The following is a 115,343-nucleotide window of genomic DNA, read 5'->3' as shown; positions in this document are numbered from 1 at the left end:
GATGCTTCTCAGCTTGTAGGAGAAGGGGAAGCAGCGATGACTAACATGGGTGACTGGGCAAAAGGTTACTTCTCTAATGACTTAAACTTAGAGACAAATGTTGATTTTGGTTACTTCGCATTTCCAGGTACTACGGAAGACTTTATGGTTATCACCGATACATTCGGCCTACCTAAAGGTGTAGATAATCCAGAAACCGTTAAAGAATTTCTAAATGTGCTTGCTTCAGTAGAAGGTCAAGATACATTTAATCCATTAAAAGGTTCAATCCCGGCTCGTGTGGATGCTGATCCATCAAAATATGATGAATACGGTACAGACACCATGGAAGATTTCAAAAATAATAATCTGACACCAAGCTTGGCACATGGTTCAGCAGCAGCAGAGGGCTTTCTAACAAAAGCAAACCAAGAAGTAAATATCTTCGTCACTCAGCAAAATGTCGATCAATTTATTGAAAAATTACAACAAATAGCAGGAGATCTTTAATATAGCTGGCTCGCCCTGTGCGAGCCTTTGCTTTTAAATTAGTAAGTTGCAAATAAAAGCGTGGAGTTGCAAATAAAAGCGTGGAGTTGCAAATAAAAGCGCGGAGTTGCAAATAAAAGTGCGAAGTTGCAAATAAAGATGTGAAGTTGCAAATAAAAGAGCGGAGTTGCAAATAAAAGTGCAAAGCTGCAAATAAAGCGCGAATGCTACAAGAAAAACTTGATCTCACTAAAAATAAGCAATCATCACATGGAATCAACCTCAAATTATATAGACAGATGGGAGGACAATCTCAATGAAAATTACTAGAGATCAGCTGATGGCATTATTGTTCTTAGCTCCATCCTTTGTGCTCGTTATCATTTTCGTATATGGGTTTATTGGATGGACTGGCTGGGTTTCCTTAAGTAATTGGAACACTCTGGTGCCCGATATGTCATTCGCCGGTTTGAAAAACTATATCTATCTATTTGGAGACTACCGTTTCCAGGCGGATTTACGTAATACGGTCTTTTTTACCATCCTTTTTATCGGATTTGTTATTTTACTAGGTTTAGGTCTTGCTATTTTACTTGACCAAACGAAAAAAGCAAATTCATTTTTTCGCAATATCTTTCTATTTCCAATGGCATTGTCCTTTGTGGTAACTGGTGTCGTTTGGCAATGGCTGCTGAATCCATCTACTGGTTTCAATCAATTCTTGCAAGTATTCGGCATCCAACCAAAATGGTATACCGACACTAATATTTTGGCGGGATTCCAGTTGGGAAGTATTGAATTCGGTTTACCTGTCGCTATGATTGCTGTTGTGATTGCAGCTGTATGGCAAATGACAGGATTCTCACTTGCGATGTATGTCGCAGGGCTTACTGGAATTCCAGATGAGCTTCGGGAAGCGGCTCGAATCGATGGGGCATCCGAATTCCAAATTTATCGCAAAGTAATTTTACCGATGCTAACACCAATCACCATGAGTGTAGTCATCATCATGGCACATATTTCATTAAAGATTTTTGATCTTATTTATGCGATGACAGGTTCCGGTGCCAATTTCGTTACCGATGTACCAGGTGTTTACATGTTTGAAACAACATTCCGCGGTAACTATTACGCGAACGGTGCAGCAATCGCCATCATCATGTTGCTACTTGTTGCCGTATTTATCGTGCCATACTTGATCAACAGTAGAAGGGGGGCATCATGATGGTAGTGAGAAGAATAATTAAATATGCTGTACTAATCGCCATTGCAATCTTTTTCCTAACACCGGTATATGTCATGCTAATCACCAGTGTTAAACCATTAGATGAAGTTTCCTTATCTGAAATGTGGTCATTGCCATCAGCGATTGACTTTTCCAGTTATGTGGAAGCATTCTCGGATCTCGGTCCAAATTTTATGAACAGTTTATACTTGGTTATTCCAGCAACATTACTATCAGCCATACTAGGTGCGATGAACGGATATGTTTTGTCAAAATGGAGATTCAAAGGATCGGAAGTGGTGTTCACCTTGATCCTGTTCGGAATGTTTATTCCATACCAAAGTATACTGATTCCATTAATCCAATTCTTGAACACTATCAATCTATATAACTCAATCTTTGGCCTCATCTTTACACATGTGGTCTACGGACTACCAATTACAACCTTGATGTTTCGCAACTTCTATGCGAACATTCCTAATTCGATGATTGAAGCAGCACAAGTAGACGGCGCAAGTTTCCTCGGAATCTTCCGTCAAATCATTCTTCCACTATCGATCACCGGATTCGTAGTTGTTGCAATCTGGCAATTCACCAACATCTGGAATGAATTCCTTTTCGCCGTAACGATCACAAACAGTGATGCGCAACCAGTCATGGTAGCACTACAAAACCTGTCCGGGAGCCAAATCGTACAATGGAATGTCCAAATGGCAGGCGCACTCCTCGCCGCCATGCCAACATTGCTAGTGTATATATTATTAGGAAAATATTTTGTTCGTGGTTTATTAGCCGGATCGGTAAAAGGATAAGAAGAAATGGTCTTCGCTGAGGCGCAGACCATTTTTTGTGTTTTCTTTAAAATGCCTTTTAAGTGACTTAGCAACCTATATTTACATTATCTTAAACATTATTCAGAATAGCTTTACAGCATCTTAATACTGGTCTGGTAGATTTATATAATGAGTTGAAAATTGTCGAAGAAAGTATGGCAAGGTGTTCAGCGGAAAGGAGGAAAGTTGTAGAAAACGCTTCATTAATCGAAAGTTCTATTATTTAGTTTGGGGAGGGAAATATATTGCAAAGCAAAAGGATAAGTACGACTGGAAAATTAACGTTTGTTGTTCTTATTGTATTCGCAAGTTTTAGTTTATGGTTTTTGCGCTATGTAACGGCAGACGAACAGACCGCTGCAGTAAGTGAAATGAATCAGCTTTTAAAAGAAGCTGATAATATTGAATGGCAGTATTTAGATGACGGTTCAAAGCTAGAGTCAAATTGGACAAGCATTGAATATAATGATTCTAGTTGGAAAACTGGCTTAGCTCCTTTAGGGTATGGTCGTGATAATAACGGATTAAATACGGTTATTGAATATGGAGATGACTCTGGACAAAAGCATATTACAACGTATTTCCGAAAAGAATTTCAACTGAATAACACGGAAGAAATTAGTAAGTTAACCGCGAGTCTGGTTAGAGATGATGGTGCAATCGTCTATCTAAATGGTGAAGAGGTGTATCGCACCAATTTACCAGACGGTGAGATATCATTTGATACTTTAGCATCGAATCCTGTCAATGATGAACGAGATGTCCATTCGTTTGAGATTGATCCATCTTTACTTTCAGAAGGAAACAACGTGTTAGCTGTGGAGGTGCATCAAGTGAACCAAACTAGCTCTGATATATTCTTCTCCTTGTCTTTAGAAGCTTCCTCGATTCCTACTGCAGATAACCAAGGCTTACTAGCTGAATATTACACCAACACAGGAGATGGAAATTTTGATAAAGCTGATTGGAAGGCAACAACTATTGAATCTAATATAGATTTTAGTAACCTTGATCCAATCTTACAGGATCGAGTTGGCAGAGCAGATGATGCGAGTATTGATTTTACAGGGCAAATTATGCCTGAATACACTGAGGATTACACATTCTATATGATAGGAGACAATGGATTCAGAGTATGGATTGATGATCAGTTAGTAATTGATCATTGGGAAAATGACTGGGATAACGAGCAAACAAGTGAGCCTGTTCGTTTAGAAGCAGGAAAAAAATATGACATTAGAATAGAGTATTTCGAAGATTACGGCGGCTCGAATCTATACTTAAGATGGTCAAGTGATAGCGTCGACAAACAAATCGTTCCAGAGAGTGCTTTTTATTTACCTAGTAACTATAGTGGACCAATGAATGGAAAAGTACTAGAGAATGGAACGGAAATTAATTTAGACTTTTTAACGGATATTACCAATCTATCAGCAGAAATTCATACACACTTTGCAGTGAAGGCTGATGGAGAAGAAATAACAGTAAAAGATGTGCAGATAAATGAAGGAATGCTTCAGCTCATACTAGACACACCTGTTGAACCAGATCAGCCAGTCAGCGTTGAGTATGATGGAAAAGGAAACCTCACAAATGCGAACGAAGAAACAATGAACGCATTTGGATTCTCACCTGAAAACTTATCAGAATATGTAGATTATTCGCCAATATCCATTGCACTGTCCTTTTATGGTGATGCAAAAACACAACGTTCTTTTGCTTGGTATACAAACCATGAACATCCTGAGAATGCTCCAGAAAATGTATTAGATAGTATTGTGGAAATTGTTCCAGCAGGAGAAAATTTCGATTCGGACAACGTACTTCGATTCACCGGAGAAACACAAGTACTAGATTTAAAGATCACCAATGCTCAAAATGGAACGTTTGCCAGCCATAAAGTATTGGCAAAAGGCCTAGAACCGGGAACTGCCTACCAATATCGTCTAGGTAGTGAGGGGAACTGGAGTGAAATTGGTGAATTCAAGACAGAAGCAGAAAATGAAAAAGAATATGAGTTTTTGTATATGACAGATTCACAGGGGGCGAACTCCCAAGATTACGATGTATGGGCAGATACACTTAGACAAGGTCTTAGTGCTTTTCCAGATTCCAAGTTTCTGCTGATGAGTGGTGATATGGTTGATGCCGGCGCTTTAGAATATCAATGGTTAGATTTCTTTGCGAAACCACAGGATCTATTAATAGATTTACCATTGATGGCAGCAGTTGGGAATCATGAAGGACCGTACAACGATAATTATTATTATCATTTCAATTATCCAAACGATTCGATTAATAATCCTTTACCACCAGGAAGTGTCTATTCCTATGATTATGGAGATGCGCATTTTATGGTAGTGAATACGATGGATATGGGTTGGGATGATCGCCAAAGAGAATCATTTAAACAACAAATTGAATGGTTAAAAAGAGAAGCAGCTCAAACAGATAAAAAATGGAAGATTGTAGCTTTCCATAAAGCGATTTATTCTGTTGGAGGTCATGCGCAGGATGGAGATATTTTAGAATTAAGAGAAATGCTTTACCCAGTAATTGATGAATTAGGGATTGATGTAGTCATGCAAGGGCATGATCATTCTTTCATGCGTTCTTATCAAATGTACAATGATAAGCCATTAAAAGACCAGGAAACTAATGAAAATGGTGCCGTTATTAATCCTGATGGAACCATGTATATTGTGAATAACTCAGCAGGTACAAAATATTACGATATCGATCAGAATGTAGATAAGTATTATGCAGCTAAATATGAACAACCAAGAACACCGATTTTCTCTGGGGTAACCATGACAGAAAATAGTCTTACCATTGATTCATTCAAATCTGGAGAAACGAGTCCATTTGATAGCTATACCATTGTGAGAAATGATCCGTTACCAGAACCAGTAGAAAACTTGTCCGCTGTGAAAAATGGTGACGGGAATATCATTCTTTCCTGGGATATGCCAGAAGAAGTACATGAGGAAGATCCAATTCGTGGCTTCAGAATATATGAAAAAGAAGGTAGATTAAAGAAGAACTGGAGTGTTTATATTCCAGTGGAAGATGACCAAACAAGCTATCAATATGCAGTAGACATAGCGGATGATAGTGAAAACTATGAATTTGTTGTGAAGGCTGTAGATGAGCGAGATAACTCAGAGGGTGTAACGATTTCTACGGAATCTATTCAAGTAGCTGCACCAACAGAGCCAATTGTAGATGATGGCTATAACAGATTTGGTTGGACCAATGTAGCTGGATTTGATCAGCCTTCAGATTATGAATTCACTGTCGATAATGGCGAAACATGGGAGACTGTTACTGCGAATCCTCAACCTGTTGGAGATCGTAATATTCCAGAATCGCATGTGCAGGTTCGAGTTAAAGCGAATGACGAAATGGAAAGACCTGCTGGTTTAGCACTTGTTTCACCAGAAGCGTTTACTAAAAATAGTATAACCAAGACATATCAAGTAGATGGCAGTATTTCACGTAATGATAAGCTAGTTGTCAATGTTTCTGTAGAGAAACAAGCAGAATATGATAAAGATGCTTATGTCGTTTTTCAGCTCATGAAGGAAAACAGGCCAGTACTAATTAATGCCATTCCATTGCAACAAGATGAAACGGAACTCTCGCAATATTTTGACGTGCAAGGTGACGAATATAAAGTAAAAGTGTTTGTATTCGATCAGTTCAATGGTGACAAGAATCTTCCAAAGCTATTAGGTGAACCATTAGAACTGAAATAGGCCGAACTAACTTAAATAAAAAAAGTAACCGGGAGGGAAATATGGTAATGGGCAAAAAGATACTATCTATCTTTATGATCGGATTAATGGTTCTGTCTATGCTGCCATCATGGATTGGAACTAATACTACAGTATATGCAGAGTCGAATAGCAACTTGGATGTCAAAGCTAATAATCAAGACACAACTGCCACTTCCAATCTTGCGTTAAATGCTGAAGTAACAGCCAGTGGTCAATGTAATGAAAAGGAAAGAGGATCATTTGCTGTTGACGGAAAAACTAATACGAAGTGGTGTGATAATTCCAATGGCTTAGACAAATGGTTAGAGCTTGACTTAGGGCAAGTGTATAACATCAATCAATGGGTCGTTCAGAATGCTGGAATTGGAGAAACAAGCATGTATCCATTTTGGAATACAAAAGATTTCCGTCTGCAGAAAAGTGTAGACGGAGAAACGTGGGAAGACGTTGATGTTGTAAAAGGTAACGTGCAGACAATTGTCGATCGTTATGTACCGACATTTTCCGCTCAATACGTACGGTTATTTGTAGATAAAGGAGCTTATGATAATAATACAGTCCGTGTTTATGAATTTGAAATCTACGGAGTGGAGACGGATCAAGTACCTTCCGTTCCGCAAACAAATCTAGATTCAATCGATTATGTCAATCCATTCATCAATACACTAGGTGATAATGGTCAGACAAACCCAGGCCCAACCACACCATTTGGTCTTGTTTCACTTGGGCCAGATAGTGATGGGGGAGCATTTAGTGGCTATTATTATCAAGACGATTATTTGAAGGGCTTTTCCCATTTGCGATTTAGCGGTGTAGGTTGTAGTGGCGCAGGAGGAAACATTCTGATGACGCCACAGACGCAAGATTTTACGAATGAAAGCAATTCGTATAAACAAAAATACGACAAAAGCAGCGAAAATGCGTCCCCAGGATATTATGGTGTAGAGTTTGCTTCGGGTATTCAAGCAGAATTAACCGCATCTGATAATGTTGGATTCCATCGGTACATGTTCCCAGAAGGTGAAAAGGATGGATCTGTTTTAATTGACCTTTCCAACTCTTACGCGGGAATGATTGACGCAAATCTTAAGATCGAAAACAACAATGAAATTTCTGGTATGATCCAATCGAAGAATGTTTGTGGTCACGGTCATTACACGATGTATTATTCCATCCAGTTTGATCAAGATTTCGAATCATTCCAGTCTTGGTCAGACGATCAAGTCGGGGAAGAGACAGAACGTACAGGCGTTAACAGTGGTGTATGGGTGAACTTTAATACATCTGAAAATAAACAAATCCAAGCTAAAGTCGGTCTTTCTACTATTAGTGTTGACCAAGCAAAAGCAGAACGTGAACATGTAGATGCTGGCTGGGACTTTGATGCACAGCATAGAGAGACGCGTCAAACGTGGAGTGACTTATTAAGCAAGGTAGAGATAAAAGATGATAATGAGGAAAATAAAACTGTTTTCTACACCCAAATGTATCATTCATTCTTGCATCCGAACAATGTGACGAGTTCAGATGGCAAATTCCGTGCAGCAAGAGAAGAAAATAAGATACGAAAAACATCTGAAATTGGTGAGGACTTTGAATATTATAATGGCTGGTCCACTTGGGATGATTTCCGTAAATATTCTTTATATTCTCTTCTTGCCCCTAATGAATACGAAAACATGGTGAAATCAATGATTGATGTTTATAACACCAGAGGTTCATATGTACAGTGGGGACAAGGATATTGGCCAAGCCCAACTGTAAGAAATGAATTCAATGGTGCTGTCATTCTTGATGCTTATGCCAAAGGTTTTGATCTAACAAATGAAGAGGTTAATACAGCTTTGCAAGGTATGGCTACAGATACAGATTACTATTCTGTCAATGACAACGAGATCTCAGGAAAACTGGAAAAAGCATATAGTGCTTATTATCCGATGAAACTGGCTGAATTAATTGGTGATAAGGAAACATATGAACAATATAAAGATATAGCATTGTCATATCAATCACTTTGGAATGGCGAGCAAGTTGATGAGAGTGGAAATCCACGAGGATTCTTTACACCAAATGCCATGGATGTAAACAAGAATGATATAACACAAGTAAATAAATATGCTTACCAAGGGAATTTATGGACTTATCGCTGGTTTGTTCCACATGATATTAACGGACTTTCCGATTTAATCGGTGGAGATAGACAAATGGCGAAGGATCTACAGTACTTCTTTGATATAGATGAATATATGGCGGTTAATGAACCGGATATTCATGTTCCTTATTTATTTAACTATTTAGGAATGCCATATTTAACACAATATTATGCAAGAGAGTTCACAACAGAAGAAGTAACCCAGAAGTATCATAATCATGGATTATATGCGTATCCAATGGAATCACGTGTATATCGTGATGACCCTGAAGGTTATTTAATGTCAATGGATGACGATGCAGGTGCCATGTCTTCCTGGTTTATCTACAGTGCAATGGGGCTATTTCCAGGCAACCCTGGAGATCCATACTACTTAATAGGGTCACCGATTTTTGAAGAGATGACATTACATTTAGATAACGGCAAGGCATTTACAATCAAGGCAAATAACGTTTCGAGTGATAATCGTTTTATTGAGTCAGCACAATTTAATGGAGAAAACTTTGATCAAGCGTTTCTTGGTTATGAAGATGTCATGGCAGGTGGAACATTAGAATTCGAAATGAGTGCAGAGCCTAACTATGAGTGGGGAGCTGATGAAGATGCTACACCACCAACAACAGACTTCACTCAGGAAGTAGATAATAAGATTACTAGGAATGAATTAATCTCAAAAGAATCAAAGTGGAAATACTTTGATAAAGGACAAGAAGCGGGAGTTAACTGGACAGCGATTGATTTTGATGACAGTGAATGGCAATCTGGTCAAGCGATGCTTGGATATGACAGATACGACAATGTTAACACAGAAGTAAGCTATGGTCCTGATAGTGGAAATAAATACGTAACTACTTATTTCCGTAAAACGTTTGAGGTAGAAAACGTAGAAGATATGATGGGATTAGAAGCGAGCTTGATACGTGATGATGGAGCGATTGTTTATTTGAATGGCCACGAAATTATTAGAACGAACATGCCAAGTGGGGAAGTCCATTACGACACTTATGCGAATGGCACAGTAAATGATGAACGAGACGAGAATAGCTATACGATTGATCCGTCGTATTTAGTAGAAGGTAAAAACGTCATTACTGCAGAGGTTCATCAAACAAATGCGACAAGTTCAGATATTGCTTTTGATTTCAGCTTAGAATCAGTTGGTAAAATGGAGGTCCCAGATGCTCCTACAGATGGAAAAGTAGACGATGAGGAGAATACATTTGGTTGGACAAATGTTGAAGGTTTTGATCGGGCGTTAGACTATGAGTACAGTCTTGATGGTGGGGAGAATTGGCATATTGCTACTTCCAATCCACAAACTGTAGGACCAGTTGAATACGAAGCAGGTCAGGTTCAAGTGAGAGTGAAAGCGAATGAAGGTGAAGATCAGGCGTATGGAGATGTTCTAGTTTCAAAGGATCCTTTTACTGCTGATATGCTTTGGGAAGTATATGATTTAAATGTCAATATTGCTCAAAAAGGTAATCTAGAAGTAAATGTGAAAGGTACTTTAACAGGGGATTATGATGAATCTGCTACCGTTGTATTCCAGTTGATGACTGAGAACGACGAAGCATGGATGACGAATACTGTTCCTGTAGAAAATGGCGATTTTGATTTCACTCAACTATTTAACGTCGATGAAGAACAATACGATATCAATGTTTATCTAGTAGATGAATTCAATGGTAATATCTACGACTCTTTATGGCTTGCCAAACCATTAGAACAAAAGTCAGAACCTGTACCAGGTGTAAAACCAAGTCCCGAAAATCCTGATAATGGAGAGGAAGAAGATGGAGATGAAGGAAACGACCTTGATCCATTGCCAATTCCAGAAGACGAGGATCAGGATGGAGAACAAGGAAATGATAGCTTTGGATCAGAGATTGAATTCGAAGCAAGAACGGCTTGGTCTTCTGATGTTAATAGTTTTAACGATGGTCCACTGAAAACAGAAGCAAATAACGGTGGTGTTGTAGTAGCAAATACTTTTGATGGCGCATGGCTTGCTTATCAGGATGTAGAATTCGGTATAGAGGGTACAAACCAAATTACGGTGGAATATGATGCGCCGACATCAAGAGTTCCAGCTGGAAGTAGCTTAGAATTCCGTCTCGGTTCCACCAAGGGCGAGCTAGTTGGCACATTAGAATTAGATACCACTGGCAATGGTTGGGGAAGCTATACGACGAAAACGGCTTATTTAGATAAAGTCGTCACAGGTAAACAAGATTTGTTTGTCCTTATGAAAGGTGACACAAACAGTAGTCAACCGTACATTGGTAATTTTGATCGTTTTACATTGGCATATGAGGATGTTCGTGCTGACTATAAAAAACTGGAATTAGAAGACAATGATAATTGGTCAACTGAAAATAATCCCGCTAATGATAGCCCGATGAAAACAGAGAATGGAAAAAGTGGCGAGCAAGTGGCAAATACATTTGATGGTGCATGGTTGGCTTATGAAAAAATGAATTTTGGTAGTGAAGGTGTCAGTCATGTTGCTGTGGAATATGCCAGTAACTCAGGAAACAGTGCATCTGATTCAACGATAGAGATTCGTTTAGATGCAGTAGATGGGAAGTTAGTCGGCACAGTTGAAGTACCACCAACTGGTGAGGGCTGGGGAACCTATCAAACAGTTACTGCCTCCTTGGATGAGAACGTAACTGGTGTACAAGATGTGTATTTCGTACTCAAAGGTTCGACTGACTCTACTTATAAATATATCGGTAATTTTGATAATGCGAGCTTTTTCAACCAGGAAGAAGCGGAAGATAATGTAGTAATAGAGTTAGAGAATCGAAGTAATTGGACAGACGAAGTAAATTCATTCAACAATGGCCCATTGAAAATAGAAGGAAACAATGGTGGAACAGTTGTTGCGAACACATTTGATGGTGCATGGTTGACGTTCAACGATGTCAATTTTGGAGATGCAGGCAAAAAGTATGTCGACATAGTGTATGATGCTCCCTCGCAAAAAGCACCTGATGATGTAGTTGCGGAGATTCGATTAGATGACAAAGATGGTGAATTGATTGGGACAGTTGATCTAGCCAATACAGGAAGTGGTTGGGGAACTTATCAAACAGCCAGTGCCACGTTAGATAAAGTACTGACAGGCAATAAGACCATTTGTGTAGTCTTTAGTGGTTCTACTACATCAGAACTTCGATATGTTGGTAATATTGATAAAATGATCTTTTCTAATATTGTTAAGTAGCCTAATGATTACGTGAAAATGAAACATTAGCATAATTGATTCTCTTATAAGGGGATGAATTTAGAAGGCGAGGAGAAAAAGTGAAATTACGTATTATTTCGATACTTTTCATGACGTTGTTGATTGCTCAAATGCCAATGACAGTATTTGCTGCAGCTGTATCTTTGGATATGGATAAGAATGAAATCAGGGCAAGTCAAGAGCTTGAAGTGTCAGGAACAGCGACAGAGTTAGAAGAAGTACTAATTAAAATTGTTGCACCTGATGAAGCTGTTTATTATATGGATGTGTTAACGGTCGAAGATGGTGAATTCCAATCAACTATCGGTTTTCCGACGACTGCTAATGGAGATACAGCTGGCGATTACACCGTAATTGTAGGGTATGATGAAATTCAAGACACAGCTACCGTTGCTCTTACATGTGAAGAAGATTGTGATAACGGTGGAGGAGGTAATAACGGAGACAATTCTGACAATGATGGAAATAGTAACAATGGGGATAACTCAGACAATGCTGGAAACGGTAATAATGGAGGCAATTCTGACAACAATGGGAAAGGAAATAACGGAGATAACTCCAACAACAGCAGTAATGGAAATAATGGCAATAAATCCTCTGATAATAGCCAAAACAAGTCAAAAGAAGCTGAAAGTAACTTGCCAGACACAAGTACTTCCATTTACAATTTTCTGATAGTAGGTTTGATATTGTTAGTCTTAGGTAGTGGCGTTGTTTACTATCAAAAAAAGAAAAAAGCATAATTATTACGATTAAATAAATTGCGTAGTCAAAAGCTACGCAATTTATTTTTTGAAACTAAAAGAGCATTATTGGTATAATTCATATAAGAGTATTAGTATGAAATCGCGCAGTAATTTGTTCGGTATATCGATTATAACTAGTCAATAGCATAAGAATATCATACTACTCTCTGCGTCATATCACTTATGAATTGTCAAAATAGATAATTATCCACAAAAAACAACAAAATAACTTTCTCGCATCAACAACAAGAAACATATATCGACAAAAAGGAACAAAAAATATGAGTATATAAACCTGTATAATTTCCAATTAATTTACACTAAATAAACCAAAAGGTTTATTTTGACAAATATATCTTCCTACTTATTGAAATAAATATAGGAAAACGGTATTATATAAAACAGAAGTGAATAGTAAGAAAAAGGCAAACTACTTGAAAAAGTAGGTCGCAAAACCTAGGGTCTAAGGGGTTCAATTTACCTATGGCAGCCTGGTTACCTAAATTGTTCAAACATATGCAAAAGTTATTTAGGCTATTTCTGTACTATTCAGAAATAGCCTTTTTATTTTCAAAAAAGGAAACAGGAGGAAATATCAATGCGTATAGCTATACTGAAAGAAGCTTCTATATATCGAGAAGGATTAGTAGGAGTGCTTTCAAGCGAGTTTAAAGCGTATGATATCATTGCGGTTGAGCCGAAGCAGAAAGAAAAACTCCGAGATTATATTATCGACCTGCTCATCATTGATATTGACACAGATACTGATACCATAAGCTTAATTAACACATATACGAAAAACAACAAAAAGATAATTGTCTGGACAGAAGATACTCACCATCAAGACCTTACTGAGTTATTTAAAATGGATCTTAATGGATATTTCTTCAATGGAATGGAAAAGGAAGAACTTATTCATGCAATTCAAAAGATCATGTCTGGGCATCATTATATCCATGAAGACCTCACGCAAATTCTTTTGGGAGACTACCGTGAAATCCATAGCCGTAAAGAAAGACGACCAGTGGGTGTATTCACAAATCGTGAGTGGGAAGTGATGGAACTCTTAACTCAAGGATATAGTAACAATCGTATCAGCCAGAAATTATACATCACTGACAAAACGGTTAAAAACCATATCAGTTCGATCCTGAGAAAATTAGAAGTACCTGATCGAACAAATGCAGTGATCACCGCATTAAAAAATCAATGGTTCCATGTATCTTAATGAAAGAAAAGCCTGTGTATGAGGGTTGCATAGGCTTTTTATTTGTGTGTATGACAATTATGACATATAAAAACACTTAAAAATCTCAAGATAGTTATGTCAAATAAAAACGGTTTATGTTATAATTCCGTTTATGATGTGTTCGTATACAATGTCATGGGAAAATTCATCTTAAAGAACTTTTATGCGGAGGTTACGAAATAATGGAAGAAACGATATCACTCAAAGAAATTTTCGAAGTCCTGAAAAAACGTCTATTACTTATAGTATTATTAATTGTTGGTGCTGCCGGTATCAGTGCCGTCATCAGTTTTTTTATTTTAACACCGACCTATCAATCTAGTACACAATTTATTGTCAATCAAGATACAAGCGAATCTGAAAGTGTTGACCTTAATCAGATTCGATCTAATGTAGAGATTATCAATACGTATAATGATATTATCACCAGTAATCGTATCCTAGATCAAGTGGTGGAAGAGATGAATTTAACGATATCTGCAGGAGCGTTAGGCGGTAAAATATCGTTAAACACCTCGCAAAATTCTCAAGTTGTAACGCTGACAGCAACTGACTATGACCCGGCGGTAGCGGCAGACATTGCCAATACAACAGTAGAAATCTTTCAAGAAGAATTACCGGGTCTAATGAATGTAAATAATGTAAATGTTCTATCAGAAGCGGTTGTTCCAGCAAATCCACAACCTGTCAACCCGAAGCCTATGCTAAATATCGCAATCGCTATTGTGATTGGTGCAATGGTCGGGGTAGGACTAGCATTCTTATTTGAATACTTAGATAATACGATTAAAACCGAACAAGATGTAGAAGACAAATTGGAATTGCCGATTCTTGGAGTAGTGTCGCATATTGAGGAAAAAGATATGATGTCATTAGGACAGCCTGTTTCCATCAATCAAAAAGCAGAGAGGGGGAGCGTAAGTGGCCAGAAGAAAAAAACAGTCTAAATTAAAGAATGTAAGGCACTTAATCACGAAAATGAACCCACGCTCTCCAATTTCAGAGCAGTATAAAACGATTCGAACGAATTTACAATTTTCTTCTGTAGATGGGGAATTAAAAACGATGCTTGTAACATCTTCAGGACCATCAGAAGGAAAGTCATCAACGACAGCGAATCTAGCAATTGTGTTTGCGCAACAAGGAAAGAAAGTATTACTAATTGATGCGGATATGCGTAAACCAACATTGCACTACACTTTTCGAATCGATAACCGAAGAGGATTAAGCAGTGTGCTAGTGGGCGAATCAAGTTTGCAAGAATCAGTTACAAGCAGTGATGTAGCAGGGCTGGACTTGTTAACTTGTGGGCCGATCCCGCCGAACCCATCTGAATTATTAGGTTCCAAAGCGATGGAAAATCTTATTTCCAATGCCGGTTTGGATTATGATTTAGTACTCTTTGATACTCCGCCTGTTTTAGCAGTAACTGATGCCCAAATTCTTGCTAATATTTGTGATGGTGCAGTAATGGTTGTTCGTAGTAACCAGACAGAATACGATGCTGCCACCAAAGCAAAAGAGTTATTAGATGTAGGTAACGCGAAATTGTTAGGTGTTGTGCTAAATGACCGAGAACAGAAAAAAGGTCACTATTACTATTACGGAAATTAACCAAAAAACCTTTCGATCAATATTAAATTGGTCGAAAGGCTTTTTTTATGAAAATATAAAGGTACTGTGAGACCTCCAGTTATCTATTTCCTACCCTTATTCTGCGCAAATCAATATCAAATCACATATGTTCGTTTCGTATAATTTTATACGAAGCGCTAAAACTCTTCTTCTATGGAACCCCCATAAAAATCAAAGTAAATTCTAATGGATATAAATAACAATAATATCTTGAATTGTTCCTTTCCATTTTATAACGGATATGTTATTCTTTATATAGAACAGGTCTAAAGTCTTGTTTAGTTGGTAGAATAACAGGGAAGGGTGATACTAATGTTGGATATAAATCCATATATTATTCCAATTAATCATGAAAGTGTGTCAAATATTACCTCGTCAATCGCTATAGTGAAGAAAGCTGAAAAAGCTGGAGTAAAAAAAATCATTGCATCACCACGATACATACAAGGAAATCAAGAAATTCATAAAGATTCTATTATTAATCTTGTCGAGAAAATTAACCAACAGCTCGAAGAAGAAAATATAGCAGTAGAAATCATTCCTGGACAAACAATTCGTATTTATGGAAATATGGAAGATGACTTGGTGAAAGGCAGATTACTCACTTATGGAACAGATACAAAATACGTTTTTGTTGAATTAATGTATGATCACATTCCACAATATACCAATCAGTTATGCTATGAATTGCAATTAAAAGGATATAGACCAGTGTTGGTAACTCCTGAAAAAAATGTGGTTATTCAAGAAAATCCTAATTTACTCTATAGTTTGGTGAAAAACGGGGTACTAGTACAAGTGAGTGCGAAGAGTATTGTGGGGGAAAAAGGTAAGAAACTGCAAAAGATTACTAAACAATTGATACAACATAATCTCGTCCATTTCTTGGGTTCAGATACATCGGAAGAAACTAACTATTACTTACAGTCAGCTTGGAATACCATAAAAAAATACAATGATTTTGGACAGCTATATCTATTACAGCAAAATATGAGTGTGCTCTCAGATGGTAATGTGGTCCAGGGAGAAGAGCCTGTCTATTTTAAAAAGAAGAAAATATTCGGAATAATATAAATGGTTAATATGTTTATATATGGAGAAATGAGACTGAATTTACAAAAAATAAAGACTTTTCGACAAAAAACGTCTTTCTTCTCCTGTTTCCATCTGGTGTGTTTCCTGTTATACTTTAGTATGATAATTTGACGTAAAATGTATTACATTTCTGAGCAGAAAGGACGATGAATTGACATGATCGATATTCATTGTCATATCCTGCCTGGAGTTGATGATGGTGCGAAACATACAGAAGATAGTGTGCAGATGGCGAAATCTGCCGTATCACAAGGAATTAACACGATTATTGCCACACCACATCACTTAAACGGTAGCTATGATAACTATAAAGAAGATATATTACTAGCAGTTGATCAATTGAATGATAGATTACAAGAAGAAGAAATCCCCCTAACAATTCTTCCTGGACAAGAAACGCGAATAAATGGAGATATGTTAGCAGACTTAGAGAATGAACAACTATTACCACTAAACGAGACAAGTGGATATTTATTCGTGGAACTCCCATCCAATCATGTTCCGCGCTATACGAAACAGTTAATGTTTGATTTGCAATTACAAGGAATCAAACCAATTATTGTACACCCTGAGCGGAATAAAGAGTTAATCGAAAATCCAAATATATTATATGACTTAGTAAGTAATGGAACATTGACACAAGTAACAGCTGCAAGTGTATCCGGTAAATTCGGTAAAAAGATCAGAAAATTCAGTATACAGTTAATTGATGCCAACTTAACGCATTTTATTGCGTCAGATGCACATAATATAACCAGTAGAGGATTTGTGATGCAAGAAGCACACAATGTTATTAAAGACGAATTTGGAACTTCAATGCTCTTTTGGTTGATGGAAAATGCACAATATTTAGTTAGTGGAGATACAGTAGTAGGAGATGTTCCAGAAAGAATTAAACGCAAGAAGATATTGGGAATATTCTGATTGAAAAGCACTATGTGATTCTGTATAATGCTAAACATGTATGAAAAAAGTATGTTATTAATTTAATTGGAGGATTGTCATCAATTATGAAAAAGGTAAGAAAAGCAATTATACCGGCAGCTGGTTTAGGGACTAGATTTTTACCAGCAACAAAAGCAATGCCAAAAGAAATTTTACCAATTGTCGATAAACCAACGATTCAATATATAGTAGAAGAAGCTATTGCTTCTGGAATTGAAGATATTATTATAGTGACTGGTAAAGGGAAACGAGCGATTGAAGACCATTTTGATCATAATTTTGAATTAGAAGACAACTTATTGAAAAAAGGTAAATATGAATTATTGGAAAAGACAAAACAACCGGCAGAAGTAGATATTCACTACATACGCCAAAAAGAACCACTAGGTTTGGGACACGCTGTTTGGTGTGCTCGCAAATTTATTGGTGATGAACCGTTTGCGGTATTACTTGGTGATGACATTGTTCAGTCGGAAACTCCATGTCTAAAACAATTGATCAATGAATATGAAAATACTGGTGGATCCATTATCGGTGTACAACAGGTTCCTGAGCATGAAACACATCGTTATGGAATAGTTGATCCAAAGGAACAGCAAGGTGATAACTATTCTGTAAATAAATTTGTTGAAAAACCAAAACCAGGTACAGCACCGTCCAACTTGGCGATCATGGGACGTTACGTATTATCACCAACTATTTTTAAATATCTAGAACAAAAAGAAGTAGGAGCCGGTGGTGAGATTCAATTAACCGATGCGATTCAAAGGTTAAATGAATCACAAAGTGTATTTGCGTATGACTTTTCGGGTAAACGCTATGATGTTGGCGAAAAGCTAGGCTTCATTAAAACAACAATCGAATTTGCGTTACAAAATGAGGAAATTGGTGATGAAGTAAAGAAGATCATTGAAGGATTAGCAGCAGAAATTAAAGTGAAGCAATAAATCGATTTAGGGAAAGGATGGCCCAAATGGGTTATAAACAACGGATTTTCTTATTAATCTTATTAGACTCGTTAATCGTTAGTACAGCGATTTTTATAGCTTCATGGATTGTCTATCCAGATTTATCATTTGCTGCGATAGATGCTATGGCGATTACTGCAATCGCCTTGCTTCTATTTCATCATCTCTTTGCGTTTATCTACAAGCTGTATCATAAAGTTTGGGCCTATGCGAGCATTGGTGAATTAATGGCAATCGTAAAGGCGATTACATTTACCATTACGGCGACAGGTTTAGTTCAATTTTTTGCGAATGATTTCACCATTTACAGAAGAGCACTTATTGTTACTTGGTTATTACATATTATTTTAATTGGTGGATCAAGATTTGTTTGGAGAGTATACCGTGATCGCTATATGCAAGGAAATGAAAATAGAAAACGCACATTAATTGTAGGAGCAGGTTCTGCTGGTGCAATGATTGCGAGACAATTAAAAAACGAACAGCAACATACAGAGCTTTTACCAATTGCATTTGCGGATGATGATATGGCAAAGCATAAAATGCAACTATATGATCTTCCAGTCGCAGGAAGCACAAAAGAGATTCCTGACTTAGTCAAAGATTTGGAAATTGAACATATAGTTATAGCTATTCCTTCTTTAACAAATGGTGCTTTAACAGAATTAGTTGCTATTTGTAACAGTACTAATGCAAAAGTTCAGATGGTACCAAAGATCGAGGACATCGTGTCAGGTAAAATCTCAGTGAATTCTCTAAAAAATGTCGATGTAGAAGATGTATTGGGACGTGATCCAGTTGAATTAGATATCAATTCGATTTCGGAATATGTAACAAGTAACACAGTAATGGTTACTGGTGCTGGTGGATCGATAGGTTCTGAGATTTGTAGACAATTGATGCGCTTTACTCCTAGCAAAATCTTGATAGTTGGGCATGGAGAATTTAGTATTTATTCCATTGATATGGAGCTACGTCAAAAATACCAAAATTCTGAAATAGATATTGTGCCAATTATTGCTGATGTTCAAGACCGAAAACGTATTTTCGAAATTGTACAAGAACATAATCCTAGAATTATTTATCATGCAGCAGCACATAAACATGTACCATTAATGGAATATAACCCACACGAGGCCGTAAAAAACAATATAATTGGAACGAAAAATGTAGCAGACGCGGCAGACGCGTTTGGCATCCATACTTTTGTTTTAGTTTCTACAGATAAAGCCGTAAACCCTACGAATGTAATGGGGGCTACAAAACGTGTGGCAGAAATGGTTGTGCAAGATCTTGCAACAAGAAGTAATACTAAATTTGTTGCTGTGCGATTCGGAAATGTACTAGGCAGTCGTGGTAGTGTTATTCCATTGTTTAAGAAACAGATTGAAAAGGGTGGGCCGGTAACAGTTACACATCCTGATATGACAAGGTTTTTTATGACTATACCAGAAGCTTCAAGACTAGTGATTCAAGCGGGTACGCTAGCCAAAGGTGGAGAAATCTTTGTGTTAGATATGGGTGCCCCTGTAAAAATAGTAGATTTAGCAAAAAACCTAATTAAATTATCTGGCTATACAGAGGAAGAGATCCCGATTGAATATACGGGTATAAGACCTGGAGAAAAGATGTATGAGGAATTACTAGGAGAAGACGAAGTACATCCAGAAGCTATATATGAGAAGATATATGTTGGAAAAACTGTGGAAGTTTATGCAGATCATTTTAATGAACTAATAAACCATTTTAATCAATTGAATAATACAGAAATAAAAGATAAATTAATGAAGATAGTATTTGAGGAATTCGAGGAAAAGAAAGTGGGATCAATTAATTAACGTTAAATTGTTTGATCAAAATATGTTTTTGTATGATGCATAACTTTATAACAATGAGGAAGGACGTCTAGTTATATGGCTGATAGAATTTTCCTCTCTTCACCACATATGAGTGAAGAAGGATATGAACAACAATACGTTCAAGAAGCTTTTGATACAAATTGGATAGCACCTTTAGGTACCAACGTCAATGAATTCGAGAAAGAGTTGGCAGAAAAAGTAGGAACAAAAGCTGCCGCTGCGTTATCTTCGGGGACTGCAGCTATTCACCTAGCATTAAAAGCAGCTGAGGTAGGAGAAGGAGATATTGTGTTTTGTTCCACACTTACATTTTCTGCAACAGCAAATCCAATAATCTATCAAAATGCAACTCCGGTTTTTATAGATTGTGATGAAAAAACATGGAATATGGATCCAATAGCATTAGAAGAAGCCTTTGAAAAATATCCAGAAGTAAAGGCAGTAATTGTAGTTCATCTATATGGACTTTCAGCGGATATGGACAAAATTATGGAAATTTGTAAAAAATATAATGTTACAGTAATTGAAGATGCTGCTGAATCTTTAGGAGGATATTATAAAGGACAACATACAGGTACCTTTGGAGATTATGGAATTTATTCTTTTAATGGAAATAAAATCATCACTACTTCCGGAGGCGGAATGCTAGTCTCAAATAATGAAGAGGAAATTGCTAGAGCACGCTTTTGGGCTACACAATCACGTGATCAAGCGAGGCATTACCAACATAGTGAACTAGGTTTTAATTACCGTATGAGCAATGTCGTTGCTGGAATAGGTAGGGGGCAGTTGAAAGTCTTAGATAAACGAGTCCAAAAAAAGAAATACATATATGAATATTATAAAAAAGAACTTGGACATTTAGAGGGGCTTTCATTCATGCCAGTTAATGATTGGGATCAACCTAATTATTGGTTAAGTTCACTTACGTTAAGTGGAGCAGTTAAACCAATCGATATTTTCAATGCACTAGAAGCAGAAAATATAGAATCAAGACCAATTTGGAAGCCAATGCATATGCAGCCATTCTTCGAGGAATTTGATTTTATTGGTGAAGGTGTATCAGAGAAGTTATTTGAAAAAGGCGTGTGCTTACCTTCAGATACCAAAATGACTGAATATGATCTGACTAAAGTAACTACAATAGTTAAAGAATTGTGGTGATCAAATGGAATTTCAAAAAAACTTTCATGATATAGACTTCGAAAGTGATTATAAAACATTAACATCAATAAATAGATATGTGCAAATGAAAAGAGTATTAGATTTTATTTTAGCACTTTTACTATTTGTTGTTTTGTTACCAGTTTCTATTATCGTTTGTATATTTATTATTGCTGATAGTGGTATGCCAATATTTTTTAAACAAGAACGAATGGGGTATAAAGGACAAACCTTTCGTATCATAAAGTTTAGAACGATGAAAGCAAATACATCCACAAATGATGGAATTACTCATAAAGCAGATATGAGAATTACAAGAATTGGTAAAGTGTTGAGGAAGTTTAGGTTAGATGAAATACCACAACTTCTTAATGTTCTAAAGGGAGAAATGAGTTTTGTTGGTCCTCGACCAGATATGCCACATCTTTACCAAAAAAGAGATAAATATTATCGATATATACTGTTAGTACCTCCTGGAATCACTGGTAAGGCTACTTTAGAGTTTAAAGATGAAGATGAACTATTAAGTAAAAGTGAAAATCCTGAACGATATTATAAAGAGATAATTTTCCCAGAAAAGGTACGGATAAATGTAGAATACATCAAAGATGCAACATTAATTAAAGATTTCAAAATTATGTTAGAAACTGTAGTGAGGGTATTAAAATGAATGTATTATTTTTAATGTTAAACTATCCATTTGATCAAAAAAGAGAACATATGTATAAAGACTTAAGTAGGAAATTTGCCGAGGAAGGTCATAATGTATATGTTGCTGCTCTCTTAGAAAATAAAAATGGAAATGAAACATTTGTCCAAAAAGAAGAAAATCATCAAATTCTCTGGATTAAAGCAGGAAATTATTTTGAAGTGAATAAATTCAGAAAAGGTCTTACTGCACTTTTTTTACCTTTTTATTTTAATAATGCGATAGATAGACACTTCAAAGATATACAATTCGACCTTGTCATATACCCAACACCTGCAATTACTTTGTATTATACAGTGAAGAAACTAAAAAAGAAGCATCATAATGCCAAATATTTACTAGTGGTAAAAGATATTTTTCCACAAAATGCTTTGGATATAAAAATGTTGAATAAAGGTCCTATATATTCTTTTTTTAGAAATATTGAGAAAAAGATTTATAGTATATCGGATTATTTAGGGTGTATGTCAAATCAGAACATAGATTATTTAAAATTACATAATCAAATTGAAACCCAAAAATTCTTCATATTAGAAAACTGGTCATCAGTATATAATGTTAAGAAACCAACAGATAGTGAACTTCAAGATTTGATTAGCAAATATGATTTAAAAGATAAATTTGTTTGTACATTTGGAGGTAATATTAGTCCTGCGAATGAATTGGAATTTTTAATAGAACTAGCAGAAAAATTGTATGAAAATAATATCAATGATGTTCGATTTTTAATTATAGGTAAAGGAATAGCCAAAACTAAAATAAAAGACTTAATAAATAAAAAGAGGCTTCCAAATGTGAAAATGTATGATTTTGTTCCAACAGAGGAATATGATCAATTATTAGCACTTAGTGATCTTGGCCTTGTTAATTTAAATAGAAATTATACGATTCCAAACATTCCTTCAAAAACGCTAAATTTGATGCGGATAGGTAAGCCCGTTTTAGCTGCGACAGATATAAATACTGATTATGATAAATTGATTATGGATGATGCAAATTGTGGCTTGTGGTGTGAAACAGGCGACTTAGAAACATATTACAAAAATTTTATGTCTTTAAAAGATTCAAAAGAATTAAGAGATCAATTGGCTGAAAATGCAAGGAAATACTTTGAACAGTTTCTAACAACAGATACAGCTTATAAAAATATTATCCAAAAAATAGGTGAGTAGATGAATATTGTTATAATAGGTGCTGCAAGGTCAGGAACGAATATGTTAAGAGATTTATTATGTAAACTTGACGACTTTGCAACATGGCCTTGTGATGAAATTAATTATATATGGAGATACGGCCAAAAAAGAATTGAACATGACCAATTTACGCAAGATGATGCGGATGAAAAAATGAAGGATTATATAAATAAGCAATTTGATTGGGTAAGGAAAAAGTATAGTGTAAATAATGTCATAGAGAAGACTTGTGCTAATTCATTAAGAGTTGATTTTGTAAATGAAATAGTGCCTGATGCAAAATATATCTTTCTATTCAGGGACCCAATGGATGTTGTGGCTAGTGCAGAATTAAGGTGGAAAGCAAAACTAGATCTTAAGTATCTTATGGCCAAAGCAAGGTTTGTTCCATCAGCAGATATTCCTTATTATGGATCAAAATACGTGTTAAACCGATTAAATAAAATTTTCGATAAAGAAAAAAGACTTAGTTATTGGGGACCAAAATATAAAGGATTCGAAGAAGATGCTAGAAAAATGTCGGCTATTGAAATCTCAGCGCAACAGTGGTTGAAATCCATAGAGGCATCAGCAGAATCCTTTAAAAAGATGCCAAATAATAAATATATATCATTAGACTATAATACGTTTGTTAGTAATCCATCGCAAGAACTAGCAAGAATATTAAATTTCTTAGGATATTCACAAAACAAAAAAATCTTAGAAGATATTAGTATGAATGTTTCTAATAAGAGCGTAGGGAAAGGCTATCATACTATTAAAAGAGAAGAAATGAAATTAGTCAAAGAAATAGTGGGTGCAAAGTATTCTGAACTAAAAAGCGAATTTTTATAGAGGGTGAAAATATGTTTGAGGGAAAAACTTTATTAATAACAGGTGGTACAGGTTCTTTCGGAAATGCTGTAATGGAGAAGTTTCTACATACCAATATAAAAGAAATCCGCATATTTTCACGTGATGAAAAAAAACAAGATGATATGCGTAAGAAGTACAGAAATGAAAAGCTGAAATTCCATATAGGCGATGTTCGAGATATAGCAAGTGTTAAAAATGCGATGTATGGTGTTGACTATATATTTCATGCAGCAGCATTAAAACAAGTGCCTTCTTGTGAATTTTTTCCAATGGAAGCTGTGAAAACTAATGTAGAAGGAACAGATAATGTATTAACCGCAGCAATTGAATGCGGAATTAAAAAAGTAATTTGTCTATCAACTGATAAAGCAGCTTATCCTATAAATGCTATGGGGATCTCAAAGGCAATGATGGAAAAAGTCTTTGTTGCCAAGTCCAAAACAGTAGATCCAGATAGAACATTAATTTGTGGAACAAGATATGGAAATGTGATGGCATCAAGAGGTTCAGTAATTCCATTGTTTATAGAACAGATTAAAAATGGACAACCATTAACTGTCACTGACCCTACTATGACGAGATTTTTAATGAGTTTAGAAGAAGCCGTGGAATTAGTAGCTTTTGCTTTCGAAAATGCAGAAGTAGGAGATATTATGGTTCAAAAATCACCAGCTTCTACAATTGGTGACTTAGCACAGGCACTTAAAGAATTATTTGAAGTAAATAATGAGATAAAAGTTATTGGAACTCGACATGGAGAAAAATTGTATGAAACTTTATTAACAAAGGAAGAACATGTCGTTGCTGAAGATTTAGAAGGGTTCTATAGAGTACCAGCTGATCAGAGGGATTTAAATTATGATAAATATTTTGTAGAAGGAGATCAAAAGCTCTCTACAGAGGAAGAATATAATTCACATAATACTTATCGTCTTAATGTTGAAGAAGTCAAGAAGAAGTTAATGGAACTACAGTTTGTACGAGATGAACTGAAAGGGTGGAGATAACAATGAAAATCCTCATTACAGGATCAAATGGTTTTATTGCAAAAAATTTAATTGCAGAACTTCAGAATCGTAATTACAATGATCTTTTACTTTATAATAGAGATAACGATTTAGATGATTTGAATGATTACTGTAAAGAGGCTGATTTTGTTTTCCATCTAGCAGGGATAAATAGACCAGATGATGAGTCAGAATTTATGGAAGGAAATTATGGTTTAACCTCTTTATTATTAGATCGACTTAAGGAAAATAATAATAATTGTCCAGTTCTAGTCACATCTTCCACTCAGGCTGAACTTGATAACCCTTATGGTAAAAGTAAGAAGGCTGGAGAGGATTTGCTATTTGAATATGGGAGAAACAATGATGTTCAACCATTAATATATCGATTACCGAATGTATTCGGCAAGTGGTGTAAACCCAACTATAATAGTGCAGTAGCGACTTTTTGTCATAACATTGCAAACGGGGAACCAATAAAAGTTAATGATTCTAGTGTTGTGTTGAAACTTGTTTATATAGATGACGTGATAAATGAATTTGTGAATGCATTAGAAGGTAACCCAAATAAAGTTGATGATTTTTGTGAAATATCTACAATTTACAATGTTAAACTAGGAAAAGTAGTAGACCTAATCCAAGAATTTAAAACTAGTCGTGATAACCGTTTAATCCCTAATATGTTAGACGAGTTCACGAAGAAACTATATAGTACTTATTTGAGTTATTTAGATACAAATAATTTTAGTTATCCATTACAAAAACATGAAGATGATCGTGGCTCATTTACCGAGTTTATTAGAACGATAGATCGTGGACAAGTTTCGGTCAATGTTTCAAAGCCAGGTATTACAAAAGGTGATCACTGGCACCATACTAAAAATGAGAAATTTTTAGTAGTAAGTGGTAAAGGTGTCATACGTTTTAGAAAAATTGATTCTAAAGAAGTAATAGAGTACTTTGTAAGCGAAGATAAGTTTGAGGTCATTGATATACCTGTTGGTTATACACATAATATTGAAAACTTAGGTGACAAAGATATGATTACCATTATGTGGGCAAATGAATTATTCGATCCACAAAGGCCTGATACATACTATCTGGAGGTTTAATAATGAAGAAGTTAAAGGTTATGACAGTAGTTGGGACAAGACCTGAGATTATTAGGTTAGCTGCTGTAATTAATAAGTTAGAAGAATCAGAAGCTATTGAACATACGCTTGTTCACACAGGTCAGAATTATGATTATGAATTAAATGAAGTATTTTTTAATGATTTTAATTTAGATAAACCAGATTATTTCTTAAATGCAGCAACTGGTACGGCAGTGGAAACAATCGGAAATATTCTAGTTAAAATTGACCCAATTATGGAAGAAGTACAACCAGATGCATTTTTAGTGCTTGGAGATACAAATAGTTGTTTATGTGCAATTGCTGCAAAACGAAGAAAAATTCCTATCTTCCATATGGAAGCGGGAAATCGTTGTTTTGATCAACGTGTACCAGAAGAGACGAATCGTAAAATCGTTGATCATACAGCGGATATCAATCTTACATATAGTGATATCGCAAGAGAATATTTACTTAGAGAAGGGTTACCAGCGGATCAAATTATTAAAACAGGTAGTCCGATGTATGAAGTTTTAAGTTGGAAGAGAGAAGAGATTGAGAAATCAAACGTGTTAGAAAAATTAGATCTTAATAAAGGTCAATATTTTGTTATCTCAGCTCATAGAGAAGAAAATATTAATTCTGATAAAAACTTCAATGATTTAATTGAAAGCTTGAATGGTATAGCTGAGCAATACAAATTGCCGATCATTATAAGCACACATCCTAGAACTCGGAAAATGATTGACAAAAGTGGAGTCGAATTACATCCATTAATCCAAACATTAAAGCCTTTAGGTTTCAATGATTATAACAAGTTACAACTTTGTTCACGTGCCGTGTTAAGCGATAGTGGAACAATTAGTGAAGAGTCATCTATTTTAGGCTTCAGGGCTTTGAATATAAGAGAAGCTCATGAACGACCAGAGGCAATGGAAGAAGCGTCTGTAATGATGGTCGGATTGAATAAGGAAAGAATTTTACAGGGACTTTCAGTGTTGGAGACACAAGCAAGAAATACATTACGGTTGGTAAGTGATTATAGTATGCAAAATGTTGCTGAAAAAGTTTTAAGAATTATTTTATCATATACTGATTATGTAAATACTAATGTCTGGAGGAAATAATATGAAGGAGCCTCTAGTAAGTGTTGTTATACCTTTCTATTCTGGTTTGAAATGGTTAGAAGAGGCACTAGAAAGTGTAAATAATCAAACCTATCAAAACAAAGAAATTATAGTGATAAATGATGGGTCACCCGAAGATACTGAAAAAGTTCTTGCCAAATTTAACAATAATATAAAAGAAGTAAAGAAAATTAATGAAGGACCAGCAGCTGCTAGAAATTATGGAATACTTGAAAGTAAAGGTAAATATATAGCGTTTTTGGATGCTGATGATATTTGGCTACCTGAAAAATTGGAATTACAAGTTGAATTGATGGAAAATCAAAACTATGTTTGGAGTCAACATTCCTATGAGTATTTTTGGAATGATCATTTGAGATCAAAAACTATGGATACTTCCATTTATAACGAAAATGTACTAAAAGAGTGTTACATTTCCTTTAAGATTCAAACCTCATGTGTAATGGTTAAAAAGGATGTACTAATTAAAGATAAAATATTTTTCCCTATTCATATGCGTTATGGACAAGATGGTGCATTTTATAAACAATTAGCTAGGGAGCATCGATTAGGTTATGTTAATAAGATTTTATCAAGGTTTAGAATTAGAGGTAACAATGCGGGCTTCAAAGCCGAAATTCAATTGAAAAATAAAGCGGAAACATGGAATAATATTAAACATGATTCCTATATAAAAACTCAACTTCCTAAATTAATTCTGTTAGCTTATAAATTTTCATGCCTTGGAAGTACTATTTTCAAGAAATTAAAAATCGATAAATTAAAGACATTTAAAGAATTAATTAGTAGAATACTATATTTTCCTTCATATATTTTATTTAAAGTTTATTCAAAAAAATAAGTCTTTTAACTTTGAATTTTAAATAAAGGCGGTTCTTGCAAGTGCATACTTTTAAAAATGAATTAAATCAGATTGAAAAAATATTATATTTGATTATTATAGTTTTGCTGTTTCATGTTACACGAAACATAAACATGATTTTTTATGTTGGTTTACTCTTTTCGCTTTATATTTATTTATTTATAGTATTTTTTTTGTATAAAAAAAATACTTTAGATTTAGAATTAAGGTTTTATACTAGAGAACTAATATTTTTGTTTTCACTTTTATTAATACCAATAATTAGTTTTATTAATTTACCATTTAATGAATTTTTAGTAGGTTTTCCAAGGTTTTTTGTGCTAATGCCATTCCTGTTATTTTTAATAATTTATAAACAATTATCTGTTACTTTTGTAAAAATGGCATTTAGAACAGTATGTATCTTTATGGGATTATCATCTTTGTCAATACTATATCAAATAGTTTTTGGTCCATTGATGTTTCTCGCTGACTCTACTGTAAGATCTGGATTAGAAAGATACGCTTCATTAGCTGGAAGTTTAACGGCTATGGGGACAATAGGATCATTAGCAATTTTGATACTTCTGTTTAGCAAGAATTGGTTATTTAATCGGTTCATTAAGTATTCTTTAATAATAATTATCTCATTAGGTATGCTGTTATCATTACAAAAAGCTAGTGTTATTAATTTAATTATTTGTGCTATTATCTATATTTTATTAAATTTTAGTGTGCAGCAATTTATTCGCAGTATCACTTCAATAATATTTATTATAATTATCAGTTTAATAGTTTATAATTTTACAGATACATTTTATTTAGAAGAGTACATAGATACTATTGTTAATTATACATTAAATCAAGATAGTGATCGTACTTCGGAAGACTTAATGAATAGACTAACTGATAAGCCTGCTAGAGTTTTTGAATTTCACTCTATAGGATTAATGGATATTATACTTGGAATAGGTTTTGCATCATTAGCTGGAGTAATGGGATTGAACCAGTACCCTATGGCTCACAATGCTTATGTTGATTTATTATTATCCGGAGGTATTATCCATTTTATATCATATTTATTTTTGAATTTATATGTGGTCTATAAAGCTTTGATTACTGTTTCAAATACTGTTCAAAATATTATAATAAAGAAAATATATATTTCAATTGTATTACTTACATTAATTAATATGATTATCGGTTCGGGAAAATTCTATCAACCTGTTCAAGGAGTAATAACTTTCATTGTCTTGTTTACTTTTATTAGAATAAATCAAACCACTAATGAATTTTCGACTAACTAGGGGGTAACTAGAGTGAGTAAAAAAGTGAATTTATTTTTAGTTGGGGCGGCTAAGGCTGGTACTACTTCTATGCATTATTATTTAAATCAATCTCATGAAATTAATTCTTCTTATATAAAGGAACCCTTCTTTTTTACCGATAGACTATCATTGACCAATAGTGGTAAAAAGTTAGATTGGGATTCCTATCATAAATTATACAAATTATCTAATAAAGAATATATGTATTATTTAGATGCTTCTGTTAGTTATTTGTGTTTTTCAGAAGTTGCTAAAGATATATATGATTATAACCCAAAAGCGAAAATAATAATTATGCTAAGGGACCCTATTCAAAGGTTTTTATCTTATTATAAAATGTATGTAAAAAGAAAAAATTTAAAGATGACACCGAAACAATTTTTAGAAGAAGAAAATACTTTCTTACCTAAATTAGAACCTGGTTTGTATTCAGATGCTATACAAGAATATTTAAAATACTTTGGAAATAATGTGCATATAATTATATTCGAAGAACTAATAGATAATCCTAAAAAAATTGAGCAAAATTTAAAACAATTCTTAGAGATAGAGTCAATTTCGTTAGAAGTAGATAAGAAGTTAAATGAATCTAATAAAGAGAAGGTAAAAAGTATTAGTGATTTTATTCATAAGGATAATAAGTTGAAAACGTTTCTTAAAAATTCTCCGATTCCTACTAAGTTAAGAAGAAATGCAAAAATGATGCTTCAACAATTTAATGAATCTGATGAGAAGGTGAAAGTTAATATTGATGGAGAATTTAAAGAATTCCTTATTAGATATTACAAAGAAGATATAAAAAAATTGTCAAAACTACTTGAAAAAAAACTTGATAAATGGGGCAAATATTATTAATTTAAAATTACGCCTAGAGGGTAATGATATTACATGAAACTGATGAAAATATTAAAAAACAAATTATTAAATTCTAATTTTAATAAAAGCGTCTTAAAGGTCTTTACAGGGAGTACTTTAGCAGCTCTAATACCTTTGGTGGTTTTACCAATACTTACAAGGATTTACTCCGCAGAGGCGTTTGGGAATTTTCAACTACTATTGTCGATTGTTACTTTATTGATGTCTGTTGGTTCTATGCAGTTTCAACTGGCGATTGTATTGCCAAAAAGCAAAAAAGAATCTGATAATCTGTTTATTTTATCAATATTAATATTATTGATTGTAACATTTTTGTTCTCATTAATATTGTGGTACGGAAGTGAAGTTATTTTACCTCTATTTAATGCACAACATTTACAATCATATTTATACCTAGTAAGTATAGGTGTATTTTTGGGTGGATTAATTCAAGCAGTAAGATACTTGTTGGTCAGAAGTCAACGATATACAGATTTAGCTAAAACACATGTTTCGCATCAAATATTCACACAAGGTGCTTCCTTATCAATAGGTTTCTTTTACCCGTCTTTTATAAGTTTGTTTCTTTGTCATATAGGAGGATTTTTAGTAGCAACATTAATTGCTATGAGAAACCAAAAATTTAGTTACACTAAAGAAATTAGCTTCAAATTCTTAATTAAAAAATATAAAAAATTTCCTTTAATAAATACCCCTATGGTATTTCTAAATGATTTTTCTTTACAATTACCGGTATTCATGATTTCTGCATTTTATTCGCCAGAATTGGTTGGAATTTATATGTTATCACATAGGATAGCATATAAACCAATGTCACTAATTAGTAGTTCTTTTGCACAAGTTTATTTTAAAGAAGCCTCTACAGCGTTTAATAAAAGTAAAGAAGCATTGTTGAGAATATATAAAAACACTGTAAAAAAACTTACGTTAATGGGAATACTATTTATTTTAGCTATAAATTTTGTAGTTGCTCCTTCTATAGGTATAATATTCGGGGATGAATGGGAAAAAACAGGTATATTTATTCACATTTTATCCTTTTGGTTTTTCTTTCAATTTATAAATTCACCTATTAGCAAAACGTTATCAATTATAAACAAACAAGAATTTGGTCTATTGATTATTAGTGTTTCAATAGTTGTGAGATTTTTAGTAATGTTAGTATTTAAAGATACAATTAACGGGATGTTATGGGGCCTCTCTATATCGGCAGGGCTATTTTATCTTGTGTATAACATAAATATCTACCGACTAATAAAAAGGATGAGCATATGAAAAAAATAATTTTGTTTATTGGTAAGCTTTGTTGGATCCTAAGTAAGAGTTATAAAAAGTTAATAAGTCTATATTTAAAATCTTACTATATGAAAGAAATTGGAAATATAGGGGGAAATGTACATTTTAATGGGAGTAGTGTATTAACAGGATTGAATAATATAAGTATAGGAACTAATGTACATATTGGTAATAACGCATTTATAAGAGGAGAAGGTGGATTGGAGATAGGTGATAATACTCATATTTCTCGCAATTTAGTTTTATACACGCAAAATCACAATTATGAAGGTAGTCTTTTACCATATGATGATACTTTGATTTATAAACCAGTTATTATTGAGAAGAACGTATGGATAGGGATGAATGTTATAATATTACCTGGCACTCATATAATGGAAGGAGCAATAATTGGGGCTGGTTCTGTAGTAGTTGGGGAAGTAAAAAAATGTACCATTTATGGTTCTTCTATTGCAAAGCCGATAAAAGTAAGGGATATAGAAAAATATACAACACTTGAAATGGAAAAAAAATATAGTGGAATAAATGGAAAACCTCTTTAATCGATATGTATTTAAAAGTGATTTTGTATAAATTAAGAAGAAAAATATTGGAAAGAAGGTATAAATATGAATAAATTATCACACCTCGATCAACTCGAGGCTGAAGCAATTTACATTATTCGAGAAGTAGCCGCAGAATGCGAAAACCCAGTAATGCTATATTCAATCGGTAAAGACAGTTCTGTAATGCTACATCTAGCAATGAAAGCTTTTTATCCGGAGAAGCCACCATTTCCATTTTTACATGTGAATACAACTTGGAAATTTAAAGAAATGATAGAATTCCGTGATAGAAAAGCAAAAGAATTAGGAATTGAAATGATAGAACATATCAATCAAGAAGGTGTGGGGCAAGGAATTAATCCGTTTGATAATGGATCTGCCTATACAGACATTATGAAAACACAAAGTTTAAAACAAGCACTTGATAAATATGAGTTTACGGCAGCTTTTGGTGGAGGGCGTCGTGATGAAGAAAAGTCACGTGCGAAAGAACGTGTTTTTTCTTTCCGTAATCAAAACCATGCATGGGATCCGAAAAACCAAAAGCCAGAGATGTGGAAGCTTTATAATACTCGCACCCATAAAGGAGAAAGCATGAGGGTATTCCCACTATCTAATTGGACAGAAAAAGATATTTGGCAGTACATAAAACGTGAGAACATTGACATTGTTCCTCTTTATTTTGCGAAGGAACGTCCTGTTGTAGAGCGAGACGACAATATTGTGATGGTTGATGATGATCGTTTGAAATTAGAGCCGGGCGAAGAAATTAGATACAAAAAGGTTCGATTCCGTACATTAGGTTGCTACCCTCTTACTGGTGGTGTAGAGTCAGAGGCTGAAACCCTAGAAGAAATCATTGACGAGACTTTAGGGGCTGTATCATCTGAACGAACAAGCCGTGTGATTGACCAGGAAGCTGCTGGAAGTATGGAACGCCGTAAGAGAGAGGGGTATTTCTAGAATGAAAGGTTTATTAAAATTTATTACATGTGGTAGTGTAGATGATGGTAAATCGACTTTAATTGGACATATGCTTTATGATGCAAAACTATTATTTGCTGATCAGGAAAAAGCACTAGAACTAGATTCCAAGGTTGGGAGCCGTGGTGGAGAAATAGATTATTCTTTATTATTAGATGGTCTGATGGCAGAACGTGAACAAGGTATTACGATTGATGTTGCTTATCGTTATTTTACAACGGATGACCGTTCTTTTATCGTTGCTGATACACCGGGACATGAAGAATATACTCGTAATATGGCTGTTGGGGCATCTTTTGCCGATTTAGCGGTTATATTAGTAGACGCAACAAAAGGTGTGATTACTCAGACAAAGCGTCATGCGCGTATTTGTGCATTAATGGGTATTAAACATATCGTACTTGCGGTAAACAAAATGGATTTAATCGGGTTTGATCAGAAACGTTTTGAAGAAATTAAAAATGACTTCTTACAGATGACATATGGTTTTAATCTTGAAAGTATTCAAGTGATTCCCGTTTCTGCTACAGAAGGGGACAACATTACAAAAAAATCAGATAATACATTGTGGTATGATGGGAAAGCATTATTACCTTATCTAGAAGATATCGATGTAGAAGATGATGCAGATCAAGATGAATTTGTGATGCCTGTTCAACGTGTGAGTCGTCCTAACCATACTTTCCGTGGCTTCCAAGGTCAAATTGAAGCCGGAAATATTAAAGAAGGCGATGAGATTGTAACACTTCCCAGCCAGGAAAAAGCAAAAGTAAAAAGCCTACTTGTTACAGACTATGAAGTATCTGAAGCAGGAGCAGGACAACCCGTAACAGTGCAATTGGACCGCGAAGTGGATGTATCTCGTGGATGTGTATTGACGACATCAGAAAATATTCAGGTCACTGATATGTTTACTGCTTCTATCCTTTGGATGGATGATACAGAATTAGTGGAAGGTCGTAACTACCTAGTAAAAGTAGGAACGAAGCTATTACCAGGTACAGTAATGTCTATCAAACATAAGATCGACATCAATACAGGAAAAGAAATACCTGCTGATAAAATCTTTAAGAATGAACTAGTGGAATGTGATATTTCATTGTCTGAGAATATGGTTTTTGATAAATTTGAGAATCACGAATCACTAGGTGGACTTATTTTAATAGATCGTGTCACTAATATGACCTCTGGATGTGGTGTAATCGAACACGCATTACGTAGATCCACGAATGTCGTATGGCAAGATACGGATGTAACACGTGAAGTAAGAGCACAACAAAAAGGACAAAAACCATTAACATTATGGTTTACAGGACTGTCTGGTTCAGGTAAATCTACACTTGCAAATGAGGTAGAAAAGCGACTGGTAGCTAGTGGACATCATACAATGCTGTTAGATGGTGATAATGTTCGTCATGGCTTAAATAAAAACTTAGGCTTTAAAGAACAAGATCGTGTCGAAAATATTCGTCGTATTGCTGAGGTAGGTAAATTGATGAATGATGGTGGTTTAATTGCATTAACATCATTTATCTCACCATATGATAGTGACCGGCAAAATGCGCGTGAAATTATTGGAGACTCCTATGTTGAAATCTTTGTCAGCACTCCTCTTGAAGTTTGTGAAGAGCGTGATGTTAAAGGGCTCTACAAAAAAGCTCGTGCGGGAGAAATTCCTAATTTCACTGGTATTTCTAGTCCATACGAAAAGCCAGAAAATCCTGAAATTGAGATCGATACAAGTAAATATTCATTAGAAGAAGCTACCGACTACGTAGTAAAAGAAATTATGAAATTTATAGACTAAAAGTGATAAAAGCTACTATCAATTTTCTATGGTAGTAGCTTTTATGCTAAAAGAAGGAGGTGATTCCTCTATGACATTTGATATGGCTTTTGTATTAATCATTATTATTGTAATGTTTTTGGCTTTGCTTTTTGAAGTGGCAAGACCTGACATGGTTATATTTTCAGTTTTAGTTATATTTGTATTAACAGGGTTATTAACTCCTGAAGAAGCATTTAAGGGGTTTTCTAACCAAGGTATGTTAACTATTGCTTTATTATTTATTGTGGCAGGAGCTGTCCAAAAACACGGTATTCTAGAACACGTGATGAACCGTTGGTTAAATAAAAGTAGCCAAAGGAAAGGATCTATGATTCGCTTTTATTTACCTGTTTCTATTTCATCTGCTTTTCTAAACAATACACCTATCGTAGTTGCCTTTACACCAATGATTAAGAAATGGTGTGAAGAAAGAGGGATCGCTCCTTCAAAGTATTTAATACCATTATCTTATGTAACCATATTAGGAGGAACTATTACCTTAATGGGAACATCTACTAATTTAGTTGTTCATGGTATGTTACTCGATCATGGGGTAGAGGGGTTTACACTTTTTCAATTAGCTATTGTTGGTATACCAGTCTTAATTATAGGGTTTATTTACCTCTTCACGATAGGATACAAAATCTTACCAAATAATAAAGGTTTTAGTGAACAAGTCAAGAAGGATACAAGGGAATATATTGCAGAAATGACAGTAACAAACGAATTTCCTTTTCTAAATAAATCCGTTCAAGAAGCTGGTTTACGTGATTTGAAGGGATTGTATCTGATTGAAATTATTCGCCAGAATGAAAGAATATCTCCCGTAAAGTCTACTACAGTAGTAAGTGGAGGAGACAGATTAATATTTACAGGTTTGATATCTACCATTGCGGAATTACAACAAATAAAAGGATTAAGGTTAGAAACTGGGACACATTTAGATTTAGATGATCTTAAAAATGGACAAGTACAATTAGTGGAAGCGGTAGTGTCTCATCAATCATCATTATTATCAAGGTCATTTAAGCAATCCCAATTTCGGTCAAGATATGATGCAGGTGTATTAGCTGTACATCGTAACAATGAGCGGATTAAAAGTAAAATTGGAGACATTGTACCTAAAGCTGGAGATGTATTACTTTTATTAGCAGGTTCAGACTTTATTAAAACCTATAGTCACTCTAATGACTTTTATGTTGTATCTTCATTAGATGCACCTAATAATTTAAATGAAAACAGAGCTAAAGGGTGGTTTTCCCTACTCGTATTAGTGGCAATGATATTATCTGTAACATTTGGGTTGTTATCGATGTTTAAAGCAATGCTGTTAACAGTGTTGATTTTTATCTTAACCAAAATTATAAGTCCTGAAGAGGCAAAGAAAAATATGCAGTTCCATGTTCTATTAATAATTGCTAGTGCTTTCGGAGTTGGAACAGCGATGACGAAGTCGGGATTAGCATCATGGATGGCAGACGGTATTATAGAAATTGGTGAACCGTTTGGAATTATCGGTTTACTAGTTGCAATCTATCTATTAACTAATATATTTACCGAACTCATTACGAATAGTGCAGCGGCTGTTCTAATGCTTCCTATTGGATTAGAGATGTCATCCTCTTTAGATGTAAACTACATGGGCTTTGCGGTAATTATCGCAATTGCTGCATCATCAAGTTTTATAACGCCTATTGGTTACCAAACGAACCTAATTGTCTACGGTCCCGGTGGATATAAATTTAGTGATTATATGAAAGTAGGAACACCTTTAAGTATCATTGTAATGCTAGTTACGGTTACCATAGTTAAGATTGTATGGTTTTAAATAAAATAAAGGGTGGGAATAAAATGAGTAAATACATATTTGATTTATTTCAAGTTTGTTTGAATGCAGGAAATGAGATTATGGAAGTATATTCCCAGGATTTTGATGTGGAATTTAAAGAGGATGATTCTCCTTTAACTGTAGCAGACAAGAAAGCACACAATACAATTGCGACAGGATTAGAAAAACTGGATGCTGGTATTCCGGTATTAAGTGAAGAAGGTAAGGAAATTTCATACGAAGAACGTAAAGATTGGGAACAATTCTGGTTAGTTGATCCATTAGATGGAACGAAAGAATTTATCAAGAAAAACGGTGAATTTACAGTTAATATAGCTCTCATTAAAGATAAATATCCAGCATTGGGAGTTATTTATGCGCCAGCTCTTGATACATTCTATTTTGGTGTAAATGATGAAGGAGCATACAAGTTAAACAATGCATCAAAAGTTAATATCAAAAATTTAGATGATTTAATCAATCAAAGTGTAAAACTACCAGAAGTGACAAAAAGTAATGTTACGAATGTAGTTGCAAGTCGCTCCCATATGTCAGAAGAAACAGAGGCATTTATTAATCAGTTAGATGGTGAAATAAATGTTGTATCATCGGGAAGCTCACTTAAGTTTTGTTTAGTAACAGAAGGGAAAGCAGATTATTATCCGCGTTATGCTCCTACAATGGAATGGGACACAGGTGCAGGACAAGCAATTGTAGAAGCTGCTGGTGGAAAAGTTACTCGTTATGAGGATGGTGAACGTTTTTATTATAATCGGGAAGAATTGTTGAACGGGTGGTTTTTAGTAAGTAAATAGTAATTTTATAGTAAACGGCACAAAATCCCTACCTACACAGATGGGGATTTTGTGTATGCTTTATTTAGATTCATTAGGAATAACGTATCCTACTGGAATGGATTGTGACCATGGCCGAAGTTGTGCCAAGTTTTCTTTGTTGGACTGGACGTATCCATATTGGGAGCCACTTGAAAGCCAGGGTAGGGATGTTATATTCTGTTTTTTTATCCTTTCATCATCATAGTTATGTTGTGGCAACTGATTGAACAGTGCAGCTAACAATAATTGTGATATGTTTAGGATACGACAATTCTTGAGCAAATATTATGCAAAATAGTTCTTTCCCGAACAATCAAAAAATATGCGCGAGATAACAAGGTAAGGCTAGTCTACGAAGATCTGTTAAAGGTATACATGTTGAAGAAAAAATACGAAAGTATGATCTAGGTATCATTTTAACAATGCTTTCGTTATAAAGGATATAATCTCTTTATAGAAAAATGACGAGAATTATCTCTCGTCATTTATTAATTCCAATTTCTAAATAACGTTGCACACATACCCGCTCGATGGAATTGTTTTTCAATGGTATAAGTAGATTCTCCTAATGTTAGCGATCGTTGATTGCAAAAATAGAAGATCGTGTTTTGGCCTGTTTCAGTTGATGTCTCACTAAAAATGTTTTGTATATAATTGACAAATAACCATGTACAATCATAGTCTTTTGGTGATCGTGTAGGAAAGGTAATAATCGATGCTGTAGGATGTAAGGGGATAAGTGTGTTTTTCTGAAAGGATAGATGATAACGAATTGATTCTACCTTCATAACTGGAGTCATAGTTTAAGCAATTTTCTTGGATGATAGTTAATGGCGTTTTTGTGATATAGAGTTCTCTTTCTTCTTCAATGATAATACTTTTATAGTTTGGGTGATAGGCAGGAATTATCACTAGCGTATTGTGAGTAACACGATAATTGGATTTTATTTCTTTCATTTAATCCTATATCCTATTACCAATTTTGTTTATACGGTGTTGCATTGCTTCATCTAGATATATGGCATGCAACTCAGTTAGAATATTTTTGGGATATCGAGAAATTCAAATAAGTTCGTTAAATATATAATCCCGATATTACTATGTCCATTTTCAAACTTCTCTAATCCCTGCTCCCTCATGTCAATTACTTCTGTAACAACAATTCGGGAATACAATAGCCTTTTGTTTTACGAAGATGTTGACAATATGTACCTAACTCATATAGGAAATTATCTTTGTCTTTATCTCTCATTCTAAAAACTCTTATTCATTTTCATAAATTTAAGAGGTTTCTAGAACCTATTATAGTAGGTGTTTTGGTGATAAATGTAATGTGTTAAAAATTGCAGTTACGGTGTAATGGGGATAGCAATTTATGGTTTGGAAACTCAATCTTATGGTATTATAGGAATGAGAGAGAATCAATCGCTTTATGATGTAATCACAAGTGAGGTCTGCTAATCATGAGGGAACTTATTAATACATTTAAACGTATATACGGTGACAAAGAAGTTAAAATGATTTATTCACCACTACGAATTTGCCCATTAGGTGCACATGTGGATCATCAAGAAGGTATTGTTACGGGTATGGCTCTTGATGAAAATGTTGAAATCGCATTTGCTCCTTCACAAGACGGCTATATTCGTATTAGTAGTATCGATTTTCCAGATGAAGAGTATTTTCATATCGACAGAGTGCCTGAAATGCTACCTGGTTTTTGGGGGAATTATATTCGTGGTGCCGTTTTGGCATTGCAACAAGCTCATAAGCTACAATATGGATTTCGAGCCGTCATTAGTGGGAAATTACCAATCGGTGGCTTAAGCTCTTCTGCTGCAGTGACAACAGCCTACTTGATGGCGTTAATTCAAGCAAATCTTTTAACTATTTCAAAAGAAGAGTTGATTTCTTACAGCCACTGGGTCGAGACCGAATTTATCGGATTAAAGAATGGTATCCTTGATCAATCGGCTAATATTTTAAGTGAAGATGATCATTTACTCGTCATGGATTGCCAGACGGGTGAGCATGAATTAGTGAAGAAGTCACCTGAAATGCCAGATTTCGAAATAGTAGTTGTTTATTCCGGTGTTAGTAAAGCATTGATGGGGACAGACTATAACAACCGTGTAGATGAATGTAAGGTTGCAGGATGGATTGTGGGAGAATTAGCTGGTCTTGAACGGACCGCTTTGCAGGATGTGAAACTACGAAATATTTCAGAAGAACATTATCGTAAGTATCGTGACCAAGTACCAGGCAAATTCCGTAAGCGACTCGATCACTTTTTCACTGAAAAGAACCGTGTACTACAAGGAATTGAAGCTTGGGAACAAGGAGATATCGAACAGTTTGGTAAATTGATGTTTGCATCAGGTGAAAGCTCGATTCATCAATATGAATCAGGCTGTCCGGAGTTGATCACGATTTATGAGTTGTTGAAAGAAACAGAAGGTGTATACGGTGCTCGTTTTAGTGGAGCTGGTTACAGAGGTTGTTGTATCGGATTAATCAATCCAGCGTATAAAGAACAAATAAAAGCAAACATTGACGCTGTTTATCCTACCCAACACCCAGAATATAAAGACGTATACAAAGTCCACTTCTGTAAAACTAACAATGGTGCACGTTTTGTGGATCAGGAGGAGAAGGGAAAAGTCTTTGAATAAGTATTGGGCAGAGTCTGTACTTATCACGTTTTGGAGGGAAGAAGATGAAATGTATTATCCTAGCTGCCGGCTATGCGACAAGATTATATCCCTTAACCAAGAATAAAGCGAAACCTTTATTGGAAGTAGCAGGAAAACCGATTCTAAATCATATTATCGAAAAGGTCGAAAAAGTTGATATAATAGACGAAGTATATATTGTCACCAATGAGAAGTTCACGCCAAGTTTTCAAGACTGGTCAGCCAATTATCAAGGAGATAAGGAAATAATCGTTGTCAACGACCATACAACTACAAATGACAATCGATTAGGTGCAATTGCTGATATTCAGTATGTATTAGAGCAACATAAAATTGACGAAGACACTATGATCTTAGCTGGTGATAACCTCTTTGATTTTGAATTGGTTGATTTCGTTCATTTTTTCCAAGAAGTGAATGCTGATAGTATTACAACACATGAATTAGATGATACGGATGAAATGAAACGAACCGGTATTGCAGAAGTAAATGAGGATGGTTTGGTGATATCGTTTGAAGAAAAACCGAAAAAGCCGAAATCAAATTTAGCTGTACCACCTTTTTATCTATATAAGGCGGAGACATTATCATTATTTAAGCAATATTTAGCAGCAGGTAATAATCCTGATGCACCGGGGAATTTTATTCCATGGCTGATTCAGCAAAAACAAGTATATGCTTTTAGATTTAAAGGCTTACGTTATGATATTGGTACCATTGAGAGTTATAATAAAGTACAAGAATTATTTTAGAGGTGAATAGAGAGATGAAAATAACAGTAGCGGGGACGGGCTATGTCGGCTTATCTAATGCGGTTTTATTAGCACAGCATAATGAAGTGATTGCGCTCGACGTTATAGAAGAAAAAGTCAATATGATTAACAGCAAGCAGTCACCAATTGTCGATGAAGAGATTCAGACGTATTTGGAAACGAAGGATCTAAATCTGGTCGCAACAACCGATGTACAGTTGGCATATAAAAATGCTGAGTTTGTAATTATATCAACTCCAACAAACTATGATCCAGATCGTAATTATTTTGACACGAGTACGGTTGAAAATGTTATTGAGACCGTACTGGAAATTAATCCAGATGCAGTAATGATAATTAAATCAACGATTCCAGTTGGTTATACATTAGAATTACGAGAAAAGTATAATACCGAGAATATTATTTTCTCACCAGAGTTTTTAAGAGAAGGGCAAGCATTATATGATAACTTGTATCCATCACGAATTGTAGTTGGAGAAAGATCAGAGCGTGCTCGTACGTTTGCTAATCTTTTAGAAGAAGGTGCGATCAAAGAGGATATTGAGATTCTTTATACAGACTCCACGGAAGCAGAAGCGATTAAGTTATTTGCGAATACCTACCTAGCTATGCGTGTTTCCTTTTTCAATGAATTAGACACATATGCAGAGGTTCGCGGATTAAATACGAAGCAGATTATTGAAGGAGTGGGGCTTGATCCTCGTATAGGTAATCACTATAATAATCCTTCTTTTGGTTATGGTGGCTATTGCTTACCGAAAGATACCAAACAATTGCTTGCGAACTATCAAGACGTACCAAACAACATTATTGGTGCAATTGTAGATGCAAACCGTACACGTAAGGAACATATTGCGGATAGTATCCTAGCGAGGAATCCAGAAGTTGTCGGTATCTACCGTTTAACGATGAAAACTAATTCTGATAACTTCAGACAATCCGCCATTCAAGGTGTGATGAAGCGGATTAAAGCAAAAGGCGTTGAAATTGTTGTCTATGAGCCAGTATTAGAAGAAGATGAATTTTATGGTTCAAGAGTTGTGAAGGATTTCAACGAGTTTAAAGAAATATCAGATGTTATTGTCGCAAATCGACTGACGGATGATATTAAGGATGTAGCGGATAAAGTTTATACGAGAGATTTGTTTAGTAGAGATTAATATGGAAAATGGAGGATGCCAATCACATTAGTTTTGTGGTTGGTGTCTTTTTTTGTGTTAGAAAACCTTTAAGCGATCAAAAACTTTACAATTTTGTTTAGTAGTACAAAAAGACTTTACTAACAGAAGATGTACCTCATGAAGAGCATAAATTGAGATTTATCCAAAGGGAAACAAAAATTCTAACTATCACTTCAGAAAAAATAACTTCGTTTGAATGTTGTTCCCCCTGTTTTTCCTACACTATTCGTCGCTTGTTTCTTTGATGGTTATAATTTTATTAATATCATTAATATCTAGAGCATTTGCTATTTTTTCTATATGTTCTAATTGTATTCTTTGTCGCTTACCATTTGCCAGTTCACTTAAAGTTGCTCTGCGAACACCTGTCATTAAGTGCAATTGATTTAGGCTTAGATTGTGTTGATGAAGTAGTTCGTTAACGGTTATTTCTACTTTTTTCAAAGGTCTACCTCACTTCTATATAAAATATTGACTGTACCTATAAGCGTACTATATAATATAATCAATAGTTGTACGTTTATACGTACGGATGTAAATTTATAAGTGAGCTGACGGACATGAGTGAAGGTAATGCTAAATTCATAATTTTATTTTGTTTTATTAAACAACAAGGGGGAGTCAAGTAGCCATGACTAAGGAAAATAATGATGAAATAAACGTAGCATTGTTATTAGAACGAATTGAAATAATGCGAAAAGAATTAGTGAATATTGGGTTTCGAGATGGCTTAACCGCTTCCTCTACAATTAAATATAGTGAATCATTAGATGAACAAATAGAAACTTTTCAAAAATTGATAAGGGATAGAAATACATAGTAATTAATTTTTAGAAGGTTAGAGAATGCCAGACGTAAAAAAGCAACTGACATGTCAAAACAGAATTTATTAAATGAAGGAAAAGCTGCTGATTCTATTTATGTAACAGGAAACACAGCAATTGATGCACTGAATACAACGGTTAGAGATGATTATTTACATGAACAGCTTGAATGGGCAAAAGGTAGTCGCCTTATCATGATAACCGCTCACCGTCGTGAAAATCTTGGTGAACCGATACGAAATATGTTTAAAGCAATCAAACGAATTATCGATGAGCATGAAGATATAAAAGCTGTTTATCCAATTCATATGAATCCAGTAGTTCGAGAAGCAGCAAGTGAGATCTTAGGGAACAATGATCGTGTCAGAATCATTGAACCATTAGAAGTAATTGACTTCCACCATTTCCTTTCCCAGTCTTATTTAATCCTGACTGACAGTGGAGGCATTCAAGAAGAAGCTCCGAGTCTAGGAAAACCAGTTCTTGTTATGCGTGATACAACAGAACGTCCTGAAGGTGTAAATGCTGGAACATTGAAATTAGTAGGTACGGATGAAGAAAATATCTATAATAACTTCAAGTTATTACTGGAGAATAAAGAAGAATATGAAAAAATGAGTAAGTCAAGTAATCCTTATGGCGATGGTTATGCAAGTAAGCGAATTGCGGATGTGTTGGAGTCAGAGTGATTCTAATGTTTGAGTGTAGGTAGTTAACCTATTGTTAGTCTATTATTAAAAGTAACGGACTTCATTATAGACAGACTGAAGCAGCAGATGTTAAACCGCATATGATATCAACAGTCAAAAGAACCATACATGGAAACGGGTAGCATCTATTTTTCTGAAAAGCTTTAATGTGTGTCACCTATTTTTTCTGAAAAACTTTAAGATGAACCCAGAAAGTAAAAAAGTTAACATTACTATTAAAAAGATGATTAAACCATTCGCAGACACGCCATAAGGCTTAGGTATAAAAATATCCAAATTATTCCGCCTCCTTCCTTTTAAAGCTATATTACTACATGTATTACCATATATATGTAATTTTTCAATAGATTATTAAATTAGTTCGTTTTTATTTAGAATCATAAGAACCTATTATGGAGTAATAAAATTTTTAAAAGGTATTGCAATAAAGAACAATAATTGTTCCTTTTCTTATTTTATTAAATCCGGATGAGAGGGGTTCCTACAAAATAATTTAATATTCATCATTATCACTCTATTTGAAATTCGCCAGAACTAACTATATGAGAGAAATGAATCAGGCTTTTTCAGCTTGTTACGTACATCCTTGAATTTTGGTAATTGTGATAAGTTATCAGCCATACTTGATCTCTCTCTTTATAATATGTTATACATAAAAAAAGACACTCACCAATAATAAGGTGAATGTCTCTTACTCTTATGATTCTTTTATAGTCCCGTCTTCGAATAAGCGGTATTCCTTAATATCACCCTGTCCATCGGTATAATTGGCACTAATATAATCGACTTTGCCTTCTTTCCATGATAGGAAAAGAATGATATCTACTTCTCTGTTTTTCAAACCTTCTGTATCTAAAGCATCAATTATCTCCGGATTCTCAAAGGGGCCTTCGAAATAATAACCTTTGACTGGCCTGATGTTATAAAGCCATAATGGATCTGCGTTCTTTGCATCGCCACCTGTTTTAGAAGGCTCACCTAATAACTCTTTAACCTCTTGTTCCGTCATTCCGATTTTTAATTCATTTTTGATAAATTCAATATCAATATCTTGTTCATTAACGCTTTGTTCTTGAGTTAAATCCTGACTTTGTTGTGGTTCATCTTCTGATTCTGTTTCTTGAGATGTTGTTATCAATTCTTGATCAGATTCTTTTTCAACAGCTTCTTCTGTCTCTTCACTATCCTCTGCTTTAACAGCAGAATCTGTAGATGCTTCTTCATGTACATTTTCTTCGCTTTCACCATTAACTGGTTCGTTTGAAGATGCTTCATCCTCCTGTTGGCCACATCCTACTAACACTCCAGCAATTAATAATAAATAAAACCACTTTTTCATACTAATTTAATCCCTCCAATTTTATTCTCACTAATTTAGACGGATTAAATTACATTATGGTTTCATTATTGTTACAAAAAGATTACAAACTTACAGATGATTCAAAAAATACCACTATTTAAGCAGTTCCTTTTGTATTCCTATTTCTTCTATTATTTGTTAATTCTAATAATCCTGTAGTGGCTAAACCTGCGAAAACCACCAGCCCATGATCGTAAATTAATCTAAATCACCATTAACAACATGCCAGTTTTCAACTATTGATTTGTATTTCCATGCTTGTGAAAATGAAGCTGATAATTCCTCTATACTAACTTTTATCACGGTGCTCTAATCGTCCGTAAAACCCCCACTGATGGAAGTCTTACTTTATACATTTTGGCAATCCCTTTTCGACCAAACTTTTTAATAAAACAAAAAAATGGTATTGACATTTTAGAAATTCAAGATTAATATGAACATAATGTTATAACAATATATTGAAAGGATGATTCAGGGTAGACAAAAAATGATAGATTACCAATTTGATTATCAAGATTTGTAAGCGGTTTACAGCGTTGGTCTCAACTAAATTCAATATAGAATGGGGGAGTAATTGTTGACAAATAACACTAAAATTAAAGATTCACTAACTTCTGCAAAAGTTAACAGTTTCAGTGCAGAGAATACAGTTTTCTTTGTGAGAAAAGAAAGTGAATTAAAACAAGTCGTTTTTGTAAATGTTGAATTAGAAGAAAGAATTTCTGGTGCGGAGTTGATTCTAACTAGTAAACACGGAAAGATTGTTGAAACAGTTGGACGAATTGAAGCAGGAAAGTCAACTATAGAGATGTATGTGCCTGAAGTAAGTGAGCCAACCAGTTATCGTGTGGTGTTACGATGGAATTCAAATGAAATCGGAGATACAGTCACAGTTTTACCAGAAAAACATTGGACTGTTCACGTAGTCCAGCATTCTCATCTAGATATTGGATATACCGACCCCCAATATGAGGTATTAGAACATCATTTGTTATACCTAGACCAGGTTTTAGAGTTATGTGATATAGACGAAAAGAGTACGGATACTAACTTTAAATGGGTAATAGAAGTAACTTGGCCTCTTAAATATTGGCTGAAAAGTCGCCCAAAGGGACAGGTTGAAAAGATGTTGCAGAGAATTAAAGAAGGACGTATCGAAGTAGCAGGAGCCTATATGAGCATGCACACCGAAGCATATCACATAGATGAATTAGCGCGTACCTTTGAAACTACTCAGCAACTTAGGGATGAGTATGGTATTGAAATAGATACTGTTTTACAGACTGATGTTCCTGGTCATACTAAGGGATTTTTAAAGTGTTTAACGCAAATGGATATAAAATATTTATCCGTAGCTCATAATTATGCAGGGCGATCCATTCCTCATTTACTTCCAGGTGAAAAATTGCAACGCCCATTTTATTGGCTTCAAGAAAATGGCCAAAAGGTTCTAGTATGGTATACAGACACACCACACGGTATTTACATGGAGGGCAATCGACTAGGAATCGCTGATAGTTATGAAGAGACTTTTAGGAAGTTACCTGAGTTGTTTGAACAATTAGAAGAGGAAGATTATGAATTAGATACATTGCATCTTCGGGTACAAGGTTCGTATTGGGATAATGCTGGTCCCAGTATAATTCCTTCAGAAGTCGCCAAACAATGGAATGAAAAATGGGCTTATCCTAAGATAGTAACTTCTACAAACAAACAGTTCTTCGAAAGCATTGAATCTAAAGACAATCTAGATATACCAACTTTCGAAGGAGACTGGAGTGACTGGTGGGCTGACGGTATTGGTCAGGGTGCATATCCGAACGGTCTTAATCGTAAATCCCATCATCTTTTGAGATCTGCAGAGGCTTTTCATTCTATAGCGGCTATGCATGATAATACGTATGATTATCCACAGGAAGAACTTCAGACGGCGTTTGATAACATGGTGCTATTTGATGAACATACATGGGGGGCTTGGAACCCGTGGGACAAATCACTATCGAATAATACTTCAGGACAAATTCAATGGAGCACTAAAATGGGATTTGCACAGAATGCATATAATCAGAGTTTAACGGAATATAGAAGGTCTCAGCATTTACTACTTAACCTTTTAGGATGTGATTATGATGAAAACATGAGTGCAATTGTAGTTTATAATCCAGAGCCATTTGAAAGAACGGACATAGTAACTGTTTTTGTCCCATTTGGAAAAATTGATGTTAGAAAACCTATGAAAATTGTTGATAACGTGAGCGGTGAGGAGGTCACCTTCTCTATCAACTTACGAATGGAAAGTACTCCAAAGCCACGTGGAGCGCTTATCACGTTTGTTGTAGAAGATACTCCATCATTTGGATATAAAACCTATACTGTTTTAGAGACAACTGAAGAGAATGTGTACCATACCGATTTAATCAATGACGAGCCTAATATATTAGAAAATAGATTGTACAAGATCGTTTTTGACCAAGAAACAGGTGGGATTACTAGCATAGTAGATAAGGAAATTAATCAAGAGATTGTAAATGCCAAATCACCATTTCAATTAAATCAATATGTCTATGACAGTTATACTACAGCTCCACGTTTTAATCACTTATCTTCTCGTACAACTGGTGATTCAAATACTTTGGGAAAACGTAGTACTGCAAATCTTGCAAAAGTAGAGCCCGGTGAAGCAAATTCAGTTTTCCAAAAGATGAAAGTCACTCTACATGCTCCTGGCTGTGAGTGGATTGAACAAGAGGTAACTTTGTATAGAAACTTAAAGAGAATTGATATCGTCAACCGATTAATGAAAACGGAAACGGAATCAAAGGAAGCAGTTTATATACCATTTCCATTTCATGTGGAGGGTGGAAAATTAAGATACGAAACAACTGGTGATTATGTGTCGCCAGAAGATCCTCATGTACCAGGTTCCTGTCATTATATGAAGGCCATTCAACATTGGCTTTCAGTAAGTAATGCTGAGTACACAGTGCTATGGGGGACAATGGAAGCGCCATTAATTCAACTTGAAAATATTCATATTCCTTATGCACCATTTGAAACAACTCTTCCTTTAAATGAAGCTCAAACTATATATTCGTATGCGTTACACAATATATGGGATACAAACTTCCCAAATAAACAAGGGGGAGAAATTGAATTTCATTATAGTATTTCAAGCCATGCAGGGGACTTCGATCCAATAGAAGCATATAAGTTTGGATCAAAAGTTCAAAATCCATTTTCCAGTGTGACAGTTCCGTATAAACTTGAGAATTCTGCTGACTCGTTTGTAACGTCAGATGCAGATAATATTCAAATCTTAGCAATAAGGAAAACAGGAAATAATTTGTTTAATGTTCGAATTCAGGAAATCAAGGGTGTAGATACTACTGTAACCTTGAATTTTAAGGATATAGGTATAAAAAATGCTTATACTTCTAACATTGCAAACGGTGATTTGCAAAAGACTCAAAGCAAAGACATCAGTATAACAGTTAAGGTAAACAAAAATGATATACAAACTGTCTTATTTAATATTAAAAATTAATTCATATATTACAGATTCCTATTACGGCGCCATTTTAGAAATTCAGCAAGTTATACTTTCTTTTTACTAACTGAAAAAAAGGAGAATAAAAATGAAAAAGATATTATTGGGGTCTATTATTGTTGGTTTATTACTTTTATTTACTGCATGTAGTGGAGGCGATGAAAATTCTTCTGGATCTGAAAGTGGAACAGTAGATTTCTTTTCCGATAAAGTTGATGATGAAGAAGCATATAGTGAGATTTCAGATTTAATTAAGGAAGATATTGGTGTCGGATTAAATTTTGTTGGCTATTCTGATACGACTGCTTTCCAAACAGCTGTTCAGCAATCTCTTGGGCAGGAAAATTCCCCCGGTATGTTTACATGGTGGAGTGGATACCGAATGGAAGATATAGCTAAATCAGGAAATATTGAAGATTTATCAAGTGAATGGGAAGAATATTATATTCCGGCTGGTGTAAATCCCGAATTAGCTGAGGCATTTACAGTAGACGGCAAAATATATGGTGCTCCTGCCACCGTTTTATACAATGGAATATACTATAATAAGAAAATATTTGAGAAATATAATTTAGATGTTCCCAAAACATTCGATGAATTTCTTGCATTATGTGAAACTTTGAAATCTGAAAATGTCACCCCAATTGGGATGCAAGATGCTGGATGGGCAAGTTTTTTATGGTTCCAACAATTGATAGGAGCTTATAAACCAGAATTGTACAAAAGTTTAGTTAATGGAGAAATTTCATATGAAGATGAACAAGTAGTTGAGGTTATGAATATATGGAAATCGATGCTAGATAACGGATACTTTGGAGAACCAGTAGACCATATGACTAGAGCAAAACAGTTTGCGAATGGTGATGTTGCTATGACATATGAATCTACTCGATTTACCAAAAATTTAGATGAAGATTTTGGTTTAGAGCCAGAGACTGATTATAGTAGATTTATATTGCCTTCAATGGAAAGTTCACAAAAACCTATCATATTCTATGAAACGTCTCCTATTGTAATTTCATCTGCTAGTTCAGAAAAGGATGACGCCATTAAGATATTGAGAGAATATTATGGAAAGGAAAAACAACAAGCTTACGCAGATCATATGGGTATTGGTTTCTTAGAGGGTGTTGAGTTAGGAAATAAAACTAACCAGAATATCACCGAAAAGGCTAATAGCGATGATTATCTATCAATGATTCGATATTATGAGGCTACACCAGCAACGATTGTAGACACTGCAACAACTAGTCTTTGGGAATTCATATATGACCCAAGTACTTCTAGTATAGAAAACACTTTAAAGACTATTCAAAAAGAAGCAGAAACGGCATTTGCTGACTAGACCACCATTTAAAAAAAGCCTATATTAATACCATTTAATATAGGCTTAACTTCACTAAAGGGGGTAATAACGTGTCTCTAGCTAATGAATTATCTAATGAACCCAACGAAAAGGAAGTGCAAAGAAGACCAATCCCTAATTCTAAGCCAAGAAAAAAACGCAAGATGAAATGGACACCGTATTTATATCTGTTACCAGCAGTAACGCTGAGTTTACTATTTTTTATTTTCTCTATTATATTCACTTTTATCATTAGCTTTACTAAATGGGATGGTGTAAATGATATACAATTTGTCGGCTTTCAAAATTACATAGAAATGGTTCAAGATCCTAATTTTCTTATTGCTTGTTTAAATACAGTGATATGGGTATTGGGCGGCTTAATAATCCCAGTATTAATTCCGTTAATCTTAGCAATTGCAATTACCAAAAGTCGATTTGGATCTACGTTTAAAAATATTTTCTATTTACCGAATGCGCTCTCACCTACTATTGCAGGTATTATTATGACAGTGCTTCTAAGTTTATATGGTCTCCCACAATTAATGGGTATGGTAGGCCTTGATAGTTTGCAAACAAACTGGTTAAACATCCCTTATGTTAACACCTTAATCATGGTAGCTTCAGGTGCCTGGCAGGGGATCGGGATTAACTTAATTCTGTTTATAGTCGGTTTAAACAACATACCGACGGAGCCAATCGAAGCTGCAAAGTTAGATGGAGCAAGTGGATTAACACTATATACAAAGTTGATATTACCACTTCTCAAACCCACTACCTTGATAGTATTACTGATGTCTTTGGTTAACAGTTTTAAAACGTTTGATGTTATATGGGTTATGACAGGTGGAGGACCTTATCGCACCTCTGAAACATTAGCAGTTACAATGTATAAAGAAGCATTTGTTAATAGCGAACTCGGTTATGGATCAGCAGTGGCCATATTCCTATCTATTATTACATTAGTTATTTCATGGTTCTTTTTAAAAGATACTTTTAAGGGAGAGGAGTAAGATTATCTTATGAAAAATTCGATTGAGAGCAGAACACCGGTTATAAACACCTTTTTATCCTTATTAGCTTTCATGTGGCTTTTCCCTTTCTTATTTGTTGTCTTTAACAGTTTAAAATCTGGCCAAGAGTACAATTTAGGGAATTTCTGGGATTTGCCGACCTCATTCTCTATTAGTGAAAATTATGAATATCTTGTTACAAAAATTGATTTGTTAAGTGGGTTTATGAATAGTTTAGTTTATGGATTAGTTGCTGCTTTTTTGGCCATAGTTTTTTCTGGGCTTGCTGCATATGCTATTTCTGCCCTGAATATCAGAGGAAAGTTGTTTTGGTTTTTACTAATTTATTGCGGAACTATTTTTCCTTTTCAAATGTATTTAATCCCTACTTTTCGTTTCTATTCTTTTACAGGAATTTACGACACTAAGTTTGGATTAATCATCTTTTATATTGCAATATGTATGCCATTTTGTCTCTTTGTTTTAAGAAACTTTTTCTATACATTGCCAAAAGAACTAGTAGAAGCGGCAAAAATGGATGGAGCTAGAGATCTGACGATATTATTGAAAATCTACGTACCTATGGCAAAAGCACCAATTGCAGCATTATTTTTGTTTCAATTTACGTGGGTATGGAATGACTTATTATTTGGAATGACATTATCAAAATCAGAAGAATCAAGGCCTATAATGGCTTCATTGTCAATGCTTGGTGGGGCAGGTAATAATATACCAGCAGTGTTATTGGCTGCTTTTATAGCCTCTATTCCTACATTATTGATTTTTATGGTTTTAAGTAAAAGTTTTGAGAAAGGCTTTATAATCTCGACTAAATAAATGATTATTCACATTAGAAAATTCTCTTAAATAATTTGATATACAGCTTACACTTGCTAAAAATTATTACGGAGATATTTATTTTTCATATACTCTGAAATTATTTGAAAGGAAATGACGTATGAAAACTTCTGTAGAGCGAAAAGCAAATTATGAGAAACACCCAAGTGTTAAAATTAAAGGCTATGATGAACAGGTATGGAAAGGATACGAGAATATTGCAAATGAAATAGACAAAGCTATTGCTAACATTAATCAAGAAAAGAAAATTATTACTATAGAATGTTATCCGGGGGTAAGGGAAGAAGAAGTGTTACAAGAATTTACTAATTATTTGAATTTTGATCTTGTTATAAACGCTGATGATGTCTCTTATGACTCTGAAAAAGTAACCAAAATGATTGAAAGACAACTAACGGATGATAGAGTTTTCGGTGTAATGACTCCTTATAGTTTAGCTGATTTTTTTGATAGTAATAAAATTCGCCAAATTCAAAGTCAAATCGAAGAATTAGAAGTTGGAAACGTCCTGATTTATGGCGTAGGAGCTAGCTTGATTTCTGAGTCTGATTTGTTATTATATGCAGATTTAGCGAGATGGGAAATCCAAAAACGTTATGAAAGTAAGGAAAAGGGAAACTGGAAAGCAAATAACAGAAATGCAGATCCATTGTTAAAGTATAAAAGAGGGTATTTTTTTGAATGGCGTATAGCAGATCGTCTAAAAAAGGAACTGCTTACTAAACTTGATTATTTAATTGATACGAATTTGGAACACCAACCTAAGATGGTTACGAAAGAAGCTTTCTTAAATGGTTTGCAGCAAGTGGTTAAACGTCCATTTCGGGTCGTTCCCTATTTTAAACCGGGAGTTTGGGGCGGACAATGGATGAAGGAAGTGTGTGATTTAGATCGTGATGAAGTAAACTATGCGTGGGCTTTTGATTGCGTTCCCGAAGAAAATAGTTTATACCTAGATTATGGAAATGTTCGCGTTGAAATACCATCTATGAACTTAGTTTATTACAAACCAGTTGACTTACTCGGAAACAGAGTTCATGGTCGATTTGGCTTAGAATTCCCTATAAGATTTGATTTCTTAGATACCATGGATGGACAAAATTTGAGTTTGCAAGTCCATCCACCAACAGAGCAAATACAAGAACAATTTGGCATGCATTATACTCAAGATGAAAGTTATTATTTATTAGATGCTAAAGACGATGCGGTCGTTTATCTTGGATTTAAAGATAATGTAGATAGTGAAGAAGTATTGAACGACTTGAAACGTGCTAATAATGGAGAAATTTCATTTCCTGATGAAAAGTACATTAATAAGTATCCTGTTCAAAAACACGATCATTTTTCTATACCGGCTGGCACGATTCATTGTTCAGGGAAAAATTGTATGGTATTAGAAATTAGTTCTTCTGTTTATATTTTTACATTTAAACTCTGGGACTGGGGGCGAGTGGATCTTGATGGTAAACCAAGACCTGTCCATATTGAAAATGGAGAAAAGGCGCTTCAATGGGATCGGACAAAAGAATGGGTAGATGAGAATTTAATCAACACTGTAGAATCAGTTAGTTCAGGAGATGGCTGGATTGAAGAAAAAACCGGTCTACACGAACGGGAATTTATCGAAACAAGAAGGCATTGGTCTACTAAAAAAGTTCACCATCACACAAATGGTGGTGTCAACGTACTTAATCTGGTCGAAGGTGAAGAAGCTGTAGTAGAAAGTCCTATCAATGCTTTTGAACCTTATGTTGTCCATTATGCGGAATCATTTATTATTCCAGCTTCTGTTGGTCCCTACACAATTAGACCTTATGGAAAAAGTGAGGGAAAACGAATTACAATAATTAAAGCTTATGTGAGACACTAGTATTGGAAATGAAATAAGAAGTAATAGAAGTCTTTCTGAGCGGAAGGCCTAAAACACCAAAACAAAAGAAGGAAGGAGAAATTTGATGGTTAAATTGAATAAGGGGAAAGAAGCCTCTCCACTGTATGCACAAATTGCAGAAGAAATTAGACATAGAATTGAACTCGGTATGTGGAAAACTGGAGATAAAATACCAGCAGAAGTAGATCTTTGCGATATGTATAATGTAAGTCGAATTACTATACGTAAAGCTATAGACCAACTGGTAGTTGAAAATTTACTTCAACGTGAAAGAGCGAAAGGAACTTTTGTACTCGATCCTTCTAAATCGAAGAACCAGGAGCATTTCACTTATGTAAGAAGTTTTACAAAAGAAATGGCTGAAATGGGAAAGCGTGCAGTAACTTTAAAAGCAGAAGTAAAACTTATTTCGGCAAACAGCTTTTTGGCTTCTAAATTAAAAATAGCTGAAGGTGAAAGAGTGATGGAACTAAATCGCGTTAGAGGGGTGAATAATAAAGGGTTTGTTTATTTCAAAACCTATATCCCTTATGACGATGTGTATTCGTTAAATGCGGATGATTATTATGAATCTTTTTATGAAGTTCTTAAATCAAAAGGCATCATTGTAAATGAAATCACAGAATATATTGAAGCTGCGCGACCAACTCAAGAGGTAATTGAAAATTTAAATGTTGACGAAAATGAGCCCATTTTAATTCGTGTTCGGGTAGCGTCACAAAAAAACACAGACTTTGTGGAGTATACAGAATGTTATTACATTGGCAGTGAATATCGTTACTATATTGATTTTACCTAATAAAAGGGTTTGTTGGAGGTGAATATTGGTTGAATTACGTAATATCAATAGATGTGGGTGGGACTACTATTCATGCTGCAACACTGTCAGATGGAGTTGTACAAACAAACACCATTACCACATATGATTCCTTCGCAAATAAGGACAAACATTTAATTATCAACCATTTAAAAGATATTGTTGAAAATCAAATTGAAAAATTATTAAAACAAAGTAATAAAACGATAAGAATTAAAGGGGTGGGAATAGCCTTTCCAGGCCCTGCTGATTATAACGAAGGTATTTCTTATATCAAAGGATTAGAAAAGTATGATTCTTTATATAAAGTAAATATCAAGGACGAGTTGTTTCATACAATATCGGACAATCACCTTATTACTAAATATTTGTCAAAAAATTTCTCAATCCGTTTGGGAAATGACGCTACGCTGTTTGCTGTTGGCGAATTTATTAAATATAAAAATAAAGGTTTTCAAAAAATAGCATGTTTTACTTTGGGTACTGGTATTGGCTCAACTTTTATAGATAAGGGAAGAGTAGTTAAGGGCGAATTTGGCATACCTAATAGTGGTTTTATTTATAATGCTCCATTTAAAGAAGGTATAATTGAAGACTATTTATCTAAAAAAGGAATTTCCAATCTAGCATTGCAACATGGTTTCACTAGCGATACTAGTGTAAAAGAATTGGCAGAGCTAGCAATTGACGGCCATAGCGATGCTAAAAAAGTATTCAGTGATTTCGGAGTATGGCTAGCAGAAGCTGTTAGTCCATATATATATTCCTTTAAACCTGAAATAATAGTATTTGGCGGGCAAATTTCTAAAAGCTTTACACAATTTGAATCTTCATTCAATGAAAATATTATTTATACAAATGAATTAAAAGTAGAAGTTTCAGATACCCCGCTTATTAGTACATTCATAGGGGCTAATAATTTAATAAATTAAATCTACTATACATTGATATGGATAGGATTAATATATCACGGTGCTAATCGTCCGTAAAACCCCCACTTCAAGGTTCGAGTAAATCAAAGAAGCTAAGTGAGGGATAACGGACGCTAACACCCTGATAAGTTTCACTAACCATCAGTGGGGATCCAAACCCCCACTGATGGAAGTCTCACTTTATCGATTGGAATCTATATATTCCTTTTAATATGTTCACAAGAAAAATACGACGTTAATTTCAAAATCTTTTGGTAGAGAGGAAGAATATCATGCAAATCCCAAAGAAAAAATGGAAAATATTTGTGATACATCACTCGCATACAGACATTGGATATACTGAAAGACAAGAAAAAATTGAACATTTTCATATTGATTATATTAAGCAAGCAATTGAAATTATCAATAAGGCCCGTAATGGTTCGCGTCCAGAATGGAAAGGGTTTAAATGGACCTGTGAGACGTTTTGGGCAGTTGAAAAATTTCTGGAACAAGCTTCACAAGAAACCCAACAACAATTTGTGGATGCATTGCAAAAAGGAGATATAGAACTATCAGGAACTTACTTAAATATGACAGAATTAATCGATTATGACATATTGAAAAAGTTATTTTTAAAAGCAAAAAGTTTAGCTGAAGTGTCTGGTGTCCCAGTGAATTCCGCCATGACCGCTGATATAAATGGTTATAGTTGGGGCTATTCACAAGCAATGTATGATGCTGGGATTCGAAATTTATTATCTTGCGTTCATACGCATCATGGTATGTATGCGATTGGAAGAAAGCAGACTCCTTTTTATTGGGAAACTCCAAGGGGAGATAAATTGCTTGTTTGGAATGGAGAACATTACATGTTAGGAAACGAGCTAGGCATTTCTCCTGGAGCAGTTTTGTCTTACTCCATTCGTGATGAATTTGACACTACACCTCACATGGAAAATCATTGGGAAATGGCTGAAACTCGTATTATGCGCTATCTCTGCCAGCTTGAAAAAGAGGATTATCCATATGATTTTGCACTTGTTAATGTAATGGGATTATTAAGAGATAATGCCGCACCAAACGGAAAGATTATGGATTTTATTCACCGCTGGAATACGGAGTATGGGAATAATGTTGAAATCGAAATGACTACATTATCTCCTTTTTTTGAGCATGTCAAGAGTCAGGAATGTGAGATTCCCGTCTACAAAGGTGACTGGCCAGACTGGTGGTCTGATGGAGTAGCTTCCACTGCTATGAATACCCAAATTTTTAGAGATGCTCAAAGGAACTTGCATCTGGTCAAAAATCTCGATAAGAACAACGACACAGTATCAAAGGAAACGATTGAGGATATCGAATATCAATTAACCATGTATGCGGAACATACATGGGGATATCATTCATCAGTATATGAACCGTGGCACCCGATGGTTCAGTCATTGGAAGTCAGAAAAGCTGCATATGCAGCAAATGCGAGTCGTATGGTATTTACAGCTTTAGATCAGTTGAAGCACGCTAAAGGGGAAGCTTTACTTTCTCCAGACAGACCATTCCGATATAAAGTTCTGAATCCGTTTAATCATGACGTGGAAGATATTGTATATATATATTTAGATGGATGGGAACCATCTTTATTCAAGAATGGGCTTGAGGTGATTGACGAGCAAACTGGTGAAGTAGTTCCACACCAAATGGATGTAGTAAGTGAGGGTAATCAAATTTCAATAGTTGTTAAACTAAAGCAAGAAGAGGAAAAGATATTCTCATTGCGCGAGACAAGTAATAAAGCAGGGCTTACAACTAAAAGTACACGTCTTAAAGGGAACGATGGCGTGTATGATATGGATGATCTCTTGAATGTAGGTGATGGTACACGATCTAAAATAAAGGTATCGGAGACTGGTATAGAATCTCCATTTGTCCGTATTAGATGGCAAGCTGATAAAGGAATTTATTCATGGATTGATAAGAATACAGGAAACGAATTGCTTAGAGATGAGCAGAGTCACGCAGCTTTCACTCCAGTGTATGAGGTAACACCTGCTGGATCAGAGGATCAAATGGCTGAAGTGCGCAGGAAAATGGGTAGAAATCGTAAAGGTATGAATGTTCAAAGATCGATTGGAACCTTACAGGGTGTAAAGGAGATTTCAAATGGTGAACTATACTGCGTTGTTGAGCTTCTTTATAAAATAGAAGGAATGAGTCATTATTCATTATTTTTAAAGGTTTATCATGATTTACCAAGAGTGGATGTTTCGGTCCGGATACATAAGGATAGTGTATGGGATCCTGAAAATGTATATATATCTATGCCTTTTTGCACCGGAAATAGCGCATCTGATGAACTTTGGCTAGAAAAGGCAGGGGCATTAGTACGACCTGCTGAAGACCAGTTACCAGGAACCGGAACAGATTACTATAGTATTCAAGAAGGTTTGGCTTATATATCAGAAGAAAGTGGGTTATTGATCGCTACACCGGACACACCACTAATCCAATTGGGTCCTTTGGAACATGGTCAGAGACTCGTGCATGGACAGCAATCAGGGGATGAAGCTAATCACTTGTATGCATGGCCACTAACAAATTATTGGGAAACCAACTTTAAAGGCACACTAGGTGGTTTCTATGAATTCCGGTATATTGTCCAGTGGGGAGATGAGATTGATTCAGCGAATAAGGTAATTCAGTTATGCCATAGCTTAAATATTGGAACTACGTCCTTTAGGCTAAATACTCTCTCTTAAAAGTGGGTTTTCGTAAAACTACTAATTACAGCAACTGAATGAATTTCATAATGCTGAGTCTTTGTAGTTCAAGCAGTTTAGGATATAAAAATGGAGTACCTTCCATATCTATTATAATGGTTAGTAGTCACACTAAACCAGAAGAATGGAGGGACTCCTTTTTTTCGTAACCGCACTGAAAGGTAGTTCGCCACCTTAGTGGTGGGTAGTTCACTTCACTTGAATCTTTGACCTCGTTTTTCCAGATAAATAAACTCCAACTAAAATGAAGAATAATCCCAAAAATAAATTGGCTGATAAGGTTTCATTTAGAATCCAATAGCCCCATACCATTGCCGTTACTGGGATAAGATAATAAACCGATGTCGCGAACTCTGCACTTTTTTCTTTTACCATGTAGAAAAATAGTAAATTTGAGATGCCTGATCCAAAGATACCGAGACCAATAATGGCAATAATTGGCGTAAAAGATGAAAAAATGCCAGATGGGATAGAGGATGTGATGATCATTCCGATAAACCCAGAAATCGTTCCAATCGTTAATGTGGCTATTGCGACCACAAGCACAGAAACTTGCTTCAAATGTTTTTTTGCATGCTGTGAGGCAACACCATAGCAAATGGTAGCTATAATCATTGTACCGATGCCAATAAAATCATCACCAAATAGTTGAAAAATGTTAAACTCGAGTAAAATCAAAACCCCAACGAATCCGATAAAAATACCTAACCATTGTTTTTTTGATAAAAGGATGGAAAAAAATAAAAATCCAATGAAGCTTGTCATAATTGGTGTCATTGCATTAAGGATTGCTGCTGTACTACTTGAAATTTTTACTTCACTCAATCCAATCAGAGCCCACGGTATGCTTACGTTTAAAATACCTACAATGAGAAGCGATTTCCATGGTAACTTTTTCGTTATCTCTGTCCTTTTTTTTAATAGTAAAATTATGTATAAAGGTAGTACTCCAAAGAAACAACGTAGAAATACAATTCCCCATGGTCCTGTATATGGAAGTAGTAGTTTTATAAATAAAAATGACATTCCCCATATAATACTTAGTGTCAATAAAGCTGCGTAATGTTTCAAAAATAATCCCCCGATATACTAAATGGCATATTTCTAATGTTTCTATATTAACGTATTTTGAAGCACTATAAAAGTTTGCTTTACTGTATTTCGAAGGAGTTTTTAAAAGGTATTTTGCTTTTCTCTAATACTGCAGTCCAATCAACTTTCCATTTCATCGAATATTTTCTACTAAGAAAACACATTTTTTTGAACAACGACTTTCAATTGTTTTAAGGATTTAAGATTTTCCTATTGCTGAAAAACTAGGAAATATATACCTAGAGACGTTCTTCATGCGTTATATTTTCACGCCAACGTCAAGCTTACAAAAGCCGCTTTTCATGATATGATAAAACACGTAGTGAATACTTATTATAAAGGGAGTGAAATGGCGATGACTATAGCAGAGATATTCCATGAAGAGAATAGGAAAGAAGGATACAAGCAGTTAGAAGGGGAGGTATGGCTTAGCCTCCACTGCGTTTCGAATAGTCACAAAATTTGAGCCGATTTATAGGCGCTGTTACCGACCTTTTTAGGAAAGCGCATTCATTAACGAACACTTCATCCCAAAAAATGCTTATAGGAAAAAGACACTGGACTTAAAAAGAGGATGTATGACTTAAACTAGAACATGTTTTGAGTTTTTTGTCCAGATTAGTAGTACTAGAATTGTAATTTTAATGCTAAGGAGTTCTTATATGAAAGCTTTTGCATTTACCAGTATTAGGAGAAAGCTTCTAGCGGTTTACTTACCACTTATTATTTTACCAACCGTAGTAATCATATTTATCATATATCATTTGTTTTCTAATGAAGTAGATAGAACATCTCACTTATACGCAAAGCAAACAGTTGGATCTATAAATAGGCATTTAGATACTTATTTGGATGAATTGGAGCGTATAAGTTTATTTCCGTACTATCATAGTGATGTTATGGATATCTTACAAAGCGAACAAGCGGGTAGTTTAGAAGAAAAATACCGGGAATATGTATTCTTTAATGATATGTTCTCTAGTATTATGTTGTATCCACGTGAGGACTTACTAAATGTTACCCTATATCGTGAAGACGGTAGACGTTATTTTAATACGAGAGTATATACAAATTTAAACATTAATTATGATTGGAAAAGTTCAACTTTGTATCGAAAAACCTTGGAGAAAAGTGGAAAAGTTTTATATTCCATTAATTTAGACGATGACGATAGGTTTAATGTTTTAAGACACAATATTTTCTCTGTTTCACGCCTTATAAAATCTGAAAGCGGAAAGAACCTTGGTGTAATTTTAATTGATGCCAATTTCCAAGGAATAACCGAAGTATTACAAACGGTTGGTCTTGGAGAGGAGTCAAATGTGGTTTTAATGGATGCAAACAACAAAATTGTGTATGCGAAAAATGAACGATATTTAAATGAGTTAGATTTAAGTACTTCGAATGCAGGAAAGATGAACGTTCAAGGAGAAACGCTATATATCGAAACCGAAAGATCAGACAAAACGGGATGGTTTGTAAGCGCTATCATACCATCTCATGAAATTCATAATTCTTTTGTCTCTGTTCGGGAGATTATCCTGTTAGTACTTGTCTTATTCGGAATAATTACTATTATTGTTACTGTCTGGTTTTCGGGAAATCTCAGTCGTCCGATACACGAGTTACAAGGAAAAATGAAAATGGTAGAAAGCGGTGATTATAATGTCTCATTGGACGTGACGAGACAGGATGAGATAGGAAACTTAGGTCAGGCTTTTAACAAAATGAGCTATCAGATAAAAGTATTGATTCATGAGGTATATGAGTACAATATTAAGCAAAAGCAAGCAGAGTTAAATAACTTGAAAATGCAGATTAGACCACATTTTTTGTACAATACCCTGGAGTCAATGCGTTCCCTTGCAGAAATAAACGATAATCGGGATATTGTAGAGATGGCTACTAGCCTAGGTTCGATATTAAGGTACAGTATAAAAAATCATGAAAAGTTAGTTCCGATAGAGAAAGAGATAGATTTTGTTCATCAATATATAAATATACAGCGAATCATGTTTGCTGATGGAATAAAAGTGGAATATGATATCGATTCTAACCTTTTAAAATACTACTCGATACCATTAGTCTTTCAACCTATTATCGAAAATGCCTTCCAACACGGTCTATATGGTAAGAGGGAGGGAGGTCTAATACGAATTGAAGGTAGAAAAGAAGGGAAGGAATTGCATTTTATTATCATTGACAATGGTAAAGGAATTTCTCCAGAACAATTAGAAACTATAAACCAAGAATTACAATTCTCTAATCAAGAACAGGAAAAAGAAGTGAATTCAACAGGCATCGGTTTAAATAATGTTAACCAACGGCTTAAAATAGTTTTTAGTGAAACATATGGACTTTTTTTAGAGAGTACACCTAATGAAGGCACATCGGTTCATATAACTTTTCCTATAGTGAATAGTAAACCATAAATTTAGAGGTAGGTGTATCATATGTCAAAGTTTCTTATTGTCGATGATGAGCCTTTGATTTGTAAAGGAGTTAGTAAATTAATTTGCCGTGTAGCACCAAACTGGGAGTTATGCGCAGAGGCATGGGATGGAAAAGAAGGTATTGAGAAGGTAATTCAATATCAACCTGATTTGATATTTAGTGATATTCGCATGCCAGAAATGGATGGATTGACCATGGCAAATCAATTAATTGATCAAGCTATTTCTGTACCAATCGTTTTTTTAACGGGGTATGATGAATTCGCGTATACCCAAAAGGCAATTAAAAATAAGGCTTTTGATTACTTACTTAAACCGATAAATGAAGCTGATTTAAGACAAGTGTTTGGAAGGTATCAAAGGGAGTATAATGTAGAAACGCACTTAGAGCAAGAAGAGGCTACAGTATTAAGACAGTATGAATTTTTTCTTGAGAATACAATTGAAAGTCAAAATATCAGTAATTTTAACAGCTTAAGCGATTGGTACAATAAATTAGAAAAGTTTATAAGTATCCGTTCATTTATATACATCACGACAAGTGCATTTAATTCACATCTACTAAAATATAATATTATTGGTGTTGACTATAAGCCGATAATAAATGAAACAAATATTATAAATGTCATACAAAAATTACAAGAGTACTGCGTGTTAAATGTAGACAAGTTGAAAGCATACAATAAAAACAGATTAATTGAAAAGGTTGAAAAGTGGGTGGAAAGTAATATTCAAGAAAACATTTCGCTAACGGAAGTAGCAAATGTCGTTCATTTAAATGCAACGTATTTCAGTGAGTATTTTAAAAAATGCAAAGGGGAAACGTTTAGTCAATACCTGGTTCGCTGCAGGATGGAAAAGGCTAAGGAGCTCCTTTCTGATCATTCATTAAGGGTTTATGAGGTTGCGTCGAACGTTGGTTATTCTGATAATAGGCATTTTAGTAAAGTGTTTCAAAGCAAAGTTGGTATGACGCCGACTGAATATAGAAAAAATGTCTTAGGGTTGGGTTGAAGAATTAGGGCCATCATACTGATTTTTTTATTTTAAATAAACTAGTCGATGAATATAAGGACCGGGCGGGTTAGCCCGGTTTTTTTGTGTTATTTAACCGTTTGACTTTTTGGAAACGCTACTTGCTCGAAAAAAATAGTATACATTTTAAAAGTCCCGAAGAAAAACACACTAAATCTTAAAAGCACCTTATTTCTAAATAGATATAAAATTGCTACACTTTAAGAGAATTAAACGAAATGGAGGGATTTAGATGGAAAAGTTAAGAAAGTTTGGTTTTTTATTATTTTTACTATTTTTCGTAAGCGCTTTCGTTGTTGGCTGTGGTGAAGAGGAAAACAGCTCGTCATCAGGAGATGAATCCTATGAGATAAGAGTTGCTACTTGGCAAACGGAGGAAACTGCAATGGAGTTGTTTAAAAAAGCGAAAGAAGCATATGAGGATAAACATCCAAATGCAACAGTTAAAATTGAAACTGCTCCATATGAAGACTATATGACTAAACTGCAAACAGAACTTGCTGCAGGAGACCCCGCTGATATTATTCAGGTTGGGGAACAGAATTTTCAAAGATATGTAGAAAGCGAAACCATAGTTGATTTGCAACCTTATGCTGAAGGGAGTTTTGATTTTGAAAATGAAATAGTACCAAATGTAAAAGAATTAATGAAAGTAGATGGGCAATTTCCAGTTATGTCAGTAGGTGCTGCAACTATAGGTGTTTATTATAATAAGAAATTATTTGACGAAGCTAATTTACCCTATCCAGAGGAAGGATGGACATGGGAAGAATTTGTGGATCTTGCGGAAAAGCTAACTATTCGCGATGGTGATCGGTATGTACAATATGGTGCTAATTTAAATCTAGGAAAAGACTATTTAGAGACATTTATAGTTAGTAATGGTGGTAGCTACTTATCCGAAGATGGCACAACTGCAAAAGGTTATTTAAATAGTAGTGAAACAATAGAGGCATTTACTAAAATTTCAGATTTATATAATGTTTCTCAAGTTGCTCCAAACCCAGCAGAATTAGAAGCACTAAAAGGTATTGACTTATTTGCTACTGGACAAGTAGCTATGAATGTAGAAGGTAGTTGGGCGCAAGCAGACCTTCAAAATGATCCAGAAATGGAATTCGGAGTTGTTTCACTACCCACCATGTCAACAGGAGAAAGAACATCCTTGATGTATACTTCCGGTATGGGCATATCTAGTACGTCTGATATGAAGGAGGAAGCATGGGATTTCTTATATGAATTAACATCTCCTGAAACAGAAGCAGGTGCAATGTGGGCTGAATCAAATTTAGCAGTAACAAAAAAATTACTAGATTCTACTGAACAAGCAGAAGATCCATACCTTGGACTTTTTGTAGATCAGTTAGATTATGCGATTGAAAGTTCCTTTTATAAAAATAGTTATTGGGGTTCTGTAGGAGATAAACTGCTTGATCCTGCGATACAAGAAATTCTTCTTGACCCAAATATCGATATAGAAAAAAGATTAACAGAATTATCAGAGCAAATAGATAGAGAACTAAAACAAGCAAGTGAATAAATTTTAAGGAGAGGGAAGCTTTTCCTTCCCTTTCCACCTTTATTACAGAGGGAGGATAGATACTGATGATCAAATCATTTCAACTGAATAGTAGAAAAAAAGAGACGTTAAATTTTTATTTACTTATCTCCCCGTGGTTAATAGGACTAGCTGCATTTATGCTTGGACCGATTATTGCCTCTCTAGTTCTTAGCTTTTTTCAGTGGGATATGATTTCGCCTGCTAAGTTTATTGGTTTAAGAAACTTTAAAGAGATGTTCACTGTCGATCCACTATTTTGGCAATCGTTGAAGGTAACAGTAATATATGTGGTTGTGCGAGTTCCTTTAGCACTGATTTTGGCTTTCATCCTAGCTATCATGATGAACCAGAAAATACCAGGGATAGGTGTCTTTAGAACAATATATTATTTACCAAGTGTAATTAGTGGTGTAGCTGTGTCCATGATGTGGATATGGGTGTTTAATCCAAACTTTGGTTTAGTGAATGGAGCTTTAGATTCTATTGGGCTTTCTGGACCAGGTTGGTTTTCAGATACTGCATGGGCGCTTCCTACAATGATTTTAATATCAATGTATCAGGTTGGCTCCACAGCAATTATTTTTTTAGCGGGGCTTAAAAGTATTAATGAGACGTTATATGAAGCAGCAGAACTTGATGGGGCATCCAAGTTACAACAACTATTTCATATTACAATTCCCCAACTGACTCCTACCATTCTATTTAATGTGATTATGCTAGTAATTACTTCGTTTCAGATTTTTACAGAGGCGTTAATTATTACTGGTGGGGGGCCTGCTAATTCGACCTTGTTTATTAATTTATACTTGTATGAAAATGCTTTTTCCTATGGACGATTAGGTTATGCAAGTGCTTTAGCTTGGATATTATCCTTACTTACGTTTATATGTGCAGTAACAATATTCAAATCCTCAAATAAATGGGTCTTTTATGAAGGAGGAAAATAGTATGTCATCAATGACACCAGTAAAAAAGGAAGGAGTAAGCCTAGAGACAACACGAAGATTAAAACGTAGACGTGTGACAAAAACACAAATTGTGTCCTTTAGCTTGCTATGCCTATTTTCAGTTATATTAATTTTTCCATTACTTTGGATGTTGTCTACATCTCTAAAAGCCTCTCACGAGGTAATGAGTCTTAATTTACAATTTATCCCTGAAAAGATTCAATGGAGAAATTATATAGATATTTTTGAACAATATCCTGTCATAAGATATATATGGAATTCGTTAGTAATTACAGTGATGTGTATTTTAGGGAAGATGATTTCAGGTACGTTAGTTGCCTATGGTTTTGCTAAATTTAATGCACCAGGTAAAAATGTCCTATTTACGTTGCTTCTAGCTACAATGATGGTGCCGTGGGCGGTAACAATGGTTCCACTATTTATTATTTTTAAAGAAATTGGTTGGTACAATACGTTACTTCCACTTTGGGTTCCTTCTTTCTTTGGTGATGCTTTTTCTATATTTTTACTTCGTCAATTTATTATGGGGATTCCTAGAGAACTAGAGGAAGCAGCAAAAATGGATGGAGCGAACGTATTGAGAATTATCTGGAGTGTGATTGTACCAAACATAAAACCAGCATTAGCAGTTGTTGCAATCTTCTCTTTCTTCTATACATGGAACGACTTTCTAGGACCGTTGATTTTCTTGACTGATCCTGAGTTGGCCACACTTCAACTAGGAATTCAGTCTTTGCGTACCCAATTTAACGTAGAATGGCATTATATGATGGCACTTTCTATTGTGTCTATTATTCCTTGTTTAATTGTCTTTTTCATAGGTCAACGCAAGATTGTCAATGGAATTGCAATGACAGGTATTAAATAATTTAGTTTAGGAGGAGTCGTTGTTATGAAAATCGGTATTATTGGTTTGGGATGGCCAGGACAACAACATGTAAAAGCAATCAGTGCACATAAAGAAGAGGCTTCATTGTCCGCAGTATGTGATGTGGACACAAAGAAGTTGGAAGAATTTAAAGGACAGTGTGATACTTTTTCAGATATTGATGAATTTTTTGCAAAAGCAGACACGGATGCAGTTATTTTAGCAGTGCCCCATCAATTACATGAAACGTTGACTGTTCGTGCACTCCATTTAGGAAAGCATGTACTTATTGAAAAACCAATGGCACGTACAAGCGTCGAATGCAAAAAGATGATTGATGCGTCTGAACTTAATCATCGAATGCTTATGGTTGCCCAGAATTGGCGTTATACACCATGGTGTATAGCTGCAAAATCTATTATAGAAAGTGGAGAACTTGGTGATATTCAAGCAGTGCGTACGGAATGGTTACTGAACTTCCGTGATGCATTCCCGAAAGGAAGTTGGATATATAACGGGGAATTAGCTGGAGGCGGAGCCATCACAAGCTTAGCAATCCATAACGTAGATGCACTTCGGTATATTATCGGTGAAGTAGATGAAGTCTACACCAATCAATTATACACGGATGACTGGTCCACGAATGGAGCAGAAAACTGGGCAATGTGTCAAATGAAATTTAAAAATGGGGCACTAGGACACCTATTTACAGCTTATACACCTTTTCACCCAGTAGATAATGGAAAGTTTCATGTATATGGGAAGGAAGGAACGATGTTTTATGGTGAATACCGTGGTGAACCAGGATTATGGATTCGTTCTGCAAAACGCTCTCTAGATTCGAACGCTGATTATGAACGTGTAGATGAGATCCGTTTGGCACCTGGATTGGATAGTCATCCACAAACCAATCAATTGAAGCATTTCATTGACAGCATAACTAACAATACTCGCCCTGAGTCAGATGGTCGAGAAATTATCAAAACAATTGAACTTGTGGAAATGATGTACGCTTCCGGAAGTAAAAGTATCCCACTAAGACTGAGTACTGGAGGGGAGATTAATGCTTGAACATAATCCGTCGAAGAAACTAAAAGCTAATGAGGGATTTGAAACAAATTTCAGTGAACAAAAAGCACGTTGGGAAGTTAGTTTAAATGGTTCCAAACTATTGGAATATGTATATGGAGAAGTAGATGATATTAATCCATCCTTTCGCTTAGTAAAAACTACAGATGAACATACTATCTCATTATATCGCCCATGGGACCATCCATGGCATCCAGGATTGTTTTTTTCTTGGAAGTATATCAATGGATATAATTTCTGGGAAGCCAAATATCATGGAGAGCAAAATAGGGTAGTTACCGACTCGTTTATTCCAATGGAAGAGGGCAGCATAGGATTCCGACAAGCATTATCTTATATTAACCATGAAGGTGAGAACTTATTACAAGAAAAAAGAGTTGTAACGGTTGAGGAAGAGTTGGATGGTTACTTAATTCATTGGCAAGCATCTTATACACCAACGAACAATGCGGTGACGCTTAGCAGTTCTGAAAACACGGAAAAGACGCCTTGGGGTGGGTATGGAGGATTATCGTGTCGGTTATCCCGCAATTTACTAAGACCAGCAATTACCACGGACCTTGGTAGTTACACTGCAGAAGAAGCCTTTTCAATACCTTTTAAGTGGTGTGATTATTCTGGTAAGTTAGACGGTTACATTGAAGAAGAATGGGCTGGTATCTGTATATTTGATCATCCATTGAATATGCGGTATCCATCTCCTAAACTTACCTATGATTATAAAGATATGCAATTTATGACAGCGGCTATTCTCTTTAATAAACCATACCTGTTAAACATGAGTGAAACATTACATTTAAACTACTCATTTTATATTCATGACAATAAAGCAGAAAAAGAAAATTTAAATCGGATTTGGAATAAGTTGCGCAGTTAGAAGAAAGATTTTAAAGCTACACATTAAGGTAGTAAAAATTTATATAGGAGGTACGATAACGTTATGACTATTACTGTTGGTTGTTTTGCACTAATTGATCCTTTTACTGTTTTGGAGCACCAATTAAAGCGCATTCATGATTTGGGTTTTCGTTACGCAGATGTAACGGATAACCGTGACGGAGGGCAACTTGGTGTTGAGTTCGGTTTTGCAGCTACCGCGAGCCTTGATGGTAATCCGTTCGATTTGAAAAGAATGTTCGAGGAACAAGATCTAACCGTTACTAGCTATTGCGCCCATGCAAATTTATTGGACCCTTCAGCACCATGGCGTTACAGTAATGCGCAAATTATCAAAGCAATTCGTGCTGCGTCAGCGATGGGTGTAGATTACGTTGTGACTACAGAGGGAGAGCCCAAGACCGATTTTGGTCGTAACTTAACAGAGGATCAGAAGGTATTTACTGTCATTGAGAAACTATATGAACCTTTGCGTATCGCTAAAGATTATGGTGTGACACTTTTGTTAGAGAATCATGGAGAGTTGACAGATTCCATTTCTGGTATGGAGAAAATTATTCATGGACTTAGCAATCCTGATAATTTAGGAATTAATATTGATACGGGGAATTGCTGGTTAGGTGGAACAGACCCGGCAGAAATGACCAAAACGTTTGCCAGCAAGATCAAGCATGTCCATTGGAAGGACATTCCAGAGGAGATGGCGTCACAGCGCGGAACCATATTTGGCTGTGGCATGAGTTCAATTGCTCTTGGTACGGGAGTAGTTGATATTGCAGGTGTTTATAACCAACTTGTGAATGATGGGTATAACGGGCATACAACATTGGAAGTCGGTGGTGATGACGCCGTACTTCAAAGTTACGAATATCTAAAATCACTTGGAGCTGAATAAGAATTAATAAGTGGCTAAGGCGGGGGTTTATACCTGCCTTAATTTGTTAGTAAGGTAAGAAAGCATATAAAAATATATACCCTAAATTGATCACAGTGAAAAAGGAAATTACATTGATTTAATTATTCTTAAAAATGAAGTGTATTTATCACGGTGCTAATCTTTCGTAAAAACCCCCACTGTTGGAAGTCTCACTTTATAGATCTATTGAACCAGGCGGTATATGAAGTGGAAGGGTAGAAACTGGTACTTAAAATTGAGAAAGTAATAGATTATCAGAAGCCCAAATTGTTAAAAAATGGCTGAAGTAAAATATGAGTCCTACGGAGTGATGAAATGTCAAAAAACTATGAAACGTTAAAAAAGAGTTTAGCTCAAGGCTGGAACACGTGGAATACGAGAAGTGTGCTATCTCATGTCTTACTACCTGAGGGTTTTGCCATAAATATAGGAATAAAGGAATATTCAGATGGTAATTACCTAAAAGAATCCTTAATTGGTAGGTTAGAAAAAGGGGCAGAGCAGGTAATTCCTGGTGCACACGCCTATGATGGTAGTTATACGTGTGTCCATGTAGAATGGAAAGGGATTGAAATAAAGGTAGAGACAGCCCAGCTGGATGATGATCTAGTATTATTAGTAACACCCCAAACACGTATGGAAAAAAAATCTACATTAATCATAGAATCGGGCATTTTATGGAATAGAGATGGAGCTGTCTCTCGGACGGAAGAAGGCTTTATATGGTCATCAAGTAAAAAAGAGGTAAACGGATATGGGATTGGTCAGCAAGTGGAAGAGATTAATGTCCAAACACAGGCACCGTATATTGCATTAACATTGGATTCTATAGTAGGTTTTTCGACGGGAACAGAGAGAAGTATCGCAGACATTCAACAGATTGTAAAAGAGCAAAAACTAAAGCATGAGGAAAGAAAGGCATTTTATGGTGACTTAAAAGAAGTGTATGACTCACTTCAAACATGCATGGCTTGGGATACAATATATGATCCATCCCATGACCGTGTCGTCACACCTGTTAGTCGGATTTGGAATTGCACACATGGTGGTTATGCCTTATTTTGTTGGGATAATTACTTTGCAGCATACATGGCATCACTAGATAATAAAGCGTTAGCCTATGCGAACGCAATAGAGATTACCAAAGAAAGAACAGAGGCTGGTTTTGTTCCGAACTGTTCCTGGGGGAATGGCTTTAAAAGTCACGATCGTTCCCAGCCGCCTGTAGGCTCACTTATCGTACGTGAGCTATATCGGAAATTTAGTGACAAGTGGTTACTGGAAGAGGTTGTTGATGATCTTTTGGCATGGAACAACTGGTTTTATGAGAATCGGATGAATGGAGACTTACTTGCTTGGGGTTCAACCCCCTATGAGCCTGAATTTGATAATTATTGGGAAACAGCAGGCGTCAACGACACGTTTGGTGGAGCATTGGAATCTGGATTGGATAACTCTCCGATGTACGATGACGTCCCGTTTAATAAAAAAAACCATATGATGGAGCTTCACGATGTTGGACTAAATAGTATTTATATTATGGATTGTCTTATGTTAGCAGATATTTGTGAGATTGTTGGACAAAAACAGGACAAAGAGATGTTAATGGGCAGGGCAGCAATTATTAAAGAGAATATGAAGGACCTTTGGAGTGAGCAAGACGGATTTTACTATAATAAGTTAATAGATAGTGGGGAATTTAGTAAACGTATTTCTCCAACAAACTTTTATCCGCTTCTCGGAAATGTTGCTACACAGGAGCAAGCACAGCGGATGATGAATGAACATTTTTATAATGAACAAGAGTTTTATGGCGAATGGATATTACCATCGATCTCCCGGAATGACAAGGCTTATCCGGAACAAGAATACTGGCGTGGACGAATTTGGGCACCAATGAATTTCCTTGTGTACTTAGGATTAAGAAATTATGATCTTCCTGATGCGAGAGAAGATTTAGTAAATAAATCCAGGGATTTGTTAATGAAAGAATGGACAGAACATGGACATATTCATGAGAATTACAACGCAGATACTGGTGAAGGATGTGACAAACAAACCAGTGACAGGTATTATCATTGGGGGGCTCTACTAGGATTTATCTCCTTAATTGAAGAAGGCTATATAAAAGGATGGGAAGGACAGAGGGATTGATTTCTTGTCTTGTGAATGGATGTGGGATAGATTCTCTCTCCCACAGATTTTTATTTGGCATAAATTATAACCTGATTACAGTTCATGTTTTTATAATTTTAAATTGTAAAAAAATTCAGAATACTATAAAATGTCAGTACATACAGCTGTCTATATTATTAATGACTGAGGGGGATAGAATGTGGAATTTAGTGGATTAATAGGTGTTTTTTATCGAATCAGTCACTGGATCTATAAGCTTGCATATGTCAATTTGCTATGGATTCTATTTACCCTAATTGGTGGTGTGCTATTAGGATTTATGCCTGCCACTGTGGCACTCTTTACCATTATGCGGAAATGGATAATGGGGGAAGATGCTGTTGCTGTATTTAACATGTTTTGGAATACTTTTCGTCAAGATTTTATTAAATCTAATTTATTAGGTATTGTTCTATTTGGAATAGGTTATGTGTTATATATTGATTTAGCTATTTTGCCTGATGATGGCGTTTGGTGGTCATTATTACGATATGGAATTATTGTTTGTAGTATTTTATTTTTAATTGTAATATTTTATATTTTTCCTGTATATGTACATTATAAATTAAAAAATCCATCCTATATTAAATATGCATTGTTATTAGGAATAGCCTATCCTCATATTACTATTGCTATGCTGATTGGTGTAGTTATGCTATATGTAATTTTATATAATATTCCAGGATTAATTCCTTTTTTTACAGCTAGCCTTTTAGCGCACCTTTTAATGTTGCTATCCGTTCAAGTATTTAGGAAAGTAGATAAAAAACAGGCAAATACATTAAATTAGACAGAATTGAATTAAATCTATATATAATGCCATGTGCGATTTTATGCACATGGCATTTTTGGTGTTAAAAATTGACTTCCGCAACACTGAAGTCAATGCATATGTACTGGTTAAAAGACAAGTTTTGATATCCTTTCATTTCTTATGATATAACAAAAGCTGTCAGTTGAATGCGGTGTTATAGTAAGGAAAAATAGAAACAAGAAAGCATTTGAAATAATTTAATAAGTAGTGCAGTATTCATACAATTAAGGAGGATGGATCAGAATCTAAATCTTTAAACCAATGAATATATGAATGCTATCTAATTTTTGATACGAGGAGGAAGTCATTTGAAAAATAATATTGGAAAGAAAATCACAATTGTGCCACAAGGTATTAGCAAAAATGCAGAACCTGATTCTACGGAATGGGCGTTGGATTATTTTATTAAGGCACTAGAAGAGAAATGGTGTAGAGTGGAAACCGTTGAAAAAATTACCGAGGACACGGACAATGACATAACGGTGTTTATCGAAGAAAAAAATAGTCACGATCATAGTAAAGAACCAAGCCAGGCAGAATCCTTTGTAATTGAGAAGGTATCAAAAGATAATCTACAAATACTTTCGGTTACCGCTACAGATAGTCGCGGATTAGTTTACGCTTTACTCGAGCTGGCTGATATTGTGCAAACTTCTGCAGATCCTTTGGCAGATTTATTGGCAATTAACAATAAAACAGAATATCCAACTAATTCTATCAGAAGTATCAAGCGATTATTTGCTAATGAAAAAACGGATAAATTGTGGTTTTATAATAAAGATTTTTGGCGAGAATATTTGACGGAATTGGCTCTCCATCGTTTTAACAGATTTAGCCTTGCTTTAGGTATGGGATATGATATTGGTCATGATCCAGATATAAAAGATTTTTATTTCTGTTTTGCTTATCCATTCCTTGTTTCCGTCTCCGATTATGATGTTAGTGTGGAAGGACTTTCTCAAGATGAAAGAGAAAAAAATTTAGAAATGCTACGATTTATTGGGCAGGAAACCAAAAGGCGAGGAATGGACTTTCAGGTAGGTTTATGGACTCATGCCTATGAACCAGAAGATAGTCCTAACATAAGGTACAAAATAAAAGGTCTTGATAAAGAAAATCATGCATTGTATTGTCGGGATGCATTAAAAACTTTATTACAAGATTGTCCAGAAATTGATGGAGTTACAATTAGAGTTCATTATGAAAGCGGTATTCCAGAACCGGCCCATTTATTTTGGGAAATCGTCCTAAAAGGCGTGTCTTTATGTGGACGGTCAGTAAAACTTGATTTGCATCCGAAAGGAATTGACGATGATTTATTAAAAATTGCTGAAGATAACGGTGTACCATTTATGATCTCTCCAAAATTTTGGGCGGAACATATGGGGCTTCCGTATCATCAAGCTGCGATAAGAGAAACAGAATTACCTGTGGAACCAAATCCTGAGGCTGGAAAAATGATTATTACTACTACTTCTAGAAGGTTTACTCGCTATGGGTATGCTGATTTTCTAAAAGAAGATCGTAACTATGATATGTTATATCGCATTTGGCCAGGAACACAGCGAGTTCTGTTATGGGGAGATCCGGAGATGGCAGCGGGATATAGCCGGGCTGGTAGTTTTGGTGGAGCTAAAGGGATAGAAGTAATGGAACCGCTTTCTTTCAAATCTAGAAAAACGAGTGAGACAGATTCTGGAAGAGATCCTATAGTTGACCCTGAATTAAGGTTCGGATTACATGATTGGAAAAAGTATATGTATACTTATCGTTTGTGGGGGCGCTTATTATATAACCCAGATACAGATCCAGAAGTATGGCGCCGTTACTTAAAAAGTGAATTTTCATCAGCTACAGAGTCTTGTGAAAATGCCCTGAAATATGCCAGTAGAATATTGCCTCTAGTTACAGTCGCACATGCTCCTTCAGTAGCAAATAATCATTATTGGCCAGAAATATATGCGAATATTATGATTGTTGACCAAGAGCATAAGCCAGCTAATCATTGTGATGGTCGAGAACCTCATACGTTTAATGTAGCAAGCCCGCTAGACCCTGCTTTGTTTTATCGGGTAGATGAATATGCTGATGATATGATGCAAAATCGCAAAAGTGGGAAAATATCTCCATTGGAAACAGCAAATATATTAGAACAATTAGCTTTATCAGCAGAAAAACATTTGCAACATGTCAATCGTAGTATCGATAAATCCCATCCAACATTCCGTAGATGGGCAGTTGATGTAGAAACTCAAATTGGATTAGGTTTATTTTTTGCAAATAAATTTAGGGCTGGAACCGCATACGCTTTTTACGAAAAAGTTGGAGATGGGCAATTATTAGAAAATGCTCTATCTTATTATCGAGTTGCAAAAAAGGCTTGGGAGAGAATAGTGAGCGCCACCGAAGCTGTTTATACATCTGATATTACGTTCGGCTATGTACCATACATGCGTGGCCATTGGTCTGATAGACTTCCAGAAATTAATGAGGACATTTTAAAAATGGAAGCTCAAACTAATTTTGCCAGAGAAAAAGCTTCAGGTGAACTAATAAGCAGATCTAAAGAATGGCTAAAGAATGTTCCTAAAGTTCCGTTACCTACTATTCAACATGTAAAACCAGAAGTATTTTCTAAGGGTGAACGAGTTCCACTCTCCATTAAATTATCTGGTCAATCTGATACCTATAAGGTTACATTAAAGTACCGTCAGGTCAATCAAGCGGAAAAGTACCAATCTGTACAGATGTACCATGAGAAGGATGAGCTATTGGCAGAGATTCCAGCATCTTATACCAATAGTCCATATCCATTAGTGTATTTTTTTGAAATAGAAGACGAAAATGAGGACAAAAAGTTTTACCCAGGATTTAATGAAAATCTGAGTAACCAACCTTACTTTCTAATTCGCCAATAACATTATTTGAGAGGAAGACAGGAATTGTCAGAGTTAATAATATCTTCTTGTTTCCTCTTTAAAAAACAAATTAGTGAGCTAAGGACAGTTATTGACATCCAGAAATTGTATATACATCCTTTTATAATGAAACCGCCCCAGGGAACTTCATATTCAGTGGGATATCTTTTAAGACACTTTTTGTTATAGCCGATATATCAGAATAAAAGCAAAACATGTCTATTGAATGCTTTACGATATAGAAGCAAAATGAAATTAGCGGTAAGCGTTTACAAAGATATAAGTTGAAGGGAGTACCGATATGAAAGTACAAAGTATTGAGACGTTTTCAACTAAGGAAATTTGTATGGTACGTATTAGAACAGATTCAGGTGAAGAAGGAATAGGTCAAGTTGCACCTTATCACGCAAATATAACTGCGATGGTACTCCATCAACAAATTGCACCGCATGTATTAGGTTCTGACCCATTAGATATTGATGGAATCGTCGATCATTGTATCGAAGCGGAACATAAATTCCCCGGATCCTATGTTTGTAGAGCTGTAGGTGGAATTGATACAGCTTTATGGGATTTAAAGGGCAAACTCGAAGGTAAAGCTGTTTATGAATTATTGGGTGGAAGTGATAAACCCATTAATGCTTATGGTTCCAGTATGAGACGAGATATCACACCTGAAGATGAATCATATAGGTTAAGACAATTAATGAAAACTAATGGATATAACGCTTTTAAGATAAGGATTGCTAACAACTTTGGTTACGATATTGATAAATGGCCAGGTCGAACTGAAAAAATTGTACCAACTGTCCGACGATCTATTGGAGAAAATGCCACGCTATTAGTTGATGCTAACAGTGGGTATACACCTGAGAAAGCCATTGAAGTCGGTAAAATGTTGGAAACCTATCATGTTGGTCATTTTGAAGAACCTTGTCCCTATCCCAAAATCGAATGGACTGCACAGGTGAAGCAAGAATTAAAAGTCCCAATTGCTGCTGGTGAACAGGATAATTGCTTAGATCACTGGAAGCGAATGATAGATATGGGAGTTATGGATATTGCTCAACCGGATATTTGTTATATCGGTGGCGTTTCCAGGACTCTACGTGTAGCAGATATGGCGTCAAATGCTGGAATACCTTGCACCCCACACGCTGCTAACTTATCTATGGTTACTCTTTTTACCCTGCATGTTTTGGCTTCGATAGAGAATGCAGGGCCATATCTGGAGTTTAGCATCGAGGATACACCATGGACAAATGATTTATTCTACCCCGCATTAGAGGTCAAAGGTGGAAAAGTAGATATTCCCAAAGGACTGGGTTGGGGAGTGGAAGTGAATGAAAAATGGTTAAATAAAGCTGATTACCGCGTAACACAGTTAAACTAAAGCAAAGGGGTGTCAAAATTGTCATCAACTGAAGTGGGGAAGTTGCAAAAGAAAAGAAGTAGTTCGAAGTTACAAATGTTTTGGCACAGAATCTATTTACACAGATATTTTTATCTATTAATGTTACCAGGTATTTTGTACTTCATCATTTTTCGTTATGCCCCTATGTGGGGACTGACGATAGCATTTCAAGATTACAATCCCTATGCAGGCATTTTTGGAAGTGAGTGGGTAGGCTTCGAGCACTTCAAAGATCTCTTTACTTACGATTATTTTTATATTTTATTACGTAATACATTAGTAATTAATTTTATGAGTTTAATTCTTTTTTTTCCTGTACCAATTCTTTTGGCCTTGATGCTTAACGAAATTCGACATAGTACATTTAAACGTCTTAATCAGTCCATTGTGTACCTACCTCACTTTTTATCTTGGGTGGTTGTAGCAGGCTTAACTTTCTTTATGTTATCGACTGATATAGGGGCGTTCAATAAGATTTTAAATAACCTTACTGGTGAAACAATCGCATTTCTTTCTAATGATAAGTTATTTTGGATTATTATTACTCTCCAAAATATATGGAAGGATGCTGGTTGGGGTACCATTATCTTTTTAGCAGCGATCGCAGGTGTTAACCCTAGTCTTTATGAAGCGGCTGTGGTAGACGGGGCGAATCGTTTACGTCAAATATGGCATATAACATTACCAGCTATTAGACATGTCATTATTATCTTATTAATCTTGCGTTTAGGGAATATGATGGATGTTGGTTTTGAACAAATTCTACTCATGTTGAATCCGTTGGTAATGAATGTTGGGGACGTATTTGACACTTATGCTTATATGCAAGGGATACTTAGAGGTGATACAAGTATAGGTGTAGCTGTTGGGATGTTTAAAGGGATTGTTGGTTTAAGTATGGTTCTAGGAGCCAACTGGCTGTCTAAAAGGTTTGGAGGCGAAGGTATCATGTAACAAAGTAGCTTAGTGTATACAACGTACAAATATAAATAAGCTATTTCACTTTTAGCCAGTGCGTTATTTTTATTCGAGGAGGTTTATATTATGAGTTTCATACCACAGAAACGATTATCGTTAGGTGACTATATTAATTATTCATTAGTTACTCTAATCTCACTTATGTGCTTGGCTCCTTTTATATATGTTGTAAGTGTGTCCCTAACTGATCCTGATGTGTATGTACCATTTACATTTAATATTATCCCTGAGAAATTTTCGTTGGATGCGTATATGTATCTTTTGTCTACTAATAGTTTTTTGAGTGCTTTAAAGAATACGATTTACATCACTATCGTGGGAACCATACTTAATATAGTTGTTACCTTTACAATGGCATATGGATTGTCGAGAAAATCGTTACCAGGCCGTACTATTATTCTTTATGCCGTCGTTTTCACATTAGTCTTTAACCCAGGTATTGTTCCTAATTATTTGTTAGTACAAGGGCTTGGACTAATTAATAATCACTGGTCATTAATATTAGTTGCTCTAACGAATGCTTGGAGCCTCATTATTATTAAAAGTTTTATTGAAGCTCTTCCCTATGAGTTGGAAGAGGCTGCAAGAATAGATGGTTGTAACGATATTGGAGTGTTTTTAAGAATTATTATTCCGTTATCAAAGCCTGCTATTGCTACATTTACTTTGTTTTTCGCAGTTGCTCATTGGAACACCTACTTTAATGCCTTGATTTATCTTACCGACTCATCGATGTGGACATTGCAAGTTTTGATTAAAACTTTAGTTATTGATTCTGGATCAAACGCAATTGGTCAAGCTGGAGCTACAGGAGATCAAGCAGCTCTGCCACAAGAAACAATTAGAATGGCATCCATTGTGTTAGCGATACTACCAATATTAGTTGTTTATCCATTCCTGCAAAAATACTTTGCCAAAGGGGTGATGTTAGGTTCAGTTAAAGGATAAGCAGGAATAGTTAATATATTTATGCAAAGGGGAGAAGAATGTGACTATTCATCAAGTGGACAATAAACCATTTGAAGGGGCTCATGTGTTAAACGATCCACCTAAGTTTCATGAAAAATTATTAGAATATGGTGAGCGTCCATATTGGTCACCAGATGGGAAACGAATTGCTTTCATTGATAAAAATTATGGTGATATTTGTGAAATTGATGTAGAAACTAGAAAAGTACGTAATTTAACTAAGAATCTAGGAGATTATCATTCTTTTTTACGAGTACTTTATCTTCCAAATGGTGATTACATTTTAATCGGTCCAAAACAGTTTAAAGATAGAGAAGTAAGTCGCCATATAGAGTCAGAACTGTGGATTATGGATAAAGATGCAAGGAATCCACCGAAGCCTTTGGGAAGAAGAATATCAGAAGGTTGTGGTGTATCTACTATTGATAATAAAATTACGTATTCTGTTCATGGAGGCAATGACCCTAATATTGGTAGTAGAAGAGATTATAAGTGCTTTGTTACAGAGATTATCTATAGCGAAGATGGACCGATATTAGGTCCAGAAAAATTAATTTATGAGAATGAGCGTGGAAGAGCTCCTGAACCTCAAGACTTCCGCTTTAATGATTCAGAAGTAATTATGGCAGAATATGTGGGTAGTCCCTGGAAAACACCCGATAATTGGAAGTGTGTGGTCAAAGGGGTAGAGGTTGAAACTGGAAAAGTTCGCACTTATATTGACGAACCACTTACACATAATGAACCGGAAGGGATCTTTCCAGATGGTGAATATATATGTTTAGAGTCATCATGTGATTATGATAATTTTTATCCACCTATTGATCTATGGAAGTTAAAGCTGGATGGTTCTGGAGAACGTATCCGTATGACCGGAATGATTAACCATGTACCATGGAGAGCCAGTAATTCTAATGTGAGTCCAAATGGCGAATGGTTAGCTTTTATGGTGAACACCTACACGAGTGAAGCGGGTTTTGGTATGGGACTTGGTCTGTTAGATTTAAAGGCTTGGGAAAACGATCTGAAAGATTAATGTTATTACGTTGCTAATCGTCCGTAAAACTCCCACTGATGAAAGTCGCACTTTAGCTTAAATTAACTAGTTTACAAGGATTTATTTGATAAGTTATTCCATATTATTAGGAGGGTGAAAATGAAAAACTCATTAATAAAGCAGTTTTTAATGGTATTGTTAGCATTTGGGTTATTAGTAGGGTGTAGTGATGATTCGGAGACTTCTTCAGATTCATCAAGTGAAGACACTACAGATAATGAATCGGATAATGGATCAGGTAGTGAAGAACCATTGGAAATAAGTATGATTTTACCATTGTTTGAAGAAGTTCCAGATATGAATAATGAGTTTTGGACAGCTTTTCAAGAAAAAACGAATACTAAATTAGATATAGAATGGGTACCATCCGGTGACTTTGATACTAAATTTGAGCTAGTATTATCTTCTGGTGACTTGCCAGATGTATTATGGGCACCAAATGTTAATTCACCTAACTTAATTAAAGCTATTAATAATGGTGCCTTTTGGGAAGTTGGTCAATTTCTGGGTGACTTTAGTGATTATCCAAATTTAAAAGAAAATGCAAGTCCTAATGCATGGAAAGTTGTAAACTTAGATGGTGAAACATATGGTATTCCGCGAAATAGACCAAGTGTCGATCAAGGTATAAAAATTCGTAAAGATTGGTTAGATAATCTAGGACTTGAAGAACCAACTACTTTAGATGAATTTGCAGATACACTAGAAGCAATGGTTAAAGAAGACCCAGATGGAAACGGTAAAGATGATACCTTGGGACACGTACATTCTTATGGAGGAACAGGGATTCATAACGCCTTTTTGGCAGGATTTGGGGCTTTAGATCCGTCCTATGATGATGACGGTGGACTAATTCATGTGAATTTGAGTGATGGTTATATTGATACGGTAGAATATTTTAGAGATTTATATGAACGCGATGCACTGCCTGATGAATTTGCTACGATGAGTCAGACTCAAACACAAGAGTTATTTGAATCAGGTCGAGCAGGAGCTTATATTCGGAATATCTGGAGAGCATGGATGTTTGAAGAGTCCATTAAGAAAACAGAACCCGAAGCGGAAGTCACCATTGTAGAACTTGAAGGACCAGCAGGACCTGCTATTCAGCTTGAGTCTGGCGTATATGGTGCATTTATGCTATCTAAAGAGTTATCAGAAGAAAAAGTAAAACAGATACTAGATTACTTTGAATTTACGAATACTGAAGAGTTTTTTGAATTTATCTTTTTCGGTGAAGAAGGAGTGCATCATGAAGAAGATGAAAATGGATATAAAGTGATGAATGAAGAACTTGCCGTTCAAATCGGGACATCTGCTCAACAACCTGTACCTTTAACTTATAATGACTGGTGGAAGAGTTTTGATAAAAATGCACCACAAGAGTACAATGAACAAGTCCTTGCTGATACTGAACATTATAGTGAAGTGGGGAAAGTAAATATATTTTCTTTTTTACATTCTGATACTTGGGTAGACGCATGGCCAAGGTATCAAAATGAATGGGAGAGTAGAGTTGTAGAAGCTATTGTAGGTGATATTTCTATGGAAGAATTTGAAGAGTATATTCACAATTTGCGAAATAAAGAGGAAATTAAGAAGGCATTCCAAGAGTTCAATGAAGCATATGAAGCATTTGAGAATAGTTAAAGTTTAAACATATTAGCCCTTTCACTCTAACAGAATGAAAGGGCTCTTTCAAAAGTTCAAATCCTCTATTAAAAAAAGGAATTTTAGGATGGAATAAAGAATACTATTGTAAAACGATTCACGTATTATATTAAAAAGTGGTGATATATATGGTTAATTGGTTAAGAAAAATCCCCCTATTAAAAACCAACCAAAATAGAAACCACAAAAGCTATTATTATCATTTGATTTGGATTGGTTGTCTATCAGCGTGTATCCCCATTATTTTAATTGGTGGTGTTTATTATTATGTTTTCAATAATTCATTAACAGAGGACATAAATAATGACACACAATCCTCATTAGTCCTCTTTAAAGAACGGGTGGAACGATTAATGGAAGAAATAGAATTAGAATCGCATCAAATAGCTACAGATCCACTTATCCATGATTCCTTCACCATAAGCCAATTTAATAATCGGATAATGGACCATCTAGAAATTCTTGAAAAATTTAAGGTGAAGAAAACAGAAAATAGTTTTATTGATGAGATTTATTATTATAATACAGAATATAATTTTGCTCTCTCTAATGAATACGGTTTCATTAAAGGAGGATCGTTTAAATATAGTAAGGATGTAAAAAAGGTGATGGAAGAACAACTTGAAGTTGGTTGGAAGTATTTACCTGTTGCGGATAACGAAGGATATATCTCTTTTTTTCGCAAACTACCTGTTTTGCACACTACATCCTCACAAGGATTGCTAGTTATCCAGGTGAAAAAGAAACTATTTCAAGACTACTTTCCAAGCCAGGAGCACATAACGTCATTAGTGTTAGATTCTAAAGACAATATGCTTTTTGACCAAAATGATGGTGAGAAACATCTTTACACGGAGAGTGTTTTAAATAAGATAAAAGAAAGTGAATCTAATCAGGGCACGTTCTATGCAGATAATAAAAATGGCAATGAAACGTTATATGTTTATGAGAGAGTGCCTAGGTTTGAGCGAACCTATCTATCTATGGTTCAGAAATCATCCATTACTGAATTAACCCAATTTTTCAGGTGGATGGTATTGTCATCTGTATTATTTTTTTTAGGAGTAGGTATCTTATTAACCTTTTATACAACACGCCGTGCTTACTCTCCTATTAAGCAATTATTGAATTATACTAAATCATTGAACGAAGAAAATGTAATGAACGACCAAAAAAATGAAATAAATATTATTAGAGATAGTCTGAGCAATCTAAATAAAGAAAAACAAAAACTTAGAAATTATCAAGAGCAAATGGAACCTACTTTAAAAGAATGGTTTTTTCAGCAAATCCTAGATGGGAATTTGACTATTAACAATCAGTTTTATAGGCAGTGTAAGCAATATAACATTCCTGTAAAAAAACAATATGTAGCGATGGTGATTGATTTAGGTAGTTATGAAGATAAAATGAGAATTGAAGATCGAGATAAACCGATTCTCCTTTATGCTGTTCGAAATATCTTAATGGAATTAATAGATAATGAACAATGTTATGACGGTATCGATCTCAATAATGCAGACAATAACCTGGTTGCTATTTTTCATTTTGATGAAGACTTGATCCTTGATGAAATAAAGGAAAAACTACATCAAACCGCTGCACAATTGCGCAATGTAATACGAAAATATTTATCTATAAATACTTCTATTGGCGTTGGAAATGTATATAAGGGTGTCATTGAAGTCTCACATTCTTATAAAGAAGCTTTAGAAGCACTTAAGTATCGTCTTTATAAAAATATTGACTCGATTCTATTTATTGATGATCTAGAATTCTCAAAGAAACAAGGGATGTTTTTTTACCCAAGAGAATTTGAAACTAGGATTCTTGATTCCCTAAAGGTGGGAGATATCGATCAAGCCGAGCAAACTCTGGATGAATTTATGAAAGCAACTGCTTCATTTGAGTCATACAATAGTATTTATCAATGTTTTCATCTCTTATTATCTTCCATCATATTATCTCTGGAAAAGAAAGGGAACAGTGTGATGGATATTTTTGACGCAGATTTGTTTGGGGAGTTAAAATCCCTTCATACTATTGGTGAAATAAACCAATGGTTTAAAGAGCAATTATTTCCTTTATACCAACGATTAAATGATGATACTGAATTTTCACCAGGTACACTATCCGTTAAACAAGTATGTCAATATATAAATGAAAATATTTCTGAAGATATAACGCTTTCACAGTGCGCTGATATGGTAAATTTAACTCCTTCTTATTTAAGTCGATTATTTAAAAAAGAAGTGGGAATTAATTTCAGAGATTTTGTTTTAAGACGAAAAGTTGAAAAAGCAAAAAGTATATGCATTGAATCTGATACTCGTGTCAGTGAAATAGCAGAGGCAATAGGATATTCAGAGCGAAATTTAAATCGTCTGTTTCAAAGGTATGTAAAAATGACAATTAGTCAATACAAAAAGGAACATCGCTAAGTTAAATCGGATCATTTTCTTCTATAACGAGAACGTTTAAGAAGAGAATGACCGATTTTTTGTATTTTTAGTTCGATTTTCTTATAGACGAAGATTGACATTTTATCAGACAGTTTTTGTCTAATCAATAAATCGGTCATCCGTAAATAAGGTAATTAACGTTTTTCTTATGCTATTCCTTTACACAAATAATTGATGTGTAACTTACACAAAACTTGTCTGTTTATTGCCGTAAAGATTGCCCTCTATAATGTAATAAATCATATAATCTTTTCAATATTTATAGCTTCTTTTTTAGCGGAAGGAGGAAAACGTGATTGAAACTTGTTTATGATTCTAGTGATCCGGTCATTCAATTTGGTGTAGACGAGATAAAAAAAAGTTTACTTCGGAGGGATATATTTTATGTAGAACAATATGAGAAACATGTAACAACCTTATATCCATCAAAAGGCATTGTAGTACGAAAAGTGGATGAACGAAAAATTAATGAATCCTATATTTTTGAGGATGAAGCTTTTTTAATTAGACGAAAAGATCAACTAATTATTATAGAGGGTAAAGATTCTCGAGGGGTCATGTATGGTTGTCTAGAGTGGGCAGAGTGGATAGAGCGCGGAAAAAAATTATTAGCTGATGAACAAGTAAGCCAAAAACCAAGCCTGCAGATGCGGGGCATTAAGTATAATTTACCATATGCTCCTTTCGATCAGGGTGATGCTTTGCGTGAAAATGAAGATACTTGTATGACCATGGAATATTGGCGTCCTTATATCGATATGTTAGCCAAGAATCGTTATAATTGCTTGAGTTTGTGGTCAGAACACCCATTTCATTTAATGGTTGTATCATCGAAATATAGAGAAGCCAATCCTTTTGAAGATCAAAAAATCAAAGAAAATATACAATTTTTCAGAAATTTAATGAAGTATGCAAAGGATAGAGGCATCGACATATTTTTATTTACTTGGAATATTAGATTGTTACCAGAAGTAGCAACTGGTCTCGGTTATCCTTCCTCTGTAGGTGAATTTGGAAATATGTATGACCATCTGATTCATAGAGTGGGCACCACACTAAATCGATTCAGAGAAACTTCCGAAATAATTAAAGATTATTTTTATGAAATGATTTTGCAAGTACTCCTTACTTATCCTGATTTAAAAGGGATTGGGACTTCGGCAAGCGAATGGATGGATGGCACCGGGTATGAGAAGGAAGCTTGGATTGCAGAAACTTATGTAAAAGCGATTAAGGAATCAGGACGTCACATTTCTTTTATCCACCGTACCAATATGCAAAATGCGGGAAAAGAAATAAAAGATGTCATACAAGAACAATTTGATTCCAAGGATTTATATATTAGTTGGAAATATTCTAATGCTCACTGTTATTCTCACTCTGAGCCTCAATTCGAACAATTATGGGGGGCGTGGGAAGGGATAGATCTTGAAAAGACCCAGGTACTTTATACCGTAAGAAATGATGATGTATTTACCTTCCGGTGGGGGGATCCGGATTACGTTCGTGCTTATGTAAAAGGAATGCTAAAACCTTATGTGAAAGGCTTTTATTGGGGAGCAGATGGCTATATATGGGGGAAAGATTTTCAGCATGTTAATTATGGCCATAAAACATGGACTTACGATTTTGAAAAACATTTATTTCAATTTCAATTATGGGGACGCTTATCTTATAACCCTGACATAGATGATGAAGTTTGGGAATATTTATTGCGGGAACCTTATGGCAAAGCGCATGCAGGGAGGTTTTTAATTGGTCTACGTGAATCATCTAAAATCATACCTGCTGTGAATAGACTGTTTTGGATGGACTATGATTTTCAATGGCATCCAGAAAGTTGTCTTTCACAGGTATCAGGATTTAAAACAATTCTGGACTTTGTTGAGGCTAAGGCAATGCCAGGAAGTGGTGTAATGAGTATTGATGAGTTTGTAAAAGCGGAGAATAATGGTGATCTAGAACAAGTTAGGACAGGTTATAAAGAGACCCCTTATGATATTGTAACTATTTTGGAAGAATCTACAAAGAACGTGGAGAAAATTTTAATAGATTTAGAGACAATACCCAAAGAAGAGAAAACTAGCTATTGCCAATGTACTCAATTAGATTTATATGCTTGGGTCGAATTAGGAAGGTATTATCAAAACAAATTTAAAGCTGCTATTGAGCTTAACAGATATAGTTTAAATCCTTCATTACCCCATAAAAATCTGGCAATATCCTTACTAAAAGAAGCAAGTACTCATTGGGAAAGGCTTGGACATTATTGGAGTTTGCATAACAAACCATATTTTATGGCAAGAGTGAAGATGACGTTTGGCTATCCTTATTATTTAGAGGATACGTATAAAGATGTAGAATATGCAAAGCAATTCGGAAATAGTACAAATACAAAAGTTAATAATCAATCAATGATAGGGAGGGACGCAGATGAATAACATTTTTTCGTTTAGGATGCCAAAAAGTCTTTATTATGGTGAAGATTCGTTTAGCTTAGTAGGAGAGCAGGTAAAAAAACATGGGGAAAAATGCTTGCTAATTAGTGACAAAGTAATGGATAGCTTAGGACATGTCAATCAATGCATTCAGTTTTTAAAACAATCAAGTGTTAACTGTTTGACCTATTTAGGTGTGAATTCAGAACCAACTGATAGACATGTGGAAGAGGCACTTAAGCTTTTTAAGGATGGAAATTGTGATGTGATTGTATCTTTAGGAGGTGGAAGCTGCATTGATACAGGAAAAGCAGTTGCTGTACTTGCAGATCATAATGGAGATATAGTCGACTATTTTGAATCTAAAAAACATATGAAGCATACTACTATTCCTTTTATTGCCTTACCTACTACCGCAGGAACTGGATCTGAAGTAACCGATGTTACCGTAATTACAAATACAAAAAATGATGTAAAAATGATGATTAAAGATCCTGCTTTAATACCATCCGTTGCCATAGTTGACCCAACTCTAACGTACACATCGCCATCACATATTACAGCAAGTACAGGGATAGACGCATTATGTCATGCCATAGAAGCGTATATCTCACGCCTTTCCCACCCAATGACAGACAATTTAGCATTATCTGCAATACGTCTCATCTCACAAAATATTAGATTATCTTATACTAATCAAGATCAAAAGGCAAAAGGAAAAATGGCACTAGCATCCATGCAAGCTGGAGTAGCATTTAGTAATGCTTCCGTTTGTTTAGTTCACGGAATGTCCCGACCAATTGGTGCGCTATTTCATGTCCCCCATGGTGTTTCCAATGCCATGATTCTCCCACCAATTCTTTATTTTAGTAAAGAAAGTTGTGTAGAAAAAATGGCGATAATAGGACGAATATTTAATCCAGATCTAGAAAAATTATCTGATGTTGAGGCTGCTGATTTGGCAGTAGAGGAAATTAAGAAGCTCTGTGCTGAATTAAATATACCAAATATGAAAGACTGGGGAATCGAACTTACTGAATTTAAACAATTCGTTTGCAAAATGGCAGACGACGCATTAGCAAGTGGAAGTCCTGATAATAACCCTAAGGTACCTTCCAAGGAAGAAATTATCGAATTATATGAAACGTGTTATTCCTATAATTTCATTTAGAAGGAGACTAAACATGGTTGAACACTTAAAAAATTATATTAATGGTGAATGGATACCGGCAGCATCGACCCAAGTTGAAGAAGTACCCAATCCAGCAACTGGTCAGTTATTAGCATATGTACCGATCTCAAGTATGGAAGATGTTAAACAGGCAGTTGCAGCGGCAAAGTCAGCTTTTCCTTCTTGGAGCAAAACACCCGTTCCACGTAGAGCAAGAATATTATTTAAATACCAACAATTATTAATCGAGAATCGTGAGGAATTGGCAGAATTGATTACTCTTGAAAATGGTAAATCTATTTCAGAAGCGCAAGGGGAAGTGCAAAGAGGGATAGAATGTGTTGAATTTGCTGCTGGAACACCTCATTTGATGATGGGTTCTGTCTTACCAGATATTGCGACAGACATGGAATCCGGAATGTATCGTTATCCAGTAGGAGTGATAGGTGGAATTACTCCGTTTAACTTTCCAATGATGGTTCCTTGTTGGATGTTTCCTCTTGCTATTGCTTGTGGAAACACATTTGTTCTAAAACCATCCGAACGAACTCCTCTATTAGCACAACGTTTAACCGAATTATTTTCAGAAGCGGGATTACCAAATGGAGTGTTAAACCTTGTTAATGGATCGAAGGATGTAGTAAATGGGCTTTTGGAGCATGAGGATGTTTCTGCTATTTCATTTGTTGGATCTCAACCTGTTGCGGAGTATGTTTATCAAAAGGCATCCCAATTTGGTAAGCGTGTTCAAGCATTAGCTGGTGCGAAAAATCACTCTATTGTATTAGCAGATGCTGAAATGGATAAGACTGTTCAAGGTATATTGGGTGCTTCTTTTGGCAGTGCAGGTGAACGTTGTATGGCATGTTCAGTAGTTGTAGTGGTAGATGAAATCGCGGATACATTAGTGAAAAAAATAGTACAGGGAGCTAATGATATAAAAATCGGAGAAGGGATGAATGAGGACGTCTTTTTAGGCCCAGTTATTAGAGACTCCCACTTGAAAAAAGTGAAAGATTATATTGAAACAGGACTAAAAGAAAAGGCGAATTTAGTCCGTGACGGTAGGCTCGATACAAAAGAAAAAGACTCCGGATTTTTTCTGGGCCCAACTATCTTCGATCATGTTTCAACTGAAATGCAAATTTGGCGAGATGAGATATTCGCCCCTGTTTTAAGTATTGTTCGTGTGAAAGATTTACAAGAAGCGATAGAGCTAACCAATCAATCGGAATTTGGCAATGGAGCTGTCTTATACACCAAAAGTGGCAAGGCTGCCAGAGAGTTTAGAGACCATATTCATGCAGGTATGATTGGTATTAATGTAAATGTTCCTGCTCCAATGGCCTTTTTCCCATTTTCAGGATGGAAGAAATCATTTTATGGTGATTTGCATGTAAACGGAAAAGATGGAATTGAATTTTACACAAGAAAAAAAATGGTTACCACTCGATGGTTTTAAACTTGAACAAGAAGAGGAGAGTGAAATTGATGATGGGGTATGTGTTGATTAGCAATCTTTATGTGGATGAAAAATTATTTGAGTTTATTAATTCAAGGGCGCTTCCAGGGAGTGGATTAACTAGAGATAAGTTTTGGGAAGACTTTTCTGAACTTATTCATGATTTTATTCCAGAGAATAATAGGTTATTAAAAGAAAGAGATACGCTCCAAGAAAGAATAAGCAATTGGTACAAAGAAAATAAAAATGCTTTAGATGTGGATGCCTACAAGAGCTTTTTGGAAGAAATAAATTATATCGAAGCTGAAGTAGATGATTTTGCAGTTAGTTCCCAAGGAATTGACGAAGAAATTGCAATTCAGTCAGGTCCTCAATTAGTTGTTCCAGTAGACAATGCCCGGTATGCACTGAATGCTGCAAATGCTAGGTGGGGAAGTTTATATGATGCACTGTATGGCTCGGATGTCATTAGTGAAGAGGAGGGGGCAGAACGCAGTAATAGCTACAACCCGAAAAGAGGGGAAAGGGTTGTTTCCATTGCTAAACAAATTCTTGATGACATTTTTCCAATAAAAGCTCATTCTCATACTGAAGTTGCAAACTATTCTATTATGGACGGCAACTTACTTATGGAGCTTGAAAATGGCGAATCTACTATGCTGAGTGATAAAGCGAAATTTATTGGATACCGTGGAAATAGACTAAATCCTGAGGCAATTTTGCTGAAGAATAATCATATACACGTTGAAATTCAAATTGATAAACGGGATAAAATAGGCTCTGAAGATAATGCAGGTATTAAGGATATTTTAATAGAGTCAGCTTTAACAACGATATTAGATTGTGAAGATTCCGTAGCTGCAGTCGATGCAAACGATAAGATAGTAGTATATCGTAATTTACTCGGATTAATGAAGGGTGACCTTTCCACTTCATTTGTGAAAGGCTCTCAAAAAGTAACTAGAACACTTCAATCAGACCGTCAATACGTGTCTCCGACAGGAAATAAATTCACATTACAGGGCCGCTCGTTAATGTTTATCCGGAATGTCGGCCATTTAATGACAACCAATGCTATTCTAGATGAAAATCAACAAGAAATTCCTGAAGGAATTATGGATGGTGTATTGACAAGTTTAATCGCTAAGCACGATCTATTGAGAAATAGTAACTACCAAAATTCCCGTAAAGGCTCTATCTATATTGTTAAGCCTAAAATGCATGGTTCAAAGGAAGTAGCCTTCGCCAATCAGCTTTTTAATCGTATAGAAGAAATGATGGACTTGGATAAAAATACGTTAAAGATTGGTGTAATGGATGAAGAACGACGAACAACATTAAACTTGAAAAATTGTATATATCAAGTGAGAGAAAGAATTGCCTTTATTAATACAGGATTTTTAGATAGAACGGGTGATGAAATCCATACTTCTATGGAGCTTGGACCAATGATTCGCAAGAACGAAATGAAAACTTCTAATTGGTTACAAAGCTATGAAAAATCAAATGTGAACATTGGGTTAGCTACAGGCTTACAAGGGCACGCACAAATTGGTAAAGGAATGTGGGCTATGCCTGATTTAATGAAAGATATGTTAAATCAAAAAGGAAATCAGTTAAAAGCAGGTGCAAATACAGCTTGGGTTCCTTCACCTACTGCAGCTACATTACATGCTCTTCATTATCATCAAATAAATGTACAGCAAGTTCAAAGTGAACTGGTTCAACAATATGAAGATTTAAGAAAGGAAATTTTGGATGTGCCTGTGAGTAGAACGATGAATTGGACACCTGAAGATATACAAAAAGAGTTAGATAACAATGCTCAAGGTATTCTAGGATATGTTGTTCGTTGGATTGACATGGGGATTGGCTGTTCCAAAGTTCCAGATATTAATAATATAAGTTTAATGGAAGACCGTGCCACTCTTCGTATTTCTAGTCAACATATTGCCAATTGGCTTTATCATGACATTTGTACGAAAGAGCAAGTCATGGAAACGATGAAACGCATGGCTAGAGTTGTCGATGAACAGAATAGTGGAGACCCTAAATACAAACCAATGTCTAAAAATTTAAACGCTTCCATTGCTTTTCAGGCTGCGTGCGATTTAGTTTTTAAAGGTGTGGACCAACCGAATGGTTATACGGAGCCAATATTACATCGTCGACGCATAGAGGCAAAAGCTAAGGTGAGACATTAATACATTCAAAGAGTGTAGTATTAGAAAAGTGGGGATGAAGATGAAATTTTTGAGATATGAGTATCAGAATGAGATTTCCTCAGGAGTTCTTTCTCAAGGGGAAGTGAAAAAAATAAGTGGAGATTATTTGGGAACGTGGACTTATACAGGTGACAGCTATTCATTAGATGAAGTGAAATTGTTAGCTCCTATTTCCCCTAATAAGATTATTGGAATTGGAGCTAATTTTGTACAGGAGTTAGGGGAATTACCAAAAGAGCCTGCTGATATCCCTGTTTTCTTTTTTAAACCATTAACATCAGTTATCGGACCTAATGATGAAATCATTATCCCTCAAGGAATCAATGAAGTGAAGTTTGAATCGGAATTAGTTGTTGTCATTGGGAAGAAGTGTAAACAGATACAAGCCGATGATGTGTTAGATTATGTGTTTGGTTACACAATAGGTAATGACATAACAGCACCGCAGTTTTTTAGAGAAGATGGTCATTGGACAATTGGTAAAGCATTCGATACCTTTACGCCAATAGGACCGTTCATAGAAACAGATATTGATTTATCAACTTTATATGTGAAATCAGAAGTGAATGGTATTGAAAAACAAAATAGTTCTACAAACCTGATGATTATATCTGTAAAAGAAATGATTGCCTACCTTTCTAATGTGATGACTCTATTGCCAGGAGATGTTGTTTTAACTGGCAGTCCAATTGGTGCAGAGTTTATCGGAGCCGGAAATATAATTGAGTGTAAAATTGATGAAATTGGAATCTTACAAAATAAAGTAATTAATCATAGATAAGCTTTTAAGAAACGGGAGGTTTTTTTGTTGGAACCACTTCATCCAAATAACACAACAATTGGATTTATTGGACTTGGAGTTATGGGAGCAAGTATGGCTAGAAATTTATTGAAAGCCGGATATTGTTTGAACCTATATACTCGTACGAAACAAAAAGCAATGTCGTTGTTAAGCGAAGGAGCAAATTGGCAAGGTAGTCCAGCATTAGTCGCAAGCAATTCAAACATTATCATTACAATGGTTAGTTATCCAAACGATGTAGAGGAAGTTTATTTTGGTGAAAATGGCATTTTGAATCATATAAAACCCTATTCTTATTTAATAGATATGACCACTTCTAGTCCTCTTCTAGCACAAAAGATTGAAAGTAAAGCAAAAGAAAAAAACTCATTTTCTCTTGATGCCCCAGTATCTGGCGGAGATATTGGAGCAAAAGAAGGTAAGCTAGCTATTATGGTAGGGGGCATTAAAGAGGTATACGAAACGGTTCTACCTATTTTTAAGGTTATAGGAAGTAATATCGTATATCAAGGTCTGGCTGGAGCCGGTCAACATACGAAGATGTGCAATCAAATCGCACTTGCTAGCAATATGGTTGGTGTATGTGAGGCACTAGTCTATGCTAAAGAAGCTGGCCTTGAACCAACTACCGTACTCCAAAGCATTGAAACAGGAGCTGCAGGGAGCTGGGCACTGAGTAAACTGGCTCCGCGTATTATTAATGGTGACTTTGAACCAGGATTTTATGTAAAACATTTTATTAAGGATATGGATATCGCTTTAGACCAAATTAAAACAATGGATTTTGAGGCAAAAGGGTTATCATTATCATCGTCCTTTTATAAAGAATTAGCTAGTTTAGGTAGAGAAAATGATGGTACCCAAGCCTTATATAAAATTATTAATGATAGAGGCCAATTAGATGACCTATAAAAATCAAGGATAAAAAAGAGCTAATCCATTCTATTATTTGCTATTCCGTATTTTGTACACGATGAAAAAAGATGGCTTACAAAAAGTGAAAAGAGGTTAACATTATGCAACTTAAAGGCAGTCTTAGTATCATTATTAGACTTGAAATCAAAAAAAGTAATAAAATGTTTGGTCAAATTGCCACTGTAGTAAATAATGCGGAGGGAGACATTATCGCAATCGATGTTATCAAGGAAGAAAAAAATATAACAATTCGAGACATTACTGTAAACGTACAAGAAGAAAATCAGATCGATAACATAATTAAAGAAATTAATCTTTTACCAGGAGTATCTACAATTCATGTATCAGACCGAACCTTCTTAGTTCATCTAGGTGGAAAACTTGAAACAACTCCCAGGCTACCTGTAAAGAATAGAGATGATTTATCACGTGTTTATACACCCGGGGTGGCAAGAATTTGCCTTGCTATAAGTGAAGATAAATCTTTAGCACACTCGTTAACTATTAAGAGAAATACAGTTGCAGTAGTATCGGACGGATCGGCAGTTTTAGGACTAGGAAATATAGGACCTGAAGCTGCTATGCCCGTAATGGAAGGAAAGGCAGTATTATTTAAACAGCTTGGTAATGTTAATGCGTTCCCAATATGTCTAGATTCCCAAGATACTGATGAAATAGTTAAAATGATCAAAGGTATCGCTCCTTCATTTGGTGGGATAAATCTAGAGGATATAGCGTCTCCTCGGTGTTTTGAAATAGAGCAAAAATTGACAGAAGAGTTGGATATTCCAGTGTTTCATGATGATCAACATGGAACAGCTGTTGTTATTTTAGCTGGATTATTAAATGCCATTAAAATAGTTCAAAAAAGATTAGAAGACTGTAAAGTTATTATTTGTGGAATAGGAGCAGCAGGAATTGCTTGCACTAAAATGTTACAATCTGCTGGGGTTCAGAATATTATTGGTGTGGACCGTGATGGTGCTTTAGTAAAAGGAAAAAACTATAAGAACGATAAATGGAAATGGTATGCAAATAACACTAATCCAAACTTTGAGGTAGGTAGCCTTTCAGATGTCATCATTGATGCTGATATATTTATTGGTGTTTCAGCTCCAGGAGTACTTCAAGTAAGTGACATTAAAAATATGGGTAAAGATCCGATTGTATTTGCGATGGCGAATCCTACACCTGAGATATTACCTGAAGAAGCAGAACCGTATGTTAGGGTTCTTGCAACTGGACGATCGGATTATCCGAATCAAATAAATAATGTTCTTTGTTTTCCAGGTATATTCAGAGGAGCTTTAGATGTAAAAGCTTCTAAAATAACTGAAAAAATGAAACTAGCAGCTGCTCATGCAATTTCAAATGTGGTTACGGAGGAAGAGTTGAATCCCAATTATATAATTCCTAGTGTGTTTAACGAAAAAGTAGTGGAAAATGTAAGAAAAGCTGTTGCTCATGCAGCTTATCAGTCAGGTGTAACAAAATAAGATTATAAAAAAAGTTGAAATATAGGTTAGTTATAGTGCATAACGACAAACCTAAAATCCCTTTAAACCAACCGTTTGTGGCACTGGGGCAGGAAATTATTTAGGTGGTGCCTGGAGTTTTGCTTAAAACTGTAGAAAATACGTATTGTACTCCTTTCGTGGGTTATCCTTATATTTAAAAAATGATGACGTCCCACTTAAAAACTAGACCTAAGTCGATGGAAATAAGTTAGCATACCAATCCTAGCATAGGTGGTTACCCCCAAAAAGTTAGACTTTTATTCGGAGTAGAAATTCTACTCCGATTTCTCAAGATTCTTCGTCGCCGTGCTTACCAACCATTTTTTTACAAGGTTATATGGCTGTCAAGAGAAGGAACGAAGTGGCTCTTGACAGCTAGATGTTCTTGTAAAACAATTAAGCGGGCATGGTGGTGAGAAGCCTTTATTGAGCTTTTCGAAACTGAACTGACTCTTCCAATTCAGCTTTTCTTTTATTCGTTTGTTGTTGTAATAGTTAATATACTTTTTAATTGCACGCTCCAGTTCTGTAAAATTGTTATAGACTTTTCCATAATACATTTCTTGTTTCAGGATTCCAAAGAAATTTTCCATTGGTGAATGTAATTTTTTGATGAACAACACTGGTGTAAAAACGGCGATGGATACGATTTTTCGCAACGGTACCAACCTTTCCTTTATACGTGCTGTATTTACGTGATTTGCGCGTATAGGAGAGACACTTCAAGCCAAATTTCTGCATCATTCGTTGTACTTTCTTTTTATTGATGGTCATTTCCTCGTTTTGAAGTGCTTTGGTGATACGACGAGAGCCATAATTTCCATTGTGTTCTTCAAACAATACCTGTTGCTTCAAGAAGAATTACTAATTGGAAGCTTTGCCGGAGTTCTTGGATGACTTTGGCTTCTGTTTTAGCAGTCGGCTCGGAATATTTCTCCCTGAAGCTCGGAGCTTTTTTATAAAAGCTAATTCCGCACGTAAAAGTTCATTCTCACGTTCCAATTCTTCTTCACGTGTGGACAAAGTTATTATAAAGGGAGTGAAATGGCGATGACTATAGCAGAGATATTCCATGAAAAGGATAGGAAAGAAGGAAACAAGCAGTTAGAAAAGGGGGCAGGGACAGGTTTGATAGTAAACTATTTCTTTGAAAAGTAAAAGACACCAAACAGTGTTAAACCTGCTGAGTGTCTTTTGAAAAATCATCTATTAATAGCTTTAAAAGTTTCTACTTGGCTAGTAATGGCTTTTTCCGTTGGGAGCCTTTCAATGCTCGATGCCCCAAAAAATCCTGCAACTCCATCGGTATTATTTAAAACGTATGCAGCATCTTCTGGTTCAGAAATTGGACCACCATGACAAAGGACGATAATCTTTGGATTTATTTTTTTACCGGCATCATGTATCTTTTGGACAAGAGCCGTAGCTTCTTCTAAAGACAGTGCCGTGCTAGCTCCGATGCTCCCTTTCGTAGTTAAACCCATATGGGCCACTAGCACATCGGCTCCGGCTTCAGCCATAGCAACAGCATCATCTTCATCAAAAACATATGGTGTCGTTAATAATCCTTTTTCATGAGCTTTTCGAATCATTTCAACTTCAAGAGTGTATCCCATTCCTGTTTCCTCAAGGTTTTGTCTAAACGTACCATCCATCAGACCAACAGTTGGGAAGTTCTGTACACCAGCAAAACCTTGTCGTTTTAAATCATCTAGAAAGACATTCATCGTACGGAAGGGGTCTGTTCCACATACACCTGCAAGCACCGGTGTATCCTTTACAATTGATAGTACTTCATGTCCCATTTCCACTACAATTTGATTTGCATCTCCATAAGGCATCAGACCAGCTAATGATCCTCTGCCTGCCATTCTATATCTACCAGAGTTATAGATAATGATTAAATCAATACCCCCAGATTCTGCGCTTTTTGCTGAAATACCAGATCCTGCACCACCACCGATGATTGGGCTATTTTGCTCGATTTGTTTATTTAAATTAGTTAAAATTTCCTCACGGCTTAATGTCATATTAATCCTCCTTTACTTTTGCTGTTTCCATCATTTCCATTAGTGTATGTGATAATTTGATAGCTACAGATGGGTGGTTGATATCTTCTTCTAATTCTATGAGGGGGATATTATCTCTTAGCGTTTCTTGAATTCCAAATAATAGTGCTTCTCGTTGCTCCGGACCGTCAAATTCATTACCAGTTGTATCTAGCAGCGAGACACCACCTTTAGGGAAAATAACAACAACTGGTGAAGAGGATCGACTAAGTTTTTCACCTAATTGTTTGCCCAGTTCACGATTTTCTGCAACAGTAGTTCTCATTAATGTAGTTGTAGGGTTATGCTGATAGAACTGACGATTAGAGAAAGATTCAGGAACGGTTTCAGGTGGACCAAAGTTCACCATATCTAAAGCACCAACAGAGACAACTTGAGGGATTTCTGATTCACCAGCAGCCAATAAACGATCTGGACCAGCATTAAAAACCCCGCCAACTAATTCATCTGCCAGTTCAGTAGTTGTAACATCGACTACTCCTCCAATAAAACCTGCTCTTATTAGTTCTTCCATTGCCATACCACCTGCCCCAGTTGCATGAAAAACAAGAACGTCATAGCCTTTTTCTTCTAGTGTCTCACGAATTTGAGTACAACATGGGGTGGTTACACCGAACATTGTCATACCAATCATTGGTTTGACACTAGTTTGTTCAGTAGCAGAATTGGATGCCATTGCCATACCAGATAGTGCATGTGCTGCATTACTTAATATTTTACTAGATAATGGATTTATCCCAGCGATGTCTATGACAGAATACATCATGGTTATATCTTTCACTCCTACATAAGGACGAGTGTTTCCGGATGCTACAGTAGAAACTAAGATTTTCGGAATTCCAATAGTAAGCGCTCGCATTGAGGATGCAGCAACCGTAGTTCCTGCAGTACCTCCCATGCCAAATGCTCCCGATATTTGATACTTCTTACATAATTGTTCCATGATTACCTCTGCACCTTTTGTCATAACTGCTACAGCATTCCCACGGTCATTTTCTAAAATGAGAGTTTGTAAATCACTGCCACCAGCTTTAGCCACTTCATCAGCAGATATTTCTGGAGTGTACAGCGGTTCGTCAAGTACACCTGTATTAACGGTTAAAGTCTCTATATTATTATCCTCTAATATCTTCTTTACAAACAAGTACTCTTCACCTTTTGTATCTAAAGCACCAACTAATACAACTTTACTCGTCATAGCTATCTCCTTTCCTTGGACAAATTTATTCACCAATTGTCTGTCTATCTGGAGATGAGTACATAATAAGCATTCTACAAGGTTCCCAACTAGTTACTTTTGCATCATGTGGTACATCTCGGGGAATTCTGAGCATCATACCAGGTTTTAAATGGTGGATCTCATCACCAAGAGAATGATCACATTCCCCTGATAAAACAAAGATAATTTCTTCACAGTTTGGATGGATGTGTCTAGGATTAGATTTTCCTGCTTCAATATAAACCATACCAAATGTCATTTCACTATCAGGATCAATGTGTTGACCGCAAAGCCACTGTATTTTCCCCCAGTCCATGTCTAAAATATGCTTCTCTTGATTTAAATCACTAATTGTTGCCATAAAATCCTCCTCTTATTTATCATTTCACTTAACGTAAGTTAATTATAATTCAACTTTGTTGAATAGACAAGAGGGGATTTTTAATTAATTACTCTGAACTGAATATAGCCATGTATTTTACTTCATCAGAGACTGGTGTGAATGTATGCTCTTCTAGTGAAGTAAAGTAAATAGAGTCACCAGGACCGAGTGTGTATTCTAAATCCCCTACTTTATAATTCATGACCCCTTCCAATACGAAAACGAATTCTTCCCCTTTATGGGAAAGAGCGTGATTATATACTTCATTTTTCTTTGCTATGAAGTAGTAAGGTTGCATTATTTTATCTTGCCGAGCAGCAGCGAAAGCGTAGAAAGAGTAACCTTTATCTGTCTTTATTAAACGGTTATTGTTCTTATAAGTAGAAGCTTGAGTGTAGATTGTACCGACCTCTTTGTTTTCTTCTAATAGGTCAGATACAGTCACACCTAAAGCTTCCGATATCTTCATTAAGGTTGCAATAGGAGGGATGGTAACCCCATTTTCGATCTTTGACAATAAGCTTTTACTAAAGTCGCAGGCTGATGCTATTTCTTCTAATGTTCTATTTTGTTGTTTGCGAAGAAAACGAATTTGTTTACCTAATTTTGGGCCTAACTCCATTTGGATGTTCCTTTCTGTATGTTATTTTTTGCATCTTTCTATCTATAGATAGCGTTTGGCTTTTTAAAGTTGAACCCCATTACCTTAACGGTAAAAGCCTTGATAGATTGATTTTATTACATTATAACACTGAGGGGATGGAATAAAAAGTTTCATAAAATTAAAATTTATGGTTGTTAATTCAACTATGTTGAATTATAATTAACTTATCAAAACGAGCGAAGGGGGTATAGAAAAAATAAAATTGTATGCGCTTACGATAAGTGAAATGAAAGAGGGAGTGGTAGTATGAAATTTGCGTTTTCAAGACCTACGAGCAGTAACGAGCAACGAGATAGATTGTTTAACAACTATCAAAAATTAAGTTATGAAGGTCTCCATCTGAAACATTCACAATATGCTCCTTACATCGAAGAACCGGAACGATTTAATGAAGAATGGGCAAATCTAGATGGAATAGCTTCAGGTTTAATCTTTGGAGGAAACCTAGATAGAGATAATCAACAAGTGTTAAGAAAGTTATTTGCTTTTGCCAGCCAAGTGGGAACGGATAGCATTATATTTTGTCACGGTGTACCTAGAGAACAATCTTCTAATGAGAGGTTACATCAATTTGCCAAACAATTAACAGAGCTAGGTAAAGAAGCCTGGCAAGACTATGGTATTCAGCTTTCGCTTCATCATCATTATAACCAGCCTGTTATGTATCGCGAGGATTTTGATGTGTTTTTTGATCAAATAAAAGATAATGATGTTACTTTGACTATTGATACTGCCCATCTTTATAAATCAGGGATAAAGGATATTGCAGAAGTAATTCGAAGTTTTAAAGATCGTATCGACAATTTTCATATGAAGGATTTTGCAAATGGCGATTGGAAGGTACTTGGTCAAGGTGAAATTGATTTCGAACCAATATTTCAAGCTGTGAAAGAAATAGGTTATGATGGCTGGATGTCCGCGGATGAAGAAAGTGGTGGAGAGATAATTGGCGGGATGAAAGAATGTTTAGATTTCATGCGTAAAGGATTAAACCAATATCCATTGTTGAAAGATTAAAGCTATTATTTTACTAATAATATTTTTAATTTTCATAAATTTTAAAAAGGGTGGGGAAAAAATTGTCTAAAAAAGTTTATCGAGTAGGAGTAGTTGGAGCTGGTGGAGTTACAAAAATGCATTTTGATGGATTAACGAAGCAAACGGATCGAGTGATTGTGTCAGCAGTTTGTGATCCAAACATCGAAGCACTAGAGAACAGAGCGAACGAATATCAGATTGAGCAGAGATTTACAGATTTAAAGGATTTCATTGCAAAGAGCAATATTGATGTAGCTGTCGTATGTACTCCTTCTAGCATTAGAAAAGACATTTTATTTCCTTTAATAGAAGCAGAAATTCCAGTTTTCTGCGAAAAACCATTTTGCGAAACGTTAGATGAAGCTATAGAGATTACTGATAAGGCAAAAGAGCATGGTGTTTCTGTTAGTATTAATCAAAATTTTAGAAAGCATTTTTCCTTTGATTTTGTCAAAAATCTAATAAAAGATAATGAGATTGGTAGTGTTTCGTCTGTAAGATTCCATGATTTTTACTACCGCCAAGATCAAGGATGGAGAACGCGACGTGAAAGAAATGCGCTTTCTGTAATGGGTATCCATTGGCTAGATGGGTTTAGGTGGATTCTAGGTAGTGAAGCAAAAAGTTTAGTTGCTCAAACTTTCTCTTCTCCAGCAATAGAAAATATCGGTGACACAGATTCTTCTGTACAAATACTATTTCAAAATGGAGTCACTGTTAGTTATGCCCAAAGCTTATCATCTGCTTATAGAACAACAGAGCTTGTAGTTGTGGGTGAAACGGGAACGTTAGTATCAGACTATAAAACAGTAACCTTATACCGTCCAGATTCAAAAGAGCCTATAAAGTCGTGGGAGTTTCCAACAGGAGGTCAAGCTTTGAAACCGTATTCTGCATTTGATGGATTGAATCAATTGCTCGTCTCTATGGAAAACAACGAAACTGCGTTAAATAGTGCGGAGGATAATATAAGAACTATTTCCTTACTAGAAGCTGCTTATCGGTCTGCAAAAGAACAACGTATCATCTACTTTAATGAAGATGGTACGTTAAAAAACAGCGAATACTTAGAAGTTAAATAAGTGAAGTATTGCGAAGAAGGGCTCTACCTACTAATCATTAAGGAGTGTTTCAATGAAAAAACTATCTTTATTGCTATTGTTAATCATGGTTCTATTTTTAGCAGGGTGTTCGGACAGTGATTCAACAACTTCAAATGAGAGTGAATCAAATTCTAGTGATTCAAATGATAATGGTGGAACAGAACCAACTAAACTAACGGTTTGGTCATTTGTAGAGTCGTATTCAGATTACTATAAATACTCTGCAGAACAATGGAATAAACAATTCCCTGATCGTCAGATAGAAATAGAAGCTAATTTACTTCCTTTTAGTGATATGTGGAAGAAATTAACATTGTCTTTGCAGTCTGGATCAGGTGCCCCAGATATTGTGGATATCGAAATAAATAAGTTTGCAAACTATCTTCAGGGTGATATTCAATTAGAGCCATTAAATGACATTATCAATCCGGATGATTACATCAGTGCTAGACTAAATCTATATGAAAAAGATGGCAATTACTATGGTGCGCCAAACAACTTAGCTTCTTCTGTAATGTTTTACGATATGGATATAATGAATGATGCGGGGATTGATCCATATGATATTGTTACTTGGGATGATTATTTTGAGGCTGCGAAGGTAGTTAAAGAGCAAACAGGAAAACCAATGTTTACGGTTGGTACTTCTGATACAACGTTCTATCAAATTTTAATACTACAACGAGGATCAGATTTAATTGACGACGAAGGTAATCTCACTATAGCAAATGAAAAAAATGTTGAGCAACTGCAACTCTTGCGTGATAGTGTTTATGAGGATGAAATTGCCATCCCATCACCAGGTGGTGGTTATACCGAAGAATCTTATTTTGGATTTATGAATAATCACGGTGTGGCATCAAATTTAATGCCTATTTGGTATATGGATAGATTTGTTAACTACATGCCAGATTTAAAAGATAAAATACTAATTCGTCCAATGCCGAAATGTAATGATGAGGAGTGCTATGACTCTGTAGGTCTTGGTGGAACTGGTAGTGCTGTAATTAAACAAAGTGAACATGTTGAACTAGCTAAAGAATTCCTTCAATACACGAAAACAACGAAAGAAAGTATTTTAGGTCTTTATACGCACATGGGTAAAGTACCACCAGCACATGTGTACGATCATGAAGTGTTTAAAAAACCAACGGAAATTACTGAGTTCTTTTTAAATGATAATGTATTTAGTGTTGTTGATGAAGTAACAAAAACTGTAGTAGCACCTAATGTACCTGCAGATTATCCTAAGGCTGTTGCAGCAATTCAGGATGCCCTTTTTAATGTAATACAAAATGACAGTATGACCGCTGAAGAAGCACTGGAAAAAGCTGAAGAAGATGTTAGAAATCAATCAAGTGATGATTAATAAATATGTGGGGAGTAGGGGAATATATTTCCTACTCTCTTCACTCAAAGCTTTTAAAGGGAGGTAAATTGATGAAGTCCCACGAGACACCAGTTAAGGTACTTGAAATAAAGAAAACATCTGCTTGGTATTCTCTCAAACAACTAATATTTTCTCAGAAGTTAGCTCCATTTCTTTTTTTGACACCTTTTTTTCTAGTCTTTTTGATCTTCTTTTTATATCCAATAGTAGAATTATTCAGAATGAGTTTTCAAAGTATTTTAATCGGTCAGACTGAATGGGTTGGTTTAGCCAATTATAAAATGATGATGAATTCTCACTTTTTTACCGCTGTTAAAAATACTTTTATATACACATTTTTGATAGTGATTATATTGATTCCGATACCTATGGCACTAGCAACTTTATTAAACTCTAAGTATCTACCATTCAAGAACTTTTTTAAAAGTGCTCTTTTTATGCCATCTCTTGTATCTGTAATAGTGGGAGGTATTTTTTTCGGGTTGATGTTCGGGAGCACCGAGAATGACTTTATTAACCAACTTTTAATAAAAATTGGCTTGCCGTCTCAGGAATGGAAGTTAGGCGCAGTAACAGGAATGTTTTTAATGGTATCGTTAAATTGTTGGCGAATGCTGGGTATTAATATGATTTACTTCTTGGCGGGCTTACAAAGTATACCCAACTCTCTTTATGAAGCGGCTGATATTGATGGAGCGAATACGGTGCAAAAGTTTTTTAAGATAACGGTCCCTTTGTTAAAACCAGTGACACTGTTTGTGCTAATTATTAGTATCTTTGGTGGTCTTAGAATGTTTGAAGAGTCATATGTTTTTTGGAAAAATGGTTCTCCGAACGATATAGGTCTTACGATTGTTGGTTACGTTTATCAACAGTCCTTTGATTATAATGCTATGGGATTAGGCGCGGCAGTCAGTGTAGTATTATTATTATTAGCACTTATCATTGGGATATTCCAACTCAAGCATTTTGGTGCTTTTAAGGAGGATTAAGAAATGGGGCAAAATATCAGAGTTAAGATAAGCAAGATCCTATTAATTATTATATTTCTTATCATCGGTTTGATCATTCTTTTCCCGTTTTATGTTATGGTCGTTGCAGGATTTAAGCCTGCAACGGAATTGTTTTCTAATGGTTTAAATATAAGCTTAGCCCTGGACACATTAACACTTGATAATTATATACACCTTTTAACTGGGGAAAATGACTATTTCCGTTGGTATTTAAATAGTATCATAATTACTGTAATCACAACGGCAGTATCAGTAATATTATCATCCTTTGCTGGGTACGCTTTAGCAATTTATAAATTTAAAGGCAGAAATCTTATCTTTGGATTAGTAATATTTTTATTGTTAGTACCTACTGACATTTTGATGCTTCCATTATATAGGATTATGATTTTCCTAGGACTAGTAGATACGTTTGCGGGAGTAATTTTGCCATTCATAGTCACCCCGTTTGTTATCTTCTTTTTTAGACAATATGCATTGGGATTACCAAAGGAAGTTATTGATTCAGCCCGAATTGACGGTTGTACAGAGTTTGGTTGTTATATAAAAGTTATGGCTCCCATGATGTTACCGGCCTTTGGTGCAATGAGTATTATCCAAGCAATGAATAGTTGGAATAACTTTTTATGGCCGCTCGTTGTGTTAAGAAGTGATGAAAATTTGACTTTACCAATTGGACTTGCATCATTAATTTCTCCATACGGGAATAACTATGGCATGTTATTAACAGGGTCTACGTTAACTGTAATTCCAATCCTTATTATCTTCCTTTTCTTCCAACGTTACTTTGTAGCTGGAATAACAATGGGTGGAGTTAAGGGGTAATTTTAATTTAAATACTGGCATAAAGGGAATTGGTTGATCAAAATTCTATTTTTGTATTAGTATTATTACAAATTATATATTAGGCGGATACGAGTGTGGTCCTGGGACAGAAAATTATTTATATGTGTCTTGAGTTTTGCTTAAAACTGTAGCAAATACGTATTGTACTCCTTTCGTGGGTTATCCCGTGAACAGTTGGACATTTCTGTAAGAAAAAAACTAGACCTAAGTCGATGGAAATAAGTTAGCATACCAGATCCTACGCATATCTGGTATGCTAATTTTCGTTGAAAAACAGGTGGCTTTAACGCAATCTGTTCCGCTATTTCGCAAAATAGAAGTTGATTTCATAGGAATTAAGGAATTAACGTACTAGATTTCCACCTGATTGAGAAGAATGCTTCCTATTTGTTAATTTGTTATAATAAAGGAATAACCTTTTTGTTAATTTATCCGAAACCTTATGTAGATAACAATACTTATGGTAGAGAGCAAAATGGATGGAAGCAGGTGGTTTAATTGGAACAAAGGGTAGTTCAGGATCTACTAGAATTAGTCAATCAATCATTTGAAGATAAAAGACTTTATCTAGGTAAAACAACAGACGAAACATTTTCGATAGTGAAAATGTTAGGCGAAGATGGTAGAGAATTAGAAGAGTTTAGTAACCTTACTATGGATCTTAAAGAATCCTTTTGTCAGCTTATCTATCTCGGTGAACAAAAACCATTAATAATTAATGATATAAATAAACACCCTGTTACTAGTGAATTGGCTATTACAGCTAAAGCAAATGCAGGAGCTTATATGGGTGTGCCTGTTTTTTATAAAGATGGGAAAATGTTTGGTACGCTTTGTGTAATAGGAAAGGAAGCGGTATCTTTTTCAGAGAAGGATATAGAGACACTTGAAAAATTCTCTCGCCTATTTTCATATGTGCTAGAGCTTGAAAGATTAGCAAGTATTGATAGTTTAACAAACTTGTATAACAGACATTATTTGTATGAAAATTTTCCGATTATGAAAAATAAAAAAGCGATCATGTTACTTGATTTGGATAATTTTAAAGAAGTTAATGATACATATGGTCATGATGTGGGCGATTTGCTGTTAAAAGAAGCTGCCAGTCGAATTAATCAGCAAATCGGAGTTAATGATACATTAGCTCGAGTTGGCGGGGATGAGTTTGCGATTGTAATCATGGAGGAAAATGATAAACCGTTGGAAGCTATTGCGAAAGACATAATTCAAGTTTTATCGGTATGGAACAATTTCCCTGTTGCTGTGTCGGTTTCTGCAAGTATCGGAATATGTATGATTGATGAAAATAATGCGACAAATATTCACATAGCGTTAAAAGAGGCAGACACTGCTATGTATAATGCGAAAAGGAATGGGAAGAGTACGTTTATTTGTGGTATGGAGTAAAATCATAACTTTCTGTCCTATTGTAGTCAAAGTCAGTATACGGGCTCTTGCTTTTGATGGGGAATAATATTAAGCATATGCACTTTAAACCAGAATATCGCCATAATCGAATGAGAAAAATATTGAAGGGGCATATAAAAAGAGGTTAAAAGAGTTATAGGAATTGATTAAAGTTATCAGATTAGTTAGGAAGCATCAACCGAATTGGACATAATGAACAAAAGAAATATAGGATATGTTAAATAATATTAACTAGATATAAAGATTATCCCGATTACGATTATGCGAGAGATCCAAAAAAGGAAGGTATCACAATTTGATGACACCCTCCTGATTAATTATGGCTGAACAACTCCAACTCCAGCATATTGTGTAACGACTGCTTTTACATCTTCAACAGGTGTGAGCGTATAATTATATGGAACTGTATAATTAGTTGTAGATGTCGTTGGTTGACTGCCAGTGCTGTTTATATATAAGTTGTTTGAAACGTTCCAATAGCCTGGTGAACTGCTATACCAAGTGCCAAGGGGATCTTTTGAATTTTCAAATACATTATTCTCTACAAGTAGTTCAGCCCCCATTCTGGAGTTAATCCCTGTATCAATTATTCCTTCAAAATAATTATTATACAAGTGACCTTTGCCATAACGGAAACTAGGAACACGTGAATTTAAACCTTGAAAATGGTTATGATGGAACGTGATGTTTCGATCATCGCTGTCACTATCTGATGACCCCATTAACATAGCTTTCCAGCCATCATGGACATAGTTCCATGAGAATGTGATATGATATGCATTACGTTTCACATCAAATAAACCATCATAATAATCTTTGTCAACATTCAAATCTGAATAAAGTTCATTATGATCCACCCAAATGTTGTTAGATGGTCCTTCGATGCTAATGGCATCCTTGTCACCAGTGCGCACTTCATGAATCGTGAGATTACGGATTATAACGTTATCTGCTCGCCACACTTTAATGCCTATTCCGTCAAGTTCCCCATTTGTACCGACACCTAATATCGAAACATCTGATATATCTTTAATATTAATTTTGCTGTCAGACGTATTATTAGGTGTAATCGTACCGTCAACATAAACAGTTAAAGGTGTATCATCGTCTTTATTCTTTAATACCTGAATAAGCTGGTCTCCTGTTTGAACAGTTACGGTATCTCCTCCAGCCCCACCAGTTGTACCACCATTTAGAGTGGCAAAGCCTGTCATAGTGAAATCAGGAGTACTTGCAGATACAGATTGAAACGACAGGCATAAAAGTAAAGTAACGAAAAGACTGAAAGACATCCATTTAAGCGAATTCTTTTTCACTTTTTCCCACGTCCTTTTTAGAATATTTTGTTGAAGTTTAGGACTGCCATCGATGCGATAAAACATCAACCCTCCCTTCATATTTTATACTTTTATCATATCACGCAAGCGGTTTCTTTAAATAATCATTTTTACATATATATTACTTTAATTGAAATAATTACCACAACAAGGGACCTGGAAGGAATTGTATCCTGTAATTAATGATAAATACTATATTTTCCAATGTTGCAATGTGAGATAATGATTGTTTTTCAGGGATTGCTAAATAAACTATTTAAAGTTATTTATTTTAATATGTGCATAGTAAACAAATTAATAGACTGTGAGATTTAAAATATTTATTAGTTAAATCCGTTTAAAAAATATTGTTTATTTTAGAAACAGTCAATACTGCGACAAAAAACATAAATCCTAACTGAAAAAGTTATAACATACCAATTCTGCTACCAAGTATCTTATACGCATTGATCTTATTCTTATAAAAACCACTTTTGATAAAATTCCGTCCTAAGTTGACCACTTAACTGAGCATAGCTTCGGGTTTTTTCCCTTTTCTTTTGTTTCATTAAACTCTTGATTACTTCAATAGGTACCCCATTATGTAAGAAGTGTGTTGTATAACTGTTTCTAAAAATTTAATCCAAGTTCCTTTCAGTCGATTTTTTTTTTTACAAAAAAATTAATAGTTCCATTTTTTGCTCAAATTCCTTTCAAAAGTTCTTATCCAAACAAATGTATTTCTCACACTGCTTCTAAGAACTAAATACGATTTCTATTGTAGGTACTAAGATTTAATTTACACAAAAATAATTGACATTGATAATCATTATCATTTATATTGATGGTGAGAATCGTTATCAACAATATTAATATTTGAAGGAGTGATTAATTATGGTATCAGCTGTTACATATTTTAATGATGTGGCATTAGTAGCATCACAGGAAAAAAGGGAATCCAATAAGAATCCGAAAGAGCAATCAAATCAATTTGGAAGCTATCCAGCATACCCTGAACTTGCGAGTGAAATTCAACAGGAATGTTTTAAACGCGGATTAATTTTAGAGGTGGGCGGTCGATATAGTACGATAATTCACTTATTACCATTTTTTATCATTACAAAAGAACAAACCGATGATGTATTACAGCGTTTTTATGACTTAATAAATACAGCTGAAGTCTACTTCGGGTTGTGATATAAGGTGATAGGGATGAATACGAATTTTGAACAATGGTTTCAGCACCCAAGTGAGCAAAGTGAGAAAATCTTCCAAGAACTAATTGAAAGCACAGCCAGTATTATCGTAAACAAAGTCATGAAGGTCAACAAACCGTTTACTGGTGCTTCACGTGAAGACATTCAAGCAATGGCAAGGGAAATAACTCGAATGCCCGTATGTGGACAGCATATAGAATCTGTCATGGATGACATTCAAGAAATCGTAAAACATTCATTAAGTATTTCTCACCCTTCAGCAATGGCGCATCTTCATTGCCCACCATTGCTGCCATCGATTGCCGCTGAAATGATCATTGGTGCACTTAATCAATCAATGGATTCATGGGATCAAAGCCCGATGGCTACGTATGTTGAGGAAGAGGTTCTGAAATATTTTATTAAATTAATTGGCTATCAAGCGAATGCGGATGGTGTATTTACAAGCGGTGGGACACAGTCCAATTACATGGGGCTGTTGCTTGCTCGAAATCAAGCCTGCCAAACCTATTTTTCTACTAATGTTCAGAGAGATGGACTTCCGATAGAGGCTAGCAAATTAAGGATTCTTTGCTCAGAGCATGCGCATTTTACTATCCAGCAATCAGCTGCTCAGCTCGGTCTTGGTATAAATTCGGTCGTGAAAGTGAAAACAAATGATCAGCAACAGATTTGCTTAGATGATGCGAGGAAAAAACTAAATCATTTGCATCAGCAAGAGTTGATTCCGTTTGCAATTGTTGCGACAGCTGGAACAACGGATTTTGGGAGTATCGATAATCTAAATGACATCACTGAACTAGCGGATGTGTATCGATTATGGATGCATGTCGACGCGGCATATGGTGGGGCATTATTATTCTCTCATCAATACCGCCATCTCCTTGGTCAATTGTCGGGAGCCGATTCAATTACTATTGATTTCCATAAGCTCTACTATCAAACAATCAGTTGCGGGGCATTCTTTGTCAAAGATAGACAGTCTTTTCAACACATTATGTATCATGCTGATTATCTTAATCCTGAAGAGGATCATGAAGAAGGTATTATCAATCTTGTGGATAAAAGTATTCAAACAACGAAACGATTTGACGCCTTAAAAATTCTCATGACCTTTAAATTAATAGGTACGGATACCTTTGGAGAAATGGTAGATTACACCATTCAATTAGCGAATAAAACAGCCCAGCATTTACGTCTGAATGATTTTGACGTTATTCATGAACCAATGTTAAATGCTGTGTTATTCCGTTTTCTTCCTGATATTGGGGACGATCCGCAGTTTGTAGATGAACTAAATATCGAATTACAGCGCTATTTCTATCAAAGTGGGGAGCTCATCATGGCAAAAACGAAGCAAAACGGAAGAGTGTACTTAAAATTTACGATGCTTCATCCGTTAAATACCTTTGAAAAGATGAAACAGCATATTGAAAACATTAAACAAATTGGAAAGAAAATAAAGAGGGAGGAAGGCGAGAAAATCTATGAATATTCCGTTCATTACTAATCATTTAACAATGCAAAACCTATTAAATTGCTATATTAGGGAAACCGGTAATGGGGAATGGAAGGATGTTATTCAGGAAGAGCTTCCATTTAAAGAGAATCAAGAGTCTGTACTGGTGATACCTTTTACTAGTCAGTCCGTTACGTTATATGTACCGGTTCGATATAAATCTGAAACAGGGCGTCATTTATTTTCACTAAATATGTATTATCAAGTACAGAACGATGAAGTAAAGCAGCTCGATTATTTAACGTTACTTTCTTATATGCAAAAAGATTTAGCTGAAGCATCTACAAGGCTAGTTCAAACAGAGGAGCTGATGCTTAGAACCATTTTAAGCTATCAAACAATGAAAGGAATTCTTTTGCATCGCAAGGGGGATTTAGCAGAATGTTATCAGGTGGAAAAAACGTTTCTTCAATCAGAACAGTCCCTATTAATCGGTCATCAAGTTCATCCAACGCCAAAGAGCCGACAAGGAATCGATGAAGAGGAAGACCATATCTTTGCACCTGAACGAAAGGGATCTTTTCAGCTTCATTATTTCCAAGTGAAAAATGAACTGGTTGAGGAAGACTCTATTTTACCTCAAACAGCGACAACACTGATCAAAGAAGAATTAAAAAACGATCCATCTGTTAGAGAAACATTTAAAGAACTGTATTGCAAAGAAGATGATTATTCATTAATCCCAGTTCATCCCTTACAAGCAAGAAAACTGCTAGGAAAAAAAGAGGTTCACAAACAAATTCTATTAGGTAACCTTTCCTATTTAGGTTCACTAGGACGCGAGTTTCATCCAACATCTTCTGTACGCACGGTCTACCATCAGGAAGCAAAGTATATGTATAAGTTTTCAATTCCAGTAAAAATCACTAACTCGTTACGAATCAATAAGCGAAAAGAGCTTGATCGTGGAGTAGAAGTGAGCCGCTTGCTACAAGAAGTATTAACAAGCAAGCTAAACGAACTGCATCCGTCATTCCAAATTATTGAAGACCCAGCCTATATAACGGTGAAGCTTGAGAACGAGGAAGAAACAGGCTTTGAAGTCGTCATTCGGGAGAATCCTTTTGAATTAGACCATGCACAAAGAACTACATTAATCGCAGGCCTTTGTCAGGATCATATCGAAGGTGAAAATTCCCATCTTGCTAATATCATTCATCACCTTGCTGAACAAAAGCAACTATCTACTGAACAAGCAAGTGAAGAATGGTTTCGACTCTATTTAAACATTAGCCTGCGTCCGCTTTATTGGATGTACGCTACCTACGGGATTGCTCTCGAAGCACATCAACAGAATTCACTGATTAAATTAGATGAAGCTGGTTACCCTGTTAATTTTTATTATCGAGATAACCAAGGCTATTATTTTATGGAATCACGTGCACATCAATTAAAACAAGTAATCTCTACCTTAAATGAAAAGAGCGATACTATTTGTGCTGATTCGATTGCGGAGGAGCGTTTCCGTTATTACTTCTTTTTCAATCACTTATTTGGTTTGATCAATGCCTTTGGCGTTAGTCATCTCATAGATGAAAAGCGATTATTAAAATTGCTAAAAGAGGAATTACATGCCTTATTCAAGCAATATGGTGACTCTACGAATTTAATAAATTCTTTATTATATGAAGAAACGCTGCCATGTAAGGCCAATCTATTAACGAGAGTGCATGATATGGATGAGCTAGTCGGATCTCTAGAGACACAATCGGTCTATGTACCGGTAGAAAATCCACTGTTCAAAACGGCAGGTGAGCGTAATGAATTCTAATTTAGGAATAAAGACAACTTATCCATTTGAGCATTACGATCCGTCACGAAAACTCATTCTTACCTTTCGTGAAGTCACGATGAAGGATGTTAACTTGCTTCATTCCTGGATGCATGAAAAACATGTGATTCCATATTGGAGGCTGAATCTGCCATTCAAAGATTATCAAGCGCATGTCAAGGAATTTTTGGCAGATGATCATCAAACATTATTGATTGGTGAAATCAACGGTTCCGCGATGAGTTATTGGGAGTCATATTGGGTCAAAGACGATGTAATTGGTAACTACTATGAGTTTAATCGATTCGACCAGGGAATTCATTTGTTAATTGGATCTGAAAGTTATTTAGGTAAGGGATATATTTATCCATTGCTGCTGACGATTTTATATCATAAATTCCAAGTGTCTGAAACCACAAAAGTGATCGCAGAACCAGATATCCGAAATGCAAAAATGATTCATGTATTTAAAAAATGTGGCTTCACCCCAATCAAAGAAATCGAGCTTCCTGATAAAAAGGGGTTATTGATGTTCTGTGAACGAGACGTATTTGAAAGGAGATGGACGGATTGGAAACAGAACAAATTTTAGACGTCATTGGAATCGGAATAGGTCCGTTTAATTTAGGCTTAGCGGCATTATTAGAAAAAACGGAATGCAGTTCACTGTTTTTCGATAAAAAAACAAAGTTTGAATGGCATCCTGGCATGTTATTAGAAGGAACAACTCTCCAAGTCCCTTTTATGGCAGACGCTGTCACGATGGTTGATCCAACAAGTCATTTTAGCTTTTTAAATTATTTACATGAACAAAAGCGTTTATATCAGTTTTACTTTTTTGAGAAGTTTCATATCCCGCGAAATGAGTATAACCACTATTGTCAATGGGTCGAGGAACAGCTTTCACAGTTGCAATTTGGGTCCGAGGTCGAGAATATTGAACTTACGGAGGAAGGCTATTACCGTTTGACCGTTTATTCTACCAGTAAGAAAGAAAGAGAGACCTATGTGACAAAGAATGTTGTCATGGGAATCGGCACGAGGCCATATATTCCGGAACAGTTTCAAATGGCGGATCGCAATCGGATCTTTCATTCAGCTGACTACATGAAGAAACGGGATAAGGTTCTCCACGCGAATTCTGTCACAGTTATTGGCTCAGGACAAAGCGCAGCTGAAATTTTCTATGATCTATTAAATAGGCAACCAGAACATACATACCAATTATCCTGGTATACAAGATCAAAGGGATTTTATCCGATGGAGTATTCAAAGTTAGGATTAGAGCATTTTTCACCAGATTATACAAAATACTTCTATCAGCTATCGCAAGAAAAGAAGTCCGGGGTTTTAGCTAATCAAGCCCTCTTATACAAAGGAATTAGTTTTTCAACGATTGCAGATATTTATGACTTACTATATGAGCGATCAGTCGGAAATAAGAAGACAAACATTCACCTTCAAGCGTTAACAGAGTTAGTTTCTGTTGAGGAAAGGAATAGACACTTACAGTTATCTCTCTATCAGCACGAACAAGAAGTTAGTAAACAAGTAAACTCCGATGTTGTCATCCTTGCAACAGGATACCATCCATATATTCCGGATTTCTTAAAAGGGATTGAGCATTTACTTGCTTGGGATGAAAATGGACAGTTACAGATCACAGAAGACTATAAAGTGAAGACAAAGGATGAAGGAGATTATCACTTATTTGTTCAAAATGGTGAGCTACATACCCATGGAGTGGGCGCTCCTGATCTAGGACTTGGTGCGTTTAGAAGTGCGACGATTATTAATCAAATCGCCGGTAAACAGATTTATCAAACGTATAAACAAAATGTTTTTCAACAATTTGGAATGTAGGAAAAGAACGTGACAAACGTCCCGAAAAGGCTTCATCTATCTTTGCTTATATAGTGTTGGATTTTTCATCAGTTTGATAGGAATGGATCTTCTATTCTTTCAATTAGGAATTAGAAAGAGATCACCCCTCTCTTATAGCCTAGTTATTTCTATTCGTAAACTTTGCTCTATGATTTGTACCGATGTCAGCATTAATTATGGTCGAGATGAAGGGGTTTAAAGGTCCGTTTCTTTTGAGCGGATTTCTATTAATCGGCTCTGCATATGCTTATTCCTATTATTAAATATACCTATTAAGTCATCAATTTTTATTTTCAAAAAGGGAGTTGGACCACGTGAAAATATGTGATACACCATTAACAATGTTAACTGAAGAAAATTGGAATGATGTAGATAAGCAGTTATTAGCAAAGATGCTTCAGGAATTTATTTATGAAGAAATTTTGGTGCCAGATTTACTAACTGAGGAAAACGGTATTCGTACGTATGTATGGAAGGATAAGAACGGTACAGCTTATCGATTCAAAGCAAAAGCACGTTTGTTTGATAGTGTCTCTGTGATCCCTGATAGTATAGAGGTGGTAACAAATAATAATAAGAATATCCCCTTTGCTCTGTCTCTTATAGTAAGTATTCAAGCGGAAGGGAAGATGTCAGGATCGACAACTGGCCATTTAGTTCGAGAATATTTACACACATTACTAGCAGATACTCATATTCAGGAAAAATCAAAGACTGCAGAAAAACTTGTTGGATTGGATTATGCTGAACTAGAAGGAGAAATGACGGGGCATCCATGGATTACATATAATAAAGGCCGGATTGGGTTTGGCTACGACGATTATGTTCAATTTGCGCCAGAACAAAAGAAGCAAGTGAACCTATCATGGATCGCTGTTCATAAAAGAATCGGGACTTTTCATTCGATAGAAGGACTAGCCTATGAGCAGGTGATTAATCAAGAGCTAGGTGAGGAGGAACGCCAACGTTTCACTAATCGAATACAGGCGATGAATGTCCAGCCAGAGAATTATTATTTTATGCCTATCCACCTATGGCAATGGAATCAATCGATTGTTCCAATGTTTGCTGCGGAAATTGCCAAGCAGGAGCTTATTCCATTAGGAGAAAGTGGGGACCAATATCTTCCACAGCAGTCAATCCGAACATTTGTCAATATGACAAACAAGGAGAAGTATCATGTGAAATTGCCAATGAGTATATTAAACACATTAGTTTACCGGGGGTTACCTGGTGAAAGAACTGTGATTGCTCCAGAGGTTACGACATTCATGAAAAACATCCTCGACAATGACCCATTCTTAAAGGAGGAGTGCCAACTCGGATTATTAGGAGAAGTAGCAACGATGAATGTCAATCACCCGGCTTTTCATGCTGTAGAAGGAGCTCCTTATCAGTACCTTGAACTGCTTGGTGTTGTTTGGAGGGAGAGTATTTATAACGAAGTAAAGAATGCAGAACATGCGATCACGCTTGCTTCGTTACTACATGTGGATCATGAAGGGACGCCATTTGTTTCCAAGCTGATTGAAAAATCTGGATTGACGGTCAAGGAGTGGGTAAACAAGCTTGTAAAAGCAATTTTGCCACCGCTACTTCACTGCTTATATCAATATGGTACTGTGTTTTCGCCACATGGACAGAACACGGTGCTTGTTTTAAAGGATTATGTGCCCAAGCGAACGATCATGAAGGATTTTGTTGACGATGTTAATATAAGTGATCAACCATTCCCTGAACTAGCATCTCTTTCAGATAGATTGAAGCAGGTGCTGAGAAGTGAAACGCCAGAAGGGTTGACGCAATTTATTTTAACAGGTCTATTCATTTGCCATTTCCGTTATTTGAGTAACATCCTAGAAGAGAATGAAGCCTTTTCTGAACATACATTTTGGGGAATCGTTAGAGAGGAAATCCTTTCTTATCAACAAAGATTCCCTCATTTAAAGGAGCGCTATCACTTATTTGATTTGTTACGTCCAACCTTCACAAAATTAACGCTAAATCGTAACCGTATGTTTGATTATGGCTATAAAGATGATGAAGATCGCCCGCATGCAAGTGAGTTTGGGGTAGTGACAAATGCACTGGATGTGGTAGCTACAGAAAAAACGATAGATTAGCTCGAGTTAGCGGGGATGAGTTTGCTATTGTGATCAA

At 35.4% G+C, this 115,343-nt stretch carries 85 protein-coding genes, 3 pseudogenes and 1 riboswitch (1 of these 89 cut by a window edge); of the genes and pseudogenes, 78 read left to right on the top strand and 10 right to left on the bottom strand.

From position 1 onward, the window contains the following. The 29 genes from ACTWP4_RS02815 to cysQ form a co-directional block, all read left to right on the top strand. Window positions 1-489: the final stretch of an ABC transporter substrate-binding protein gene (locus ACTWP4_RS02815; RefSeq protein WP_443127232.1), read on the top strand. It extends 849 nt beyond the left edge of the window; only the last 489 of its 1,338 coding nucleotides appear in the window; its start codon lies beyond the left edge, outside the window; the stop codon is at window positions 487-489. Window positions 490-784: 295 nt separating this feature from the next. Then, on the top strand, window positions 785-1,693 hold the full coding sequence (locus tag ACTWP4_RS02810) for a carbohydrate ABC transporter permease (protein WP_443127231.1): 909 nt from the start codon (window positions 785-787) through the stop codon (window positions 1,691-1,693). Continuing rightward, window positions 1,693-2,505 carry a carbohydrate ABC transporter permease gene (locus tag ACTWP4_RS02805; protein ID WP_443127363.1) on the top strand — a complete coding sequence of 271 codons (813 nt, stop codon included), beginning with the start codon at window positions 1,693-1,695 and terminating at the stop codon, window positions 2,503-2,505. Before ACTWP4_RS02810 ends, ACTWP4_RS02805 begins: the two co-directional genes overlap by 1 nt. A 266-nt stretch (window positions 2,506-2,771) precedes the next feature. After that, complete coding sequence (locus tag ACTWP4_RS02800) at window positions 2,772-6,284, top strand: PA14 domain-containing protein (protein WP_443127230.1); 3,513 nt, start codon at window positions 2,772-2,774, stop codon at window positions 6,282-6,284. A 47-nt stretch (window positions 6,285-6,331) separates the two neighbouring features. After that, entirely contained in the window at window positions 6,332-11,689 is a 5,358-nt protein-coding gene (locus ACTWP4_RS02795; RefSeq protein ID WP_443127229.1) for a GH92 family glycosyl hydrolase, read from the top strand. 80 nt (window positions 11,690-11,769) lie between these two features. Then, window positions 11,770-12,453, top strand: coding sequence for an LPXTG cell wall anchor domain-containing protein (locus ACTWP4_RS02790; protein ID WP_443127228.1), 684 nt, complete (start codon window positions 11,770-11,772; stop codon window positions 12,451-12,453). Window positions 12,454-12,870: 417 nt separating this feature from the next. Continuing rightward, window positions 12,871-12,959: riboswitch (cyclic di-GMP riboswitch) on the top strand. Between the two features lie 95 nt (window positions 12,960-13,054). After that, a complete protein-coding gene (locus ACTWP4_RS02785; RefSeq protein ID WP_443127227.1) occupies window positions 13,055-13,684 on the top strand; it encodes a LuxR C-terminal-related transcriptional regulator in 630 nt (209 codons plus the stop codon). Between the two features lie 203 nt (window positions 13,685-13,887). Beyond that, window positions 13,888-14,652 (top strand): YveK family protein, encoded by a 765-nt coding sequence (locus ACTWP4_RS02780; RefSeq protein ID WP_443127226.1) that lies wholly within the window; start codon window positions 13,888-13,890, stop codon window positions 14,650-14,652. Continuing rightward, window positions 14,627-15,319, top strand: a complete 693-nt coding sequence (locus tag ACTWP4_RS02775; RefSeq protein WP_443127225.1) for a CpsD/CapB family tyrosine-protein kinase — start codon at window positions 14,627-14,629, stop codon at window positions 15,317-15,319. The genes ACTWP4_RS02780 and ACTWP4_RS02775 overlap by 26 nt, the downstream gene beginning before the upstream one ends. Window positions 15,320-15,652: 333 nt before the next feature. Continuing rightward, the gene (locus tag ACTWP4_RS02770) at window positions 15,653-16,414 is read left to right on the top strand and encodes a tyrosine-protein phosphatase (protein ID WP_443127224.1); all 762 of its coding nucleotides are present in this window, start codon (window positions 15,653-15,655) and stop codon (window positions 16,412-16,414) included. A 177-nt stretch (window positions 16,415-16,591) separates the two neighbouring features. After that, window positions 16,592-17,359 (top strand): tyrosine-protein phosphatase, encoded by a 768-nt coding sequence (locus ACTWP4_RS02765; protein ID WP_443127223.1) that lies wholly within the window; start codon window positions 16,592-16,594, stop codon window positions 17,357-17,359. 86 nt (window positions 17,360-17,445) lie between these two features. Continuing rightward, entirely contained in the window at window positions 17,446-18,327 is an 882-nt protein-coding gene (gene galU / locus ACTWP4_RS02760; protein WP_443127222.1) for a UTP--glucose-1-phosphate uridylyltransferase GalU, read from the top strand. A gap of 26 nt (window positions 18,328-18,353) precedes the next feature. Next, complete coding sequence (locus ACTWP4_RS02755; RefSeq protein WP_443127221.1) at window positions 18,354-20,186, top strand: polysaccharide biosynthesis protein; 1,833 nt, start codon at window positions 18,354-18,356, stop codon at window positions 20,184-20,186. A 75-nt stretch (window positions 20,187-20,261) separates the two neighbouring features. After that, window positions 20,262-21,371, top strand: coding sequence for a DegT/DnrJ/EryC1/StrS family aminotransferase (locus ACTWP4_RS02750; RefSeq protein WP_443127220.1), 1,110 nt, complete (start codon window positions 20,262-20,264; stop codon window positions 21,369-21,371). Window positions 21,372-21,375: 4 nt separating this feature from the next. Further along, a complete protein-coding gene (locus ACTWP4_RS02745) occupies window positions 21,376-22,041 on the top strand; it encodes a sugar transferase (protein ID WP_443127219.1) in 666 nt (221 codons plus the stop codon). Beyond that, window positions 22,038-23,252, top strand: a complete 1,215-nt coding sequence (locus tag ACTWP4_RS02740; protein ID WP_443127218.1) for a glycosyltransferase family 4 protein — start codon at window positions 22,038-22,040, stop codon at window positions 23,250-23,252. Before ACTWP4_RS02745 ends, ACTWP4_RS02740 begins: the two co-directional genes overlap by 4 nt. Then, window positions 23,253-24,107, top strand: coding sequence for a sulfotransferase family protein (locus ACTWP4_RS02735; RefSeq protein ID WP_443127217.1), 855 nt, complete (start codon window positions 23,253-23,255; stop codon window positions 24,105-24,107). A gap of 11 nt (window positions 24,108-24,118) precedes the next feature. Beyond that, window positions 24,119-25,135, top strand: coding sequence for a polysaccharide biosynthesis protein (locus ACTWP4_RS02730; RefSeq protein ID WP_443127216.1), 1,017 nt, complete (start codon window positions 24,119-24,121; stop codon window positions 25,133-25,135). Window positions 25,136-25,137: 2 nt separating this feature from the next. Beyond that, the gene (locus tag ACTWP4_RS02725; RefSeq protein ID WP_443127215.1) at window positions 25,138-26,247 is read left to right on the top strand and encodes a capsular polysaccharide biosynthesis protein CapF; all 1,110 of its coding nucleotides are present in this window, start codon (window positions 25,138-25,140) and stop codon (window positions 26,245-26,247) included. A gap of 2 nt (window positions 26,248-26,249) precedes the next feature. Continuing rightward, entirely contained in the window at window positions 26,250-27,374 is a 1,125-nt protein-coding gene (wecB, locus tag ACTWP4_RS02720) for a non-hydrolyzing UDP-N-acetylglucosamine 2-epimerase (RefSeq protein ID WP_443127214.1), read from the top strand. 1 nt (window position 27,375) lies between these two features. Next, on the top strand, window positions 27,376-28,236 hold the full coding sequence (locus tag ACTWP4_RS02715; protein ID WP_443127213.1) for a glycosyltransferase family 2 protein: 861 nt from the start codon (window positions 27,376-27,378) through the stop codon (window positions 28,234-28,236). 41 nt (window positions 28,237-28,277) lie between these two features. Continuing rightward, the gene (locus tag ACTWP4_RS02710) at window positions 28,278-29,543 is read left to right on the top strand and encodes a hypothetical protein (RefSeq protein WP_443127212.1); all 1,266 of its coding nucleotides are present in this window, start codon (window positions 28,278-28,280) and stop codon (window positions 29,541-29,543) included. 12 nt (window positions 29,544-29,555) lie between these two features. Next, window positions 29,556-30,419 carry a sulfotransferase family protein gene (locus tag ACTWP4_RS02705; protein ID WP_443127211.1) on the top strand — a complete coding sequence of 288 codons (864 nt, stop codon included), beginning with the start codon at window positions 29,556-29,558 and terminating at the stop codon, window positions 30,417-30,419. A 33-nt stretch (window positions 30,420-30,452) separates the two neighbouring features. After that, complete coding sequence (locus tag ACTWP4_RS02700) at window positions 30,453-31,715, top strand: lipopolysaccharide biosynthesis protein (RefSeq protein WP_443127210.1); 1,263 nt, start codon at window positions 30,453-30,455, stop codon at window positions 31,713-31,715. Then, on the top strand, window positions 31,712-32,278 hold the full coding sequence (locus ACTWP4_RS02695) for an acyltransferase (protein WP_443127209.1): 567 nt from the start codon (window positions 31,712-31,714) through the stop codon (window positions 32,276-32,278). Before ACTWP4_RS02700 ends, ACTWP4_RS02695 begins: the two co-directional genes overlap by 4 nt. A gap of 66 nt (window positions 32,279-32,344) precedes the next feature. Next, the gene (gene cysD / locus ACTWP4_RS02690) at window positions 32,345-33,244 is read left to right on the top strand and encodes a sulfate adenylyltransferase subunit CysD (RefSeq protein ID WP_443127208.1); all 900 of its coding nucleotides are present in this window, start codon (window positions 32,345-32,347) and stop codon (window positions 33,242-33,244) included. A 1-nt stretch (window position 33,245) separates the two neighbouring features. After that, window positions 33,246-35,072: an adenylyl-sulfate kinase gene (gene cysC, locus ACTWP4_RS02685; protein WP_443127207.1), complete on the top strand. Its 1,827-nt coding sequence runs from the start codon at window positions 33,246-33,248 to the stop codon at window positions 35,070-35,072. Between the two features lie 70 nt (window positions 35,073-35,142). Continuing rightward, on the top strand, window positions 35,143-36,921 hold the full coding sequence (locus tag ACTWP4_RS02680; protein ID WP_443127206.1) for an SLC13 family permease: 1,779 nt from the start codon (window positions 35,143-35,145) through the stop codon (window positions 36,919-36,921). Window positions 36,922-36,944: 23 nt separating this feature from the next. Continuing rightward, the gene (cysQ, locus tag ACTWP4_RS02675) at window positions 36,945-37,736 is read left to right on the top strand and encodes a 3'(2'),5'-bisphosphate nucleotidase CysQ (protein WP_443127205.1); all 792 of its coding nucleotides are present in this window, start codon (window positions 36,945-36,947) and stop codon (window positions 37,734-37,736) included. 509 nt (window positions 37,737-38,245) lie between these two features. Here cysQ and ACTWP4_RS02670 read toward each other — a convergent pair. Further along, window positions 38,246-38,714: pseudogene (locus tag ACTWP4_RS02670) on the bottom strand (competence protein ComK). A 506-nt stretch (window positions 38,715-39,220) separates the two neighbouring features. Here ACTWP4_RS02670 and ACTWP4_RS02665 point away from each other — a divergent pair. Genes ACTWP4_RS02665 through ACTWP4_RS02655 form a run of 3 tightly spaced genes read left to right on the top strand, consistent with a single transcriptional unit; the run spans window position 39,221 to window position 42,383 of the window. Then, a complete protein-coding gene (locus ACTWP4_RS02665) occupies window positions 39,221-40,429 on the top strand; it encodes a GHMP family kinase ATP-binding protein (RefSeq protein ID WP_443127204.1) in 1,209 nt (402 codons plus the stop codon). A 44-nt stretch (window positions 40,430-40,473) separates the two neighbouring features. After that, window positions 40,474-41,202, top strand: coding sequence for a nucleotidyltransferase family protein (locus ACTWP4_RS02660; RefSeq protein WP_443127203.1), 729 nt, complete (start codon window positions 40,474-40,476; stop codon window positions 41,200-41,202). A gap of 14 nt (window positions 41,203-41,216) precedes the next feature. Beyond that, window positions 41,217-42,383 (top strand): nucleotide sugar dehydrogenase, encoded by a 1,167-nt coding sequence (locus ACTWP4_RS02655; protein ID WP_443127202.1) that lies wholly within the window; start codon window positions 41,217-41,219, stop codon window positions 42,381-42,383. 243 nt (window positions 42,384-42,626) lie between these two features. Here ACTWP4_RS02655 and ACTWP4_RS02650 read toward each other — a convergent pair whose 3' ends face one another. Next, a complete protein-coding gene (locus ACTWP4_RS02650; RefSeq protein WP_443127201.1) occupies window positions 42,627-42,848 on the bottom strand; it encodes a helix-turn-helix domain-containing protein in 222 nt (73 codons plus the stop codon). 187 nt (window positions 42,849-43,035) lie between these two features. Here ACTWP4_RS02650 and ACTWP4_RS02645 point away from each other — a divergent pair, with 187 nt between their 5' ends. Both ACTWP4_RS02645 and wecB (ACTWP4_RS02640) read left to right on the top strand, forming a co-directional pair. Then, window positions 43,036-43,224: a Spo0E family sporulation regulatory protein-aspartic acid phosphatase gene (locus ACTWP4_RS02645; RefSeq protein ID WP_443127200.1), complete on the top strand. Its 189-nt coding sequence runs from the start codon at window positions 43,036-43,038 to the stop codon at window positions 43,222-43,224. A gap of 45 nt (window positions 43,225-43,269) precedes the next feature. After that, window positions 43,270-43,917 (top strand): annotated as a pseudogene (wecB, locus tag ACTWP4_RS02640) (non-hydrolyzing UDP-N-acetylglucosamine 2-epimerase); the annotation flags it as partial. A gap of 718 nt (window positions 43,918-44,635) precedes the next feature. Here wecB (ACTWP4_RS02640) and ACTWP4_RS02635 read toward each other — a convergent pair. Continuing rightward, window positions 44,636-45,277 carry a hypothetical protein gene (locus tag ACTWP4_RS02635; RefSeq protein WP_443127199.1) on the bottom strand — a complete coding sequence of 214 codons (642 nt, stop codon included), beginning with the start codon at window positions 45,275-45,277 and terminating at the stop codon, window positions 44,636-44,638. 598 nt (window positions 45,278-45,875) lie between these two features. On the opposite strand from ACTWP4_RS02635, the gene ACTWP4_RS02630 reads away from it, so the two are divergent. The 8 genes from ACTWP4_RS02630 to ACTWP4_RS02595 all read left to right on the top strand — a co-directional run bounded on the left by ACTWP4_RS02630 (window position 45,876) and on the right by ACTWP4_RS02595 (window position 58,436). Next, window positions 45,876-48,842 (top strand): glycoside hydrolase family 38 N-terminal domain-containing protein, encoded by a 2,967-nt coding sequence (locus tag ACTWP4_RS02630; RefSeq protein WP_443127198.1) that lies wholly within the window; start codon window positions 45,876-45,878, stop codon window positions 48,840-48,842. Between the two features lie 91 nt (window positions 48,843-48,933). After that, the gene (locus tag ACTWP4_RS02625; protein WP_443127197.1) at window positions 48,934-50,190 is read left to right on the top strand and encodes an ABC transporter substrate-binding protein; all 1,257 of its coding nucleotides are present in this window, start codon (window positions 48,934-48,936) and stop codon (window positions 50,188-50,190) included. A 71-nt stretch (window positions 50,191-50,261) separates the two neighbouring features. Beyond that, window positions 50,262-51,203, top strand: a complete 942-nt coding sequence (locus ACTWP4_RS02620) for a carbohydrate ABC transporter permease (protein WP_443127196.1) — start codon at window positions 50,262-50,264, stop codon at window positions 51,201-51,203. 9 nt (window positions 51,204-51,212) lie between these two features. After that, window positions 51,213-52,040 carry a carbohydrate ABC transporter permease gene (locus ACTWP4_RS02615; protein ID WP_443127195.1) on the top strand — a complete coding sequence of 276 codons (828 nt, stop codon included), beginning with the start codon at window positions 51,213-51,215 and terminating at the stop codon, window positions 52,038-52,040. A gap of 121 nt (window positions 52,041-52,161) precedes the next feature. Beyond that, on the top strand, window positions 52,162-53,931 hold the full coding sequence (locus ACTWP4_RS02610) for a class I mannose-6-phosphate isomerase (RefSeq protein WP_443127194.1): 1,770 nt from the start codon (window positions 52,162-52,164) through the stop codon (window positions 53,929-53,931). An 85-nt stretch (window positions 53,932-54,016) separates the two neighbouring features. After that, window positions 54,017-54,751, top strand: a complete 735-nt coding sequence (locus tag ACTWP4_RS02605) for a GntR family transcriptional regulator (protein WP_443127193.1) — start codon at window positions 54,017-54,019, stop codon at window positions 54,749-54,751. Between the two features lie 29 nt (window positions 54,752-54,780). Continuing rightward, the gene (locus ACTWP4_RS02600; RefSeq protein WP_443127192.1) at window positions 54,781-55,701 is read left to right on the top strand and encodes an ROK family protein; all 921 of its coding nucleotides are present in this window, start codon (window positions 54,781-54,783) and stop codon (window positions 55,699-55,701) included. Between the two features lie 272 nt (window positions 55,702-55,973). After that, entirely contained in the window at window positions 55,974-58,436 is a 2,463-nt protein-coding gene (locus ACTWP4_RS02595; RefSeq protein WP_443127191.1) for a glycoside hydrolase family 38 N-terminal domain-containing protein, read from the top strand. A 210-nt stretch (window positions 58,437-58,646) separates the two neighbouring features. Here the strand turns inward: ACTWP4_RS02595 and ACTWP4_RS02590 are convergent, their stop codons facing one another. Next, entirely contained in the window at window positions 58,647-59,528 is an 882-nt protein-coding gene (locus ACTWP4_RS02590; RefSeq protein WP_443127190.1) for a DMT family transporter, read from the bottom strand. A gap of 683 nt (window positions 59,529-60,211) precedes the next feature. Between ACTWP4_RS02590 and ACTWP4_RS02585 the strand changes: the two genes are divergently transcribed. The 24 genes from ACTWP4_RS02585 to ACTWP4_RS02470 all read left to right on the top strand — a co-directional run bounded on the left by ACTWP4_RS02585 (window position 60,212) and on the right by ACTWP4_RS02470 (window position 94,303). After that, window positions 60,212-61,981: a sensor histidine kinase gene (locus ACTWP4_RS02585; protein ID WP_443127189.1), complete on the top strand. Its 1,770-nt coding sequence runs from the start codon at window positions 60,212-60,214 to the stop codon at window positions 61,979-61,981. Between the two features lie 21 nt (window positions 61,982-62,002). Continuing rightward, entirely contained in the window at window positions 62,003-63,016 is a 1,014-nt protein-coding gene (locus ACTWP4_RS02580; protein WP_443127188.1) for a response regulator transcription factor, read from the top strand. A 253-nt stretch (window positions 63,017-63,269) separates the two neighbouring features. Then, on the top strand, window positions 63,270-64,577 hold the full coding sequence (locus tag ACTWP4_RS02575; protein WP_443127187.1) for an ABC transporter substrate-binding protein: 1,308 nt from the start codon (window positions 63,270-63,272) through the stop codon (window positions 64,575-64,577). Between the two features lie 65 nt (window positions 64,578-64,642). Beyond that, entirely contained in the window at window positions 64,643-65,545 is a 903-nt protein-coding gene (locus ACTWP4_RS02570; protein WP_443127186.1) for a carbohydrate ABC transporter permease, read from the top strand. 1 nt (window position 65,546) lies between these two features. Beyond that, on the top strand, window positions 65,547-66,434 hold the full coding sequence (locus ACTWP4_RS02565; RefSeq protein ID WP_443127185.1) for a carbohydrate ABC transporter permease: 888 nt from the start codon (window positions 65,547-65,549) through the stop codon (window positions 66,432-66,434). A 24-nt stretch (window positions 66,435-66,458) separates the two neighbouring features. After that, the gene (locus ACTWP4_RS02560) at window positions 66,459-67,505 is read left to right on the top strand and encodes a Gfo/Idh/MocA family protein (protein ID WP_443127184.1); all 1,047 of its coding nucleotides are present in this window, start codon (window positions 66,459-66,461) and stop codon (window positions 67,503-67,505) included. Next, window positions 67,498-68,400 carry a DUF6807 family protein gene (locus tag ACTWP4_RS02555; protein ID WP_443127183.1) on the top strand — a complete coding sequence of 301 codons (903 nt, stop codon included), beginning with the start codon at window positions 67,498-67,500 and terminating at the stop codon, window positions 68,398-68,400. Before ACTWP4_RS02560 ends, ACTWP4_RS02555 begins: the two co-directional genes overlap by 8 nt. A gap of 63 nt (window positions 68,401-68,463) precedes the next feature. Then, complete coding sequence (locus ACTWP4_RS02550; protein WP_443127182.1) at window positions 68,464-69,315, top strand: sugar phosphate isomerase/epimerase family protein; 852 nt, start codon at window positions 68,464-68,466, stop codon at window positions 69,313-69,315. Window positions 69,316-69,651: 336 nt separating this feature from the next. Continuing rightward, window positions 69,652-71,490, top strand: a complete 1,839-nt coding sequence (locus ACTWP4_RS02545) for an MGH1-like glycoside hydrolase domain-containing protein (RefSeq protein ID WP_443127181.1) — start codon at window positions 69,652-69,654, stop codon at window positions 71,488-71,490. A gap of 181 nt (window positions 71,491-71,671) precedes the next feature. After that, window positions 71,672-72,301 carry a YesL family protein gene (locus ACTWP4_RS02540; protein WP_443127180.1) on the top strand — a complete coding sequence of 210 codons (630 nt, stop codon included), beginning with the start codon at window positions 71,672-71,674 and terminating at the stop codon, window positions 72,299-72,301. A 332-nt stretch (window positions 72,302-72,633) separates the two neighbouring features. Continuing rightward, window positions 72,634-75,243: a hypothetical protein gene (locus ACTWP4_RS02535; protein ID WP_443127179.1), complete on the top strand. Its 2,610-nt coding sequence runs from the start codon at window positions 72,634-72,636 to the stop codon at window positions 75,241-75,243. 301 nt (window positions 75,244-75,544) lie between these two features. Continuing rightward, on the top strand, window positions 75,545-76,636 hold the full coding sequence (locus ACTWP4_RS02530) for a mandelate racemase/muconate lactonizing enzyme family protein (protein ID WP_443127178.1): 1,092 nt from the start codon (window positions 75,545-75,547) through the stop codon (window positions 76,634-76,636). Window positions 76,637-76,711: 75 nt separating this feature from the next. Next, entirely contained in the window at window positions 76,712-77,611 is a 900-nt protein-coding gene (locus ACTWP4_RS02525; RefSeq protein WP_443127362.1) for an ABC transporter permease, read from the top strand. Between the two features lie 90 nt (window positions 77,612-77,701). Beyond that, window positions 77,702-78,583, top strand: a complete 882-nt coding sequence (locus tag ACTWP4_RS02520; protein WP_443127177.1) for a carbohydrate ABC transporter permease — start codon at window positions 77,702-77,704, stop codon at window positions 78,581-78,583. Between the two features lie 40 nt (window positions 78,584-78,623). Continuing rightward, window positions 78,624-79,640 carry a TolB family protein gene (locus tag ACTWP4_RS02515; protein ID WP_443127176.1) on the top strand — a complete coding sequence of 339 codons (1,017 nt, stop codon included), beginning with the start codon at window positions 78,624-78,626 and terminating at the stop codon, window positions 79,638-79,640. A gap of 120 nt (window positions 79,641-79,760) precedes the next feature. Continuing rightward, window positions 79,761-81,311: an extracellular solute-binding protein gene (locus tag ACTWP4_RS02510; RefSeq protein ID WP_443127175.1), complete on the top strand. Its 1,551-nt coding sequence runs from the start codon at window positions 79,761-79,763 to the stop codon at window positions 81,309-81,311. 374 nt (window positions 81,312-81,685) lie between these two features. Next, on the top strand, window positions 81,686-83,773 hold the full coding sequence (locus tag ACTWP4_RS02505) for a helix-turn-helix domain-containing protein (RefSeq protein ID WP_443127174.1): 2,088 nt from the start codon (window positions 81,686-81,688) through the stop codon (window positions 83,771-83,773). Window positions 83,774-84,090: 317 nt separating this feature from the next. Continuing rightward, window positions 84,091-86,235, top strand: coding sequence for a hypothetical protein (locus tag ACTWP4_RS02500; protein WP_443127173.1), 2,145 nt, complete (start codon window positions 84,091-84,093; stop codon window positions 86,233-86,235). Next, window positions 86,228-87,403 (top strand): iron-containing alcohol dehydrogenase, encoded by a 1,176-nt coding sequence (locus tag ACTWP4_RS02495; RefSeq protein ID WP_443127172.1) that lies wholly within the window; start codon window positions 86,228-86,230, stop codon window positions 87,401-87,403. The genes ACTWP4_RS02500 and ACTWP4_RS02495 overlap by 8 nt, the downstream gene beginning before the upstream one ends. A gap of 13 nt (window positions 87,404-87,416) precedes the next feature. Next, a complete protein-coding gene (locus ACTWP4_RS02490) occupies window positions 87,417-88,865 on the top strand; it encodes a CoA-acylating methylmalonate-semialdehyde dehydrogenase (protein ID WP_443127171.1) in 1,449 nt (482 codons plus the stop codon). 29 nt (window positions 88,866-88,894) lie between these two features. Further along, the gene (locus ACTWP4_RS02485; protein ID WP_443127170.1) at window positions 88,895-91,069 is read left to right on the top strand and encodes a malate synthase G; all 2,175 of its coding nucleotides are present in this window, start codon (window positions 88,895-88,897) and stop codon (window positions 91,067-91,069) included. A gap of 40 nt (window positions 91,070-91,109) precedes the next feature. Further along, window positions 91,110-91,871 (top strand): fumarylacetoacetate hydrolase family protein, encoded by a 762-nt coding sequence (locus ACTWP4_RS02480; RefSeq protein ID WP_443127169.1) that lies wholly within the window; start codon window positions 91,110-91,112, stop codon window positions 91,869-91,871. 27 nt (window positions 91,872-91,898) lie between these two features. Then, window positions 91,899-92,804 carry an NAD(P)-dependent oxidoreductase gene (locus tag ACTWP4_RS02475; RefSeq protein WP_443127168.1) on the top strand — a complete coding sequence of 302 codons (906 nt, stop codon included), beginning with the start codon at window positions 91,899-91,901 and terminating at the stop codon, window positions 92,802-92,804. 104 nt (window positions 92,805-92,908) lie between these two features. After that, window positions 92,909-94,303 carry an NAD-dependent malic enzyme gene (locus ACTWP4_RS02470; RefSeq protein ID WP_443127167.1) on the top strand — a complete coding sequence of 465 codons (1,395 nt, stop codon included), beginning with the start codon at window positions 92,909-92,911 and terminating at the stop codon, window positions 94,301-94,303. 452 nt (window positions 94,304-94,755) lie between these two features. On the opposite strand, the pseudogene ACTWP4_RS02465 reads toward ACTWP4_RS02470, so the two are convergent. The 5 genes and pseudogenes from ACTWP4_RS02465 to ACTWP4_RS02445 all read right to left on the bottom strand — a co-directional run. Then, window positions 94,756-95,155: pseudogene (locus tag ACTWP4_RS02465) on the bottom strand (IS3 family transposase); the annotation flags it as partial. A gap of 371 nt (window positions 95,156-95,526) precedes the next feature. Further along, entirely contained in the window at window positions 95,527-96,354 is an 828-nt protein-coding gene (locus tag ACTWP4_RS02460; protein ID WP_443127166.1) for a phosphoenolpyruvate hydrolase family protein, read from the bottom strand. A gap of 1 nt (window position 96,355) precedes the next feature. Next, complete coding sequence (locus ACTWP4_RS02455) at window positions 96,356-97,591, bottom strand: Tm-1-like ATP-binding domain-containing protein (protein ID WP_443127165.1); 1,236 nt, start codon at window positions 97,589-97,591, stop codon at window positions 96,356-96,358. 25 nt (window positions 97,592-97,616) lie between these two features. Continuing rightward, window positions 97,617-97,973 carry a cupin domain-containing protein gene (locus ACTWP4_RS02450; RefSeq protein ID WP_443127164.1) on the bottom strand — a complete coding sequence of 119 codons (357 nt, stop codon included), beginning with the start codon at window positions 97,971-97,973 and terminating at the stop codon, window positions 97,617-97,619. Window positions 97,974-98,061: 88 nt separating this feature from the next. After that, on the bottom strand, window positions 98,062-98,616 hold the full coding sequence (locus ACTWP4_RS02445) for a helix-turn-helix domain-containing protein (protein WP_443127163.1): 555 nt from the start codon (window positions 98,614-98,616) through the stop codon (window positions 98,062-98,064). A 288-nt stretch (window positions 98,617-98,904) separates the two neighbouring features. Here ACTWP4_RS02445 and ACTWP4_RS02440 point away from each other — a divergent pair, with 288 nt between their 5' ends. From ACTWP4_RS02440 to ACTWP4_RS02415, 6 genes are all read left to right on the top strand, one after another. Next, window positions 98,905-99,675, top strand: a complete 771-nt coding sequence (locus tag ACTWP4_RS02440) for a sugar phosphate isomerase/epimerase family protein (protein ID WP_443127162.1) — start codon at window positions 98,905-98,907, stop codon at window positions 99,673-99,675. 62 nt (window positions 99,676-99,737) lie between these two features. Next, complete coding sequence (locus tag ACTWP4_RS02435; protein WP_443127161.1) at window positions 99,738-100,778, top strand: Gfo/Idh/MocA family protein; 1,041 nt, start codon at window positions 99,738-99,740, stop codon at window positions 100,776-100,778. Between the two features lie 52 nt (window positions 100,779-100,830). Beyond that, a complete protein-coding gene (locus ACTWP4_RS02430; protein ID WP_443127160.1) occupies window positions 100,831-102,168 on the top strand; it encodes an ABC transporter substrate-binding protein in 1,338 nt (445 codons plus the stop codon). A gap of 71 nt (window positions 102,169-102,239) precedes the next feature. Beyond that, window positions 102,240-103,181, top strand: a complete 942-nt coding sequence (locus ACTWP4_RS02425; protein ID WP_443127159.1) for a carbohydrate ABC transporter permease — start codon at window positions 102,240-102,242, stop codon at window positions 103,179-103,181. Window positions 103,182-103,184: 3 nt separating this feature from the next. Next, window positions 103,185-104,027: a carbohydrate ABC transporter permease gene (locus ACTWP4_RS02420; protein ID WP_443127158.1), complete on the top strand. Its 843-nt coding sequence runs from the start codon at window positions 103,185-103,187 to the stop codon at window positions 104,025-104,027. 519 nt (window positions 104,028-104,546) lie between these two features. Then, the gene (locus tag ACTWP4_RS02415) at window positions 104,547-105,455 is read left to right on the top strand and encodes a diguanylate cyclase domain-containing protein (RefSeq protein ID WP_443127157.1); all 909 of its coding nucleotides are present in this window, start codon (window positions 104,547-104,549) and stop codon (window positions 105,453-105,455) included. Between the two features lie 338 nt (window positions 105,456-105,793). Here the strand turns inward: ACTWP4_RS02415 and ACTWP4_RS02410 are convergent, their stop codons facing one another. Further along, complete coding sequence (locus tag ACTWP4_RS02410; RefSeq protein WP_443127361.1) at window positions 105,794-106,768, bottom strand: pectate lyase family protein; 975 nt, start codon at window positions 106,766-106,768, stop codon at window positions 105,794-105,796. A 918-nt stretch (window positions 106,769-107,686) separates the two neighbouring features. Between ACTWP4_RS02410 and ACTWP4_RS02405 the strand changes: the two genes are divergently transcribed. From ACTWP4_RS02405 to ACTWP4_RS02380, 6 genes are all read left to right on the top strand, one after another. Continuing rightward, window positions 107,687-107,989, top strand: a complete 303-nt coding sequence (locus ACTWP4_RS02405; RefSeq protein ID WP_443127156.1) for a hypothetical protein — start codon at window positions 107,687-107,689, stop codon at window positions 107,987-107,989. 15 nt (window positions 107,990-108,004) lie between these two features. Then, window positions 108,005-109,519, top strand: a complete 1,515-nt coding sequence (locus tag ACTWP4_RS02400) for a pyridoxal phosphate-dependent decarboxylase family protein (protein WP_443127155.1) — start codon at window positions 108,005-108,007, stop codon at window positions 109,517-109,519. Further along, window positions 109,497-111,299: an IucA/IucC family protein gene (locus tag ACTWP4_RS02395; RefSeq protein WP_443127154.1), complete on the top strand. Its 1,803-nt coding sequence runs from the start codon at window positions 109,497-109,499 to the stop codon at window positions 111,297-111,299. Before ACTWP4_RS02400 ends, ACTWP4_RS02395 begins: the two co-directional genes overlap by 23 nt. Beyond that, entirely contained in the window at window positions 111,289-111,891 is a 603-nt protein-coding gene (locus ACTWP4_RS02390; RefSeq protein WP_443127153.1) for a GNAT family N-acetyltransferase, read from the top strand. The genes ACTWP4_RS02395 and ACTWP4_RS02390 overlap by 11 nt, the downstream gene beginning before the upstream one ends. Beyond that, window positions 111,861-113,162: a lysine N(6)-hydroxylase/L-ornithine N(5)-oxygenase family protein gene (locus tag ACTWP4_RS02385; RefSeq protein WP_443127152.1), complete on the top strand. Its 1,302-nt coding sequence runs from the start codon at window positions 111,861-111,863 to the stop codon at window positions 113,160-113,162. Before ACTWP4_RS02390 ends, ACTWP4_RS02385 begins: the two co-directional genes overlap by 31 nt. A 335-nt stretch (window positions 113,163-113,497) precedes the next feature. Continuing rightward, window positions 113,498-115,306, top strand: a complete 1,809-nt coding sequence (locus ACTWP4_RS02380; RefSeq protein WP_443127151.1) for an IucA/IucC family protein — start codon at window positions 113,498-113,500, stop codon at window positions 115,304-115,306. Window positions 115,307-115,343: the final 37 nt, after the last annotated feature.

It is taken from the genome of Gracilibacillus sp. D59 (assembly GCF_052246695.1).
In the GTDB taxonomy this organism is placed as follows: Bacteria; Bacillota; Bacilli; order Bacillales; family Amphibacillaceae; genus Gracilibacillus.
The sequence above is the reverse complement of the archived record's forward strand: the minus strand, read 5'-3'. Positions and strand labels throughout refer to the sequence as shown.

Excerpts from the sequence above, each read along its gene's own strand:
- ACTWP4_RS02580 (WP_443127188.1), top strand. The coding sequence starts at position 62,003 with ATGTCAAAGTTTCTTATTGTCGATGATGAGCCTTTGATTTGTAAAGGA.
- ACTWP4_RS02770 (WP_443127224.1), top strand. The coding sequence starts at position 15,653 with ATGTTGGATATAAATCCATATATTATTCCAATTAATCATGAAAGTGTG.
- ACTWP4_RS02520 (WP_443127177.1), top strand. The coding sequence starts at position 77,702 with ATGAGTTTCATACCACAGAAACGATTATCGTTAGGTGACTATATTAAT.
- ACTWP4_RS02785 (WP_443127227.1), top strand. The coding sequence starts at position 13,055 with ATGCGTATAGCTATACTGAAAGAAGCTTCTATATATCGAGAAGGATTA.
- ACTWP4_RS02525 (WP_443127362.1), top strand. The coding sequence starts at position 76,712 with ATGTTTTGGCACAGAATCTATTTACACAGATATTTTTATCTATTAATG.
- ACTWP4_RS02750 (WP_443127220.1), top strand. The coding sequence starts at position 20,262 with ATGGCTGATAGAATTTTCCTCTCTTCACCACATATGAGTGAAGAAGGA.
- ACTWP4_RS02735 (WP_443127217.1), top strand. The coding sequence starts at position 23,253 with ATGAATATTGTTATAATAGGTGCTGCAAGGTCAGGAACGAATATGTTA.
- ACTWP4_RS02625 (WP_443127197.1), top strand. The coding sequence starts at position 48,934 with ATGAAAAAGATATTATTGGGGTCTATTATTGTTGGTTTATTACTTTTA.
- ACTWP4_RS02810 (WP_443127231.1), top strand. The coding sequence starts at position 785 with ATGAAAATTACTAGAGATCAGCTGATGGCATTATTGTTCTTAGCTCCA.
- ACTWP4_RS02485 (WP_443127170.1), top strand. The coding sequence starts at position 88,895 with ATGATGGGGTATGTGTTGATTAGCAATCTTTATGTGGATGAAAAATTA.
- ACTWP4_RS02755 (WP_443127221.1), top strand. The coding sequence starts at position 18,354 with ATGGGTTATAAACAACGGATTTTCTTATTAATCTTATTAGACTCGTTA.
- ACTWP4_RS02655 (WP_443127202.1), top strand. The coding sequence starts at position 41,217 with ATGAAAATAACAGTAGCGGGGACGGGCTATGTCGGCTTATCTAATGCG.
- ACTWP4_RS02700 (WP_443127210.1), top strand. The coding sequence starts at position 30,453 with ATGAAACTGATGAAAATATTAAAAAACAAATTATTAAATTCTAATTTT.
- ACTWP4_RS02570 (WP_443127186.1), top strand. The coding sequence starts at position 64,643 with ATGATCAAATCATTTCAACTGAATAGTAGAAAAAAAGAGACGTTAAAT.
- ACTWP4_RS02595 (WP_443127191.1), top strand. The coding sequence starts at position 55,974 with ATGCAAATCCCAAAGAAAAAATGGAAAATATTTGTGATACATCACTCG.
- ACTWP4_RS02730 (WP_443127216.1), top strand. The coding sequence starts at position 24,119 with ATGTTTGAGGGAAAAACTTTATTAATAACAGGTGGTACAGGTTCTTTC.
- ACTWP4_RS02395 (WP_443127154.1), top strand. The coding sequence starts at position 109,497 with ATGAATATTCCGTTCATTACTAATCATTTAACAATGCAAAACCTATTA.
- ACTWP4_RS02645 (WP_443127200.1), top strand. The coding sequence starts at position 43,036 with ATGACTAAGGAAAATAATGATGAAATAAACGTAGCATTGTTATTAGAA.
- ACTWP4_RS02490 (WP_443127171.1), top strand. The coding sequence starts at position 87,417 with ATGGTTGAACACTTAAAAAATTATATTAATGGTGAATGGATACCGGCA.
- ACTWP4_RS02455 (WP_443127165.1), bottom strand. The coding sequence starts at position 97,591 with ATGACGAGTAAAGTTGTATTAGTTGGTGCTTTAGATACAAAAGGTGAA.
- ACTWP4_RS02440 (WP_443127162.1), top strand. The coding sequence starts at position 98,905 with ATGAAATTTGCGTTTTCAAGACCTACGAGCAGTAACGAGCAACGAGAT.
- ACTWP4_RS02575 (WP_443127187.1), top strand. The coding sequence starts at position 63,270 with ATGGAAAAGTTAAGAAAGTTTGGTTTTTTATTATTTTTACTATTTTTC.
- cysD (WP_443127208.1), top strand. The coding sequence starts at position 32,345 with ATGAATAAATTATCACACCTCGATCAACTCGAGGCTGAAGCAATTTAC.
- ACTWP4_RS02660 (WP_443127203.1), top strand. The coding sequence starts at position 40,474 with ATGAAATGTATTATCCTAGCTGCCGGCTATGCGACAAGATTATATCCC.
- ACTWP4_RS02585 (WP_443127189.1), top strand. The coding sequence starts at position 60,212 with ATGAAAGCTTTTGCATTTACCAGTATTAGGAGAAAGCTTCTAGCGGTT.
- ACTWP4_RS02505 (WP_443127174.1), top strand. The coding sequence starts at position 81,686 with ATGGAAGAAATAGAATTAGAATCGCATCAAATAGCTACAGATCCACTT.
- ACTWP4_RS02725 (WP_443127215.1), top strand. The coding sequence starts at position 25,138 with ATGAAAATCCTCATTACAGGATCAAATGGTTTTATTGCAAAAAATTTA.
- ACTWP4_RS02510 (WP_443127175.1), top strand. The coding sequence starts at position 79,761 with ATGAAAAACTCATTAATAAAGCAGTTTTTAATGGTATTGTTAGCATTT.
- ACTWP4_RS02470 (WP_443127167.1), top strand. The coding sequence starts at position 92,909 with ATGCAACTTAAAGGCAGTCTTAGTATCATTATTAGACTTGAAATCAAA.
- ACTWP4_RS02420 (WP_443127158.1), top strand. The coding sequence starts at position 103,185 with ATGGGGCAAAATATCAGAGTTAAGATAAGCAAGATCCTATTAATTATT.
- ACTWP4_RS02425 (WP_443127159.1), top strand. The coding sequence starts at position 102,240 with ATGAAGTCCCACGAGACACCAGTTAAGGTACTTGAAATAAAGAAAACA.
- ACTWP4_RS02680 (WP_443127206.1), top strand. The coding sequence starts at position 35,143 with ATGACATTTGATATGGCTTTTGTATTAATCATTATTATTGTAATGTTT.
- ACTWP4_RS02430 (WP_443127160.1), top strand. The coding sequence starts at position 100,831 with ATGAAAAAACTATCTTTATTGCTATTGTTAATCATGGTTCTATTTTTA.
- ACTWP4_RS02610 (WP_443127194.1), top strand. The coding sequence starts at position 52,162 with ATGAAAACTTCTGTAGAGCGAAAAGCAAATTATGAGAAACACCCAAGT.
- ACTWP4_RS02605 (WP_443127193.1), top strand. The coding sequence starts at position 54,017 with ATGGTTAAATTGAATAAGGGGAAAGAAGCCTCTCCACTGTATGCACAA.
- ACTWP4_RS02480 (WP_443127169.1), top strand. The coding sequence starts at position 91,110 with ATGAAATTTTTGAGATATGAGTATCAGAATGAGATTTCCTCAGGAGTT.
- ACTWP4_RS02445 (WP_443127163.1), bottom strand. The coding sequence starts at position 98,616 with ATGGAGTTAGGCCCAAAATTAGGTAAACAAATTCGTTTTCTTCGCAAA.
- ACTWP4_RS02385 (WP_443127152.1), top strand. The coding sequence starts at position 111,861 with ATGGACGGATTGGAAACAGAACAAATTTTAGACGTCATTGGAATCGGA.
- ACTWP4_RS02545 (WP_443127181.1), top strand. The coding sequence starts at position 69,652 with ATGTCAAAAAACTATGAAACGTTAAAAAAGAGTTTAGCTCAAGGCTGG.
- ACTWP4_RS02795 (WP_443127229.1), top strand. The coding sequence starts at position 6,332 with ATGGGCAAAAAGATACTATCTATCTTTATGATCGGATTAATGGTTCTG.
- ACTWP4_RS02560 (WP_443127184.1), top strand. The coding sequence starts at position 66,459 with ATGAAAATCGGTATTATTGGTTTGGGATGGCCAGGACAACAACATGTA.
- ACTWP4_RS02665 (WP_443127204.1), top strand. The coding sequence starts at position 39,221 with ATGAGGGAACTTATTAATACATTTAAACGTATATACGGTGACAAAGAA.
- ACTWP4_RS02555 (WP_443127183.1), top strand. The coding sequence starts at position 67,498 with ATGCTTGAACATAATCCGTCGAAGAAACTAAAAGCTAATGAGGGATTT.
- ACTWP4_RS02400 (WP_443127155.1), top strand. The coding sequence starts at position 108,005 with ATGAATACGAATTTTGAACAATGGTTTCAGCACCCAAGTGAGCAAAGT.
- ACTWP4_RS02460 (WP_443127166.1), bottom strand. The coding sequence starts at position 96,354 with ATGACATTAAGCCGTGAGGAAATTTTAACTAATTTAAATAAACAAATC.
- ACTWP4_RS02550 (WP_443127182.1), top strand. The coding sequence starts at position 68,464 with ATGACTATTACTGTTGGTTGTTTTGCACTAATTGATCCTTTTACTGTT.
- ACTWP4_RS02405 (WP_443127156.1), top strand. The coding sequence starts at position 107,687 with ATGGTATCAGCTGTTACATATTTTAATGATGTGGCATTAGTAGCATCA.
- ACTWP4_RS02745 (WP_443127219.1), top strand. The coding sequence starts at position 21,376 with ATGGAATTTCAAAAAAACTTTCATGATATAGACTTCGAAAGTGATTAT.
- galU (WP_443127222.1), top strand. The coding sequence starts at position 17,446 with ATGAAAAAGGTAAGAAAAGCAATTATACCGGCAGCTGGTTTAGGGACT.
- cysQ (WP_443127205.1), top strand. The coding sequence starts at position 36,945 with ATGAGTAAATACATATTTGATTTATTTCAAGTTTGTTTGAATGCAGGA.
- ACTWP4_RS02740 (WP_443127218.1), top strand. The coding sequence starts at position 22,038 with ATGAATGTATTATTTTTAATGTTAAACTATCCATTTGATCAAAAAAGA.
- ACTWP4_RS02450 (WP_443127164.1), bottom strand. The coding sequence starts at position 97,973 with ATGGCAACAATTAGTGATTTAAATCAAGAGAAGCATATTTTAGACATG.
- ACTWP4_RS02615 (WP_443127195.1), top strand. The coding sequence starts at position 51,213 with ATGAAAAATTCGATTGAGAGCAGAACACCGGTTATAAACACCTTTTTA.
- ACTWP4_RS02530 (WP_443127178.1), top strand. The coding sequence starts at position 75,545 with ATGAAAGTACAAAGTATTGAGACGTTTTCAACTAAGGAAATTTGTATG.
- ACTWP4_RS02565 (WP_443127185.1), top strand. The coding sequence starts at position 65,547 with ATGTCATCAATGACACCAGTAAAAAAGGAAGGAGTAAGCCTAGAGACA.
- ACTWP4_RS02410 (WP_443127361.1), bottom strand. The coding sequence starts at position 106,768 with ATGTCTTTCAGTCTTTTCGTTACTTTACTTTTATGCCTGTCGTTTCAA.
- ACTWP4_RS02805 (WP_443127363.1), top strand. The coding sequence starts at position 1,693 with ATGGTAGTGAGAAGAATAATTAAATATGCTGTACTAATCGCCATTGCA.
- ACTWP4_RS02495 (WP_443127172.1), top strand. The coding sequence starts at position 86,228 with ATGAATAACATTTTTTCGTTTAGGATGCCAAAAAGTCTTTATTATGGT.
- ACTWP4_RS02390 (WP_443127153.1), top strand. The coding sequence starts at position 111,289 with ATGAATTCTAATTTAGGAATAAAGACAACTTATCCATTTGAGCATTAC.
- cysC (WP_443127207.1), top strand. The coding sequence starts at position 33,246 with ATGAAAGGTTTATTAAAATTTATTACATGTGGTAGTGTAGATGATGGT.
- ACTWP4_RS02780 (WP_443127226.1), top strand. The coding sequence starts at position 13,888 with ATGGAAGAAACGATATCACTCAAAGAAATTTTCGAAGTCCTGAAAAAA.
- ACTWP4_RS02695 (WP_443127209.1), top strand. The coding sequence starts at position 31,712 with ATGAAAAAAATAATTTTGTTTATTGGTAAGCTTTGTTGGATCCTAAGT.
- ACTWP4_RS02715 (WP_443127213.1), top strand. The coding sequence starts at position 27,376 with ATGAAGGAGCCTCTAGTAAGTGTTGTTATACCTTTCTATTCTGGTTTG.
- wecB (WP_443127214.1), top strand. The coding sequence starts at position 26,250 with ATGAAGAAGTTAAAGGTTATGACAGTAGTTGGGACAAGACCTGAGATT.
- ACTWP4_RS02635 (WP_443127199.1), bottom strand. The coding sequence starts at position 45,277 with ATGAAAAAGTGGTTTTATTTATTATTAATTGCTGGAGTGTTAGTAGGA.
- ACTWP4_RS02765 (WP_443127223.1), top strand. The coding sequence starts at position 16,592 with ATGATCGATATTCATTGTCATATCCTGCCTGGAGTTGATGATGGTGCG.